This is a genomic window from Pseudomonas sp. Z2-11, assembly GCF_054161305.1.
Window position 1 is genome coordinate 5,202,501 of sequence record NZ_CP096395.1, and the last position, 115,343, is coordinate 5,317,843.

Genomic DNA, 115,343 nt, shown 5'->3' on the forward strand with positions numbered 1-115,343 from the left:
GCATTCTACAGCGCCCCGTGTATCTGTCAAGCGGTTATTTTAAGAAGTTTTCAAAGTTTCGCTTGGAAATCCTTAACAACTTCAACCACTTGCGCTTCCGATCTCTCGTTAGCGGGAGGCGAATTCTACAGCGTTAGTCGCTGCTGTCAACACCTCTTTTTTGCCGCTTTCGACCGAGAGGATCGAACCGTCGACAGCGCCCATCAAACCGGCCTGCCCACTCCTTCCGCGCTTCGATGACCTGAAGCCGCACACTTTCGAAACCTACTTAACTCATTGAAACTCAAGGAGTTTTCCGTTTCGACTGCGCCGGAAGTGGGGCGAATTATAGACATCCAGAATTTGCCGTCAACCATTAATTACGTTTTTGTTGCAGAAGACTTCTTTCGCCCCATCAGACGCGGGATACGCCGCATCACCGCAGGCACCCTGAGCACCAACAGTACCGCACCTATAAAGGCATATATCGCCCACTCCTTCAGATCGGCCCGCACGATCCACAACATATGCAGCAACCCAAGCCCCAATATCGGATAGACCAGGCGATGCAGTTTCTTCCATCGCCCGCCCAGTCGCCGCTGGCTGTAGCGGTTGGACGTCACTGCCAGCGCCAGCAATCCCAGAAAACCGAGCGCTCCGACGATGATGTAAGGCCGCTTGCCCAGCTCCACACCCAGCTGAGACCAATCGAACCCCAGGATGAACGCCAGATACCCGCTCAAATGCAGTACGACATAAGTGAAGCACCACAAACCCAACTGACGCCGGACGGCTATCCACCCCGCCCACCCCGTCAGTTTCTGCAGCGGCGTCATGCACAAGGTAACCAGCAACAGGATCAGCGTCCCCAACCCCAACCGATCCACCAGGACCTTGCCCGGGTCCGGCCCCAGGAAATTCGCCAATGCCTCATAAAGCCAAAGCATTGGCCAGATCGCCGCCGCGATGAATACGCCGATCCGCCACGCCAGAAAACGCATCAATAATCCTTCCTCAGGTCCATCCCCGCATATAAAGAAGCCACTTCATCCTGATAGCCGTTGAACATCAACGTATCGCGAACGTTGGGGCTGAGCAGCCCGCTCGGCAAACGACGCTCCCGCGCCTGGGTCCAGCGCGGATGGTCAACGGTGGGATTGACGTTGGCATAAAAGCCGTACTCATCAGCCGCAATGCTTTGCCAGGTTGTCTTGGGCTGCTCGCTGACCAGACTGATCCGCACGATGGATTTCACGCTCTTGAAGCCATACTTCCATGGCACCACCAACCGCAACGGCGCGCCGTTCTGGTTCGGCAACTCCCGCCCGTACATCCCAACCGCGAGGATTGCCAGCGGGTTCATCGCCTCATCCAACCGCAAACCTTCCACATACGGCCAGTCAATCAGGGCAAAGCCTGAACGCTGGCCCGGCATGGTCTTGGGATCCTGCAGCGTCTCGAAACGAATGTACTTGGCCTTGGAAGTCGGCTCGACCTGCTTGAGTAGTGCGGAGATGGGAAAGCCGATCCACGGAATGACCATCGACCAGGCCTCGACACAGCGCAATCGATAAATCCGCTCCTCCAGCTGATAAGGCTTCATGAAGTCTTCCAGACCATAGCGGCCCGGCTTACCCACCTCACCCTCCACGACTACGCTCCAGGGCTCGGTTTTCAACGACCCTGCATTGGCCGCCGGATCACCCTTATCGGTTCCGAACTCATAGAAGTTGTTGTAGTGGGTGGCGTCCTTGAATGGGGTGATCGACTCATTTCCAGCCGTCACCGCGCCCCATTGGGTAGCTGCAACCTTCTCAGCCAACCAGGCCGGCGCCTTGCCTGGCTCGACATTGGGATAACGCGCTACATCCGCGGCGCCGGCCCATCGCGGCAAGCTACCCACGGCGAGGCCAGCCACGGATGCCCCTAGTAACTTGCGACGGGATAGATAGAAGGATTCAGGCGTGACGTCCGATTCACGACTGTCGGACGATTTGGGGATCTTGATCAGCATGACGACTCCGCAGTGTTGGAGGGCAGATGCACCAATAGACTGCGGAGTATGGGGGAAATTAGATTAAGGCAACGTTTAGCGTCGGCGAAGACGCAACAAATATTGCACCGGACCCGACGCAGCATAGGCGAGAAATACCAGCAGCAGGACACGCGGCGGATCGCTGAAGACCACGGCGAACACCAGAACCACAGCCAGGATCGCGACAAACGGCACGCGACCTTTCAGATCCAGTTCCTTGAAGCTGTTGTATTTGATGTTGCTGACCATCAGCATCCCGGCCGCCGCAACCAGCAACGCCACCAGGAACGACATTTTCGAGCCCTGGATGCCGTAGTCGCTAAATGCCCAGACCACGCCGGCCACCACGCCCGCGGCTGCAGGGCTCGCGAGACCGATGAAGTAGCGTTTGTCGGCAGTGCCGACCTGGGTGTTAAAACGTGCCAGGCGCAACGCGGCACCGGCCACATAGATGAAAGCCACCATCCAGCCGACCTTGCCCATGTCGCCCAGCGCCCAGCCGAACGCCAGTAACGCGGGGGCAACACCGAACGCGACCATGTCGGACAGTGAGTCGTATTCGGCGCCGAATGCGCTCTGGGTATTGGTCATGCGGGCCACGCGCCCGTCAAGACCATCGAGCACCATGGCAACAAATATCGCAATGGCAGCCAGGGCGAAATAGCGGCTTGCCCCGGAATTATCACCGGCACTGAGCGCCGCCTGGGCGCTCATGGAGCTGATGATGGAATAGAAGCCGGCAAACAGGTTCGCGGTGGTGAACAGGTTCGGCAGCAGATAGATGCCACGATGCCGGACCTTACGGCCTTCAGCGTCATGGCCCTCTTCGACGTGTTCATCGATGGGCAACAGGCTTTCGGCGTCAGGAGCCTGGTTCGGCTCGTCGGGACGTTCGCTCATGGACAGTACCTTGCAACGGTGTGAAAAAATTCGACAGGCGTCTGGGACGACGGTTCGGCCGCAAACGATGCAGCTTTATACCAGAAGCCAATGCCCAAACGAAAAAACGCGGCCAGGGCCGCGTTTTTCGATCAAGTCGCGACTCAGTTCTTGGCTTTGTCGACGATCTTGTTGGCACCGATCCACGGCATCATGGAGCGCAGTTGCTCGCCGATGATTTCGATACCGTGAGCGGCGTTGTTACGGCGCTTGGCGGTCATCGAAGGATAGCCGGTGGCACCTTCGCTGATGAACATCTTGGCGTATTCACCGTCCTGAATACGTTTCAGGGCGTTGCGCATGGCCTGGCGAGATTCGGCGTTGATGACTTCCGGCCCGGTCACGTACTCGCCGTACTCGGCGTTGTTGGAGATCGAGTAGTTCATGTTGGCGATACCGCCTTCGTACATGAGGTCAACAATCAGCTTCAGTTCGTGCAGGCACTCGAAGTAGGCCATTTCCGGCGCGTAGCCAGCTTCAACCAGGGTTTCGAAACCGGCTTTGACCAGCTCGACGGTGCCGCCGCACAGAACGGCTTGCTCACCGAACAAGTCGGTTTCGGTCTCGTCCTTGAAGGTGGTTTCGATGATGCCGGTACGACCGCCACCCACGCCGGCGGCGTAGGACAGCGCAACGTTCTTGGCATTGCCGGACGCATCCTGGTAGATCGCGATCAGGTCAGGGATACCGCCGCCCTTGACGAACTCGGAACGGACGGTGTGGCCCGGGGCCTTCGGCGCGATCATTATCACGTCGAGGTCGGCGCGCGGCACAACCTGGTTGTAATGGATCGCGAAGCCATGGGAGAAGGCCAGGGTGGCGCCTTTCTTGATGTTCGGCTCGATTTCGTTCTTGTACAGGGCAGACTGGAATTCGTCCGGGGTCAGGATCATGACCAGGTCGGCAGCGGCAACGGCGGAAGCCACGTCGGTGACTTTCAAGCCGTGGGCCTCGGCCTTGGCGACGGTAGCCGAGCCTTTGCGCAGGCCGACGGTTACGTCAACGCCGGAATCTTTCAGGTTGCACGCCTGCGCGTGACCTTGGGAGCCGTAGCCGATGATGGCGACTTTTTTGCCCTGGATGATCGACAGGTCGCAATCTTTATCGTAGAAAACTTTCATGAATTTCCCCTATATCCGGCCATTCCGGCCATTCGCTAATTTGGTTAGATGCTCAGTACTTTGTCGCCACGGGCAATCCCGGTGACGCCACTGCGTACGGTTTCCAGGATCGAGGCAGTGCCGATCGATTGGATGAAGCTGTCGAGCTTGTCGCTGGTACCGGTCAACTGAACGGTATAGACGCTGGCGCTGACATCGACGATCTGCCCACGATAAATATCGGTAGTGCGTTTGATCTCGGCGCGCTGGGCGCCGGTGGCCTTGACCTTGACCAGCATCAGCTCGCGTTCGATGTGAGCGCTCTCCGACAGGTCCACCAGCTTGACCACCTCGATCAGCTTGTTCAGGTTCTTGGTGATCTGCTCGATGACTTCATCGTGGCCCACGGTGGTCAGCGTCAGACGCGACAGGGTCGGGTCCTCGGTTGGCGCCACGGTCAGGCTTTCGATGTTGTAGTTGCGCTGCGAGAACAGGCCCACTACACGAGACAGAGCACCCGGTTCGTTTTCCAGAAGCAAGGAAATAATATGTCGCATGATTAGGTACGCTCCGTCTTGCTCAGCCACATATCGCGCATGGAGCCGTCTTTGATCTGCATCGGGTAGACGTGCTCGCTGGTATCGACCTGGATATCGAGGAACACCAGGCGGTCCTTCATGGCGAAGGCTTCTTCAAGCCCGGACCTCAAGTCCTTCAGGTCGGTGATGCGGATGCCCACGTGACCGTAGGCCTCGACCAGCTTGACGAAGTCCGGCAGCGACTCCATGTAGGAATGCGAATGACGGCTGCCGTAGCTCATGTCCTGCCACTGGCGAACCATGCCCAGTACACCGTTGTTCAGGTTGACGATCTTCACCGGCAAACCGTACTGCAGGCAGGTCGACAGCTCCTGGATGTTCATCTGGATACTGCCTTCGCCGGTGACGCAGGCGACGTCGTTGTCCGGGAAGCTCAACTTGACGCCCATGGCCGCCGGGAAGCCGAAGCCCATGGTGCCCAGGCCACCGGAGTTGATCCAGCGGTTAGGCTTGTTGAACCGGTAGTATTGCGCCGCGAACATCTGGTGCTGGCCAACGTCGGAAGTCACGAAGGCATCGCCCTTGGTCACTTCGCACAGGGTCTCGATGACGGTCTGCGGCTTGATCACGCTGCCGTCGCCCTTGTCGTACGGGAACAGGCCACGATCACCGCGCCATTCATCGACCTGTTTCCACCAGGCGGCCACGGACTCCTTGTTCGGAGCCTCGCCGATTTCCTTGAGGATGGCGACCATCTCGGTCAGCACGCTCTCGACCGGACCGACAATCGGCACGTCTGCCTTGATGGTCTTGGAGATGGACGCCGGGTCGATGTCGATGTGGATGATCTTGGCGTTCGGGCAGAATTTCGCCGGGCCGTTGATGACGCGGTCGTCGAAACGCGCGCCCACGGCCAGGATGACATCGGCATGGTGCATCGCCAGGTTGGCGGTGTAGCTGCCGTGCATGCCGAGCATGCCGATGAACTGGCGGTCGGTGCCCGGGTAGGCGCCAAGCCCCATCAAGGTATTGGTAACCGGCAGGTTGAGCATCTTTGCCAATTCGGTCAGCGGCGCGGAGCCACCACCGAGGATGACCCCACCACCCGAGTACAGGACCGGGCGCTTGGCCGCGAGCAGCATTTCGGCGGCCTTGCGGATTTGTCCCGAGTGACCGCGTACGGCCGGGCTGTAGGAGCGCAGCTTGGCTTTTTTCGGATAGATGTATTCGAATTTCTCGGCCGGGTTGGTCATGTCTTTCGGCACGTCGACCACGACCGGGCCTGGACGACCAGACTCAGCCAGGTAAAAGGCTTTTTTCATGACCTCCGGGATTTCCGACGCGTGCTTGATCATGAAGCTGTGCTTCACGATCGGCCGGGAGATACCGATCATGTCGGTTTCCTGGAACGCATCGGTACCGACCATGGTGCTGGGCACCTGGCCAGAGATGATCACCATCGGGATCGAGTCCATGTAGGCCGTGGCGATACCGGTGATGGCGTTCGTGGCGCCAGGGCCGGATGTCACCAGAACCACGCCGGCCTTGCCGGTGGCGCGGGCATAGCCGTCCGCCATGTGGGTGGCCGCTTGTTCGTGGCGAACCAGGATGTGGGTCACTTCCGGTTCTTTGAACAGGGCATCATAGACATGAAGAAGAGCACCGCCGGGGTACCCGTAGATATATTTGACGCCTTCGTCACGCAAGAAGCGGACGAGCATCTCACCGCCAGATAAAAGCTCCACGTTGTTCACCTCTAAAACGCCAGAATACCGACCCACGAAAAGGGGACGGGTCTTAATAGGTTTACTTCTCGGCAGAGCATGAGCGACGGTGGTCGCCGACTACGTCAGCACTGACTGAGCAAGTATTGGGATCGTCCCAAGTGTTGCGGGCCTTTCCCACCCAGCGCGAGGTAACGCGTTGCGGGTGTAACAGGTCGGCGCGGATGTGCGCCTCATGATCTGCCGAGTGGGTCTGCTTCTGGCAGTCCCTCTACAGCGGACTTTGGATTCTTCTGTTTCGCCCTCTGCAAGTCAAGTCGTCAATGTGCTTTATTGAAGTAAGCACATGAGAACGCAAGAAAAAACCTTTAAACGGCTACTCTGTTAGCTTCAATTGCGCAACCCAGGACAAGGAAACAGCATGCGAACGATGTTATTGACGGCCACCCTGCTGCTAGGCCTGAGCCCGACGGGCATGGCCGGCCAGATCTATAAATGGGTCGACGCCCAAGGTGTGACCCACTTCGGCGCGCAACCGCCCGAGGGCGTAGAAGCGACCACCGTAGGCAACTCCACAACGCCCGCGCCCAAACAGGCGGCGCCGGCTTCGGGAGGAGTCGTCGGCGATCAAAAAGCCATCGACCAACAGGTAAAGCAGCAGGTTGCCGAGCAGGAAGCCCAACTCAAGGCATTCTGCGAGCAGGCCAGGACCAACCTGGCGCAACTGCAGAACAATCCCAGGGTCAGGGAAGACGTGGAAGGCGAAATGCGCCGGCTCACGGATGAAGAGCGGCGCCAGCGCATCGATGAGACCCGCAAGCAGATCGAAGAACATTGCCAGTGAAGGCAGTCAGCTGGCGTCGCTGATCAACTGGTCGAACTGCGCCAGCAACCGCTGCAACTCGGCGCCCTGCCCTGGCCGCTGGGCATAGACCATTTCGGCCATGGCCAGAATGCCCGAAGCATTAGGCAGTGGCAGGTCGTTTTCGAGGATCGCCTTCATTCGCGGCAGGAAGATCCATTGCAGCCACTGCTCGAAATCCAGGGTATCGACCGCGAACGGCTCGACACTCGCCAGCGCCTCGGCCGAAGGCGAAACGCTGCTCCACCAACCCTGGACGCGCAGTTCGCGCTCGATCAACAGCAACTGATCGGCGATCTGGGGAAAACGAACATCCATCAGAGTGAAACCTTGGCTTTCTGACGGGCCAGTGCGGCACCAGCGGAGTCGCCTTGTTTCTCGCGGGCCTGGGCAATCAGCTCCCACAGGCTTGCCTGGAGTGCCGGCCGACCGCTGGAGAATGTCAGGCCGCGGCGCGCCAGTTGCTCGGCTTGCGGCGCATCGCCCTGGGCCATGCGTACCTGGGCCAGCCGATAAAGAACCTGAGGCTCGCGCGGCGCGACACGCTGGGCGCGCTCGAGGCTGGAGGACGCGCCGTTGAGGTCACCACCGGCCTGCTGCTGTTGGGCCGTAGTCAGCAGCGCCAGCACCGGACCATCCAGTTGCTCATCGGCGGACAAGCCACCGGAGCTCGCCGACGGAATGCTGCTCGGCGTCGATGGCATGCTGTAGCTGCCCTGGTCGATCGGCGAAGTCTCGATAGGACCCGGCGTGATCGGCCCCGGTGTGATCGGCGTGCTGCTGATGGGTGCCGACGTGGCAGCGCCACCACCGGGCACCATCACCACGACGCCCGTATCACCCTGGGGAATCGCCTGGGTCTGAGTACCCTGCACCGGACGCTTTACGGTCGTCTGACGGAAACCGCCATTGGCCGAGACCCGCTCGCTGTTGGAAACGGCGGTACCGGAGTCGACAACCGGAATCGAACCGCGCTGTACGGTAGAGCAGCCGCTGAGCAAAGCCACGGCGGTTACCGCTGGAATCAACCACTTGTTCACTTGAAACCCTCTTTGCTTAATTCACCCAGTCCTTGACCCAATCCATCACCGATTCGGCTGGGTTCTGGCCGCCACACGCCGCACCGGGCGGCGGTTCGCTGCCGCGAATATACGGCATCTGAACCGCGCCCGGGCAATTCGCGTCGGAGCCCTGCCCGGTGCGTGAATCGACCCAGGCCTGGACGATGTTGTCCGGTTGCGGCATGTCCAGCGGCAACGGGTCGGCCTTGCGCATGAAACTGGTCCAGACCTGCAATGCGCCGGTGGCACCGGTGAACGGCGTCTTGCCGTTGTCGTCACGCCCCAGCCAGACCACCGCCAGCAAGTCCTGGCTGAAGCCGGCGAACCAACTGTCGCGCGAATCGTTACTGGTGCCGGTCTTGCCGGCCAGGGTCAGCGTCCGCGGAAGCACGTTATAGACCGAGCTGCCGGTACCTTCACGCATCACCCGCTGCATGGCGCTCTGGATCAGATAAATGGAAGCCGGATCGAAACGCTGCTGGATCTGGAACGGATAACGCTTGAGCGGCTCGCCGTCGGCGGTCAGCACACTGCGGATGCCACGCATCGGCGTATTGAAACCACCGTTGGCCAGGGTCTGGTACATCGCCGCCACTTCGATCGGGGTCAGGCCACCGGCGCCCAACAGCATCGACGGGAAAGCCGGGAACTCGCGGTTCACCCCCAGGCGCGCCAAGGTCTTGAGCACATTCGGCACGCCGACTTCCAGCCCGAGGCGAGCCGTTGACAGGTTGTAGGAATGCGCCAGGCCCTGATAAAGGAATACCGTACCGTGGGGACGACGATCATAGTTTTGCGGCGTCCAGACCTGGCCGTCCGCGCCCTTGACCGAGAATGACTCGTCGGAGAGCCAACTGGTCAGCGTGTACTGGCTCGGTTTTTCCAGAGCGGTGAGGTACACCGCCGGCTTGATCAGCGAGCCGATCGGGCGCACCGCATCCAGCGCCCGGTTGAAACCGGCATAGCTGGCCTGACGGCTGCCGATCATCGCCTGGACTTCGCCGGTTTCCGGGTTGGTCACGACCATGGCCGCTTCGACTTCGTCAGAGCCCTTGCGCCCCGCCAGACGCTTGAAGGTGTCATTGACCGAGGCCTCGGCTTTCATCTGCAGGATCGGATCGAAGCTGGTGAAGATGCGCAAGCCTTCTTCGGTCAAGTCTTCGTCGCGATAGTCTTCGCGCAGCTGACGCTTGACCAGGTCCATGAAGCCCGGGAACGAACTGTCCGCCAGGCTGCCGCGCTTGGTCACGCCCAGCGGCATCTTTTTCGCCGCTTCTACCTGCTCGGCCGTGGCCACGCCTTGTTGCTGCAACAAGTCCAAGACCAGGTTGCGCCGCTCGAGGGCGCGCTCCGGATTGCGACGCGGGTTGTAGGAAGACGGCCCCTTGACCATGCCGACCAGCAACGCCACCTGATGCAACTTGAGCTCGGACAGCGGCTGGCTGAAGAAGAACTGGCTGGCCAGGCCAAAACCGTGCACCGCTCGCTGGCCGTCCTGGCCGACAAAGACCTCGTTGAGGTAGGCCTCGAGAATTTCCTGCTTGCTGTAATGCAGCTCCAGCAACAACGCCATCATCGCTTCGGTGAGCTTGCGCGTCAGGCTGCGTTCGTTGGTCAGGTAGAAGTTCTTGACCAGTTGCTGGGTCAGGGTACTGCCGCCCTGGCGCATGTGTCCCGACGAGGTATTGACCCAGACAGCCCGGGCAATCGACTTGGGCGAGACGCCGAAGTGATGATAGAAATCACGGTCTTCGACCGCGATCAGCGTTTCAAGCAGGAACGGCGGCACCTGGTCGATCTTGATCAGGATCCGGTCTTCGAGATTCTTCGGGTACAACCCACCAATCAGCAGCGGCTCGAGGCGCACCACCGACAGGCTCGCATTGTTGGCGCCCGTCAGCGCGGCCAAATAGTCACCGGAGAAACGCACCCGCACCGGCTGCGCCTGCTCCATGCCTTCATAGAACTGGAAGCCGCGAGTATTGATGTCGATGGTGTTGCCATTGACCGAAGCTGCACCCGGGCCATTGGCCACGCTTTCGCGGCGATAACCCAAGGCATCGAGCTCGGTCAGGAAATCTTCCTTGCTGAGCTTTTGTCCGACGAACAGCTCCAGCGGCCGCGCGTAGACCTTGGCCGGAATGGTCCAGCGCTTGCCGGAGAATTTCTCCTGGACCACGGCATCGAGGTAGACGGCAAAACCGGCGAGCACGACAAGGCCAACCAGGCTCAGTTTAAGGGCCCAGCCCAGCCAGGGCCGCAGGCGGCTGGCGGGAGGTTTCTTGGGGGTACGGGGGGATCGGGTACGAGTCATGGCGGCGGATTATACGCACTTTGGCGTGGTTCAACATGCGTCCGCCAAGGTTTGCGTTAGCCTCGCTTGCCGCCATAATGAGCGCCTTGAATTTTCCCGCCTCTGAAGGATCGCCCGTGAGCCAATCACTGATCGCTGCCCTGCAAAACCCGGCCCTTTACCCGCATCCCGTCGAAGGGTTCCAGGTCATCGAAACCCATATTTCCTGGGTGTTGCTCACCGGGCCCTACGCCTACAAATTCAAGAAGCCGGTCAATTTCGGCTTCCTCGACTTCACCAGCCTCGACGCGCGCAAGCATTTTTGCGCTGAAGAACTGCGCCTGAACCAGCGCCTGACCCAGGACCTCTATCTCGAAGTCTTGCCGATTACCGGCAGCGCCGAAGCGCCAAGCCTCGGCGGTGATGGTCCGGCCATCGAATATGCCCTGAAGATGCGCCAATTTCCCCAGAGCCAACTGCTCAGCACGCTCCAGGCCAACGGCGAACTGACCACCGCGCACATTGATGAAATGGCCGCGCAGATCGCCCAGTTCCATCTTTCGACGCCCAAGGTGCCCGCCGACAACGCGGCAGGCACGCCGGACAGCGTCATGGCGCCGGTGCGGCAGAATTTCGAACAGATCCGTCCGTTCCTCAGCGACAAGGCTGACCTGCTGCAACTCGAAGCCCTGCAAGCCTGGGCCGAAAGCAGCTTCGAACGCCTCAAGCCGCTGCTGGCCCAGCGCAAGACCGAGGGCTTCACCCGCGAATGCCACGGCGACATCCACCTGGGTAACGCCACCGTGATCGATGGCCAGGTAGTGATTTTCGACTGCATCGAGTTCAACGAGCCGTTCCGTTTCACCGACGTCTACGCCGACACCGCGTTCCTGGCGATGGACCTTGAAGACCGCGGCCTCAAGTCACTGGCGCGGCGGTTCGTCAGCCAGTACCTGGAGCTGACGGGCGATTACCAGGGCCTGGAGCTGTTGAATTTCTACAAGGCCTACCGCGCCCTGGTCCGCGCCAAGGTCGCGCTGTTCAGCATGCCCGCCGAAGCCGATCCGGTGCAGCGCGCCACGACTCTGCGCCAGTACCGCAACTACGCCAACCTGGCCGAAAGCTACAGCACCATCCCGTCGCGCTTCCTGGCGATTACCCACGGTGTTTCCGCCGTTGGCAAAAGTCACGTCGCGATGCGCCTGGTAGAGGCCCTGGGCGCGATTCGCCTGCGCTCGGACGTGGAGCGCAAGCGCCTGTTCGGCGAGCAACAAGTATCGAACGATCCCCAGGCTGGCATTTATAGCAGCGACGCCAGCAGCACCACCTACGCCCGCCTGCATGAAATTGCCGACGCGATCCTGCACGCAGGTTTCCCGGTGGTAATCGACGCCACCTACCTCAAGCGTGAGCAGCGTGACGCCGCTGCCAGGATCGCCGAAGGCACGGGCGCGCCGTTCCTGATCCTCGACTGCGACGCGCCGCAAGCGGTGATCGAAAGCCGGCTCGCCCAGCGCCAGGCGGACCAGAAGGACCCGTCCGACGCGAACCTGGCCGTCATCGCCGCCCAACAGGCCGGCCGCGAAGCGTTGACCCCGGCGGAAATCCTTTGCAGCAAACGGGTTCAGACCAACGAAAGCGGCACGCTGGATGTTGTGGTCGCGCAGATCCGTCAGCGCCTGCCGGGACTGTAGGAATTATTTCGGCCGTGAAGCGACGCCCGGCTTCACGGCCGTCAAATAGTGGCACTATACTGGCGTCATAAAACCAGCAGGTGATATGAAATGAGCCACCCCAAGCTTCTCGACACCCCGCTTTATGCCTTGTTGCGCAACGACGATATTGCCGGCTTCAACAGCGAACGGCCTCAAGGGCCGATCGACATGCGCGGCGGCGATTTCCGTGGTCTTGACCTGCGGGAACTGAACGCGGACAACGTCGATTTCACCGATGCCTATTTCCGTTCCGCCGATTTGCGCGGCGTCGATTTTCGTAACTCGTCGCTGGAAGGCGCGAGCCTCGCCCACGCGCAGATTTCCGGTGCCTACTTTCCGCCCGAGCTGTCGGCCGATGAGATCCTGATGTCGATGAATTTCGGCACACGCCTGCGCTACCGCACCCGCTAAGCCTGAAGCAACCGAGGCCCGGCATCGAACAGACCTCCAGCGCCCCCGCCTGCGCTGGACGACGTGCCGTTTTTGTCGTTTTGCACCTATCGTGCGTAATGCATTAGAAGGTTTTGCGTCGATTCCGACCAAACAATCACGCTTTTCCTACTGACCGCTACACTCCTGAGAAGCTTGCCCACTGCACCAGTCGGCCGTCGCAAGGAGGCTCGATGAATGATGAACTGCAACACCTGAAGAATCTGGGCAAGACGTCAGCCCAGTGGCTGCATGCCGTGGGCATCCACAGCGCCTCGGATCTTCGCCGCCTCGGCGCGGTGGACGCCTACCGCGCCGTTCGCACCCGCGGGTTCCGGGCATCAAAGGTATTGCTGTATGCCATCGAAGGCGCATTGATGGACATGCATTGGAACGATATTCCCGCTGAACGCAAGGAAGCCCTCAATAAACAGCTGGATGCCATTTCGGCTCGCCACAAAGCCTGACGCACGGTTTTCGCCGCCCACATCGCGCCGCCCCATTATTTTTGGCGAATCGAAAAACTTTGTTTGACTTGGAAATGAGAATCGCTATGATTACCACATCCGGTCGCGAGACTGGTCGATATTTGAAAAGCCCTTGGTTCGGACTCTCAGATATCTCCTCATCAGGCTAATCACGGTTATTTGACCCGGCTTTTGCCGGGTCTTTTTTTGCCCGGAATATCACTTGCCTTGTTGTTAACGCATCTGCGCGCAGTAATCCTGAGGCGGGGTGGCCGGGGTGTACCACACATAATCAGCCATGGCCGACGTAACGTTGCTCCCCTCCTCGGCCAGCATCAGCACAACCGGCGCTTCGTTGGCGCCCAGGTCCCGCACATGCAGCGGCACGCCGACGTCCTTTCGCCCATGCCAGGCACCGGCAAACAACAATGCAGGCGTCGGCGCCTTGAGCAACTGCTCCGCCATCCGCCGGTCTCGCTGCTGCTGGACCGCCAACATCGCCGGCATCTGCGATTCCGGCAACAGGCCGCAATGGGACTCGCGGATCTGTCCCAGCAGCTTTTCCTTCACCACGGACGAATTGGAGCGCTCACCCTCCACCAAGGGCATTTGACGATAAATGCGCTGGATCTCCGTGCGGTCAAGATTGGCCGCCAGCACCGGATAAGGCTGAGGCAAGGCGAACTCCACCACGGGTCCGTACAGGTTCCAATCCCAACCCGACGACCAGTCCAGCGCGCCGGGCAAATCCTTGGGCAAGGCTGGCAACTGGCGAACCGCGTCGACCTTCGGCTGCTGCTGTGGCGTCAGCATCTCCAAGAGCAAGCTGCCTTGGGCTCGCTGTCCGGCCAAGGCCTGGAGCAACCAGCGTTGCAACCTATGATGGTCGCGGTTGTCGTGCTGCTCTCCGACCACGACACGCGGAGCTTGCGCCAAGCGCTCGACCAAGGCATGCGACGAGAGGGCCTGGCCACTTTGCAAGTCAAGGATCCGTCCGTTGACCGGAGGCCGCGCGATACTTTGGCAAGCCGTCAACACGCTCAAAGCCAAAATCAGGAACAGGCGCACATCTGCATCCTCCAGATTGCCTCAGCGGGCGATGATCAACGGATGCCCGCGCTCCGGATGGGACTGCACCAGCACTTCCAGGCCGAATACCGCCTTGAGCGGCTCCGGGCGCAGCACGTGCCGGGGCGTGTCCAGGGCCACCGGACGGCCGGACGCGAGCAGCAACAGGCGGTCACAGTAACGCGCCGCCAGGTTCAGGTCATGCAGGATCACCAGCACGGCGGCACCGCGATCGGCAAATTCACGCACCGCTTGCAGGATGATGTGCTGGTGCAAGGGATCGAGCATTGACGTCGGCTCGTCCAACAACAGCGTCTGCCCCACCTCGCCCGGCCACAGTTGCGCCAGCACCCGCGCCAAGTGCACCCGCTGGCGTTCGCCACCGGACAGGGTCAGGTAGTTGCGGCCATACAGATGCGTGGCATCGGCGGCCTGTAATGCCGATTCAACGATCTGCGCGTCCCGCAACTGGCCGCTCCGGTGGGGCAGGCGCCCCATGCCGACCACCTCTTCCACGCGGAATGCAAAATCCAGGGTCGATGACTGTGGCAACACCGCCAGACGACGGGCGCGCTCGGCGCCGCCCCACTGGGCGAGGGGCCTGTCGTCGAGCCAGACCTGGCCCCGGGCCGGACGCAACTCGCCACACAAGCCTGCCAGCAGCGTACTTTTGCCCGCACCGTTGGGGCCGAGCACACCGAGCACTTCGCCGGGATTGAGCTGAAAGTCGATGTCCGCCAGTACGGTTTTGCGTCCCCGGAGAATATGCAGGTCATGCGCTCGCAGCATCAGGCACGCCCCCGCAGCAACAGATACAGGAAGAACGGTGCGCCGATGAATGCCGTGACAATGCCGATGGGCAATTCCGCCGGGGCCAGCGCGAGGCGCGCCACCAGATCGGCGAACAGCAGCAGGCTCGCCCCGGCCAGGATTGAAGCCGGTAGCAGGACGCGATGGTCGGGGCCCGCCATCAGCCTTACCAGATGCGGCACCACCAGCCCGACAAAACCGATCATGCCCGCAGCCGCCACCGCGGCCCCAACGCCCAGCGCCGTGCAGAACACCAGCTCACGCTTGAGCCGTTCGACGTCAATGCCCAGGTGCGCGGCCTCGGACTCGCCGAGCAACAAGGCGTTGAGCGCACGGGCCCGACGCGGCAACCAGATCGCCACGCCGATGCTGACCAGCAGCAGGGGCCACAAGCGCGCGTAGGTGGCGCCGTTCAGGCTGCCCAGGTTCCAGAACGTCAGGGTGCGCAGGGTCGCGTCATCCGCCAGGTAAGTGAACAAGCCGACCGCCGAGCCGGACAGCGCGGTCAGGGCGATCCCGGCCAGAAGCATGGTCGCGACGTGAGTCTGACCGTTGCGCCGGCCGAGGCGATAGACCAGCGCCGTGACCCCGAGCCCGCCGAGGAACGCACACAGTGACAAAAGATAAGGTCCCAGCGCTTCGGGCAGCCCGCCCAGCATCGAACCGCCGACGATGGCAAACGCTGCCCCCAGCGCCGCACCACTGGAAACCCCGACCAGCCCCGGGTCCGCCAGCGGGTTGCGAAACAGCCCCTGCATCGCCACGCCGGATAACGCCAATACCCCGCCCACCGCCAGCCCCAGCAGGGTACGCGGCAGGCGGATCTGGCCAAGGATCAGTTCGGCCTGCTCCAGGCCATCGGCAGCCACCGGCAAGCCCGACAGGCGCATGGCGGCGCGCAGGGTATCGAACAGCGGCAAGCTCACCGGCCCCAAGGCCAGGGACAACCAGATCGCCAGCAGGCATAGCAGGCCCAACCCAATGAATAAAGTGCGTGGCTTGACCAGCGCGGTCATGGGGTCTTGACCGAATAAAAACCGTCGGTGAGCTTCACCAGGCTTTGCGGCAGGCGCGGACCCAATCCGCCCACCAGCAGCGTCGGGTCCAGTTCCATGACACGCCCACTCTTGGCGGCCCGGGTCGAGGACAAGATCGGATTTTCCTTGAACAGCGCGGCGCGCGCTTCTTCGCCGGTCAAGGCTCGATCGGCAAAGACCAGCACTTCAGGATTCAAGCTGGCAAGGGTTTCCACGGAAAACGGTTTGTAGCCGCTGTGGGTCGCCAGGTTGTGACCACCGGCTTGCTCCAGCAACCAGTCGGCGGCGGTGCCTTTACCGGCGATCAGCGATTTGCCGCCAGCATTGCCCACCAGCAGCAATACGCCAGGCGCCTTCTGCTTGAGCCGGGCTGCGTTTACGCGGACGGCGTGCTGGGAAAGCCGTTGTTGATAGTCATCGAACAACTCCGCAGCCTTGGTCTCGGCCCCCAAGAGCTGCCCCAAGTGACGCAGATTAGTCTGAAGTGCCTCCAGGCTCGGCGCCGCCGAGAACAATTCGACCGGCACCCCGGCCGCACGAATTTGCGCGAGCACCGGCGGCGGTCCCATTTCTTCGGTGCCCACCAGAATTTGCGGCCGCAAGCTCAGCACGCCTTCCGCCGACAGCTGTCGCTGATAACCGATACTGGGCAGCGCTCGCAACGACTCGGGATGCTGGCTGGTGGTGTCCACGCCCACCAGCTTCGACTCACCGCCGAGCGCACTGACCCACTCCGACAAGGCCCCCCCAGCGCTCACCCAGCGTTGCGGCAGATCGGCCGCCAGCGCTCCCTGGCTGGCCAAAAGGACGACACAGAGCGCAGCAACGCGGAAATTCAAGCGCATCGGATAGCTTCCTCAGAGAAATTTTTCACAGGGCCGAGCCTGGCGACGTATCCTCGGTCACCTGTGAAGGAGGCGCCATTTGATAATTGTTTTCATTTGACCGTCAAGCTTGGATCGTCCAGAAAAACGCGAGAACCTTGTGGGAGCGGGCTTGCTCGCGAATGCGGTGTGCCAGGCAACATAAATGCAGGATGGACCGACGCTTTCGCGAGCAAGCCCGCTCTCACAGGGTTCATCGAGGACAGAAATGAAATTTCTTTGCAGCGCCGCTGAGTTACCGGACAACAACAGTCGCGGCTTCGACATCAACGGGCGCAAGGTGCTGGCCGTGCGGCGCGCGGGCCAGGCCTACGTCTACCTTAACCGCTGCCCGCATCGCGGCGTGCCGCTGGAGTGGCAACCCGACCAGTTCCTCGACCCCAGCGCCAGCCTGATCCAGTGCGCGACCCATGGCGCGCTATTCCTGATTGAAAGTGGTGAATGCGTCGCCGGCCCTTGTGCCGGGCAGTTCCTGGCCGCGCTAGACAGCCGGGAGGATGATCAGGGCATCTGGGTCGACCTGTAGCGGTTCAAGCAATACCGGCAGCGGGCGATCCACCCATATCTGCTCCGGCGTCAAGGTGACCCCGTAGGCCAACACTTCCACCCCGGCGGCCACCGCCTCACGCAACGCCGCCGCGTACACCGGGTCGATTTCCTGCGCCGGGCGCACCGCGTCGATGCCACTCAGGTTTACGCAATACAGCTGCACCGCCCGTACGCCGTCGCGGGCCAGACAAGCCAGTTCCCGCAGATGTTTGGCGCCACGCAGCGTCACCGCATCGGGAAACGCCGCCACATTTGTTGCATCGAAACCCAGCGTGACACTTTTGACCTCGACCCAGGCCGAGGTCTGGTCGGCATAGTCGAGTCGAAAATCGATACGGCTGTTCTCCACGCCGTAGGCGACTTCGCGCTTCAGCCCGACAAAACCGTTCAGCTCCCTGATGACACCCGCGCGCAACGCCTCTTCAACCAGGGGGTTGGCTCGCGCGGTATTGATGCAGGCCAATCGCCCCTGAGGGGTTTCGCCTATTTCCCAGGTCCCCGGCAGCTTGCGCTTGGGGTCGCTGGAGCGGCTGAACCAGACGCGCGCGCCCTCGGCCATGCAATTGAGCATCGAGCCGGTGTTCGGGCAGTGGATGGTGAGCAGTTCGCCGTCAACGGTCTCGATATCGGCGAGAAAACGCTTGTAACGTCGAATCAGTCGACCTTCTTCCAGCGCAGGAGAAAAACGCATCAGCCTTGCCAGCTCCGCAGTCCGCGTTCGATTCGCGTCACCGCTTCCTGTAGCCGAGGCAGGCTTTGGGTGTAGGCAAAACGCACATGATGACCGGCCTGGTGCCGACCGAAATCCAGCCCCGGCGTGAACGCCACGTGTTCGGTTTCCAGGAAATGCTGGCAGAACGCAAAGGCATCGCCACCGAACGCGTTGATATCGGCGTAAAGATAGAACGCACCTTCGGGCTCCACCGCGATGCCGAATCCCAACTCACGCAACGCCGGCAGCAGGAAGTCGCGACGCCGCGCGAACTCGGCACGACGCTGCTCGAAAATCTCGATGGTCGCGGGTTCGAAACAGGCCAGGGCCGCGTACTGGGCCATGCTCGGCGCACTGATGTAAAGATTCTGCGCAAGTTTCTCCAGCTCACTGACCGCCGCCGAAGGGGCCACCAGCCAACCGAGCCGCCAACCGGTCATACCGAAATACTTGGAAAAACTGTTGAGAACAAAAGCATCGTCGTCCACTTCCAGCACACTGGTGGCGTCGGTGCCATAAGTCAGGCCGTGATAGATCTCATCGACGACCAGATGGCCGTTGTGGCCCTTGATTGCCCTGGACAACCCCGCCAACTCGTCCCGAGAGAGAATCGTCCCGGTCGGGTTGGCCGGCGATGCCACCAATGCCCCCACGCTGTCGTGATCCCAATGGCGATCCACCAGGTCCGGGGTCAGTTGGTAGCGCACGTCCGGCCCTACTGGCACCAATTGCGCCGCACCTTCGATCAGGCGCAGGAAATGGCGGTTGCAGGGGTAGCCAGGATCGGCCAGCAACCAATGCTTGCCCGGGTCGACGAGCAGGGCACTGGTCAGCAACAAGGCACCAGACCCACCCGGCGTGACCAGGATGCGCCGCGGATCGATGTCAACGCCGTGGCGCTGCGCATAAAAGCCGGCGATGGCCTCGCGCAACTCGGGAATGCCGCGGGCTGCGGTGTAACGGGTCTTGCCGGCCGCCAGGGCGGCCTGGCCGGCCTGGATGATCGGCTCGGCGGTAGTGAAGTCCGGCTCGCCGATCTCCAGATGGATGACGTCGTGCCCGGCAGCCTGCAATTCGTTGGCGCGTGCCAGCAGCGCCATGACATGGAACGGTTCGATGGCACGGCTGCGTGCGCTGTAGGGCTGGGCCATTGGGGCCATCCTTCACGAAAAAAGAACCGATTCTACCCAACTCGGGCAGCGGTGCGGGAACGAGCGCGAATACCCGATGGTCCTACCGTAGATCGCTGGAAATGGTTCCGGCGATTGGCCCAGGCTTGACTAGAATCAAGCATTGAGCAGGATTGCATCCCCACCGAAGCGAACCCGGCCACGTTTTACAGGCCCCGGCCGCCGCAGGCTCGACAACCGGGAGTAGCGCGGCCCGATTTGATCTGGTAAGTTCGCCCGCTTGCAGCCGCAGGGCCGGCAGGTGTCGGTGATGGAGCAATCCTGCGTAGTGGATTACAAGAGTAGAGGCGGTCCATTCATGCCCACCCAAGCAAAGCAGAATCAAAATCAGTCGCTCAGCGGGTTTGAGCCGTATACCCCACAACCGGGCGAAGAGTACATGGGCGCCCCGATGCGCGCACACTTCACCAAGATCCTGAACAAGTGGAAACAGGACTTGATGCTGGAAGTCGACCGCACCGTGGACCATATGAAGGACGACGCTGCCAACTTCCCCGACCCGGCCGACCGTGCCAGCCAGGAAGAAGAGTTCGCCCTCGAATTGCGCGCCCGTGACCGGGAACGCAAGCTGATCAAGAAAATCGACAAGACGCTGCAACTGATCGAAGACGAAGAATACGGCTGGTGCGAGTCCTGCGGCGTCGAGATCGGCGTCAAGCGACTGGAAGCACGTCCAACCGCAGACATGTGCGTAGACTGCAAGACCCTGGCGGAAATCAAGGAAAAACAGGTCGGCAAGTAATCGCCGGGGCTGTAACCGAAACGGAGCGTTCATACGCTCCGTTTTTGTTTCCGATATTTTCTCCAGACTCATAACCCCTTGTGGGAGCGAGCCTGCTCGCGAAGGCAGTGGGTCAGCCAACCTTGATGCGACAGATACACCGCTATCGCGAGCAGGCTCGCTCCCACAGGGGATATGCTTTGTTGTCGAGATTGCCTACCGCCCTGACCCCAATGACATTCGCCTTATGACTGCCTACATCGGACGCTTCGCCCCCACCCCCAGCGGCCACCTGCACTTCGGCTCGCTGGTCGCCGCCCTGGCATCGTACCTCGACGCCAGGGCCGTCGGCGGGCGCTGGTTGTTGCGCATGGAAGACCTTGACCCACCGCGGGAAGAGCCCGGCGCGCAAGCGGCGATCCTTAATGCGCTGCAAACCTATGGTTTTGAATGGGATGGCGAAATGGTCCGCCAGAGCGACCGCCATGAAGCCTATCAACTGGTCATTGATCGCTTGTTCAGCCAAGGCCTGGCCTACGCCTGCACCTGTTCGCGCAAGCAACTGGAACCGTATCAGGGTATTTACCCAGGGCTATGCCGCAACGCCGGCCACGACACCGAGGACGCCGCCATCCGCCTGCGCGTCCCCGAGCTTGAATATCATTTCACCGACCGGGTCCAGGGCGAATTTCGCCAGCACCTGGGCCGTGAGGCCGGTGATTTCGTGATCCGTCGTCGTGACGGGCTCTACGCCTATCAGCTGGCGGTGGTGCTGGACGACGCCTGGCAAGGCGTCACCGATATCGTCCGCGGCGCTGACCTGCTGGACTCCACGCCACGCCAGCTCTACCTGCAGGAACTCCTCGGGCTGCCACAACCGCGTTACCTGCATGTGCCGCTGATCACCCAGCCCGACGGGCACAAGCTCGGCAAATCCTATCGTTCACCGCCGCTGACAGCGGACCAGGCTGCGCCGCTGCTGTTACGGGCATTGCGCGCACTGGGCCAGCAACCGGGCCCGGAACTCTGCGATGCCAGCCCCCGCGAACTGCTGGCCTGGGGCATTCGACACTGGGATGCGAGCAAGATCCCGCGCGTCCTCACCCTGCCCGAAGCGCAAATACCATGACGGCCCTTGCAGCCTGCCGCCTATCCGTTACCATCGCCGCACGTTTTCGGGCACGCGCATAAACAAAGAGAGGCCGGGATGTACATCTATCGCTTGGTCCTGCTTTTGGTAGTCGGGATCTACCTGTTCTCCCCGGCCATCATGGATTGGTGGATCGATGCCACGGGTGCCTGGTATCGGCCGTATCTGCTCTGGCTGATCCTGATCGTCGTGACCTTCATCCTGCAGAGCCAAAAAGATGCCGATGAGCTTTAGCCTGACCCAGATGATCCTGATCAGCGCCGCCTACCTGGCGGTGCTGTTCGGCGTGGCCTGGATCAGCGAACGAGGCATGATCCCCCGGGCGATCATCCGCCACCCGCTGACCTACACCTTGTCGCTGGGGGTCTACGCCAGCGCATGGGCGTTTTATGGCACGGTCGGGCTGGCCTATCAGTATGGCTATGGTTTCCTGTCCAGCTACCTTGGGGTGTCCGGGGCCTTCCTGCTGGCGCCGGTGTTGCTTTATCCAATCCTGAAGATCACCCGTACCTACCAACTGTCATCGCTGGCCGACCTGTTCGCCTTCCGCTTTCGCAGCACCTGGGCCGGCGCGCTGACCACGATCTTCATGCTGGTCGGCGTGTTACCGCTGCTGGCCCTGCAAATCCAGGCCGTGGCCGATTCCATCAGCATCCTGACCCGCGAACCGGTGCAACATCGAGTAGCGCTGAGCTTCTGCGCGCTGATCATTCTGTTCACGATTTTTTTCGGCTCACGGCACATCGCCACCCGGGAAAAACACGAAGGCCTGGTATTCGCCATTGCCTTTGAATCGGTGATCAAGCTGATCGCCATCGGTGGCGTCGGCCTCTACGCGCTGTACGGCGTGTTCGATGGCCCGCAACAGCTCGAGCTTTGGCTGTTACAGAACCAGACCGCCCTCGCCGCCCTGCATACGCCTTTGCAGGAAGGCCCGTGGCGCACGCTATTGCTGGTGTTCTTCGCCTCGGCAATCGTGATGCCGCACATGTACCACATGACCTTCACCGAAAACCTCAACCCGCGCTCACTGGTCAGCGCGAGCTGGGGCCTGCCACTGTTCCTGCTGTTGATGAGCCTGGCGGTGCCACTGATTCTGTGGGCAGGTCTGAAACTCGGCGCCAGCACCAATCCGGAATACTTCACCCTCGGCATCGGCATTGCCGCCAACAGCAAGGCCCTGGCATTGCTGGCCTATATCGGCGGGCTGTCGGCGGCCAGCGGCCTGATCATCGTCACCACTTTGGCGTTGTCGGGCATGGCCCTCAATCATCTGGTGCTGCCGCTCTACCAGCCGCCGGCGGAAGGAAATATCTACCGCTGGTTGAAATGGACCCGCCGCGCGCTGATCGTTGCGATCATCATGGCCGGTTATGGTTTCTACCTGATGCTGGGCGACGGGCAGGACCTGGCCAACCTGGGCATCGTCGCGTTCGTCGCCACCCTGCAGTTCCTGCCCGGCGTGCTGTCGGTCCTGTATTGGCCAACCGCCAACCGCCGCGGCTTTATCGCCGGCCTGATGGCCGGGATCCTGGTCTGGCTGGTCGCCATGCTGTTGCCGCTGCTGGGCAACCTGCAGGGGTTCTACATCCCGCTCCTGAACATGATCTACGTGCTCGACGACACCAGCTGGCACATGGCAGCCATCGCCTCGCTGGCGGCGAACGTGCTGATGTTCACCCTGATTTCGCTGTTCACCAACGCCAGCAGTGAAGAAGCCAGCGCCGCCGAAGCCTGCGCTGTGGATAACGTGCGTCGCCCGCAACGCCGCGAACTGCACGCCGCCTCGCCCCAGGAATTCGCCACGCAACTGGCCAAGCCGCTGGGCGCCAAGGCCGCACAAAAGGAAGTCGAACAGGCCCTGCGCGATCTATACCTGCCGTTCGATGAGCGTCGCCCGTACGCGTTGCGTCGCTTGCGCGACCGGATCGAAGCCAACCTGTCCGGCCTGATGGGCCCCAGCGTGGCCCAGGACATGGTCGAAACCTTCCTGCCTTATAAGGCAGGCGGCGAAAACTACGTGACCGAAGACATCCACTTCATCGAAAGCCGCCTCGAGGACTACCATTCGCGCCTCACTGGCCTCGCCGCCGAGCTGGATGCCTTGCGCCGCTACCACCGCCAGACCCTGCAGGAACTGCCGATGGGCGTCTGTTCGCTGGCCAAGGACCAGGAAATCCTCATGTGGAACAAGGCCATGGAAGAGCTGACCGGCATCGCCGCCCAGCGCGTGGTCGGCTCGCGCTTGAGTACCCTGGGCGAGCCGTGGAAAGGTTTGCTGCAAGGCTTCATCGACCTGCCGGACGAACACCTGCACAAACAGCACTTGGCTCTCGACGGCCAGACCCGGTGGCTGAACCTGCACAAGGCGGCGATCGACGAGCCGTTGGCGCCGGGCAACAGCGGCCTGGTGCTGCTGGTGGAAGACCTGACCGACACCCAGATGCTCGAAGACAAGCTGGTCCATTCCGAGCGCCTGGCCAGCATCGGACGACTGGCCGCCGGCGTGGCCCACGAAATCGGCAACCCGATCACCGGCATCGCCTGCCTGGCGCAGAACCTGCGCGAAGAACGCGAGGACGACGGCGAGCTGACGGAAATCAGCGGGCAGATTCTCGAACAGACCAAGCGCGTGTCGCGCATTGTCCAATCCTTGATGAGTTTCGCCCACGCCGGCGGCCACCAGCACAACGACGAACCGGTGTGCCTGGCCGAAGTCGCCCAGGACGCCATTGGCCTGCTGGCACTCAACCGGCGCAATTTCGAAGTGCAGTTCTTCAACCTGTGCGACCCCGATCATTGGGTCGATGGCGATCCCCAACGGCTCGCCCAGGTGCTGATCAACCTGCTTTCCAACGCGCGCGACGCCTCCCCTGCCGGCAGCGCGGTACGGGTCAAAAGCGAAGCCTTTGAACACACGGTCGACCTGATCGTCGAAGACGAAGGCAGCGGTATCCCACAGAACATCATGGATCGATTGTTCGAACCTTTCTTTACCACCAAGGATCCTGGCGAAGGCACCGGTCTGGGCCTCGCACTGGTCTATTCCATCGTTGAAGAGCATTATGGACAAATCACCATCGACAGCCCGGCCGATGTTCAGAGCCAACGCGGCACCCGTATCCGGGTGACCTTGCCGCGTCATGTCGAAGCGACGTCCGCTGTGAACTGAGACCGTCGAGAGAATCGAATCAATGCCGCACATTTTGATCGTCGAAGACGAAACAATTATCCGCTCCGCCTTGCGCCGCCTGCTGGAACGCAACCAGTACCAGGTCAGCGAAGCCGGTTCCGTGCAGGAAGCACAAGAGCGTTTCAGCATTCCAACGTTTGACCTGATCGTCAGTGACCTGCGCCTGCCTGGTGCCCCGGGGACCGAGTTGATCAAGCTCGGCCAGGGCACGCCTGTCCTGATCATGACCAGCTATGCCAGCCTGCGCTCGGCGGTCGACTCCATGAAAATGGGTGCGGTCGACTACATTGCCAAGCCGTTCGACCACGACGAAATGCTTCAGGCCGTCGCTCGAATCCTGCGTGACCGACAAACGGCGAGCAGCCAGCCTTCGGAACCGACGAACGGCAAGGCCGCTGCTCCAGGCAAGGCGGGCGCCAGCAACAACAACGGCGAAATCGGCATCATCGGCTCCTGCCCACCCATGCAGGACCTTTACAGCAAGATCCGCAAAGTGGCACCGACCGATTCCAACGTCCTGATCCAGGGCGAGTCCGGCACCGGCAAGGAGCTTGTGGCCAGGGCGCTGCATAACCTGTCCCGCCGAGCCAAGGCGCCAATGATTTCGGTGAACTGTGCGGCCATCCCGGAAAGCCTGATCGAGTCCGAGCTGTTCGGCCATGAGAAAGGCGCCTTCACCGGTGCCAGCGCAGGGCGTGCGGGCCTGGTCGAGGCGGCGGACGGAGGCACGCTGTTTCTTGACGAAATCGGCGAGCTGCCCCTGGAAGCCCAGGCACGGCTGTTGCGCGTCCTCCAGGAAGGCGAGATTCGTCGAGTCGGTTCGGTCCAGTCGCAAAAGGTCGATGTGCGCCTGATCGCCGCGACGCACCGCGACCTCAAGAGCCTGGCGAAAATCGGTCAGTTCCGTGAAGACCTGTATTACCGGCTGCACGTGATTGCCCTGAAGCTGCCGCCACTGCGCGAGCGCGGCGCGGACGTCAACGAGATTGCCAATGCCTTCCTCGCCCGCCAGAGCGCGCGGGTCAACCGCACCGACCTGAAGTTTGCCCCCGACGCCGAACAAGCCATTCGTCATTACGCCTGGCCGGGTAACGTCCGTGAGCTGGAAAACGCCGTGGAGCGCGCGGTGATCCTGTGCGAGAGCCCGGAAATCTCCGCCGACCTGCTGGGGATCGACATCGAATTGAGTGACCTGGACGATGAAGAATTCATCGGCCTGGCCCCTCAACAGGGCGGCGGCGCCAACAACACCAGCCACGAGCCCACCGAGGACCTGTCGCTGGAAGACTACTTCCAGCACTTCGTCCTGGAGCACCAGGACCACATGACCGAGACGGAACTGGCGCGCAAGCTGGGCGTGAGCCGCAAGTGCCTGTGGGAGCGCCGCCAGCGCCTGGGTATCCCACGACGCAAGACGGGCGTTGCCAGCGAGAGCTGAAACACGCAGGTAACACTGCAGGATGTGAAAAAACTGTTACCTCAGCTTTTTCACGTAACAGATGCCGGGGTTTACGGTAACGAAACCCCGGCTTTTTTTCGCCTCGAAAAAACCGCTATAACCATAGAACCCCCGGTTTCGCTGGGCCTGCCAAAAGTTGGCACGCACCCTGCTATAGCTTTGGTACAAGAACAATAACAAGCAATGCACAAGACAATAAAAATAAGACGAATCGACTCACGCACAATAAAAACAAGACGGCGAGAGGCGCAGCTAACTGATTCTTTTGGAGAGGCGTTGTATTTGGGGCTTGCCCCACAACCAGGCCGAGAACAATAAAACTGTCTCAAGACAGGTGCCTGAACTGGTTGGATCGATTGATCACTGCAACACAGCGACCAAAGCAATCCGTTTGCTCTTGGCTCCCGATTGGGAGGGTCACGAAGGGAAACCTCGTGGCGCGGGCACTCAACAAAAACAAAAAGCCCGAAACCAATAATAAAAACAGAGCACGCAACTAATTCTGGGGGAGCTTCGGCTCCCCTTGTGGTTTCTGTCATTCCGCCTTCCCCGTAGCCTACAAGCTCGTCGCCTAAAGCTTGCAGCTCAAAACTCCTGTGTCCTACACCATCCCTCGACTAAATGCTAGAATCCCCGCCCATCATGCGGTCATTCCTCGTTTTTGGCCGAATATTCCTTCAAACAGTGCATCCCATGCTGAAGAAGCTGTTCCAGTCATTCCGTTCTCCCTTGCGTCGTACGCAACACATCCGCAGCACGCCTGAAGTGCTCAACAGCGGCCAGCATTCGTTGCAAAAGGCCCAATTCAGCCGTTACGCGGTGAACATCGTCGAACGCCTGCAGAACGCCGGCTACCAGGCTTACCTGGTCGGTGGTTGCGTGCGCGACATGCTGCTCAATATCACGCCCAAGGATTTCGACGTCGCCACCAGCGCCACGCCCGAGCAGATACGAGCCGAGTTCCGCAATGCGCGGATCATCGGGCGGCGCTTCAAGCTGGTGCACATCCACTTCGGCCGCGAAATCATCGAGGTCGCGACGTTCCGCGCCAACCACCCGCAAAACGACGAAGAAGAAGACAGCAATCAGTCTTCTCGCAACGAGAGCGGGCGCATCCTGCGCGATAACGTCTACGGCACATTGGAAGAAGACGCCCAGCGTCGCGACTTCACCATCAACGCGCTGTATTACGACCCGGTCAGCGAACGCATCCTCGATTACGCCAACGGCGTGCACGACATCCGCAACCGGCTTATCCGCCTGATCGGCGACCCCAGGCAGCGTTACCAGGAAGACCCGGTGCGGATGCTGCGAGCCGTGCGTTTCGCTGCCAAACTGGATTTCGGCATCGAGAAACACAGCGCCATGCCGATTCGCGAACTGGCGCCGATGCTGAGGGAAATCCCGTCGGCGCGGCTGTTCGAAGAAGTGCTCAAGTTATTCCTGTCGGGTCACGCCGCAGACACCTTCGAAATGCTCGTCGACCTTCAGCTGTTCGACCCGCTGTTCCCCGCCAGTGCCGAGGCGCTGGAATACAACCCGACCTACACCCACACCTTGATCAGCGAAGCGCTGATCAACACCGACCTGCGCATCAAGCAGAACAAACCGGTGACCCCGGCGTTCCTGTTCGCCGCCTTGCTCTGGCCCGCCCTGCCCGCCCGAGTCCTGCGTTTGCAGGAACGCGGCATGCCGCCGATTCCGGCGATGCAGGAAGCCGCCCATGAGCTGATAGCAGAGCAATGCCAGCGCATCGCCATTCCAAAACGCTTCACGATGCCGATCCGCGAGATCTGGGACATGCAAGAGCGCCTGCCACGGCGCAGCGGCAAACGCGCCGACCTGCTGCTGGACAACCCGCGTTTCCGCGCCGGTTACGATTTCCTGCTGCTGCGCGAAAGCGCCGGCGAACAGACCGATGGCCTGGGCGAATGGTGGACCGATTACCAGGACGCCAACGACAGCGAGCGCCGCGACATGATTCGCGAACTGAGCGGCAAGGATGACGGCGCCAGCGGCCCGCGCAAACGTCGCCGCAGCAGTGGCGCCAAGCGCAAACGTGCCGGTGCGCCAAGCGCCTCGGGCGAGTGATCGATGGAACGCATCTACATCGGCATGGGCAGCAACCTGGCCGAGCCCGCCGAACAATTGCGCAGCGCCGTCAAGGCGCTGGCGCGACTGCCCGAGACGCGATTGGCGGGCGTTTCAGCGTTCTATCAAAGCGACTCCCTGCTCCCCGGCCAGCCGCGCTATACCAATGCCGTTGCGGCGCTGGACAGCAATCTCGCGCCGCTGGACTTGCTCGATGCACTACAGGCCATCGAAACCGGCCAGGGTCGCGAGCGCCTCGAGCGCTGGGGCCCGCGCACCCTGGACCTGGATATTCTGCTGTTCGGTGATCACCTTATCGACGAGCCGCGTCTCAAAGTCCCTCATTACCATATGCACGCCCGAGCCTTTGTCCTGTATCCGCTGGCCGAGCTCGCGCCCGCCGACCTGCGCCTGGCCGATGGGCGCTTGCTCAAGGACCTCCTCGCGGCGTGCCCCTTCGTCGACCTGGAACGCTTGCCCGCTAACTGACCCCAATCCCCTGTGGGAGCGAGCCTGCTCGCGAAAGCTTTGCGTCAGCCTCATTTGCCGGACTGGTACACCGTCTTCGCGAGCAGGCTCGCTCCCACAAAAAATCCGGGACCAGGCAGTCAGTTTTTAAACACGCCTCCACGCTGAAACGCATCAGTAACCTCGGTAACACCCACCGGTAACACATCCAATTGACTTCCCGGTTGCTCCTCACGACTATAGGCGTCCCGTCGCCGCCAACGCGGCGCTAATGGGCGCAATCCAGGCCTTACAAGCACCACGCATAGAAGGTGCGCCTGTATTGGAGCGCCTAATGAGGACTTTTTCATGCCAGCTATTACCCTGACCACGCTGCAAGGTCTCAAGCAGAAAGGTGAAAAAATCACCATGCTGACCTGCTATGACGCAACCTTCGCCCATGCCTGCAACGAGGCCGGTGTCGAAGTGCTGCTGGTGGGCGATTCCCTCGGCATGGTGCTGCAAGGGCACGACAGCACGCTGCCGGTGACCACCGCCGAAATGGCCTACCATGTAGCCGCCGTCAAACGCGGTAACACCGACGCGCTGATCCTCGCCGACCTGCCGTTCATGGCCTACGCCACCCTCGAACAAACCATGACCAACAGCGCCATGCTCATGCAGGCCGGTGCCCACATGGTCAAGGTCGAAGGCGCGTTGTGGCTGGCCGACTCGATCCGCCTGCTGGCCGAGCGCGGTATCCCGGTGTGCGCACACCTGGGCCTGACGCCCCAGGCGGTGAATATCCTCGGTGGCTACAAGGTCCAGGGCCGCAACGAAAACCAGGCGCGGCAGATGCGTGCCGATGCGATTGCGCTGGAACAGGCCGGTGCCGCCATGTTGCTGCTCGAATGCGTACCCAGCGAGCTGGCGCAGGAAATCACTCAAGCGGTAAAAATCCCGGTGATCGGCATCGGCGCCGGTAACGCTACCGACGGCCAGGTACTGGTGCTCCACGACATGCTTGGGCTGTCGATTACCGGCCGCGTACCCAAGTTCGTGAAGAACTTCATGACCGGGCAAACCACTATCCAGGCAGCCCTGTCCGCCTATGTCGCTGAAGTGAAGGCGACGACCTTCCCTGGCGCCGAGCACGGATTTTCCGCATGAACACCGTGAAGACCGTACGCGAACTCCGCGCCGCCGTGGCCCGCGCCCGCGGCGAAGGCAAACGCATCGCCTTTGTCCCGACCATGGGCAACCTGCACAGCGGGCACATGGCGCTGGTGACCAAGGCGGCGCAGCGGGCCGATTTTGTCGTGGCGAGTATTTTCGTCAATCCGCTGCAATTCGGCGCTGGCGAAGACCTCGACAAATATCCGCGCACCCTCGCGGCCGACCAGGAGAAACTGCTCCAGGCCGGCTGCCATCTGCTGTTCGCGCCCAGCGTGGAGGAGATGTATCCCGATGGCATGGCCGGGCAGACCCGCGTCAGCGTCCCGCAGTTGTCCGAAGGCCTGTGTGGCGCCAGCCGTCCGGGGCATTTCGAAGGCGTGGCGACGGTGGTCAGCAAGCTCTTCAACATGGTCCAGCCGGATCTGGCGGTGTTCGGCCAGAAGGATTTCCAGCAACTGGCGGTGATCCGCGCGCTGGTGCATGACCTGAACATGCCGATCCAGATCATCGGTGAGCCGACCGTGCGCGCCGAGGACGGCCTGGCGCTGTCTTCGCGCAACGGTTTTCTCAGCCCCGAGCAGCGCGCCGTGGCGCCCGTGGTCTACCGTGCCCTGAGCCAGATCGCCGATGCGATCAGGCAGGGGCAACGGGACTTCCCGGCGCTGATTGGCGAACAGCTCAAACAGCTCGAATCCGCCGGCCTGCGTCCCGATTACCTGGAAATCCGTGACGCCAGGACCTTGCGCCCAGCTGTGAGCGAAGATCGCGACCTGGTGATTCTGGTTGCCGCCTTCCTGGGCACCACGCGCCTGATCGACAACCTGCATCTGGAACTCGACACACCCGCCTGAACACCTCAGCGCCCCTGTGGGAGCGAGCCTGCTCGCGAAAACGGCAGGTCAGTTGGCGCAAGCGTCGACTGATACACCGCCTTCGCGAGCAGGCTCGCTCCCACAGGAGTATGGGGTGCCTGACAGACTGTATTTGCAGATCCCACGCGTATTGCCGCCCCCCAAGCCTTCGGGCAAACTGCCCGCCGTTTGGACCCGACCAGAGGAAACACTCATGCACGCCATCATGCTCAAGGCCAAGCTGCACCGCGCCGAAGTCACTCACGCCGTGCTCGACTACGAAGGCTCCTGCGCCATTGACGGTGAGTGGCTGGACCTGTCGGGCATCCGCGAATACGAACAGATCCAGATCTACAACGTCGACAACGGCGAGCGCTTCACCACCTACGCCATCCGTGGCGAAGAAGGCTCGCGGATGATCTCGGTCAACGGCGCTGCGGCGCACAAGGCCAAGGTCGGAGACCGCGTCATCATCTGCGCCTATGCCCATTACAACGAAGCCGAACTGCTCAACTTCAAGCCGCGCATGCTCTACATGGCGCCGGGCAACGAACTGAGCCACACCAGCAACGCCATTCCGGTCCAGTTGGCCTGACCGAATCCAACGGCTCCCATGCTCCTCTTCTGTGGGAGCGAGCCTGCTCGCGAAGGCGGTGTGTCAGTCACTCTCAATGTATCGGCCAGAGCGCTTTCGCGAGCAGGCTCGCTCCCACAGGTGGAATCTGCGTTCCGCCTGTCGGACCCTATCACCCGCTGTTGTATAAAAAAGTACCGGGAAACTGTCAGACAAAGTCAAGACAGATCGCAACGCGAGGTTTACTGTAGTCGCCCTGTGTCCGGCGATCGTGTCGACGCAGTTGTCCGGACGCCCTTCTCGGGCCGCGCCGGAATTTTTCAGTGTTAAAAAGGCCGTTCAAAGTAAAAGGAAACCCGCAGCGATGGCGTATTACCGAACTCCTCATGACGTGACCGCTCTGCCCGCCTGGCAAGCGCTGAATGACCACCGCAAAGCCATGCAGGATTTCAGCATGCGCGAAGCGTTCAATGCCGATCCGCAGCGTTTCAATCAATTCACCCTGTCGAGCTGCGGCCTGTTTCTCGACTATTCGAAGAACCTGATCAACGCCCAGACCCGCGACCTGTTGGTAAACCTGGCCAACGAAGTCGACCTCAAGGGCGCGATCGAGGCGCTGTTCGAAGGCGAAATCGTCAACGCCTCGGAGAACCGCCCGGCCCTGCACACCGCGCTGCGTCGCCCGGTCGGCGACAAATTGCTGGTCAATGGCGTCAACGTGATGCCCGATGTGCACAAAGTGCTGAATCAGATTACCGATCTGGTCGGTCGCATTCACGATGGCCTGTGGCGCGGCTACACCGAAAAACCGATCACCGACGTGGTGAACATCGGCATCGGTGGCTCCTTCCTCGGCCCGCAGCTGGTGTCCGAAGCGCTGTTGTCCTACACGCATAAAGGCGTGCGCTGTCACTACCTGGCGAACATCGACGGCAGTGAGTTCCACGAGCTGGCCCAGAAGCTGCGCGCCGAGACCACGTTGTTCATTGTCTCGTCGAAATCCTTCAATACCCTCGAGACCCTGAAGAATGCCGAGGCCGCTCGTGCCTGGTACCTGGCCCAGGGTGGCTCGGAAGCGGAGCTCTATCGCCACTTCATCGCGGTATCGAGCAACAACGCCGCCGCGGTGGCCTTCGGCATCCGTGAAGAAAACATCTTCCCTATGTGGGACTGGGTCGGCGGCCGTTACTCGCTGTGGTCGGCCATCGGTCTGCCAATCGCCCTGGCCATCGGCATGTCGAACTTCAAGGAGCTGCTGTCCGGCGCCTATTCCATGGACCAGCATTTCCAGAGCGCGCCATTCGACCAGAACATGCCGGTGCTGCTGGCGCTGCTTGGCGTGTGGTACGGCAATTTCTGGGGCGCGCAAAGCCACGCGATCCTGCCGTACGACCACTACCTGCGCAACATCACCAAGCATCTCCAGCAACTGGACATGGAATCCAACGGCAAGAGCGTCCGCCAGGATGGCACGCCGGTGTCCACCGATACGGGGCCAGTGATCTGGGGTGGCGTCGGCGCCAACGGTCAGCACGCCTACCATCAATTGCTGCACCAGGGCACCCAACTGATCCCGGCCGATTTCATCGTGCCGATCGTCAGCTTCAACCCGGTTGCCGACCATCATCAGTGGCTGTACGCCAACTGCCTGTCCCAGAGCCAGGCGCTGATGCTCGGCAAGACTCGCAGCGAGGCCGAGGCCGAGTTGCGCGATAAAGGCGCCAGCGAAGAAGAAGTGCAGAAGCTCGCCCCCCACAAGGTGATCCCGGGCAACCGCCCGAGCAACACCCTGGTGGTCGAACGCATCAGCCCGCGCCGCCTCGGTGCACTGGTTGCGCTGTATGAGCACAAGGTATTCGTGCAAAGCGTGGTCTGGGGCATCAATGCCTTCGACCAATGGGGCGTGGAACTTGGCAAGGAACTGGGCAAAGGCGTCTACAACCGCCTGGTGGGCAGCGAAGAAAGCCCGGCCGAAGATGCTTCGACCCAAGGCCTGATCAGCTACTTCCGCGGACGTCATCGCGGCTGATCCGAAGTTTGCGCTAACCCTGTGGGAGCGAGCCTGCTCGCGAAGGCGGTGTTTCAGTCAACCTCCGTGTTAACTGGCCCATCGCCTTCGCGAGCAGGCTCGCTCCCACAGTTGTTTTGCACATGACTTGAACCCTCCAGTTACTCGGCGCATCTTTATGTCTTGTCGCAAAACAAGAATAAGGAACCGTCATGTTCGATATCAGCCAGTACCCCCACGCCGATGCCGTCCGCCGGGCTGCGCAATTGAGTCAGGACGAGTACAAGCGGCTCTATAAAGAATCCATCGAGCACCCCAGCGCCTTCTGGGCCGAGCAGGCCACGCGCTTTCTCGACTGGATGACGCCCTGGCAGACCGTCCAGCGCTACGACCTGAAGAGCGGCGAAGCCAGCTGGTTCGCCGGCGGCAAGCTGAACGTCAGCGCCAACTGCATCGACCGTCACCTGGACACGCGCGGCGATCAAATCGCGATCATCTGGGAAGGCGACAATCCCGCCGAATCGGCACAGATCACCTACAAGAAACTTCACCATCATGTGTGCCGCCTGGCCAACGTGCTGAAAAGCCGTGGCGTGAAAAAAGGCGATCGGGTCTGCATCTATATGCCGATGATCCCGGAAGCGGCCTACGCCATGCTCGCCTGCACCCGCATCGGTGCGGTGCATTCGGTGGTGTTCGGCGGGTTTTCGCCGGACTCGCTGCGCGACCGGATTCTCGATGCCGATTGCCGCACCGTCATTACCGCCGACGAAGGCGTGCGCGGCGGGCGATTCATACCGCTCAAGCGCAACGTCGACAAGGCGCTGGAAAGCTGCCCGGACGTCAGCACCGTGCTGGTGGTGGAGCGCACCCAGGGCGAGGTGGAGTGGGTCGAAGGGCGCGACGTCTGGTACCACCAGGCCATGCACGACATGAGCGACGACTGCCCCCCCGAACCGATGGACGCCGAGGACCCGCTGTTCATCCTCTACACCTCCGGCAGCACCGGCAAACCCAAGGGCGTGCTGCACACCACCGGCGGCTATCTGTTGCAGGCGGCGATAACCTTCAAGTACGTGCTGGATTACCGCGACAACGAAGTGTTCTGGTGCACCGCCGATGTCGGCTGGGTCACCGGCCATAGCTATATCGTCTACGGGCCACTGGCGAACGGCGCCACCACGCTGATCTTCGAGGGCGTGCCAAGCCATCCGAGCAGTTCGCGGTTCTGGCAGGTGATCGACAAACATCAGGTCAACATCTTCTACACCGCGCCGACCGCCCTGCGCGCGCTGATGCGCGAGGGCGCCGGGCCGTTGCAGGACACTTCGCGCAAGAGCCTGCGATTGCTCGGAAGTGTCGGTGAGCCGATCAACCCGGAAGCGTGGGAATGGTATTTCAACGTCGTAGGCGAACAACGCTGCCCGATTGTCGATACCTGGTGGCAGACCGAAACCGGCGGCATCATGCTCAGCCCGCTGGTGAGCGCGCCACGGCTCAAGCCGGGCTGCGCCACCCGGCCGATGTTCGGCGTGCAGCCGGTGCTGCTGGATGAAGTCGGCAAGGAGATCAACGGCGCGGGCAGCGGCGTACTGGCGATAAAATCCAGTTGGCCGGGGCAGATTCGCAGCGTCTACGGCGACCACCAACGAATGGTCGACACCTACTTCAAGCCTTACCCCGGGTACTACTTCACCGGCGACGGCGCCCGTCGCGACGAAGATGGCGACTATTGGATCACCGGGCGTATCGACGATGTGATCAATGTGTCGGGCCACCGTATCGGCACCGCCGAGGTAGAGAGTGCGCTGGTGTTGCACGACAACATTGCCGAGGCAGCAGTCGTGGGTTATCCCCATGACTTGAAGGGCCAGGGCATCTACGCCTTTGTCACGCCGATGAACGGGGTCGAAGCCAACGACGAGTTGAAGAAAGAGTTGCTGGCCCATGTCAGCAAGGAAATCGGCAGTTTTGCCAAGCCGGAACTGATCCAGTGGGCGCCGGCCCTGCCGAAGACCCGCTCGGGGAAGATCATGCGGCGGATCCTGCGCAAGATCGCCTGCAACGAGCTCGACAGCCTGGGCGACACCTCGACCCTGGCTGATCCGAGCGTGGTGGAGGGCCTCATCGACACGCGCCTGAACCGCTGAGACAACATAAAACCCGTGGCGAGGGAGCTTGCTCCCGCTCGGCTGCGCAGCAGACGCAAAATCGCTATTGCCCCTTGGAAAACAGGGGGCGCTTCGCACCCCAGCGGGAGCAAGCTCCCTCGCCACAAAAGCGCTGCCTGACTCAAACCTGCAGGCAATACCCGGGTATCCATAACTGCTAAACTCCCGCGCCTCATTTCCTTAAGGCGCGCCCGGCATGTCTTCCTTGAATCTGGCGCTGCGCGCCGCCCTCGACCAGCGTCAGGACCTGCTTGGCCAACTGCATCAGCAGGGCACCGATTGCTATCGCCTGTTCCACGGCAGCCAGGAAGGCGCTCCCGGCCTGACGGTCGACCGCTACGGCCCGCAGCTGCTGGTGCAGAGTTTTCATCAGTCACTGGAGCGCGAGGCCCTGTTGCAACTGCACGGCATCGTCAATCAACACTTGGGCCTGGATACCCTGCTGGTCTACAACGACCGCGCCCGGGGCAACTCGCGCATCGATCGCCAGGACAGCGTCTACCAGGCTGACGAGGCTGCCTTGCAAGACCTGGTCGGGCATGAGTGGGGGTTGAATTACCGGGTTCGCGGACGTCACGCCGGGCAGGATCCATTGCTGTTTCTCGATCTGCGCAACGCCCGCGGCTGGGTCAAGGAGCACAGCCGGAACAAAAGCGTGCTGAACCTGTTTGCCTATACCTGCGGCGTCGGCCTGAGCGCCGCGGCGGGCGGAGCGCGCGAGGTGTGCAACCTGGACTTCGCCGAGGGCAACCTGGCGGTGGGCCGCGAGAACGGCCTGCTCAATCCCGACCTGCCGACGATGGAATTCGTCCAGTCGGATTATTTCCCGGCGATTCGCCAACTCGCCGGCCTGCCGATCAGTCAACGCCGCGGACAGAAACTGCCCGCTTACGTGCGCCTGGAGCAACGCCAATATGACCTGGTGCTGCTCGACCCGCCGGCCTGGGCCAAGAGCGCTTTCGGCACAGTCGACCTGCTGCGCGATTACCAAAGCCTGCTCAAGCCGGCACTGCTCACCACCGCCGAAAATGGCGTGCTGATCTGCTGCAACAACCTGGCGAAGGTGTCCATGGACGACTGGCGCGAGCAGGTATTGCGCTGTGCGGAAAAAGCCGGCCGCCCGGTCCGCGAGTGGAGCGTGCTGACACCTGGCAGCGATTTTCCCTCGCAGGATCAACAGCCGCCGCTCAAGACGTTGATCCTCCAGCTCTGAGCCCCCATGAATTCCCACGAATAAAACGGACAATTCTCATAAAACACAGTGGCTTCGGAACCGTAATCACATGCCATACTCCAAGGCACTCCGATTCACACCAGATGAAGCCACACATGCCCAAAGGATTGATTCGCGCTTTCGGCGCCCTGTTGACCGCACTGGCCCTCTACAGTCTGTTGGGTTTTCTGATACTGCCGGGCATTGCCCTGCGGATCGCCAATCAGCAACTGACCGCCCATGCGACGGTGCCGGCCCAGATCCAGCGCATCGAGCTCAATCCTTTCAGCCTTGAAGTGACCTTGTGGGGACTGGTGGTCGGCGAACCTGGCAAGGAACAGGTCGGTTTCGAACGGCTCTATGCCAACCTGCAACTCGACAGTCTGTGGTCCGGCGCCCTGCACCTGGCCGACGTCGAGCTGGACAAGCCCAGGACCGAGATCGCGTTCGCCAAGGACGGCCAGCTGAATCTGCTGGGCCTGTTCAAGCTGCCGCCCAGCGAACCGACTCCGGCGGATCCCGACGCCAAGCCGTTTCCCTTGCGAGTCGAGCGGATCAAACTGGCCAGCGGCTACGTGCACTTCCAGGACCTGCGCCCCAGCGAACCCATCGAGTTCCTGTATGACGCCCTCGACTTCGAGCTGAAGAACCTCAGCACCCTGCCCGACGACAGCGCCGACATGACCCTGGTGGCCGTTGGTCCCGAGGGTGGGCAGATCGACTGGACCGGTAATTTCAGCCTCGCGCCGATCGCCTCCGAGGGCACGCTCAAGGTGACCGGGGGCCAGATGAAAGCCTGGTGGCCCTACGTGCGAGACGCAGTGCCGCTCGTTCTGGAAAACGGCGTGCTGAACCTCAGCACCGAGTACAAGCTCAACCTCGCCAAGGGCACGGAACTGCTGCTCAATAACGCGTCGGTCAGCGTCGCGCCCTTCGCCATCAAGGCGCCCGACGGCCGTCCGCTGGCAAGGCTGGAGCGCCTGGACGTCAGCGAAACCTCGCTGGACCTGGGCAAGCAGCAGGTCATCGTGGGCAAGATCCGCAGCCACAAACTCGAGACCTGGGCCGCTCGGGAAGCCGACGGGCAGTTGGACTGGCAGAAGCTCTTCGCCAGCCAGGCAGCCAAACCCAAGGTCAAGGCCGAACCGGCCTCGGCCCCGGCAGCCGCCGACTCGCCCAAGCCTGAGCCGACAACACCGATCAAGCCTTGGCAGGTGATGCTGAAGGACGTGCAACTGCGCGATTACCAGATACACCTGGCCGACCGCCAGGCGCAGCCGGCCGTGGCGCTGGACCTCGGCCCGCTGAACCTCGACCTGCAGAACTACGACACACTCAACGGCTCGCCTTTCAAACTCAAGCTGGACACCGGGCTGGGCAAACAAGGCAAGCTGCTCGCCGATGGCGAGGTCAATCTGAACCCGGTTACCGCGAAGCTCAACGTCAAGACCCAGGACATCGACCTGCGGGTCGCCCAGGCCTACATCAACCCGTTCATCCGCCTGGAGCTACGCTCCGGGATGCTCGGCAGCGACCTGGCGGTAGACCTGAAAAGTACCGAACCGCTGGCGTTCGCCGTGACCGGCCGCGCCCAGGTCGATCAGTTGCATACCCTCGACACGCTCAAGACCCGTGACTTCCTCAAATGGCAGCGCCTGGAACTCCAGGGCCTCAATTACCAGCATGGCGACAGCCTGTCGATCGACAAGGTCAACCTGTTCCAGCCCTATGCACGCTTCATGATCAACGACGATCGCACCACTAACGTCGACGACCTGCTGATTCCACAACCTGCCGACGCCCCGGCCAGAAACACCGCAGCCAAACCGGCAGCCAAGGAAAAACCGCTGGGCATCCACGTCGGCGGAATCGCCATCAATGACGGCTCGGCCAATTTCGCCGACTTCAGCCTGACGCCGAACTTCGCCACAGCCGTCCAGCAGCTCAACGGCGAGATCGGCACCATCGACAGCCGCCAGGCCAAGCCCGCCACCGTCGATGTGAAAGGCAAGGTCGACCGCTACGCGCCTGTCACGATCAAGGGCGCGGTCAACCCCTTCGACCCGATGGCCAGCCTCGATATCGCCACCAGTTTCAAACGGGTCGAGCTGACCACCCTGACGCCGTACTCCGGCAAGTTCGCCGGCTATCGCATCCGCAAGGGACGGCTCAATCTCGACCTGCATTACCGGATCACCAAGGGCCAGCTCCAGGCCGACAACAAAGTCGTGGTCGAACAGTTGCAGCTAGGGGAAAAGGTCGACAGCCCGGACGCCGTGAGCCTGCCGCTCAAGCTCGCCGTCGCCTTGCTGAAAGATTCCGAGGGCAGGATCTCCATCGAGCTGCCGGTTTCCGGCAACCTCAACGACCCGCAGTTCAGCGTCATGCCGATTGTCTGGCAAACCTTGCGCAACCTGGTGGTCCGCGCGGCACAAGCGCCGTTCAAGCTGATCGGCGGGCTGGTGGCCGGCGGCGGCTCGGAAGACCTGGGCAGCGTGGCGTTCGCACCGGGCTCCAGTGACCTCAGCAAGGAAAACGAAAACGCCTTGCTCAAGTTGTCCGAAGCCCTGGGCAAACGGCCAGAGTTGAAGCTGGAGATCGAAGGCACCGCCGCCGAAAGCAGCGACGGCCCGCTGCTCGCCGCCCAGCGCCTGGAACGCGAATACCAGTACAACTACTACAAGATGCTGCAGCGCAGGGGCGACAAGGTCCCGGCGAAAGCTTCGTTGCTGGAAGTACCGGAAGACGAAAAAGCCCCGCTGCTTGAAGGCATCTATCGCACTCGCCTGAAGACTCAACCACCGGTCGAATGGACGCAACTGGATAAACAGGCCCGCATCGAAAAACTCCGTGAAGGGGTCATCAAGTTCTGGAGCGGCAGTGATCTGCTGTTGCGCGAACTGGGACAGGAACGGGCCAGCAGCATCAAGGACTTCCTGGTGGACAAGGGCAAGCTGGCCGATGACCGCGTGTACTTCATCGACGCCAGCCTCGGTCAGGCCGAAAGCGACGGTAGCGTCATTACTCCTATGCATCTGGATGCCGAATGAAAATGAAGTGTCTGTCTGGAATCGGCCTGGTCCTGCTGCTTGCGACCGGCCATGCATCAGCCGCCGAGACCCTGCGCTGCGGCAGCCAATTGATCAGCGTCGGTGATCGCTCCAGCGAGGTGCGGCAGAAGTGTGGCGAGCCCACGGCGCGTGATGACCTGGGCTACCAACGCAGCGCCAATCGCCGGGAAGAGTACCCGGTAGAGGAATGGACCTACGGGCCCAACAACGGCATGTACCAATATTTGCGCTTCGTGGGGAATCGGCTGGTGGAGATCACCAGCAAGCGTGGGCGGTGATTGTGCCTCTGGGACAGGCATTTCCCATGCATAGCGCCGACGCCTTCGCGAGCAGGCTCGCTCCCACATTTGACTGCATTTCTGCCTGAAGAAACTCGGTCCAGTGTGGGAGCGAGCCTGCTCGCGAAAAGAACAACCCGGTTTCCAGGCCGTACACCAGGTTATCCTCCCCAGAATAGAACAGGCCCCCGGCACGAATGCCGGGGGCCTGTAATGGCCACGTCCCTGTGGCCTTTCGCATGAACTCCAAAGCAACGGCATACGTATATCTCAGCCCGCGTGCCGTGCCTTCTCCCGTTCAGGCGAGAAGCCTGGCCTTACTCGGCTTTCAGGCCGTCAGCCGATACGGCTTTGACGCCTTTGATTTTCTTGGTGATTGCCACAGCGGTGTCTTTTTGTGACTCAGTGACCTTGGTCATCGAAGACAGGGACACAACGCCCTTGTTGGTTTCAACCTTGATGTCGGAGCCTGGAATGCCTTTCTCGGTAACCAGGTCAGCTTTGACCTTGGTGGTGATCCAGGTGTCGGAAACGTCTTCCTTAGCCTCTGTCACTTCGCCAGCAGCCAGCATCATCGGTGCCTGAGTCGCTTGAGTGGTCTCGGCAAATGCGTTAGCCATGGTCAGGGTCAGTGCAGTGGCAGCAGCGGCAGTGATAGCGAACTTCTTCATACGAGTAACTCCTGTTTTTCTCAGAAACTGCCGAAAGTGCATCGCGGCAGGTTGTCAGGAGTAGTGCGAAGGCTGTGCCAGTTTTGAAACAATCAGATTTCCCTTTTAATTCATATAGTTAAGCGAAGCGGCATTTTTCACAATCATGCAATTTGCATGACCGGATGATTTGGTACATGCAAGTTGCGGGTTTTGACAGGGTGCTAAGCATATGAATTTCTGAGTTTTTATCTGCGGGTCGAATTTTCCCGGCCCAATTTGCGAAAAAGCCCCGCGAGTGCGGGGCTTGGATAGGTCTCGCTCAACCCTCAACCACCTGCTCCTGCAGCGGGAGCAGCAGCAGCCCCACCAGTACAGCCTGCTGGGAGAAACTCTTGAGCAGCAGTAGAGCCGCAGGTCCAGACGCCTTGCGCGGACCGGGACAGAGTAATTGTTTTGCCAAGAACAGGAGCTGGTGCATTCAACAATGTACAGGCAATTGTGCCCGTTCCGACTGATGCGGTACCGGAGACGCTCATGGTGCAGTTGCTGGTAGGCGTCGTGCCGCCAACATTATCAAGGGTTGGGCTGGTCCCCTGATTCATGACATCCTCAAACGGCACCTTCAATGCCGACACTTCCGCCAACCCCGCCGTCGCCTTCGCCCGCGCCTGATACTTCGAATATTGCGGCAACGCAAACGTCGCCAGGATGCCGATGATCGCCACCACAATCAGCAGCTCGATCAAGGTGAAACCCTTTTGCCTGTTCATAGTCATCTCCCTTGCATGAGTCGGATCTCATGCGATGAAACGAGCATTGCACGGCACATGCCAACCGCCGCGGCCCCGCCAGCCGAAGCTTTTCCAGCGACATACGAGCAACTTCCTACCCCAACAACCGCACTATCTGACGCTTTTTGTCACCTCTGCTCGCTGGTGAGGCACCGATGCTTGACTAGGCTATAAATCATGAACAGTCCGCCACCGGTATTCCCATGAATGAAATCGCCCTCAGCGGCCTGGCCAAGCAACTGGTGCTGGCCGAACTGATCACTGAACAAAGCGCACAGCAGGCCTATCAACAGGCGCAGCGCAATCGCACGCCTATGGTCAGCTATCTGGTGCAGAACAAACTCGTCCAGAGCCGCCAGGTGGCGGAAATCGCCTCGGAGCATTTTGGTATCGCCCTGCTGGACCTTAACAGCCTCGACAAGGACAACCAGCCCGCTGGCCTGGTCAGCGAGAAACTCGTGCGCCAGCATCACGCCCTGCCCCTGTGGCGGCGTGGCAACAAGCTGTACGTGGGCATTTCCGATCCGACCAATCACCAGGCCATCAACGACATACAGTTCAGCACCGGCCTGACCACCGAAGCCATACTGGTGGAGGACGACAAGCTCAGCGATGCCATCGAGAAGTTCTTCGAGTCCAGCAGCACGGGCCTGGAAGGCATGGCCGACGTCGACCTCGACGGCCTCGACATCGAGTCGATCGACGACCGCAAGCAGGATGCCATCGCCGGCCAGGACGGCGACGATGCGCCGGTGGTGCGCTTCGTCAACAAGATGTTGCTGGACGCGATCAAGGGCGGCTCTTCCGACCTGCACTTCGAACCTTATGAAAAGACCTATCGGGTACGCGTGCGCACCGACGGTATGCTGCGGGAAGTCGCAAAGCCGCCCATCCAACTGGCCAACCGCATTGCCGCGCGCCTCAAGGTGATGGCGAGCCTGGACATTTCCGAACGGCGCAAGCCCCAGGACGGTCGGCTGAAGATGCGCCTGTCAAAGACCAAGTCCATCGATTTCCGGGTCAATACCCTTCCCACGCTCTGGGGAGAAAAAGTGGTGATCCGGATCCTCGACCCCTCAAGCGCGCAAATGGGCATCGACGCCCTGGGCTACGAACCGGAACAGAAAGACCTGTACATGGCGGCCCTCAAGCAACCCCAGGGGCTGATTCTGGTAACCGGGCCGACCGGCTCGGGCAAGACCGTGTCGCTGTACACCGGCTTGAACATCCTCAATACCGTGGACATCAATATTTCCACCGCCGAGGACCCGGTGGAAATCAACATGGAGGGCATCAACCAGGTCAACGTGAATCCGCGCCAGGGGCTGGATTTCGCCCATGCACTGCGCTCGTTTCTGCGCCAGGACCCGGACGTGATCATGGTCGGCGAGATCCGCGACCTGGAAACCGCCGAGATCGCCATCAAGGCGGCCCAGACCGGGCACTTGGTGCTGTCCACGCTGCACACCAACAGCGCTGCCGAAACCCTGATCCGGCTACAGAACATGGGCATCCCCGGTTTCAACATCGCCACGGCAGTGCACCTGATCATCGCCCAGCGCCTGGCGCGCAAGTTGTGCATGCACTGCCGCAGAGCCATCGAGATTCCCGAGGAAACCCTGCTCAAGGAGGGCTTCCCGCGGGAACGCATCGGCTCATTCACGATCTATGAGCCGGTCGGTTGCGAACAGTGCAACAACGGCTACAAGGGTCGCGTGGGGGTCTACGAAGTGGTCAAGAACACGCCGGAGCTGCAGCGGCTGATCATGGCCGAAGGCAACTCCCTGGAAATCGACCTGCAAATGCGCAAGGACGGCTTCAATGACTTGCGCACCTCGGGGCTGGTCAAGGTGATGCAAGGCGTCACCAGTCTCGAAGAAATCAACCGGGTCACCAAGGATTGAGCATGGCGGTCAAGGCAGCAAAAACCGACGTCTACACGTGGGAAGGCAAGGACCGCAAAGGCACAAAAATGTCCGGCGAACTGACCGGCCAGAGCCCGGCATTGGTCAAGGCACAGCTGCGTAAGCAAGGGATCAATCCGGGCAAGGTACGCAAGAAATCCACCTCGATATTCAGCAAGGGCAAACGCATCAAGCCGCTGGATATCGCGCTCTTCACCCGCCAGATGGCGACGATGCTCAAGGCCGGCGTTCCTCTGCTGCAGGCATTCGACATCATTGGCGAAGGCTTTGACAACCCCAACATGCGCAAGCTGGTGGACGAGGTGAAGCAGGAAGTCGCCGCGGGCAACAGCTTCGCCGCCTCGCTGCGCAAATGCCCGCAGTATTTCGACGAGTTGTACTGCAACCTGGTCGATGCCGGTGAGCAGGCCGGTGCCCTGGACACGCTGCTGGACCGAGTCGCGACCTACAAGGAAAAGAGCGAAGCCCTGAAGGCCAAGATCAAGAAAGCCATGACCTACCCCGCAGCGGTGATCGCCGTCGCGGCGGTGGTCACCAGCATCCTGCTGATCAAGGTCGTGCCGCAGTTCGAGTCGGTGTTTTCCGGATTTGGCGCAAAATTGCCGGCCTTCACGCTGATGGTCATCGGTTTGTCGGAATTCCTGCAAGACTGGTGGTGGGTGCTGCTTGGCGGGCTGGTGGGCGGATTTTTCGGGGTGAAATATGCCCTCAAGCGCTCCCAGGCGTTTCGTGACTGGCGAGACAAGTGGCTGCTCAAGCTGCCCTTGGTCGGGACCTTGATGTACAAGTCCGCCGTGGCGCGTTATGCGCGCACGCTCTCGACCACGTTCGCCGCCGGCGTGCCGCTGGTCGAAGCCCTCGACTCCGTCTCGGGCGCCACCGGCAACGTGGTATTCAAGCGTGCCGTGCAGCGGATCAAGCAGGACGTCTCGACCGGCATGCAGTTGAATTTCTCCATGCGCACCTCAGGCATTTTTCCGAACCTGGCGATCCAGATGACCGCCATTGGCGAAGAGTCCGGTGCGCTGGATGACATGCTCGACAAAGTGGCGAGTTTTTATGAGGCCGAAGTGGATAATCTGGTGGACAACCTCACCAGCCTGATGGAACCCTTCATCATGGTGATCCTGGGGGTGGTCGTCGGCGGCCTGGTGGTTGCCATGTACATGCCCATCTTCCAACTCGGCTCTGCGATCTGACATGCCCCTGAGCGAATTTTTCGTGCTTTACCCGCTGGCCTTCGTACTGGCAGCGCTGCTGCTCGGGTTGATCATCGGCAGCTTTCTCAACGTGCTGGTGTGGCGCCTGCCGAAGATGCTCGATCGCGAATGGCGCCTGCAAGCCCAGGACTTGCTCGGCCTGCAGGCCGACGCCCCCGGTCCGGTCTACAACCTGATGCTGCCCCACTCCCAGTGTCCCCATTGTGGCCATCGCATCCGCGCCTGGGAAAATATTCCGCTGTTGAGCTACCTGATGTTGCGCGGCCGCTGTTCCAGCTGCGCCGTGCCCATCGGCAAGCGCTACCCGCTGACCGAACTGGCCTGTGGCGTCCTGTCGGCATTCATTGCCTGGCATTTCGGCTTCGGCTGGCAGGCCGCCATGGCGATGCTGCTGAGCTGGGGCCTGCTGTCCATGAGCCTGATCGACGCCGAGCACCAGTTGCTGCCCGACTCCCTGGTGCTGCCATTGTTATGGCTAGGCTTGATCGTCAACAGCTTCGGGCTGTTCGTCTCGCTGAACCAGGCATTGTGGGGGGCGGTGGCCGGCTATCTGGCGCTGTGGTCGGTGTTTTGGGTCTTCAAGCTGCTGACCGGGAAAGAAGGCATGGGCTACGGCGACTTCAAGCTGCTGGCGATGCTCGGTGCCTGGGGCGGCTGGCAGATCCTGCCGCTGACGCTGCTGCTGTCGTCGCTGGTGGGCGCCATTATCGGCGTCATTGTGCTGCGCACGCGCGGCGCGCCGACGTCGACCCAGATCCCGTTCGGACCTTATCTGGCCATTGCCGGCTGGATTGCCTTGCTCTGGGGTGGTCAAATAACCGACTTCTATTGGCAGTCAGTCGGTTTCTAATGAACAGCTCTGCGAAAAAACCCTGGATCCTCGGCCTGACCGGTGGCATCGGCAGCGGCAAGAGTGCGGCGGCCGAGCACTTCATCGACCTGGGTGTGCACGTCATCGACGCCGACCATGCGGCGCGCTGGGTCGTTGAGCCCGGGCGCCCGGCGCTGGCAAAAATCAGCGAACACTTCGGCCCTGGTGTATTGCAGGCAGACGGTACGCTCGATCGGGCAGCGCTGCGCAGGCTCATCTTCGAAAATGCCGAGGAACGCCGCTGGCTGGAGGCATTGCTGCATCCGCTGATCGCCGAAGAAATCGTCCATCACCTGGGCCAGGCGCAATCGCCGTACGCGATTCTGGTATCGCCACTGCTGATCGAATCCGGGCAGTACGCGATGACCCAGCGGATCCTGGTGATCGACGCTCCGGAACAATTGCAGATCGAACGCACCTTGCAGCGCGACCAGACCAGCGAACAGCAAGTCCAGGCGATCCTCAAAGCCCAATCCAGTCGCCAGGACCGTCTGAGCCATGCCGACGATGTGGTGGTCAACGACCGCGACCTCGCCTGGCTGCACAGCGAGGTCGAACGCCTACATCACTTCTACCTTACTTTGCGTGGAGGCCAACCATGAGCCAAACCCCAACCGTTGATTGCCCAACCTGCGGCGCCCCTGTCGAATGGACCCCGGAAAGCAAATTCCGGCCGTTCTGCTCCGATCGCTGCAAGCTGATCGACCTGGGCGCCTGGGCGTCGGAAGAACACAAGATCCCGGTCGCACCGGATGCCGAGGATGAATTGTTCAGCGAAGAATTCAACCCTCGCTCCCATCACTAGGTTTTCCATGGCATGAGGGCCTGAAGGCGGTGCAGCCTTGAAGTGAATCAAGGCTTGTCGTCATCGTTCCAGGGGGCCGACAGGTAGCGCGTACGGTTGAAGGTTTCCAGCCATTCGGGGCTGAACACCACCAGCGCGCTGACCACCATGCCGTTGATGAAGGCCTCGGGAAAGATCATCAGCCAGAGATAGCCGATGAAATCCTCCAGCCAATAAGGCATCGCGAAGATGCCGTCATGCCACAGCAGGCCAAGCCCCAGCAGCAGGCATGCCAGCGCCGACAGGGCGGCGGCGAGGAATCCCGAACAGAAGATATACACGAACAGATTGCGCGGCTGGGCACGCTCCACCAGTATCGCGCAGCATTCCGTGACCAGCACCGGCAGGAGAACCAGCAGCGCGCCATTAGCCCCGATGGCCATCATGTCCTGGCGCCCCAACAGCACCAGCGCAAGCTGGGCAAATAACCCGCCAAGGATCGCCAGCGGCCAGTCCAGCAACAAGGTGACGGCGGTCAGGCCAATGAAGTGGTACGAGACCCCCGTATCGAAATCCCGTCGCACCATCCACAACAGGATCAGCGCGAATACCGTGCCGAACAGCAGATGTTGGCGGCGACTATCTGTAAACAGCTCGACCCACGGTGCCTTTGCCACCGCCCAGGCCAACACCGGTACGTAGATCAACCAGCCGACCGCCAGGGTCTGCGAGGAGAGCAACTCGGCACCGATCATCGACGTACTCCTTTGGCGTGCCCCTGCATCAGAGACTCCATGATCGCCCTGAGATTCAAGCCGGCATTCTACACCCCCGCCCGACCGCGATTAATCAACGCAACGCTTTGGGCTTGTCGATCTGAGCGATAAAAACGGTCCCATTCAGCCCCGGAATGGAAAGGCCGGCCGCCGCCCCTGATGGGGGCAGCAGCCGGCCGCTTGGTCGCGCCCCTCGGCGCGACGGAGGCTCCTTACACCGCTTGGCGCGTGTTCAACAGGGTCTCGATAGTCCGTGGCGGCGTGCCGGCCGTGCGCGGATATTCGACCAGGTTGACGCCAAGCATCTGTTCGGCATCGAGCAGTGTACCCAGTGCCGGCGACGCGACGGGAGACGTCGTATCGTTCAGGATGGCGTCCAGATTGTTGGTCGCCTCCTTATACGAGATGCCCTGGGCTCTGTCGAGGAAGGCGACGAAGCTCTTGTAGTCGGTTGACTCCGAATCCAGGATCGACGCCTTCAACCCCGTGACGTAGTACTCGTACCTGAAGTTGAAGGTGATCTTTTCCACTGAGCTGCATGGCGACGTGAACGCTTGCTGCGACGAATCGACGGACAGGTAGTAATACTTGATCTTCGGGAAGTACACCGTCGTGGCGCCGGAGCTATCTGTAGGCACTGCCTCATGGCACTGCGCGAGGATCGCGGTCTCGTAGTTGCGCGAGCGGTCGTCCCAGCTCGCGCGCAGGCTCTTGCCCACACCGGAGATAAAGGCCGTCACGTCCGTAATCACCGCTTCGGGCACGGTGACCGCGTCGAAGACCAGCTTGAGGAACGCCGTGTTGAACTCCGTGATCACCTGCGTGAAGGAGTAGGTCTCGGTGGTGACGCGATAGTTGGTCAACCCGCCGGCCTGTGCCAGCATGAACTGCATGTAGTGCGTCACCGATGCCGACCATTGCGATGTCGGTACGCTATCTCCAGGGAGAACCTTTTCCGGGTGGTCCTTGAGGGCCTTGAAGACCTTGATCCGCAACGTGGCGAAGAAGTTGGAGACCTTGTCGCAGACCGCGCGACCGGTCTTGAATTCCGGATTCGACGTGACGAACGAACTCGACAGGTTCACGAACGAGATCAGGCCGTCCGAGTCCTGGAATACCGGTTTTTCGTTGTCAGCCAGCGCGAGCACCGAACCGAGAAGCTCATGCGGAGTGGCCAACGGGGGTTGCTTGAGCGACAAGACTGCACCGGCGTTGACCGGCGGATAGGTGGCGGGCGCCTGGCAGACCACAGTGTTGCTGGTGCCACCCGGGGTGAGATACCCGGGGATGCTGCCATTCGGAATCCAGATGTAGGTGCCTGTGGGACGGAACTCCACATGGTACGGGTCGACCGGCTGCACGCCGGTGGGCTGGGTGCCGGTGACTGGCGTCTCTCCGCCCCATACATGCGGCGGCGTCGTCGACACCGGCACCCACCAGGAGCCGCCTTGCAGAGCCAGGACCTCATAATGCTGGTGAGGTTGACTCGACCAGCTCCAATGGCCAGTGACATCCATATAATGCCCATGATTGCGCTGCCAGACGCGCACTTGGGGCCAGTTGCGCATCGTTGTTCCTGAAACGACGAGGGTACGAGGCATGGTGAACTCCTTGAAGATCGTTAATCCGTTAAGGGCAAGCCTGCCTCAGGTTCTGTCCAATCGATCAGGGATAGTCAGGGCACCAGGAGCAGGCAAACGAAGCATCGACCAGCTGCGTCGGACCGGCAACGGCACCGATGCCGTATTGACAGCGCAGCGACCTCAATCGGTCGCGTCGTGAGCCGCGGCTTCCTGAAGGGCTTGCGCAATCAACGGCCAACACACCGCCAGCTGGGCCGTGTCGCACAGTTCCAGCTTCCCCAGAAGATTTTCTCGGTGCTTGCGCACCGTCAGGTCACTAATGCCCAGCGTGCGCGCAACGCGCTTGCTGCTCAAACCGAGCACAACAAGCCGGGCGACGGTCACCTCGCGGCCCGTCAGCCGAGCGGCCAACGCCCGCGGGCTGGGTCCGATGCGGCGGGCATCCTCTGCGGTGCGGTTGCCAATGCGAGCGCGACGAGTTCCACGGCATTGTGCGCACCGAATTTGCGCAGCAGGTTGCCCCGGTGCTTGCGCACCGTGTGCTCGCCGATGCCGAGTTGTCGCGCAGTCTGCTTGCAGCCCATGGCCTGCAGCATGCAGGAGAGGACGTCTAGCTCGCGAGTAGTGAGGTCCAGTCCTTGGCCTGTTGATTCCTTTCCCTGTTCGATGACTTCAGCTCCCGGCAGCTAGTTATCGTTTCCCAAAAGGTCATTCACCCGAAGTTAAGATGAGGCTTCTCAAGCCAAACCATCTACTTCGCCGTTCCTCCCAGTGCTCTACGTCATCCATCTCGAACACATCGGCTTGCGAGAAGGTCTTTCATCACAATCGCCCCGATCTGGGCAGCTGTCAGGACAGACATATTCTCTCAGAGCACAATTGAACGCTAAGCTTGGGCTCATGGATGATTCCGATTATTTACGCTTGTTGACCATTGCGGCCGAGCAAGCCAACGCCTTCCTCTCCAATGCCCGCAAATGGGAGCGTGAGCGTTGGGTCTGCCAGCGCCTGCTGCAAGGGCTCAACGTGCCCTATCGCGCCGATGAGTTCGCGCCCGCCGGGGAGCCGCCGGACGTGTTGTTTCGCGACGCCAATTTCGAAGTGTTTTTTGTCCTCGATGAAGGCCGTCGTCTCAATGATGAATGGCGCGACGAACTGCAACGCCGCCGTAGCGCCTTTTCCCTGAGCCAACTGGTGCGTCGCGAGGCCAAGCCAAGACGGATTCCGGCCAACGAGTTCCTGATGAGACTGGCCCCGACCCTGCGCAAGAAAGCCCATAACTACACCGAGCGCGGCATGGACCTGGGGGAACTGGATATCATCGCTTTCGCCAGCCTCAAGCGCGAGGTCCTCGACCTCAACAGCCATTTCCCGCCGCCCACCGAGTACCTGCGCCAAGGGTGGCGCTCGTTGTCGCTGGTGGGCCCGACCTTTGCCCGCGTGCTGTTCGCCCATCCCGATGCACCCGACTTCCTGCGGGGCAACCTGGGCCGCAGCATCGTCTTCGATGTGGGGATCAGCCTTTGAGCCCGTTACAGGAACTGATCGCCGCCGTGCCGCAGCGGGGCCGGGTACGCTGGATCGGCGTGCGCCCCGCAGGGCATGCACCGATGATCGAGCTGGACGCCGTCGAGGCACGACTGGAAGCCGGCCTGACCGGCGATCACGCTCGCCCAGGCGTGCGTAATGCGCGGCAAGTGACATTGATCCAATGGGAACACCTGGCCGTGATCAGCTCGCTGATGGGCCGTCCCGAGGAACAACCGGTGCGTCCCGAGGAGCAGCGCCGCAACATTGTGGTCAGCGGCATCAACCTGTTCAGCCTCAAGGGCCGGCGCTTTTGCATCGGCCAGGCGATCTTCGAAACCACTGGCTGGTGCCAACCCTGCGCGCGACTTGAGCGGAATCTTGGCGAAGGCACGTTCCAGGCCGTACGCGGCCATGGCGGAATCACCGCCCGGGTGTTAAAAAGTGGAATCATTCGCCTGGACGACAGCCTGATCGTCGAGCCCGTCCCGGCAACCGGCTACGCTGCTTTTAATGCCGGATAGCCGGACGCTGTAACGTCTGCACCTTTCGCAACGTCTACCTGACGAGGCCTTTATGACCAGTCGCCTGAACCCAGAAGACCAGAAGCATGTCGAAGAGTACCTGCAACTGTCCCAGCACCGAGTCGAGCGCCGGCCTTTCCGGCCGTGGATGCTCCTGGTGGTGGTACTGGCCATCACGATTGGCCTGGGCCTATTGAGCCGATTGATCAGTTACCTGACGCTATGAGCCGATTGATGCTCGCGCGGGTGACGGCACCGAATTCCTTTAGCCTTGCGAGATATCCCCATGACTCATCGTATTGTCATCGTTGGCGGCGGCGCCGGCGGTCTGGAGTTGGCTACCCGTCTGGGTAAGACTCTGGGCAAGCGTGGCACGGCCAGTGTGATGCTGGTCGACGCGAACCTGACCCACATCTGGAAACCCTTGCTGCACGAAGTGGCCGCCGGTTCCCTGAATTCTTCCGAAGACGAACTCAACTATGTCGCCCAGGCGAAATGGAACCACTTCGAGTTCCAGCTCGGGCGCATGAGCGGCCTGGACCGTGAGCGCAAGCGCATCCAGTTGGCCGCCACCTACGACGAAGCAGGCCTGGAGTTGTTGCCGGCCCGCGAGCTGGGCTACGACACGCTGGTGATCGCGGTCGGTAGCACCACCAATGATTTTGGCACCGAGGGCGCGGCGCAGCATTGCCTGTTCCTCGACACTCGCAAACAGGCCGAGCGCTTCCATCAGCAGTTGCTGCACCACTATCTGCGCGCCCATGCCGGGCAGACTGACGTGGTCGAGCGCATCAGCGTCGCGATTGTCGGCGCGGGCGCCACCGGTGTCGAACTGGCAGCCGAGCTGCATAATGCCGCCCACGAATTGCACGCCTATGGACTGGACCGGATCAAACCGGAAAACATGCACATCACTCTGATCGAGGCCGGTCCACGGGTCTTGCCGGCACTGCCGGAGCGGATCGGCGGGCCAGTGCACAGGACTCTGGAAAAACTCGGGGTCAAGGTCATGACCAACGCGGCCGTCAGCCAGGTGACCGCCGACAGCCTGATCACCGCGGATGGCAAAGTCATCGACGCGAGCCTTAAAGTCTGGGCCGCCGGGATTCGCGCGCCGGAGTTCCTCAAGGACATCGACGGCCTGGAAACCAACCGGATCAATCAGTTGCAGGTGCTGCCTACACTCCAGACCACCCGCGACGAGAATATCTTCGCCTTTGGCGATTGCGCCGCCTGCCCGCAACCGGACAGCGACCGCAACGTTCCGCCCCGCGCCCAGGCCGCGCACCAGCAAGCCTCGCTGTTGGCGAAATCGCTGAAGCTGCGGATCGAAGGCAAGGCCCTGCCTGACTACAAATACACCGACTACGGCTCGCTGATCTCACTGTCGCGCTTCTCGGCAGTCGGCAACCTGATGGGCAACCTCACCGGCAGCGTGATGCTTGAGGGCTGGTTGGCGCGGATGTTCTACGTGTCGCTGTACCGCATGCACCAGATGGCGCTTTACGGCATGTTCCGCACGGCGATGCTGATGTTGGGCAGCAAGATCGGGCGTGGGACCGAGCCTCGGTTGAAGTTGCATTGAGGCCTTACTGACGATTGTGCTGGATCAGCAGTATTGGTGCTGACTGATCCACCGTCATCGCGAGCAAGCTCGCTCCCACAGTTGATCGCGGTCATCCTGTGGGAGCGAGCTTGCTCGCGATGAGGGCGGTACAGTCAGTACTTAATCTCGATCAAACCTGAAACCGCTGCACCATCGTGCGCAGCGAGTTCGCCAACTGCGACAGTTCATGGCTGGACGCGCTGGTCTGGTCGGCCCCAGTGGCCGAGCGCACGGACAAATCACGAATATTGACCAGGTTGCGATCCACCTCGCGGGCCACCTGCGCCTGCTCTTCGGCCGCGCTGGCGATCACCAGGTTGCGCTCATGGATCTGATGCACCGACGCCGTAATGGTTTGCAGCGCCTCCCCCGCGCGCTCGGCCATTGCCAGGGTACTGGCCGCACGGCTGGAGCTGGCCTGCATGGAATCCAGGGCCTGGGTGGCACCGCTGCGCATGCCCTGGACCATCTGCTCGATTTCCTGGGTCGATTGCTGCGTGCGATAGGCCAATGCCCGGACTTCGTCGGCGACCACGGCAAAACCACGGCCGCTCTCTCCCGCCCGCGCCGCTTCGATGGCCGCGTTGAGCGCCAATAGGTTGGTCTGCTCGGCAATGGCCCGGATCACATCCAGCACCTTGCCGATGTCCTGGGACTGGCTGGCCAGGGATTGCACCAGGCCGCCGGTGATTTGCACATCGCTGGCGAGGGCGCTGATCGCGTTGACGGTATCGCTGACCCGTTCCTGGCCCAACATCGCCGACTCGCTGGATTGGCGTGTCGCATCGGAGGTGGACACCGCGTTGCGCGCGACCTCTTCCACGGCGGTAGTCATTTCGGTGACCGCAGTGGCGGCCTGCTCGATTTCGTTGTTCTGCTGTTGCAGACTTTGAGTGCTGTCGAGCGTGACGGCGTTCAATTCATCGGCAGCGGTCGCCAGTTGCGTCGCCGAGCCGCTGATGCCCTGCAGGGTTTGCCGAAGGTTCTGCTGCATGGTGGCCAACGCCTTGAGCAGGCGACTCACTTCATCATTGCCATGGGTCTCGATCGGCCGGGTCAGGTCACCGCGGGCCACACTCTCCGCGGCAGTCAGCGCCTCGCCCAGCGGCTTGACGATACTGCGGGTCAGCAACATTGCCAGGACCACCGTGGCCAGAGCCGCCAGCACCACGAACAGACTGACGATCATCCGCGAGTTGGCGTAGTGCTCCTGGGATTTCTGGCTCTCGATGGACACCTGTTTGGAGAACAGTTGCGCAAGGTCGTTGAGCTGCTTGCCCGAGCCATCCACCACGGTTTTCATGTCCACCAGCAACAACTTGATCAATTCATCCCGCCGCCCCTGCTCCGCCAGGGTGAATGACTGGGCGATCCCCGCGCGGTAGGCGGTGAAGGTCTGCTTGAACTGCTCGTAGAGCGCCTTGCCTTCCGGTGTCACCACAAGCTTGTCGTAACTGGCGATTTTCTCGCTCAGTTCCTTGTCGCGGGTATCCATCTGCCCGCGATACACCGGGATGTTCTTCGGGTCTTCATCCAGGGCCATGCGCAGGGAAATGGTGCGGATGCGCAACATCAATTCGCGGATCTCGTCGCCGCCCCGGATGCTCGGCAGCCATTGGGTTTCCACCGCGACCTCGCTGTCGCGAATACTCGACATCTGCCCCAGCGCAAATACGCCGAGCAGCGCCACCAGCACGGCGATCAAGGCGAAACCCAGCGCGGCACGGGGGGCGATATTCAACTGACGAAGAAACATAACGGGCGCCTTTTCTTGTTATCGGCCTGAAGAGAGGGCGATCGTTCATGCCCCTGTCGGCGGGTTATCGGCAAGTTGTATGATGACTTGAAGGCAAGAGGCTTTCCGGCGGGCAAAAAAAATCCCCGTATCTTTCGATACGAGGATTTTTAATATGGTCGGGGTAAGGGGATTCGAACTCCTGACATCCTGCTCCCAAAGCAGGCGCGCTACCGGACTGCGCTATACCCCGGTAAAAAAAAGGCGACCTTCGCAAGTCGCCTTCCTCGATCAGCGCTTTTGGCCTCTGATCTTAAGATTCGATTCCAGCGAACTGGTTTCAAAAATGGTGGGTCGTGTGGGATTCGAACCTACGACCAATTGGTTAAAAGCCAACTGCTCTACCAACTGAGCTAACGACCCAAATATGGTCGGGGTAAGGGGATTCGAACTCCTGACATCCTGCTCCCAAAGCAGGCGCGCTACCGGACTGCGCTATACCCCGATTGAAATGGCTCCGTGACCAGGACTCGAACCTGGGACCCAATGATTAACAGTCATTTGCTCTACCGACTGAGCTATCACGGAACTGATATTTCAAGTTACTGCTATTTACCGCTACAGCGTTGAAGCTTGCTGCAACCTCTTCGACCCGTTTGCATCGCTGCGTTCGTGTGTCTGAGGCGCGCTATTCTACAATCTTAAAAACCTCTGTCAACCCCTTAAATTGCTTTCAAGACAATGATTTGCAACTTATTTTGGATTCCTTCTCAGTGAGAAGTCGCCCTTGGGGTGACGTACTGCGGGGCGCACTTTACAAGCCTTTTCCTTTGAGTTCAACGGCCTGATGAAAAAAATGGCCTCGCCAGGCGAGGCCATTTCAATCACCGGCTGTTGCGGCTTTCAGTTGAAGACGATCTCGTCGTTTTCCACGGTGCCGGTCGCGGTTTCGCCGGGCATGAAGCGGCCGGACAGAATCAACTGCGCCAACGGGTTTTCGATCCAACGCTGGATGGCCCGTTTCAGCGGCCGTGCGCCATAGACCGGGTCGTAACCCACCGCGATCAGCTTGTCCAACGCCTCGTCGCTCAGTTGCAGCTTCAGCTCACGCTCGGTGAGACGGCTGCGCAGGCGACCCAGCTGGATCTCGGTAATACCGGCGATCTGATCACGGGCCAGCGGCTCGAAGATCACCACTTCGTCCACCCGGTTGATGAACTCGGGACGGAAGTGCGTGGAAATCGCGTCCATCACCGCAGCGCGTTGCGCCTCGCGATCGCCGACCAGTTCCTGGATCTGCGTCGAGCCCAGGTTGGAGGTCATCACGATCACCGTGTTGCGAAAATCCACCGTACGGCCGTGGCTGTCAGTCAGGCGACCGTCCTCAAGCACCTGCAAGAGGATGTTGAACACATCCGGGTGGGCCTTCTCGACCTCATCGAGCAGGATCACCGAGTAGGGTTTACGCCGCACGGCCTCGGTCAGGTAACCGCCCTCTTCGTAGCCGACATAGCCTGGCGGCGCACCGATCAAGCGGGCCACGGAGTGTTTCTCCATGAACTCGGACATGTCGATGCGCACCATGGCCTCTTCGGTGTCGAAGAGGAATTCAGCCAGCGCCTTGCACAGCTCGGTCTTGCCCACGCCGGTCGGGCCGAGGAACATGAACGAGCCGCTCGGACGGTTAGGGTCCGACAACCCGGCACGGGACCGACGCACGGCGTTGGAGACCGCCACCACGGCTTCTTCCTGGCCGATCACGCGCTGGTGCAGCAGGCTTTCCATCTTCAACAGCTTGTCGCGCTCGCCTTCAAGCATTTTCGACACGGGAATGCCGGTCCACTTGGAAACCACCTCGGCGATTTCCTCTTCGGTGACCTTGCTACGTAGCAGCTGGTTTTCGCTCTTGCCGTGCTGGTCGACCATCTGCAGGCTGCGCTCAAGGTCCGGAATCACCCCGTATTGCAGCTCGGCCATGCGGTTGAGATCGCCCTTGCGGCGGGCCGCTTCGAGTTCCTGGCGAGACTGCTCGATCTTCTGCTGGATCTGCGCCGAGCCCTGGACTTCGGCTTTCTCCGAATTCCAGATTTCTTCGAGATCGGAATACTCGCGCTCGTGCCGGACGATTTCTTCCTGCAATCTTTCCAGGCGTTTCTTCGCGGCCTCGTCGCTCTCTTTTTTCAGGGCCTGGGACTCGACCTTGAGCTGAATCAGACGCCGCTCCAGACGATCCAGTACCTCAGGCTTGGAATCGATTTCCATGCGGATGCGGCTGGCGGCCTCGTCAATCAGGTCGATGGCCTTGTCCGGCAATTGCCGGTCAGTGATATAGCGATGGCTGAGCTTCGCTGCCGCGATGATCGCGCCGTCGGTGATCGCCACCTTGTGGTGAACCTCGTAGCGCTCCTTCAGGCCGCGCAAGATCGCGATGGTGTCTTCTTCGCTCGGTTCCTCCACCAGCACCTTCTGGAAGCGCCGCTCCAGGGCCGCGTCTTTCTCGATGTACTGGCGGTATTCGTTGAGCGTGGTCGCGCCAACGCAATGCAACTCACCACGGGCCAGCGCAGGCTTGAGCATGTTGCCGGCGTCCATCGAGCCCTCGCCCTTGCCGGCCCCGACCATGGTGTGCAATTCGTCGATGAATAGAATGATCTGCCCTTCCTGCTTCGACAGTTCATTGAGCAAGGCCTTGAGCCGTTCCTCGAATTCGCCGCGATACTTGGCGCCAGCGATCAGCGCCCCCATGTCGAGGGACAGCAAGCGCTTGCCCCGCAGGCCGTCGGGCACTTCGCCATTGATGATGCGCTGGGCCAGGCCCTCGGCGATGGCGGTCTTGCCCACGCCAGGTTCACCGATCAGCACCGGGTTGTTCTTGGTGCGACGCTGCAGGACCTGGATGGTGCGGCGAATCTCATCGTCACGGCCGATCACCGGGTCAAGCTTGCCTTCTTCGGCGCGCTTGGTCAGGTCGACGGTGTACTTGTCCAGCGCCTGGCGCGCTTCCTCGTGGTTGGGGTCGTTGACCGCATCGCCACCACGCAGGTTGTTGATGGCATTTTCCAGGGCTTTCTTGCTCACGCCCTGGCCGAGCAGCAACTTGCCCAGCTTGCTGTTCTCGTCCATCGCGGCGAGCAGCACCAGTTCGCTGGAAATGAACTGGTCGCCCTTCTGTTGGGCCAGGCGATCGGCCTGGTTGAGCAGCCGCGCCAGATCCTGGGACATGTTCACGTCACCGGTCGGATTCTGGATCTTGGGCAGTTGGTCGAGTTCTTTGGCCAACTCTTTGCGCAGGCTGTTGACGTCAAAGCCCACCTGCATCAGCAGTGGCTTGATGGAACCGCCTTGCTGTTCGAGCATGGCCTGCATCAAGTGCGCCGGTTCGATGCCGGGATGGTCGAGGCCGACGGCCAGGGATTGGGCATCGGACAAGGCCAATTGCAGTTTGCTGGTTAAACGATCAATACGCATGGGTCACCTTCCTAATGAGCAGGCCGGACCTGGAAAAAACATCCTGAATGAAGAAACCTGCCAGATACCGCTATAGATGTGGCCGATTCTGGAAGATTCAAGCAGTGCGCGGTTGATGCAGATCAGCAGAGTCTAGCGTTCAAGCCAGATCAGGGAAGCGAAGCGACCAGTGCGGGCGTTGCGACGGTAGGAAAAGAAGCGCGGATCGGTCACGGTGCACAGGCCGCCACCGTACACGGCGGTGACGCCGCGAGCCGCCAGACGCAGCCGCGCCAGCGCATAGATATCCGCCAGGAACTTCCCGGCATTGTGGCTGGGCATGAAGGCTTGTTGCGCCTCGGGCAAGTGCGCAACAAAAACCTCACGCACCTCCGGCCCGACTTCGAACGCTTGCGGGCCGATGGCCGGGCCGAGCCAGACGAGGATTTCTTCGGCCGGTACTTGCAGACGATCGAGGGTGGCTTCCAGGACTCCGTTGGCCAACCCGCGCCAACCGGCATGGGCTGCCGCGACGCGGGTGCCGGCGCGGTTACAGAACAATACAGGCAGGCAATCGGCCGTCATTGCCGCGCAGGCGATACCCGGCGTGGCGGTCCAGCTGGCATCGGCGACAGCCACCTCGGCCGGGTCAGCTTCGACCACGTCAATACCGTGGACCTGCTGCAACCAGGCCGGACGCATGGCGAAACGATCGGTGAGGCGACGACGGTTTTCAGCGACGGCCGCAGGCTCATCGCCCACATGGTCGCCGAGGTTGAGGCTATCGAACGGCGCCAGGCTGACGCCGCCCTCCCGGGTGGTGACACAGGCCTTGACCCGGGCCGGCGCGGGCCAGTCGGGTATCAGCCAGTCACTCATCCGATGAACGCCTCGCGATCCTGCTTGAGCAGCGTCAGCAGCCAGACGAAGTCATCCGGCAACGGCGATTCCCAGCTCATGCGCTTACCGGTCGTCGGGTGATCCAGCTCCAGGAAGCGCGCGTGCAGCGCCTGGCGCGGGAAGTTTTTCAACGATTCGACCATGGTCTGGCTCGCGGCCGGCGGAATGCGGAAACGACCGCCATAGGCCGGGTCGCCCACCAACGGGAAGTTGATATGGGACATATGCACGCGAATCTGGTGGGTCCGGCCGGTTTCCAGCTTGACCCGCACATGCGTGTGCGAACGAAAACGCTCCAGCACGCGGTAATGGCTGACCGCCTGCTTGCCACCTTCCATCACCGCCATGCGCTGGCGCTGCTGGCCGTGACGGCCGATCGGTGCGTTGATCTTGCCACCGGCGGTGACCACGCCGATCACGATGCATTCATAGATGCGGCTGACGCTGCGGCTTTGCAGCTGTGTGACCAGCTGTGTCTGCGCCTGGATGGTCTTGGCGACCACCATCAGGCCGGTGGTGTCCTTGTCCAGGCGGTGCACGATCCCGGCGCGGGGCACATTGATGATGTCCGGCACATGGTGCAGCAAGGCGTTGAGCAGGGTGCCATCGGCGTGACCGGCCGCCGGGTGGACCACCAGGCCCGCGGGCTTGTTGATCACCAGGATGTCGTCGTCTTCGTAGACGATGTCCAGGGCAATATCCTGGGCGACCCATTCTCCCTGGGCCTCCTGCTCGGCGGTCAGTTCGAGGATGGCGCCGCCATGGACGATGTCGCGCGGACGGATCACCGCCCCGTCCACTGTCAGGCGACCGTCCTTGATCCAGGCGGAAAGGCGCGAGCGCGAGTGCTCGGCGAAGAGTTGGGCGGCGACTTGATCGAGGCGTTGGCCGCCCAATTCGGACGGCACCTCTGCGCGAAGTTCTATTTTATCGGACATGCTCGGACTGGGCGTCGGCACAGCCTTTGGTTTCGGCTGCGCGCTTGTGGTTAAATACGGCGTCTTTTGCCCCGAGGCTTTCAACGGGGCGCTCATCATAACAGGACGGCCCCGCCCAAGACAGCGGCCGTCATAGGGACGCAAGCCGCCATGCAAGTGAAACACCTGCTGCTGATCGCCATCCTCGCATTGACTGCTGCTTGCTCGTCGAAGGAAGTCGTAGACGAAAACCTGAGCGAAGTCGAACTGTACCAACAGGCGCAGAACGACCTGGATAACAACAGCTATACCAGCGCCACCGCCAAGCTCAAGGCGTTGGAGTCACGGTATCCGTTCGGTCGCTACGCCGACCAGGCGCAGCTGGAGCTGATCTACGCCAACTACAAGAACGCCGAGCCGGAAGCTGCCAAGTCCGCCGCCGAGCGTTTCATTCGTCTGCACCCGCAGCACCCGAACGTCGATTACGCTTACTACCTCAAGGGCCTGACCTCCTTCGACCAGGACGTCGGCCTGCTGGCGCGCTTCCTGCCGCTGGACATGACCAAGCGTGACCCGGGCGCCGCGCGCGACTCCTACAACGAGTTCGCCCAGCTGACCAGCCGCTTCCCCAACAGCCGCTATTCGCCTGATGCCAAGCAGCGCATGATCTACCTGCGCAACCTGCTGGCGTCCTACGAAATCCACGTGGCTGACTACTATCTGACCCGCCAGGCCTACGTCGCTGCCGCCAACCGTGGCCGCTACGTGGTGGAAAACTTCCAGGAAACCCCATCGGTTGGCGACGGCCTGGCTGTCATGACCGAAGCCTACCAGCGCCTGCACCTGGATGACCTCGCGGCCACGAGCCTGGAAACGCTGAAGCTGAACTACCCCGATCACCCATCGCTGGTCGATGGCCAGTTCACCCCGCGGGTCGATGAAGCCGACAACCGTTCGTGGCTGAGCAAGGCGACCCTAGGCCTGATCGAATCCCGTCCGCCGCTGCCGCCGGGCGAAACCCGCGCCAACCAGGACGTCCAGCGCCAGTTCCAGGACGCCAAGGAAGCCATTCCGAACGAGCTCAAGCCCAAGGACGAAAATGGCGACGTGATCGAAGAAGAAGAGCCGGAAAGCGAATCCAGCGATCGCTCCTGGTTCAGCTACATGACCTTCGGCATGTTCGACTGAAAGCCAAGGCACCATAAAAAGGGAGACCCTGGGTCTCCCTTTTTCATGCCTGCATTTTATTGCGCTGTGCGCCGTTCCTGTCCTTGGCTAAACTGCCTGATCTCTAGCCAAAAAGCCGCCCATCATGCTTCGTTTACTGTTCTGGATCGCCCTGATTGCCGCCGCGATATGGTTGTGGCGCAAGTTCAAGGCGACCTCCGCCACATCGAACACCTCGCGTGACCATGACGCGCGCCCCATGGTGCGTTGCGCCCAGTGCGGGGTGCACCTGCCGCGCGACCGGGCGCTGGCCCTCGACCAACAATGGTATTGCAGCCAGGCTCACCTCGAGCAAGGCCCGGGTACTCGTGATCGCTGAGGCCTCGCGTCCCCGCGTCAAACAGGCGCAGCGTCTGCTGCGCCTCTATCACCTGTACCGCCTGAGCATCGGCATCACACTGGTGCTGCTGATCACCAGCAACATGGACAACCGGCTGCTGGAGTTCGCCAACGACGACCTGCTGCGCAGCGGCAGCTGGTTGTATCTGGTGCTGAACATCCTGCTGGTGGTGTTCCTTGAAAATACGCGTCGCCCTGCCCGGCTGTTCGGGCTGGCGCTCACCGACGTATTGCTGCTGTCGTGGTTGTTCTTCGTCGCGGGTGGCGCCCCCAGCGCCATCGGCAACCTGATCATTGTCTCGGTAGCCATCGGCAATACCTTGCTGAAAGGGCGAATAGGCCTGCTGATCGCTGCCGTCGCCACCCTTGGTATCGTCGGCTCGACATTTGTCCTCGGCCTCAGCGACGCGAGCCGCCCCAGCAGCTATCTACAGGCAGGCACCCTGGGCGCCTTGTGTTTCGCCGCCGCTTTGCTGGTGCAAGGCCTGACCCGACGCCTGGAAGCCAGCGAAACCCTGGCCGAGCAACGGGCCAGCGAAGTGCTCAGCCTCGAAGCGCTCAACGCCTTGATCCTGCAACGCATGCGCACCGGCATCCTGGTGCTTGATCACCAGCACCGGGTGCGACTGGCCAACGAAAGCGCCTTGAACCTGCTGGGCATGCACGACCTGGTCGGCCAGCAGATAGACGATTATTCCAGCGCCCTGGTCGAGCGGCTGCAATCGTGGCGGAACAACCCCAGCCTGCGTGCGCAAAGCCTGACCATCAGCGGCACCGGCCTGACGCTGCAACCCAGCTTCATCGCCCTCGGCCCTCTGGATCAGCAGCAGATCCTGGTATTTCTCGAAGACCTAGCCCAAGTGGCCCAACATGCCCAGCAACTGAAACTCGCCTCCCTCGGGCGCCTCACCGCGGGTATTTCACATGAAATCCGCAACCCTCTGGGCGCCATCAGCCACGCCGCGCAATTGCTCGGTGAATCCGAGGAACTGAACAACGCCGACCGACGTCTGACGCAGATTATTCAAGACCACTCCCTACGAATGAATCGCGTCATCGAAAACGTCCTGCAGCTGTCCCGCCGCCAGCAAACCGCGCCGCAACGCCTGGATTTACGCACATGGCTGGAGCAATTCGTCCGGCAGACCCGGGAAAACGCGGCCGAACCCCAGCGATTGCACCTGAGCATCGACCCGGGCGACTACATCACACTCATGGACCCCGACCAACTGGCCCAGGTGCTCGACAATCTGCTGCGCAACGCCTGGTGTCATAGCGCAATGGTCCATGAACAGGCCGAGGCCTGGTTGAAGCTGTTCGTCGACCCGCACAGTCAACTGGCCACGCTGGACATCATCGACAACGGCCCTGGCGTAACGCCGGAGCAGCAGGCGCACTTGTTCGAACCCTTCTTCACCACCAGCAGCCAGGGCACCGGCCTCGGGCTCTATCTGTCCCGTGAGCTGTGCGAAAGCAACCAGGCCCGCCTAGACTTCAAATCACGCCAAGGCGGCGGTTGCTTTCGCATCACCTTTGCTCACGGACGGAAACAGATTTGAATACACGCTCACGGCAACGAATCCTGATCGTCGATGACGAACCGGACATCCGCGAACTCCTGGAAATCACCCTGGGAAGGATGAAACTCGACACCCGCAGCGCCAAGAACCTCGCCGAGGCCCAAGCCCTGCTGGCAGGTGAAACCTTCGACCTGTGCCTGACCGACATGCGCCTGCCCGATGGCACCGGCCTGGAACTGGTGCAACACATCCAGCAACGCGTTCCTCAACTGCCGGTGGCGATGATCACCGCCTATGGCAGCCTGGAAGTCGCTATCGACGCGCTCAAGGCCGGCGCCTTCGACTTCCTGACCAAACCGGTCGACCTGGGGCGGCTGCGAGAGCTGATCGGCAGCGCCTTGCGGCTGTCGCCGGGTGCTGCGCCGAGTACGACCGTCGAGCGCTGCCTGTTGGGCGACTCGCCACCCATGCGCAGCGTGCGCCGACAGATTGAAAAACTCGCCCGCAGCCAGGCGCCGGTCTACATCAGCGGCGAATCAGGCTGCGGCAAGGAACTGGTGGCGCGCCTGATTCATGAACAAGGCCCTCGTTACAACCAGGGTTTTGTGCCGGTCAATTGTGGGGCCATTCCAACGGAGTTGATGGAAAGCGAGTTTTTCGGCCATCGAAAAGGCAGCTTCACCGGCGCCATCGAAGACAAGCCCGGCCTGTTCCAGGCGGCTCACGGCGGAACTCTGTTTCTCGATGAAGTCGCCGACCTGCCACTGGCGATGCAGGTCAAGCTGTTGCGTGCCATCCAGGAAAAAGCCGTGCGCGCGGTGGGCGGGCAACAGGAAGAAGTGGTGGATGTACGAATCCTCTGCGCCACCCACAAGGACCTCGGCGCAGAAGTCGCCGCCGGTCGCTTTCGCCAGGACTTGTATTACCGACTGAATGTCATCGAACTGCGCGTCCCGCCCTTGCGTGAACGCCGGGAAGACATCGAGCTGCTGGCCAACCACATGCTCCAGCGCCTGGCCACCAACGCCGGGAGCCCAGTGGCGACGCTCCATCCGCAAGCCCTCAAAGCGCTGCAGAACTACCGCTTCCCGGGCAACGTGCGAGAACTGGAGAACATGCTCGAACGGGCCTACACCCTGTGCGAACACCAGCAGATCGAGGCCGATGACTTGCGTCTCGCCGAACACAGCGGGGCTGGCGAGGCGGGCAATCCGGATCTGATGCAGGTCGACAATCTGGAGGACTACCTGGAAGACGTCGAACGCAAGGTCATCCTGCAGGCCCTGGAGGAAACCCGCTGGAACCGCACCGCAGCGGCGCAGAGATTGAAGTTGTCGTTTCGGTCGATGCGGTATCGGTTGAAGAAGTTGGGGTTGGATTGAAGCCAGCGCTCATCCTGTGGCGAGGGAGCTTGCTCCCGCTCGGCTGCGCAGCAGTCGTAAAAACACCCTGCTGTTTCCCAGATGCACCTTGCTGAATGATTTTGGGTCTGCTGCGCAGCCCAGCGGGAGCAAGCTCCCTCGCCACGGGATTTTTGGTTGCTGCCGCAGCTGCGCTCCCACAGGGAGAGCCGAACCTACAGCCGCCCTGCCGGGGCATACGGCGCAGGATCAATCACCGGCTCACGCCCCAGCATCACGTCGACGAACAACCGGCACGAAGCCGGCGCCAGCACCAGGCCGTTGCGGTAATGGCCGCAGTTCAACCACAACCCCGCAAACCCCGGCACTTCGCCAATGTAGGGAATACCCTCCGGCGATCCTGGCCGTAACCCGGCCCAATGCCCCACCAACTCGGCGTCGGCCAACGCCGGGATCAACTCCAAAGCCGAAGCCTTGAGGCTTTCCAGCGCCGAGTCGGTCGGCGTCTTGTCGAAGCCTTCATGCTCCAGCGTACTGCCAATCAAGATGTGCCCGTCACGACGCGGAATCGCATAACGGCCCTTGGCCAGGACCATGCTCGAAAGGAAATCGGACGCGCACTTGTACAGGATCATCTGGCCCTTCACCGGCTCGACCGGCAACTCCAGCCCCAGCGTTCCAAGCAACTCGCCGCTCCAGGCACCCGCAGCGAGAACCACTTGATCGCCGCGTATCTCCCCCGCTGAACTCCTCACGCCACTGACGCGCTCACCGTCGCGAATGAACCCGCTGACTTCGCAATGCTCATGAAGTGTGACATTCGGCATCGTCTGCAATGCAGCCTTGAGCGACTTCACCAGCCGCGGATTACGCACGTTCGCCACATCGGCCATGTAGATCGCCCGGGAAAAGCCCGAGCCCAATACCGGAACCGCATCATGGACCGCGGAGATATCCACAGCCCGCAGCGGGCGCCCTTCCCGCTCGGCCCAGGCCAGTGCTTCGGTCTGATCGTCGAGGTCCAGCCAATATAGGCCGGTGACATGCACTTGCGGATCGATTCCGGTCGTTGCAGACAAGGACTCGCCCAGCTGTGGATAAAAATCCTGCGACCAGTGGGCCAGCGCGGTGACCGCCGGGCTATAGCGCCATGGGTACAGCGGCGAAACAATACCGCCGCCGGCCCAGGATGATTCCTGGCCAACGCCGGAGCGGTCCAGCAGCACCACCCGCTGGCCTTCGGAGGCGAGATTGAATGCCGTCAGCAGGCCGATGACTCCGCCGCCGACTATCACCACTTGCTGTTGCCTGGTCATGTTCTGTTTCGACTCACAAGACAGAGGGCGCTCGTCTGCACCCGGATAAAAATCTCAACGACCCCAGCAATCCTTGGTGGTCACGCCGGCAGCGGAGTTGATATTGCCCCGCCTGCCCGTGTTGTCGATCGTAAAATCACCGCACTTGTCCGTCGCCATGGACGAGCCACTTCTGCGTAGTGCGGTCAGGGTAAAGCTCTGCTCCGTCGGCGTCAGGTTAATAGTGTAGAAATCGTTGCCACTGCTCAGGCCAGTCGCGTTGGTATAGACGTTGGTCTTCGAATAGTGACGTTCGAGGATTTGCGCCTGTTCCGACAGCAATCCGGCGATTTCGGCCCGGCGTCCCTTTTTCATGTATTCGGTCAGGCTCGGATAGCCGATGGTGATCACGATACCGATGATCGCGATGACGATCATGATTTCGATCAAGGTGAAACCCCGGTTGGATTTGCGCATGCCTTACCTCACTGTATTTGCCGCCACATGATACGACGGCTGCCACCGACGGACTTGGTCAGCAGGTCGGTGATTCCACCACCGGAGTCATTCACGACCATATTGGTTGCTCCATTGGCGCTGACGACGGCACTCAAGGTCGGGATCCCCCCTGTGAACACCACGCCAGCGGAAATCGTGTCGAGGGTATTGATCGAACCATCGTTGTTGGTATCGAGCACCGCGTAGTTGAGCATCTTACCGTTGAACGCATCCACTTCGATCAGTTTGCCCGTACCAAAGCTCGCACATGGATCAGTGGTGTCCACGGCGGCGGTGGTAAATACCACACGCCCAAGTACCAGGCTGGCCGGGTTGATCACCCGTTCGCCAGTCAACGCGTTGTTGTATATCAGCGGCAGATACCAGCCTTTTTGCGTGGGATAGGCCACGTTGTTCTGGCTGGTGGTCACGAATTGCCCGGTGGCACCGGAAAAAATGCTGGTGATCGACTGGGCCTGCAGGTTCGCTACGGTGATCTGCCCGGCGCCACCGCTGGCGTCCCAGATTGAATAGAACCCTTGCAGGTCCTTGTTGAGCTTGTCCGCCGACTCATTGAACTTGCCCGTGCCGAAAAATACCTGGATGCCGCCCTGGGGGTTCTCCGCCAGCAACGGTTGCGCGGTGATCGGCTGTGTCGCCCCACCTGGAGCGGTGAACAACGGCTGGCCGGCAAACGCCAGGCCCCAGGTGTTCGGGGAAGTTGCGCTGAGGTCGAACTTCCACATCCGTCCTTTCAGGTCCCCACCATAGGCCGCCTGCACAATGTTCTGGGCGTTGACCCGCAGTTTGACTGACGAAAGGCCGTTATTGGTGTCGGGGCTGTTGACGACTATCTTGCGAATCAGCGAGCCGTCGCGAACGTCCACCACGTACAGCGCCGCCACGCCGGTATTACTGCCATAACCATTGGCGATGAACGCCGCCCAGCGACCGTCCGCGAGGCGCGCGACTTCAGGGCGCGCATAGGCGTAGCCCAGGTCATTGAAGGCATTGGCTGCGTTGGCGATGGTCGGCGCGCTGATCTCCCACAAGGCCCGGATCGCATTGCCTGCCGCTGCATCGAACAGCTGCACCGCGTAAAACGCCCGGCCGCCCGCGCCTGTGCCACCCAGGGCCAGCGTTTTCCAGACGCTGCCCAGTTGCGCATCGAATACGGCAACCTGCCCGTCCACCAGGAATTTATGACTCACGCCATTGATGTAGCCGGGATCAGCGATGAGTTGCAATGAAGGCAGCACGGTCGACGGCATATATGCGTAACGGCGGGCTCCGTTGGCGCTGTTGATGACACTGAAGAAACCATCATTGCCATTCACCACCAGGCTGCTGCTCATGTTTGCCGCCTTGGTCGTCAGGTAATTGCTGTAACTGGTGTCGTTCAGCAGGTCCGAGGCGGTCTGGTCATTGGGCGAGGCCAGGGCCAGCGGCGAATTGATGATGTCCCCCAGCAGGACGCTGCGCACCTTGAGCCCGGTCTTGTTGACGCCCTTGCTCCATTCCACCAGATCGCTGCCGGTGATCCCCGTGGGCAGGCCCTGGCTCAGGCTGGTTTGCTGGGCCGGCGAAAAGTTGCCGTAGGCCAGGGTCACCGGCACGTTGGTCGCGGTGTTCCAGGACTGGTAGAGCGGCGGTGTGGCACCGGGAACGATAGCGGTGTCAGTGGTCCACTGCGCTGCTGCGGTGTTCACCGTTCCAGTGGAATTGAAGCCGAATGCCTTGATGGTGCCGCGCCAGTCCCTGGGGTCGTAGGTGGTCTGGTAAAAACTGGAAGTGCTGGAGAGCGTCGCGCCATTGCTGGTGCCGCCGCCTCCCGAACCGGCCTTGGAGGTGATGTCGCTCAGGGCCGATGACAGGGCCGAGTTCAGGCCTTCACTGTCGGTGGCCGGATAATATTTGCCCGCACCGTAACGAGCAGCGTCGGAAAGCATCTGGTTGGTGACAGCAAAACCGACGGTGTAGGTATTGAGGTACTGTCGGCGGAATTCGGCTCCATCCCAGCTTTTCCCGGTGACGTCGGTGCCGGTGGAACGCATGTCGATGTCGAAGGCGAATTTGGCAATGTCGTCCAGGTACAGCGTGTCGCCCTCTCCGTCCCCCTTGGGATCGGCGCCATCGTTGGCGCTGATGCCATCCCAGTTTGGCAAGCGGCTCCCCCCGGACGGATCATCGGTAGGAAACGTTCGGTCAAAAGTGGGCAAACCATCAGTGATCACCACGCCAAAATTTTTCTGGCATCGGTACTGAATCGGGCTGGTATAGGTACTTGGGGTGTTGTTGTAATAAGGCGCCATACCTCTGAAATAACGAGTGACTTCGTAGTAACTCTCAGCCAGCGGCGTATTGGCGACGGCGCCTAGCGCGTTTATGGCGCTGATCAAGGCGCTGTAGTTAGTATTCGCCTGCGTCTGGGTGACACTGCCACTTACCGGCGACAGATCGCTGATCGCACGAGCAATATAGCCGCCAGGGCCGGAATTGAAGCTGTTGGGCGAATTGAAAGTGGCAAGGCCGATGCGCAGGGAGCGATTGTTGCCGACCAGATCAGTCGAAACATTCCTTGCTACGTTTATTCGATAGTCTCTCGGGATTGAGCCGTTGGTGAAGTCCCGGCTTGAACCGTTGGCAAGGGTGACTAGATAAGATAAGTACTTAGCTGTGTAGCGAGTATTCTCGCCGCCAACCGGATCGGGTAACCGCAGGCAAACCTGACCAAAGCCAGTTCGGTAGAAGCCATACCAGCCATTTAAACAATCGCCGCGGAACAGACTCGCAAGCAAGACGTTCCCGTCGTTTGCCGCAAGCAGCGCCCTATTGCTGCTGCTACAACTTCTGTCGTCAGTGCATATAGAAATCGGTGGTTGCGTTGCCGCCGGATCAAACCCCGCCGCCCAGATAATGTTGTTCATGCTCCCCGAATCATCGATCAGCAGCATCACGTTGGGCGTCACCGCCGCCGCACTCAACAGCGGTGATTCCGACGGTGTGAATCCATAGGCCGGGGCCGTCAGGTAAAGGCTGAGCAACGCTCCCCACAACGCCTGTCGCCAGCTTCGAAGCACCCTAATATTTCGCATAGATGCTCTCCACTACGCTGCGCTGGTTGTTGCCCACCACCGCCACCGCCGTGATCCGGTACAGCGTCGCCGAGGTATTGAGCGGCACGTTGACTGCCGTAACGGTTGTGCCGATATTCTGCACGCCGTAAAACCCACCGGCAGCGGCCACCCAGAGCACCCCCGACGACGAATAGCGCCCCGCCACCGTCACTGTTGCCGACTCAGGCGGTGGCGCGCATTGGGCCGCGGTACAGACCGGCAGCGAATAACTTTCTGCCTGCACCGCGCTTTCCCCGACCCTCAGCGCCGCCTCGGCCATCTGGAACGACTGGTTGCGCTGCATGACGCTGCTGGTCATCTTTTCCTGGAGCGTGGCGCTCTGCATCGATGACAAACCAATCAGTGTCAGCAGCAGCAAAAAGACCAGGCTGACCAGCAAGGCCATGCCACGCTGGCGATACCCGAAACCTGTCGACCTCATCAGTCGCCCCCTCATAGCAGCCGGTTGCGCAAGGCAGCAACCACGTTGAAGGTCTGCTCGCGCACGGTATTTTTCGGGTCGTACAGCGTCAGCGTCAGGCGCACGCTGCGGATCAGCGCCGGGTCGCTCGGGTTGCCGCTGTAGCTGGTGGCTGCGATGTCCGTCGCGCTGCCGGCCACGCCGAAGGTCACGTCGAATGCCCGCACGTTATCCACCAGCACCGCCATGGTCGGGTTGCCAGCGCCGCTCCCCAGCAATAACTGATTGTTGTTGAAACCATAAATCAGCCGCCGGATCGGAAAGGCCATCTGCCCGCTCGCGGGTGCTCGCGTTCCGGTGTAGGCGGCGGCCGTATTGCGGCAATCGGAAACGATGGTCCAGGTCGGCGCACTGCCGCTATTGCCGATATCCGCCGTGACCAGGGTCAACCTGCGGGTGGCGTTGTCCCAGCGAATCGGGGTGATCTGGCTGGCGGCGAAATCATTGTTCGAAGACGCATCGGTGACCGTCGCCAGGCAGCCGAACATGCCCACCATGCGAATTTCCTGAACCATTTTGCTCAAGGCAAACCGTGCATCCTCCTGCATCACCGCGGCGGCACTCTGGCTTACGTAAGTATTTTTCGCGGCGATGAAAATCTGCACGACGCCCAGCACGACGATCAGGCTGATGACCAGCGCGATCATCAATTCGATCAGCCCGAAACCCCGGCTATGCCGGTTCATGGCGTCGTCGCCAATGGATCGACAGCGACCCGGCTGGTCAGCACAAAGCTGCGTCGCGCCTCGGCCGCGTTGGTCGTGTTGGCAGCCCGGGCGTCGTCCCAGGAAATGGTGATGGTGTAGACCCGCTGGTTCAGCGCAACCGTACCGGTGGCCGTGGCGCCGCCGAAAGCGACGATGTTGGTCTTGAAGTCATAAAGATCCTGGTCCCGGGCCACGTTGAGGTTCGGCGAGCTCGGCGGCGTGATGGTGTAGTCGGCACCGGAATTGGCCCGGATGCGGTCCAACAGGTCGTAGGCGATGAAGCTGGCCTGGCTGGTCATGCGCGAGCTGTCGGTGTATTTGAGGGCATTGAGCTGGACCATCGCCGCGCCCAGCAAACCCACGCCGAGAATCAGCATCGCCACCAGCACCTCGATGAGCGTCATGCCCTCCTGCGCCGTTTTACTGCAATCCTTCATCCGCAATTTCCACCCAATACGATTCGTCCATTGAGGCAGACATTGAGCGTCCTGCTCTGCGCCCCTCTCACGTAATTGAAGCCCACCGGCGTGGTCGGTGCCGATAACCCGCCCAGGTTGTTGAAATCAATGTTGGTCACTTCTGAGGTTAGCGTCAGAGTCACGCCGCCGCCCATTGCTGGAACAACCCGCAATACATTGGTCGGATTGGCCGGGTTGCCCGTGTTGTCATACACCATCAATTCACCGCTCCAGGCACCGCCCTGCGTGGTGGGACGAATGCGCGTGGTGATGCCACGGTTGATCGCTTCCATTCGCGCGAAATTCAAGGCTCGGCGCAGGTCGTCGATCTCGGTATCGGCCTTGGTACTTTGCAGCGAGCCGGTGAATGACGGCACCGCCATGGTGATCAGGATCAGCAGCACGCCGAGGGCCACCAACACCTCGATCAGCGTGAAACCTTTTGTACGAAGATCCATCGATGCCCTCCGTTGCCGTCGGCTATACCTGCTTCTACACGCTAGAACAAACAACCGCCTGTGGCGAGGAGGCTTGCTCCCGCTCGGACGGGCTGGCGCTCCAGCGCGTAGCGGCCGCTATTTTGGGGCTGCTGCGCAGCCCAGCGGGAGCAAGCTCCCTCGCCACAAAGTGCTTCCTGCCACACTGGGTTCCTTGCACAACCGCACTGCTTCACGATCTCCAGGGAGGAGACATCATGTACCAACAGGGCTTCAGCCTGATCGAACTGCTCATGGGACTGGCGATTGCCGCAATTGTTCTGCCGTGGGCCGGTGCAAGCTACAAAGAGCTGATCGAGTCCATCGAACGCGAGGATACCGCCCGGTTGCTGATCAGCGGGTTGCGTTTTGCCCGCAGCGAAGCCATCACGCGCAACCGCCGCATCTTGATCCAGGGAATCGACAATGATTGGGGCAAGGGCTGGCGGATCACGCTGGACAACAAGGAGCAAACCTTGCTGAGGGAGCGCAGCGGTCATGCTCGGGTGGTTGGCAACTCGCCAGTGAAACACCGGGTGAGGTTCGGCGGCCAGGGAGAAGCCCTGCACCCCGACGGCGCGTTCCAGGCAGGCACGCTGCATGTCTGCGCCAGACGCGGGCCGGTCAGCCATCACCAGGTGATCCTGGCGCCCTCCGGCCGCGTCCGCCTGGAAAGTGTCAAAGCCGAGCAGGCCCTGTGTGAAAAAGGACTCAAAGCAGGGAACGGACCCGCAGCTCTTTCGGCATCGAGAACGTAATGTTTTCCTCGCGCCCCGCCAGCTCGTCGGCACCCGTTGCGCCCCAGGCCTGCAATTGCTCGATCACCCCGCGTACGAGGACTTCCGGCGCGGAGGCACCGGCGGTGATACCGATCCGCTCGACACCGTCGAACCAGCTGCGCTGCATGTCCTCGGCACCGTCGATCAGATAGGCCGGGGTCGACATGCGTTCGGCCAGCTCGCGCAAGCGGTTGGAGTTGGAGCTGTTCGGGCTGCCGACCACCAGGACCACATCGCACTCGTTGGCCAGTTGCTTGACCGCGTCCTGACGATTCTGGGTTGCGTAGCAAATGTCATCCTTGCGCGGCCCGCCGATGGCCGGGAAGCGCGTGCGCAGGGCGTCGATCACCCGGCTGGTGTCGTCCATGGACAAGGTAGTCTGCGTAACGAAAGCCAGCTTTTCCGGGTTGCGAACCTGCAAGGCCGCCACGTCTTCTTCGTCTTCGACCAGGTAGATCGCGCCGCCATTGCTGGCGTCGTACTGGCCCATGGTGCCTTCAACTTCCGGGTGGCCTTCATGGCCGATCAGGATGCATTCGCGACCATCACGGCTGTAGCGCGCCACTTCGATGTGGACCTTGGTAACCAGTGGGCATGTGGCATCGAACACTTTCAGGCCACGGCCAGCCGCTTCGGTACGCACCGCCTGGGAAACGCCGTGGGCGCTGAAGATCACGATGACGTCGTCCGGCACCTGGTCCAGTTCTTCGACGAAGATGGCCCCACGGCTGCGCAGGTCCTCGACGACGAACTTGTTGTGGACCACTTCATGGCGCACGTAGATCGGCGGCCCGAAGACTTCCAGGGCGCGGTTGACGATTTCGATCGCCCGGTCCACGCCAGCGCAGAAGCCACGGGGGTTGGCGAGTTTGATTTGCATGCTGTGCCTCGTGTCTGTGGGAGCGAGCCTGCTCGCGATGCGGTGGTTCAGTCAACTCGGTGGCGACTGTGACGCAGCCTTCGCAAGCAGGCTCGCTCCCACAGGTATTGTGGGTGCGGTAATTGCTGTTAAACGTTAAACCGCCTTCACTTCAAGGATTTCCACCTCGAAGCTCAAGGTCTTGCCCGCCAGTGGGTGGTTGAAGTCCACGGTCACCTCGGCATCGTCAAAAGCTTTCACCACACCCGGCAGCTCGGCGTTGGCCGCGTCGTTGAAGATCACCAGCAGGCCCTCGGACAGCTCCATGTCCTGGAACTGCGAGCGTGGCATGGTCTGCACGTTTTGCGGGTTGGGCTGACCAAAGGCATTTTCCGGAGGAACCACCACGGTGCGCTTGTCGCCGGCCTTGAAACCGAAGATCGCCGCTTCAAAACCCGGCAGCAGGTTGCCGTCGCCGACCTTGAACACCGCCGGCGCCTTGTCGAACGTGCTGTCGACGGTGTCGCCGTTTTCCAGGTGCAGGGCGAAGTGAAGCTTCACTTCGGTGTTTTGAGCGATACGCTGCTCAGTCATGGACGGCTTCTCCGGTTTTCTTGCTCTTGAACATATCCAGGGCGAGCATTACGGCGCCCACGCTGATGGCACTGTCGGCAATGTTGAACGCCGGGAAGTACCAGCGGTTCTGCCAATGCACCAGGATGAAATCGATCACATGGCCCAAGGCAATCCGGTCGTACAGGTTGCCCAGCGCGCCACCCAGGACCAGCGCCAGCGCCACGGCCAGCCAGGTCTCGTCACGCCCCAGGCGCTTGAGCCAGACCACCAGCACGGCGCTGACCACGACGGCGATCAGGGCGAACAGCCAACGCTGCCAGCCCGAACTGTCGGCCAGGAAGCTGAATGCCGCGCCGGTGTTGTAGGCCAGCGTCCAGCTGAAGTAGTCGGGGATGACCACGATCTGCTGGTACATGGTCAACGAACTCTCGAAGTAGTACTTGCTGGCCTGGTCGATGACCAGTACCAGCACACTCAACCAGAGCCAGCCCAGCCGTCCGAAACGGCCCGCTGCGTTGGGCGCCAGATCAGGCATAGTGGCGAACCTCGCCCGTACCGCTGATGTTGTCGACGCAACGACCACAGATTTCCGGATGCTCCGGGTTCACACCGACGTCTTCGCGGCAGTGCCAGCAACGGGCGCACTTGACGAAGCTCGACTTGACCACCTTGAGCTTCAGGCCGCTTACCTCGGTGACCACCGCATCGGCCGGCGCCTGCACCAGCGGCGCGACGCTGGCGGTCGAGGTAATCAGCACGAAGCGCAGCTCGTTGCCCAGCTTGGCCAGATCGGCACCCAGCGCCTCTTCGGCGTAAAGGGTCACTTCAGCCTGCAGGTTGCCGCCGACAGCCTTGGCCGCCCGCTGGATTTCCATTTCCTTGTTGACCGCCGCCTTGACCGCCATGATCCGGTCCCAATACGCACGGTCCAGCTCGAAGCCTTGCGGCAGTTCGGTCAGGCCTTCGTACCAGGTGTTGAGCATCACCGATTCGTTGCGCTCGCCCGGCAGGTATTCCCACAGCTCATCGGCGGTGAACGCCAGGATCGGCGCGATCCAGCGCACCAGCGCCTCGCTGATGTGGAACAGCGCGGTCTGGCACGAACGACGTGCCTTGCTGTTGGCGCCGGTGGTGTACTGGCGGTCCTTGATGATGTCGAGGTAGAAACCGCCAAGCTCCTGCACGCAGAAGTTGTGGATCTTCGAGTAGACGTTCCAGAAACGGTATTCACCGTAGTGCTCCTGCAATTCGCGCTGCAGCAACAGGGTGCGGTCCACGGCCCAGCGGTCCAGCGCAAGCATGTCTTCGGCCGGCAGCAGGTCGGTGGCCGGATTGAAACCGGTCAGGTTCGAAAGCAGGAAGCGCGCGGTGTTGCGGATCCGCCGGTAGGCGTCCGCGCTGCGCTGCAGGATCTGCTCGGAAACGGCCATCTCGCCGGAATAGTCGGTGGACGCGACCCACAGGCGCATGATGTCGGCGCCGAGGGTGTCGTTGACTTTCTGCGGCGCGATCACGTTGCCCAGGGACTTGGACATCTTGCGACCGGCCTCATCAACAGTGAAGCCGTGGGTCAGCAGCTCGCGGTACGGCGCGTGGTTGTCGATGGCGCAACCGGTCAGCAAGGACGAGTGGAACCAGCCACGGTGCTGGTCCGAACCTTCCAGGTACAGGTCGGCGCGCGGGCCGTTCTCGTGGCCCATCGGATGCGAGCCGCGCAACACGTGCCAATGAGTGGTGCCGGAATCGAACCAGACGTCGAGGGTGTCGCTGATCTTGTCGTACAGCGGCGCTTCGTCGCCGAGCAGCTCGGCGGCATCGAGTTTGAACCAGGCTTCGATGCCTTCGGCTTCAACGCGCTTGGCCACTTCTTCCATCAGTTCGACGGTGCGCGGGTGCAGCTCGCCGCTTTCCTTGTTCAGGAAGAACGGGATCGGCACGCCCCAGTTGCGCTGGCGGGAGATGCACCAGTCCGGACGGTTGGCGATCATCGAGTGCAGGCGCGCCTGGCCCCAGGCCGGAACGAATTGGGTCTCTTCGATGGCCTTGAGCGAACGCTGGCGCAGGGTGTCGCCACTGGTTGGCTGCTTGTCCATGCCGATGAACCACTGCGCGGTCGCGCGGTAGATCAGCGGGGTCTTGTGGCGCCAGCAGTGCATGTAGCTGTGTTCGATGACAGTGGTGTGCAGCAGCGCGCCGACTTCGGTCAGCTTGTCGACGATGGCCGGGTTGGCTTTCCAGATGAACTGGCCGCCAAAGAATTCCAGCGACGGTACGTAGACGCCATTGCTCTGCACCGGATTGAGGATGTCATCGTTGACCATGCCGTATTTCTTGCAGGTCACGAAGTCGTCGACGCCATAGGCCGGCGCGGAGTGAACCACGCCAGTGCCGGCGCCCAGCTCCACGTAGTCGGCCAGATACACTGGCGACAGGCGGTCATAGAACGGATGACGGAAGTTGATCAGCTCCAACGCCGAACCTGGCGCGGTGGCAATCACCGAACCTTCCAGGCTGTAGCGGGCCAGGCAGGATTCGACCAGCTCTTCGGCCAGCACCAGCAGTCTGTCGCCGACGTCGACCAGGGCGTAGTTGAACTCCGGATGGACGTTCAGCGCCTGGTTGGCCGGGATGGTCCACGGGGTGGTGGTCCAGATCACGATGGCGGCCGGCTTGGCCAGCTTGCCCAGGCCGAAAGCGGCGGCAAGCTTGTCTTCATCGGCGATCGGGAACGCGACATCGATGGTCGAGGACTTCTTGTTCTCGTACTCGACTTCCGCCTCGGCCAAGGCCGAACCACAGTCGAAGCACCAGTTGACCGGTTTCAGGCCCTTGAACACGAAGCCGCCCTCGACGATTTTCGCCAGGGCACGGATCTCGCCGGCTTCGTTCGCAAAGTCCATGGTCTTGTACGGGTTGGCGAAGTCGCCCAGCACGCCGAGACGGATGAATTCGGACTTCTGCCCTTCGATCTGCTCGGTGGCGTAGGCACGGCACAGCTCGCGGGTCTTGTCGGCGCCCAGGTTCTTGCCGTGGGTGACTTCGACCTTGTGCTCGATCGGCAGGCCGTGGCAGTCCCAGCCCGGGACATACGGCGCGTCAAAACCCGACAGGGTCTTGGAGCGGATGATCATGTCCTTGAGAATCTTGTTCAGCGCGTGACCGATGTGGATGGTGCCGTTGGCGTACGGAGGGCCGTCGTGCAGGACGAACTTCGGACGATCCTTGCCAATTTCGCGCAACTTTCCGTACAGGCCAATGCTGTCCCAACGCTGCAGAATCTGTGGTTCGCGCTGAGGCAGGCCGGCCTTCATTGGGAAGGCGGTGTCCGGAAGGTTTAGCGTGGCTTTATAGTCGGTCATTTAAGGCTCTTCATTAGCGATTGGCGCTGGTTGCGACAAGGGCACGGGCGGCGGCGATATCTGCATGGATCGCCGTCTTGAGCGCCTCCAGAGAGGCAAAACGCTGCTCTTCACGCAGCTTCTGGTGGAAAACCACCGTCAAACGCCGGTCATACAGATTGCCGGCAAAATCCAGAATGTGTACTTCGAGATGGGCCTTGCCATCCCCCTGCACCGTGGGGCGTACGCCGATATTGGCGACGCCGGGCCAGGTCTTGCCGTCGATGTCGACACTCACCAGGAACACCCCGGTCAACGGCACACGACGGCGCTTGAGTTGCACGTTGGCCGTCGGCGTGCCCAATTGGCGCGCCAGTTTCTGCCCGTGCAGGATCCGCCCGGCAATCCGGTACGGCCGGCCGAGCAAGCGCTCGGCCAATTCGAAATCCGCCGCCGCCAGGGCATTGCGGACCTGGGTGCTGCTGACGCGCAGACCGTCCATTTCGACGGTCTGTGCCGCTTCGACGGTGAATCCCTGGGCGATGCCAGCCTGTTGCAGGTAATCGAAATCCCCTGCCCGGTCGCAGCCGAAACGGAAATCGTCGCCGACTTCCAGATGCTTTACGTCGAGACCGTCCACCAAGATGGTATCGACGAACTCGGCGGCGCTGAGCTGGCTCAGGCGCTGGTTGAAGGCCAGGCAGAGGACCCGATCGACGCCTTCGGCGGCCAGCAATTGCAGTTTGTCACGCAACCGGGCCAGACGCGCCGGAGCGGTCTCCGGAGCAAAGAACTCCCGAGGCTGCGGCTCGAAGATCACCACGCAGCTGGGCAGGCCCAACTCCAGCGCACGCTCGCGCAGCCGCGCCAGGATAGCCTGGTGGCCACGGTGAACACCGTCGAAGTTGCCAATAGTGGCGACACAGCCCCGATGCCGGGGACGCAGGTTGTGGAGGCCTCGAACCAGCTGCATAACGCGCTTCTTGCTCATAAAGTGGCCGATTATAACCACACCCGGCGGTCGGCGACAGGCAACACCATAACCCAAAGTGATCGAACCGACAAAACCGCCGTCCGGCCCGGGATTATCGAAGGCAACCGTTCAGCTCAAGGCCTTGCGATTGAAGTCGCGCAGACGGAATCCCATCAGCAGCAACATGCCGAAATAAGCCACCACGCCAGCCACGACCAGTACACCCAGGCGCAGGAAGCGCTCGAACATCTGCCCTTCACCCCAAGCCGGCATGAAATGCATCCCCGCCAGCAACACCGCCGACATCACCGCCACGGCGACCAGCAGCTTGAGGCCGAACCTGGCCCAGCCGGGCTGCGGCTGATACATCTTCTGTTTGCGCAGCTGGTAGAACAGCAGCCCGGCGTTGAGGCAGGCACCGGCGCTGATCGCCAGGGCCAGGCCGGCATGGGCCAGGGGTCCGATGAGCAGCAGGTTGAATAGCTGGGTCATCACCAGGGTAAAAATCGCGATCTTCACTGGCGTGCGGATGTTCTGCTGGGCGTAGAAACCCGGCGCCAGGACCTTGATCACGATGATTCCAAGCAAGCCCACCGAATAGGCGATCAGCGCGCGCTGGGTCATCAAGGCATCAAACGCATTGAACTGGCCATACTGGAACAGCGAAACCGTCAGCGGCTCGGCAAGGATCCCCAGCGCCAGCGCACAAGGCAGGACCAGCACGAAGCACAGGCGCAGGCCCCAGTCGAGGATGCGCGAGTATTCATGACGGTCCTGGCTGGCGTAGGTCTTGGCCAGGGTAGGCAGCAGAATCGTGCCCAGCGCCACGCCCAGTACGCCGGAAGGCAGCTCCATCAAGCGGTCGGCGTAGTACATCCACGAGACCGAGCCGGCCACCAGGAACGAGGCGAAAATAGTGTTGATGATCAGCGAAATCTGGCTCACCGACACCCCGAGAATGGCCGGCAGCATCTGTTTCATGACGCGCCACACGCCACTGTCGCGCACGTTCAGGCGTGGCAGCACCAGCATGCCGATCTTTTTCAGGTGGGGCAGTTGATAGAGCAATTGCGCCAGGCCGCCGACCAGCACCGCCCACCCCAGGGCCATCACCGGCGGATCGAAGTACGGTGTCAGGAACAGCGCAAACACGATCATGCTGACATTGAGCAGCGTCGGCACGAAGGCCGGCACCGAGAAGCGGTTCCAGGTATTGAGAATCGCCCCGGCCAGCGATGACAGGGAAATCAGCAATATATAAGGAAAGGTCACCCGCAACAGGTCGGAGGTGAGCTGGAATTTTTCCGGCGTGTCGGTGAAACCTGGCGCGGTGGCCCAGATCACCCAAGGCGCGGCGAGCATGCCGGCCGCGGTGACCAGCGCCAGCACCAGCGTCAGCAAACCGGTCACATAGGCGATGAAAGTGCGGGTCGCCTCGTCACCCTTCTGGCTTTTGTATTCGGCCAGGATCGGCACGAAGGCCTGGGAAAAGGCCCCTTCGGCAAAGATCCGCCGCAGCAGGTTTGGCAGCTTGAAGGCGATGAAGAAGGCGTCGGTGGCCATTCCGGCACCGAATATCCGCGCGATCAGCGTATCGCGAACGAATCCCAGAATCCGGGAAAGCATTGTGATAGAGCTGACGGCAGCCAACGATTTGAGCAGATTCATGAAAAGAGTTTGTGCCTGTCGATAAACAGCAGGCGAACAACGCGCCCACTTGTGCGATACTTCGCGCCGCTAAACAGCACAGCGCCAAAGCCCGCGAGTTTACAGGTCGCACGCCGGAAAGAAATCATTCGGTGCGCCGCACCTGCCATTCAGCGGAACGTGTCACCCGCCCTTGACAACACGTCAACTCATCGGCATGATTCGCGGCCTATTTTGTTTGCTATTTCCTAAAAAGTCTTTCGAGGAGCTCGACGGTGGCCAACTCACCTTCCGCCAAAAAACGTGCAAAACAGGCTGAGAAGCGTCGCAGCCACAACGCCAGCCTGCGTTCCATGGTCCGTACCTACATCAAAAACGTAGTCAAGGCCATCGACGCAAAAGACGCTGAAAAAGCACAAGCTGCTTACGTTCTGGCTGTGCCAGTTATCGACCGCATGGCCGATAAAGGCATCATCCACAAGAACAAGGCTGCTCGCCATAAGAGCCGCCTGAATGGCCACGTAAAGGCCTTGAACGTTGCCGCTGCTGCCTAAGCGACGCGCTCGTTAAAAAACCGACCCCAGGGTCGGTTTTTTATTGCCTGGGATTTAATCAGGTGCACCACTCAATTCAGAACTGTGGGAGCGAGCCTGCTCGCGAATACGGTGTGCCAGACAGCATCAATGTCACTGGCAGACTGCATTCGCGAGCAGGCTCGCTCCCACAATGGTTTTTGCGTGGTTATTGAGCCTTGGCCCACGGCAGGATCGGAATCGCCGTCACCGCATTCTGCGGGCTACCCTCGATCACACGGTCGCTGTAGACCAGGTACACCAGCGTATTGCGCTTCTTGTCGAGAAAACGCACCACCTGCATGGTCTTGAACACCAGCGAGGTGCGCTCCCTGAAGACCTCCTCGCCATCCTTGAGCTCGCCCTTGAAGCTGATCGGCCCGACCTGGCGGCAGGCGATGGAGGCCTCGGCGCGATCTTCGGCCAGCCCCAGGCCTCCTTTTACGCCGCCGGTCTTGGCCCGCGACAGATAGCAGGTCACGCCATCGACCCTGGGGTCATCGAACGCCTCGACCACGATCCGGTCGTTTGGCCCGACGAACTTGAACACCGTGGACACCTGCCCGATTTCCTCGGCAGAGGCCAGCAGCGGCAGCGCCACCAGCAAGCCGATCAATCCTTTTGCCAAACCCATGATTTTTCCTTAGACGAGGATCAGGTTGTCACGGTGAACCAGCTCAGGCTCAGCCATGTAACCCAGCAGGCCAACAATCGCATCAGACGATTGGCCGATGATTTTCTGTGCTTCCAGCGCGCTGTAGTTGGCCAGGCCCCGGGCAATCTCTCGACCATCCGGCGCTACGCAAACGACCATTTCGCCACGGCGGAAGCTGCCCTGGACCAGCTTCACGCCTACCGGCAGCAGGCTTTTGTTACCTTGAGACAGCGCCGACACGGCCCCAGCGTCCAGCACCAGCGTGCCCCGGGTTTGCAGATGCCCGGCCAGCCACTGTTTGCGCGCCGCCAGCATGCCGCGCTCAGGGGACAGCAGCGTACCGATGCGCTCCCCGGCCTTGAGGCGATCCAGCACCCGCTCCAACCGACCACCGACGATGATGGTATGGGCGCCAGAGCGCGCCGCCAGACGCGCCGCGCGCAGCTTGGTCTGCATGCCGCCGCGCCCCAGGGCTCCGCCAGTGCCACCCGCCACCGCATCCAGCGCGGGATCGTCGGCTCGGGCTTCGTAGATCAGCTTGGCATCAGGGTTATTGCGCGGATCGGCGTCGAACATGCCGTCGCGATCCGTGAGAATCACCAGCAGATCGGCTTCCACGAGGTTGGCTACCAGCGCCGCGAGCGTGTCGTTGTCGCCGAAACGGATCTCGTCGGTGACCACCGTGTCGTTCTCGTTGATCACCGGGATGACTTTCAGCTCCACCAACGCTCGCAGCGTGCTGCGGGCATTGAGGTAACGCTTGCGGTCGGACAGGTCGTCGTGGGTCAGCAGAATCTGCGCCGTGTGGCGATCATGCTCGGCAAAGCTCGACTCCCACGCCTGCACCAGACCCATCTGGCCAATGGCGGCAGCAGCCTGCAGTTCGTGCATCGCGCTGGGTCGCGACGTCCAGCCCAAACGGCTCATGCCGGCCGCCACGGCACCCGAGGAGACCAGTACCAGCTCGACGCCCGCCTCATGCAGGGCCACCATCTGCTCGACCCACACCGCCATCGCCTGGCGATCCAGGCCCTTGCCATCCGCCGTCAGCAGTGCGCTGCCGATCTTCACGACCCAGCGTTGCGCACCCGTCACCTTGCTCCGCATTTTCTTCAACCTTTGCCAGCGAACAGCGCGACCCAGCGCCACTCATGGGATTATTCGTATTTGCGTTTTACAGATACCAAAACGCCGCTCGAATGAGCGGCGCCTTGAAAACCGGCCGACTGCGATGATAACACCGCGCCGAAACACTTGAACCTGCTCCCCATGCCAGCTACCCGAGAAACCTTGTGGGAGCGAGCCTGCTCGCGATGGCATAGGGTCAGCAGCATGAATGCTAACTGACACACCGCCTTCGCGAGCAGGCTCGCTCCCACAGGTTTTGATCTCAAGCGGCCTGCATCAGCACCAGATCAGTCGCGAACGTAGATGATTTCCGGACCGTCTTCGTCATCCACATCCTCTTCGTCCCAATCGTCATCACCGATGTCATGGACCGACTTGACGCCGCTGCGGCGCAGGGCACGCTGGTCGTCCAGCGCCTGCAACTGGGCGCGCGCCTCGTCTTCGATGCGCTGGTCGAGCTCGGCCAGCTCTTCCTTGTAGGCCGGATCATTGGCCAGGCGATCAGCACGATCTTCCAGGTAACGCATGATGTCGTGGCAAAGGCGCTCGGTGCCTTCTTTGGCAATGGCCGAGATCACGTAGACCGGACCTTCCCACTCCAGGCGATCGACGATTTCCTTGACCCGCTCTTCGTGCTCTTCTTCGAGGATCTGGTCGCACTTGTTCAGCACAAGCCAACGGTCGCGCTCGGCCAGGGCCGGGCTGAATTTGGTCAGCTCGTTGACGATAACCTCGGCGGCATCGGCGGCATCGGTTTCATCCAGCGGCGCCATGTCGACGAGGTGCAGCAACAGACGGGTGCGGGACAAATGCTTGAGGAAACGAATCCCCAGGCCAGCACCTTCGGAGGCACCTTCGATCAACCCCGGAATGTCGGCGATCACGAAGCTTTTCCAGCGATCGACACTGACCACGCCCAGGTTCGGCACCAGGGTGGTGAACGGGTAATCGGCGACTTTCGGCTTGGCCGCCGACACCGAGCGAATGAACGTACTCTTACCCGCGTTCGGCAGGCCCAGCAGACCCACGTCGGCCAGTACTTTCATTTCCAGCTTCAGGTCACGCTGCTCGCCTGGCTTGCCCGGCGTAGTCTGGCGCGGCGCACGGTTGGTACTGGATTTGAAGCGGGTGTTACCCAGACCGTGCCAGCCGCCATGAGCCACCAGCAGGCGCTGGCCAGCCTTGGTCAGGTCGCCGATGACCTCCTGGGTGGCGGAGTCGATTACTGTGGTACCGACCGGCACACGCAGGATCAGGTCTTCGCCCTTCTTGCCGGTGCAGTCGGTGCTGCCGCCGTTGGAACCACGCTCGGCATCGAAATGCCGGGTGTAACGGTAATCCACCAAGGTGTTGAGGTTTTCATCGGCGAGCATGTAGATCGAGCCGCCATCGCCCCCGTCACCACCGTTCGGACCACCGTTTTCAATGAATTTTTCCCGACGGAAACTCATGCAACCATTGCCGCCGTCGCCAGCCTTTACTCGAATCGATACTTCATCAACAAACTTCATGACACACGCCTCTCGCCGTACGGACGAGCCAAAAAAACAAGACATAAGACTCTTGCAAAAATGAGCGCAGCGACCTGAAAACACGCCCCAACCGCAGCGCCGACAGCCCATACAAACAGTTTTGCAAGAGACTCACCCCACAAACGAAAAAGCCCCGTCGCAAGACAGGGCTTTTCCAGCGGTCTCGCAATTAAGCTGCGATAACGCTTACGTAACGACGACCGAAGGCGCCTTTTACTTCGAACTTGATCACGCCTTCGACTTTAGCGAAGAGGGTGTGATCCTTGCCCATGCCAACGCCGTAGCCAGCGTGGAATTGGGTGCCGCGCTGACGCACGATGATGTTGCCCGCTTTGATAGCCTGGCCGCCATACATCTTCACGCCAAGGCGTTTGGCTTCTGAGTCGCGACCGTTACGGGTACTACCACCAGCTTTTTTGTGTGCCATGAGTTCAATTCTCCTAGTGAGGAATTAGGCTGGAATTAAGCCTGAATACCGGTGATTTTGATCTCGGTGTACCACTGGCGGTGGCCCATACGCTTCATGTGGTGCTTACGACGACGGAACTTGATGATGCGGACTTTATCGTGACGACCTTGGGAGATCACTTCAGCCACAACGGTAGCGCCAGCAACGACTGGAGCGCCGATATTCACGTCGTCGCCATTGGCGACCAACAGAACGCGATCAAAAGTCACGGATTCGCCGGTAGCGATTTCCAGTTTCTCGATCTTCAGGTATTCACCTGGGGCGACCTTGTATTGCTTGCCACCAGTAACAATTACTGCGTACGACATGGTATTTCTCCGATAATCCTGCTCACCCAGCGCTTTATAAGAAGAGGTATTGGCTGGCATGGCTGCATGGGCTGGAAGGCCCGGATGCAATTGCGTAAGGCAGGTGCTGCCCAGGAAGTTCAGGGTGCGCGATTGTACGCAAGCCGGCAGAGCCTTGCAAGTGGCCGTCTATCGCGCCTTGACACCTGCGGACGTGGGTCCTAGCATGCCGCGCAACCCTTCTGGAGCGCCTGTCGCTGATGCAACCCCAAGCTTTCTACCGCGCTGTGGCGGACGATTTTAGCGCCGTCGACGGTATCATCAAGAAGCAGCTGACTTCCCGAGTGCCGCTGGTATCGAAAATCGGCGACTACATCACTTCGGCCGGGGGCAAGCGCCTGCGTCCTCTGTTGGTGCTTTTGTGCGGCAAGGCCCTGGGTCGCGAAGGCGACGACATGCGCCTGCTGGCCGCCACCATCGAATTTTTGCACACCGCGACGCTGCTGCATGACGACGTGGTCGACATGTCCGGCATGCGCCGTGGCCGCTCGACCGCCAACGCGATGTGGGGCAATGCCCCAAGCGTGCTGGTGGGCGACTTCCTGTATTCGCGCTCGTTCGAAATGATGGTCGAACTGGGCTCGATGCCGGTGATGAAGATTCTGTCCCAGGCCACGCGCATCATCGCCGAAGGCGAAGTGTTGCAGTTGTCCAAGGTCCGCGACGCCAGCACCACCGAAGAAACCTACATGGAAGTCATCCGCGGCAAGACCGCGATGCTCTTCGAAGCCTCGACTCACAGCGCCGCCGCCCTGGCCGGCGCCACCGCCGAGCAGAGCGAAGCCCTGCGCACCTTCGGCGATCACTTGGGCGTGGCGTTCCAACTGGTAGACGACCTGCTGGACTACAAGGGCGACGCCGACACCCTGGGCAAGAACGTCGGTGACGACCTGGCCGAAGGCAAGCCAACCCTGCCGCTGATCTACACCATGCGCGAAGGCACGCCGGAACAGGCCGCGCTGGTCCGCCAGGCGATCCAGAAAGGCGGGATCGAAGATCTGGAAAGCATCCGTGCGGCGGTTGAAGCTTCCGGCTCGCTGGACTACACCGCAACCCTGGCCCGGGACTACGTTGCCCGTGCGATCAAGTGCCTCGACGCCCTGCCGGCCAGCGAATACCGCGACGCACTGGTGGAACTGAGCGAGTTTGCGGTTGCCCGTACCCATTGATTGCATGAAAACGGCGAGCTTTAGTGGCGAGGGAGCTTGCTCCCGCTCGGCGGCGCAGCCGTCATAAAACCGGCCGACGCGATCCGCCTGAATGATCGCAGCAATCCAATCGGGGCTGCTTCGCAACCCAGCGGGAGCAAGCTCCCTCGCCACAAAAGCCCCGTATCACCCTCCTTGCGACAAAACCCTATACAATGTGCGCCCTTTTGACCTCCTGATACCCAAGGAACCTTAGTGAGCACGTTGCCTCCCTGCCCGAAATGCAATTCCGAATACACCTACGAAGACGGTACTCAACTGGTCTGCCCGGAGTGTGCCCACGAATGGTCCGCCAGCGGCGAAGCTGAAGCGCCGTCCGACGATACGGTGAAAAAAGATTCGGTCGGCAACGTCCTGCAGGACGGCGATACCATCACCGTGATCAAGGACCTCAAGGTCAAGGGCACTTCGCTGGTGGTCAAGGTCGGCACCAAGGTCAAGAATATCCGCCTGTGCGATGGCGACCACGACATCGACTGCAAGATCGACGGCATCGGCCCGATGAAGCTCAAATCCGAGTTCGTCAGAAAGGTCTGAACCTGTCACACGCCCATCCCGCGCCCCGCGCGGGATGCTGCTTCGCCCCCTCCGTTTCGCCAGGCCCGCCAGTTGCGGATGACCTGAGCCATCCCAACCCATCGTCAGAAAAACCAGCGTTGCGCCAATAGAGACTTGCTATTTAGCGAATAAGAATTATTCTCATCGAACCCCATCAAGGAGATGAGAACCATGACTTATTTGATCGATGCCTGGCTGGACCGCCCACATCCCTACCTCAGGATCCTGCATCGGGAAACCGGCGAAGTCTGTGCGGTGCTTGAAGAAGAAGCCTTGAACGAGCTGCAGGACCAAGGCGACCTGGACCTCAACAGCCTCAATTCCAGTGAGCCGCTGGTGCTCAAGGAGCTGGTGCGTAACCTGTTCCTGTTCTGCTACGCCCGGGCGTTGCGCCCGACCGGTGATTTCAGTGGCAGGTTCCATGGATGAAGCAGCAAACCCTGTGGGAGCGAGCCGGCCCGCGAAGACGGTAGGTCAGTCGATATCAATGTTCGATGACACACCGCTTCGCAAGCAGGCTCGCTCCCACAAAAGGCAGTTGTCTTACAGAACGTCCAACAGCTCGACGTCAAACACCAGCACGCTGTGCGGTGGAATGCTGCCAACGCCCTGGGCGCCGTAGGCCAGTTCGCTCGGCACGTACAGGCGCCATTTGCTGCCGGCGTTCATCAGTTGCAGCGCTTCGGTCCAGCCCGGGATCACGCCACCTACCGGGAATTCGGCTGGCTGGCCACGATCATAAGAGCTGTCGAACACAGTGCCGTCGATCAGGGTGCCATGGTAGTGGGTACGCACCTGGTCTTCGCGAGTCGGCTTGGCGCCTTCGCCCTGGGTCAGCACTTCGAACTGCAGGCCGGACGCCAGGGTGGTGATGCCTTCGCGCTTGGCGTTTTCGGCCAGGAATGCACGGCCTTCGCCAGCAGCGGCTTCAGCCTTGGCGGCGGCTTCGGCCTGCATGATTTCGCGGATCACCTTGAAGCTTGCGGACATCTCGTCCTGGCCCACGCGGCTCGGCTTGCCGGCGAAAGCGTCGGTCAGGCCGGCGAGGATCGCGTCCAGGCTGACGCCCGGCGGCGGGTTGTCGCGCAGTTGGTCGCCCAACTGACGGCCGATGCCGTAGCTGACGCGGGTTTCGTCGGTGGACAGGTTAACTTCGGACATGCTGCTGCTCCGCTGTGCGGACGGCTCGGGAACGTGCCGTGCGTGACACAGCGCCTCCCGGAGCGCCCGGAACCAAAAGGGCGAGCAGACTAGCACAGATGCCGCCGCCCGTGACGAACCTCAATGCTTGGTCAGTTTGTCCAGATAGCCCATGGCGAATGCCGAGACCACGAAAGTCATGTGGATGATCACGTACCACATCAGGTGCTCGGGATCGACGTTCTTGGCGTCCATGAAAATACGCAGCAAGTGGATGGACGAAATGGCAACGATCGACGCCGCGACTTTCATCTTCAGCGACGAGGAATCCATCGTGCCCAGCCAGTTGAGCTTTTCCTTGTCGGAGTCGATGTCCAGTTGCGAGACGAAGTTCTCGTAGCCGGAAATCATTACCATCACCAGCAAGCCACCTACCAGCGCCATGTCGATCAGCGACAACAGCACCAGGATCAGCTCGGACTCGGCCATGGCAAATACGTTGGGAATGATATGAAAGACTTCCTGGAAGAATTTCAGTGCCAGGGCCAGCAAGCCCAGGGACAACCCGAAGTAGATCGGCGCCAGTAGCCAACGGGAGGCATACATTGCATTTTCGATAAAGCGTTCCATTGAGTCTCACACCTGGGCTGAAAAATCGCGGCGAGTATATCAGCCACGACCCGCCCCACAAACGCCGCCCCCTTCCTGAGGCCCGACGCTTGTGTCAAGACTTTACCGCGCTGAAGGCTCAATGCAGCGGGCGATATTCGACGCCGCCGACGTTGCGACAACGGCCTCCGTTGATTTCCCGTAGCTGTGCCTGCATGTGCAGCGACCAGATCTGCGGATCATCAGCCAGCTCATAACCGTGCAATGTCAGGTTCTGGACGATGGTGTCGAGGAGGGTTTCAGCGGCAGTCGGGCCAGGGAACGGCCCTTGGGCCTTGATCGCGGTAGGTTGCTCGCCGGCCATTCCGGCGGCGAACAGTACAGTCCACATGCCGGTGTCGCCAGCGAGCGGACGAACGGCGCATTCGATACGGGTCACCAGACCCAGGCAGTGGCGAGTAAGACAAAGGTTGCGCGACATGGCGGCGCCCCTCGGTAGATCCGGTATTCAGCCCGGGAAGGCTGTTTCGATCCAATGATGGCTCTCGTTATCCTTGAAAGGAGGATAGGAGAAAAGTTCCGGCCGCAAGGGATTTAGAGACCAGAATGCGCCGAGCGGTCACAGTGTGAATATTGACGCCAAACTGGTGACGCACAGTCGAAATAACCCACGAAACAATGTGGGAGCGAGCTTGCTCGCGATAGCGGTTTGACAGTCAAAAAACTGTGACTGAAACTCCGCTATCGCGAGCAAGCTCGCTCCCACAGGGTCTTGCGGCGGTCAGGAAAGCCTTACGCAGGCTTCGCCTCCGCCAGCGCCTGCTGGGCCATTTCCTTTTCCGCTTCCTTGATGTCGTCTTCGCTGATCATTTCCGCGATCACCCGTAGCCGCTCCACCACGCGAGCGTTGACGCTGCCCTCCGGGAACTCGCCGTTTTCATCCGGCTCACCGGCAGGCTCGCCCACCAGCAGACTCAATGCCTCGTCGGCCTGGCGCACGGCATAGACGTGGAACTGCCCCGCTCGCACCGCGGCCAGCACCTTCTCGTCGAGCATCAGGGTCGCAACGTTGGCCTGGGGGATGATCGCACCCTGCTCTCCCGTCAGCCCGCGGGCTTCGCAGAGGCGGAAGAACCCTTCGATCTTCTCGTTGACCCCGCCGACCGCCTGCACTTCGCCGAACTGGTTGATCGAACCGGTGATGGCGAAGCACTGCTTCAACGGCGTCTTCGACAGGGCCGAGATCAACGTGCAAGCCTCGCCCAGGGAGGCGCTGTCACCGTCCACATAACCATAGGATTGTTCCAGGGCGATGCTGGCCGAAATCGCCAGGGGGAATTCCTGGGCATAACGGCTGCCCAGGTACCCGGTGAGGATCATCACACCCTTGGAATGGATCGGCTGGCCGAGGTTGACCTCACGCTCGATGTCGACGATACCGCTGCCGCCCGGGTACACCGTGGCGGAGATCCGCGCCGGCACGCCAAACGCCGAATCCCCCACTTCCAGCACGGTCAGCCCGTTGCACTTGCCCACGGCCGCGCCGTCGGTATCGATCAGGATGATCCCGGCCAGCATGTCGTCGAGGATCCGCGCCGAAACCCGTCCGGTGCGAGTCGCCTTGGCCTTGAGGGCGCGCTCGATGTGGCCGGCATCGGTCATGTCATCGCCGGCCAACTGCCGGATGAAGTCCGCTTCGCTGACCAATTGGAACAGATCACCGATCCGCGCCGACAGGCGCCCCTGATGCTCCGCCAGGCGCGCGCTGTAGGTGGCCAGGCGCGCCACCGCATCGGCGGTCAGCGGGGCCATGCCCTCCTCCGAGGTTCGGGTCTTGAGCAACTGGGCAAACTGTTCCAGGCTCTCGTCGCCCATCGGGATGTCTTCGTCGAAGTCCACCAGCACGCGAAACATTTCCTGGAAGTCCGAATCCAGGTCCTGCAACGCGTAGTACAGCTGGCGGGCGCCGATAATCACCACCTTCACCTGCAACGGAATATGTTGCGGCGTCAGGGTGACCGTCGCCAGTCGCCCCAGCTCACCCAACGGCGACTCCATCTTCAGCTTGCGCGATTGCAGGGCGCGCTTGAGCGCATCCCACACGAACGGCTCGCCGAGCATCTTTTCCGCCTCAAGAATCAGGAACCCGCCGTTGGCCCGGTGCAAGGCACCCGGGCGCAACTGCCGATACGTGGTGTAGAGCGCGCCCTGATCGGTGCTGTACTCGATGCGCCCGAACAGGTTGTCGTAGGTCGGGTGCGGTTCGAACACCACCGGCGCGCCACCGCTCGCCGGATGCCCGACCACCAGGCTCGGCGCGTATTGCTCCTCGAGCAATTTGCGGGCGACGGCGTCGGTCTTGCTGTCGTCGACCAATTGCTCGACCACGGTCTTGAGCAGGTAGACCTGCATGGCCTGCAGGTAGCCGCAGACGGCGGCATTCTCGGCGTATTTTTCCGAGAGCGGCGCGAGCAACGGCTGCAAGGCCAGGGTGATGGTTTCTTCGTTGAGCTGGCGCAGTTGGTTGTTGGATTCGCGTTTCCACTGCGGCAGGCTGGCGAGCTCTTCGTTCAGACGCTCCTCCAGATTGGAAATGTCCTCATGGAAGCGCTCGCGATCGGCCTCTGGCAACTGGGCGAACTCCGCTTCATCCAGGGCCTTGCCTTCGCTCATCGGCGTGAAGGCGATGTTGCTGCTGTCACGGTACAGCGCGACATCCTTTTCCAACGCCAGGCGCTCGATCACATCGAGGGCGCGGTCGTAGCGCTGATTGAAGGCGCGGTCGATCGCGCTTTTTTTCTGTTGGTAGGACGGATGCTCGAATACTGCCGGAAAAGTCGCCAGCAGATTGTCGATCAGGCCATTGATGTCGGCGATGAAAGCCCCGGCCGTGCCCGACGGCAGTTCCAGGGCACGCGGTTCGCGAGGCTCGTCGAAGTTGTTGACGTAGACCCAGTCCGCCGGGGTCTGCATGCGCTTGCCCTCGGCCTTGAGGTAGCGTTTGACGAACGAGAACCGACCGGTGCCGGGCTCGCCCATGACAAAGACGTTGTAACCGGGGCGTGGCATCGCCACACCGAACTGCAAGGCTTCGACCGCGCGTTCCTGGCCAAGCACACCGCGAAAGGGCTCCAGATCATTGGTGGTAGAGAAGCTGAACTGTTCAGCGGAAAACGGACGGGTCAGCGCTTCGGGCGCTAGACGCAAGCTGGCAGCAACAGGATCAGGCATCGGGCTTCCTTACATCAGGCGGGGCAGATAGCGGCATTCTGGCGCTGCCCATGCCTGACTGGCAAGGAGCGCCTCAGGCCGAAGCATAGTCGACGGCCCCACCACCGGCAGAAGCCCGTAAACAGGTGATTTCAAATAATGTTTTTGCAAAATGTCACGGAACCCTCGGAACGTGCCTAAACTCCAAACTGCGCGGCTGGAACAATAACCGGCCCACTGGCTGCTGTAGTGGCCAGACCCTGTCCATTGGTATGCACATAAAGAGAACATAGCTATGAAACGGATTCTTCTCGGTACTCTCTTCACCGCTGTATCCATCAACGCCATGGCTCAGGCCCCGGGCGGCCCGGATTGCGGTTGGGGCAACATGCTGTTCGAAGGCCAGCGTGGCACCCCGGCGCACTTCCTCGCATCCACCACCAACGGCACCTCCGGCAACGCCACCTTCGGCATGACCTCCGGCACCAACGGCTGCTCGACCAACGCGGCACTGACCTACGGTGGCAAGTCCTGGCTGGCCATGAATGGCATGATGAACGAGCTGTCCGAAGACATGGCCAAGGGTCAGGGTGAAGCACTGACTACCTACGCCGTGGTACTGGGCGTGGCGCCGGAAGACCGCGCGCATTTCTCCGCTGTGACCCACGAGCACTTCCAGCAGATCTTCAGCAAGGCTGACGTGACCGCCGAAGACGTGCATACCAACACCCTGGCCGTGCTGAAAAACGACCCTCGCCTGGCCAAGTACGCTACTCAAGCTTAAGCTCGACATCACTCGCTCCTTTCGGGGAGCGGGTTTTTTCTTTTTGGGGCCCCTTCGGTCTTTATTTTTTCGACTTTCCAAGTAGCCGACTATGCTCAAACGCCTTGCCTGGCTGGCGCTCTGCGTGTGCGCCCCGCTGTCCGCCGCGCCTCATGTCGATCCTCAACGTTTGCAACAACTGGCCAATGACCGCTTCTGGATTTCCCTGGGTCACTACGAAACGGCCAAGCTCGGTGGCTGGCGCAGCTATGTCAGCGATCGCAAGTTTTTCCTCGCACCCGACGGCAATGAACATCCCGACCGTGAGCTGACCGCCACGTTGCAAGCCTTGTACGGCCCGGCCAGTGCCGGCCAGCAACACGCCCAGTGCGTGTACCCGGCGCGAACGCGCTGGCTCAAGGCGCAGCTCAACCTGACGGACCTGCCGGCGGTCAATTGCAGCGAATTCACCCAGTGGTTCAAGGACGTATCGCCCCACAGCGCGGTGATGATTTTCCCCGCTGCGTACCTGAACAGCCCTTCCTCGATGTTCGGCCATACTTTGCTGCGCATCGACCAGGCCGACGTGCAAAGCGACAAGACCGCCCTGCTCAGCTACGCAATCAACTTCGGCGCCTACATTGAAGGTTCGGACAACAGCCTGCTCTACGCCTGGAAGGGTTTGATGGGCGGCTATCCCGGTCTGTTCGCCTTGGTGCCGTACCAGGAAAAACTCTCCGAGTACCGTAGCCTGGAGAACCGCGACCTGTGGGAATACCGCCTCAACCTGAGTCAGGCGGAAACCGAACGCATGGTCGAGCATGTGTGGGAACTCAAGCAGATCCAGTTCGACTATTTCTTCTTCGATGAAAACTGCTCCTATCGCCTTCTCGAACTGCTGCAGGTGGCGCGTCCGAGCCTGCGCCTGACCGAGCAGTTCCCGCTGACGGCGATCCCCACCGACACTGTCAAGGCGGTGAAAGAAGCCGGACTGGTGGAAAGCATCCAGTACCGGCCGTCCCGCGAGCGAGAGCTGCTCAGCCGCGCCGAGCCGCTCAGCGACGACGAGCAGCAATGGGTACAGAAAGTCAGCGCCGACCAGCAGCAACTGCAAGCGCCGGCATTCAAGGCGCTGCCGCGTCAACGCCAGGCCCTGATCATCGATGCCGCCTATCGCCTGGAGCGCTATCGCGCCAACGGCCAGGAACGTGACCCACAGCGGGCCCAGCGCAGCTTCGAACTGCTGCGGGCAATCAACCGCAATCCCGCGCCGGAACTGGACATCCCGCAACCCGGCCTGCCCGAGGATGGTCATGAGTCGCGCACCTGGCAGGCTGGCCTGGGTACGCGAGGCGATCGTGCGTTCGGTGAATACGGCCTGCGCATGGCCTATCACGACCTCAACGACAACGCCGAGAGTTTCCCGCTCGGCGCGCAGATCGAGATCCTGCAATTGAAGCTGCGCCAGTACGAAGGCAACGATTGGCAGCTACAACAACTGGACCTGGCGACCATTCGCTCGTTGACCCCGCGCAATGAGTTGCTGCAGCCGCTGTCCTGGCAGGTTACCGGTGGCCTGGAGCGGGTGCCTGGCAAACACGACGATGAAACCCTGGTCAGCCACGCCAACGGCGGCGCCGGTGGTACCTGGGCCTTGGGTGAGGATGTGCTGGGCTTTGCCCTGGGCACGGTGCGGGTCGAGCACAATAACGACTTCGCCCAGTTCATCGCCCCGGCCGCCGGCTTCAACAGCGGCGTGCTGTGGAAAAACCCACTGGGCAACCTGAGCCTCGAAGCCAAGGGCGATTACTTCGTCAACGGCGAAGTGCGCCGTAGCGTGAGCCTGAATCAGCAGTGGGAATTGTCGCGCAACCTCGGTCTGCGCCTGAGCGCCCAGCGCGAATTCAGCCAATTGGCTTCGCCGGAAACCGAGGTGATGCTCGAAGTGAAGTGGTACCACTACTGAACGAACGGAATGATTACCGCGCTTTCACGCCTTTCTGACGAATCCGCTTCTAGACTTGCCTTACAAGTGGCTCCGGCAGGCAGGCAGAACATGAGGCGCGCGGCAGTGGTACTGGGTGTGTTGATGTTGCTCGGTGGCTGCGAAACCACCCACGAGGATCTGATCGCCCGAGGTTATCCACCGGCCTTCGCCGATGGCTTCGATGACGGTTGCAGCAGTGGCCGGCAAGCGGCCGGCGCGATTACTGGCCAATTCAGGAAAGACGTGCCGCGTTATCTCAAGGACGCCCACTACGCCGAAGGCTGGAGCGATGGCTTTCGTCAGTGCCAGGCCATGCGCGAGAGTCAAGAGCGTGACGCCTACCGCGAGCGCCATTGGGACGACCGCGAACGGGCCTGGCAACAGGAGAAAGATCGGGACGCCGCCCGGGCTTATCGCTCGCCGTGAGTCGCGTACAGACATTCGTCGAAACCAAAACCCTGCGACCATGGCCCAAACTCCAATAGAGGAGAATGCCATGAGTCGCGCCTTCGTCAACGAAGACAACGCCGCCGCCCAGGCCGATCAACCGGTCGAGCGCCAGGTCAGCCCGCAACCCAATTACGTCACGCCCGCCGGGCTTGCCCAGCTACAGGCGCGAGTCGCCGAGTTGCAAGCGCTGCACGGTCAACAGACAGCCCAGGGCGAGCAGGCGGACAAGCAGCGCATCGCCGACCTCGAACGGGACCTGCGGTATTTCAATCAGCGGCTGCAAAGTGCGCAGGTCGTCACCTTGAGCAAACGTGATCAGGTGCGAATCGGACATTGGGTGACATTCGCCGATGAGCACGACCAGGCGCAACGAATGCAACTGGTGGGTGAAGACCAGGCCGATGCCGCCAATGGATTGATCAATTGGGGCTCGCCGCTGGGGCGGGCCTTGCTAGGTGCGAAGATCGGGGATGAGGTGGTGTGGAAGCGGCCGGTGGGGGATGTGGCGATCGAGGTGCTGGAAATAGCGCTTGGGTGATGTTGCTCCCACAGGGTTCGATGTCAGCCAGGTATCTTGCGGCAAACCCAAAACCAATGTGGGAGCGAGCTTGCTCGCGATGGCGGTGGGTCAGTCAATTATCTTTCAACTGATCTGACGCCTTCGCGAGCGGGCTCGCTCCCACAGGGTTCGATGTCAGCCAGATATCTTGCGGCCACCCCAAAACCAATGTGGGAGCGAGCCTGCTCGCGATGGCGGTGGGTCAGTCAATTATCTTTCAACTGATCTGACGCCTTCGCGAGCGGGCTCGCTCCCACAGGGTTCGATGTCAGCCAGATATCTTGCGGCAAACCCAAAACCAATGTGGGAGCGAGCCTGCTCGCGATGGCGGTGGGTCAGTCAATTATCTTTCAACTGATCTGACGCCTTCGCGAGCAGGCTCGCTCCCACAGGGTTCGATGTCGGCCAGGTATATTGCGGCAAACCCAAAACCAATGTGGGAGCGAGCTTGCTTGCGATGGCGGTGGGTCAGTCAATTATCTTTCAACTGATCTGACGCCTTCGCGAGCGGGCTCGCTCCCACAGGGTTCGATGTCAGCCAGGTATCTTGCGGCAAACCCAAAACCAATGTGGGAGCGAGCCTGCTCGCGATGGCGGTGGATCAGTCGATTATCTTTCAACTGATCTGACGCCTTCGCGAGCAGGCTCGCTCCCACAGGGTTCGATGTCGGCCAGGTATCTTGCGGCAAACCCAAAACCAATGTGGGAGCGAGCCTGCTCGCGATGGCGGTGGGTCAGTCAATTATCTTTCAACTGATCTGACGCCTTCGCGAGCGGGCTCGCTCCCACAGGGTTCGATGTCAGCCAGATATCTTGCGGCAAACCCAAAACCAATGTGGGAGCGAGCCTGCTCGCGATGGCGGTGGGTCAGTCAATTATCTTTCAACTGATCTGACGCCTTCGCGAGCGGGCTCGCTCCCACAGGGTTCGATGTCGGCCAGGTATCTTGCGGCAAACCCAAAGCCAATGTGGGAGCGAGCTTGCTCGCGATGGCGGTGGGTCAGTCAATTATTTTTCGACTGATCTGACGCCTTCGCGAGCGGGCTCGCTCCCACAGGGTTCGATGTCGGCCAGGTATCATGCGGGAAACCCAAAACCAATGTGGGAGCGGGCTTGCTCGCGATGGCGGTGGATCAGTCGATTATCTTTCAACTGATCTGGTGCCTTCGCGAGCAAGCCCGCTCCCACAGGGTTCGATGTCAGCCAGGTATCTTGCGGCCACCCCAAAACCAATGTGGGAGCGGGCTTGCTCGCGATGGCGGTGGATCAGCCAATTATCTTTCAACTGATCTGACGCCTTCGCGAGCGGGCTCGCTCCCACAGGGTTCGATGTCAGCCAGATATCTTGCGGCAAACCCAGAACCAATGTGGGAGCGAGCCTGCTCGCGATGGCGGTGGGTCAGTCAACTATCTTTCAACTGATCTGACGCCTTCGCGAGCAAGCTCGCTCCCACAGGTTACTGCTTAGCCGGACGAATCAAGCCAGCTTCTTGTGCCGTACACGATGCGGCTGGGCAGCGGCTTCGCCGAGGCGCTTCTTGCGATCGGCTTCGTACTCGGTGTAGTTGCCTTCGAAGAACACCGCTTGCGAGTCGTCTTCGTACGCCAGGATGTGCGTCGCGACGCGGTCAAGGAACCACCGGTCGTGGGAGATCACAATGGCCGCGCCCGGGAAGTCCAGCAGGGCCTCTTCCAGGGAACGCAGGGTTTCGACGTCGAGGTCGTTGGACGGTTCGTCGAGCAGCAGGACGTTGCCACCCTCCTTCAAGGTCAGCGCCAGGTGCAAGCGACCACGCTCACCACCGGACAGGTCCTTGACGAATTTCTGCTGATCGCCACCCTTGAAGTTGAAGCGCCCCACGTAGGTACGCGACGGGATTTCGTAGCTGCCGATGCGGATCTGGTCAGAGCCGTCGGAGATCTGCTGGAACACCGTCTTGCTGCCGTCCAGGTCCTCGCGGCTCTGGTCGACGCAGGCCAGCTGCACGGTTTCACCGATTTCGATGGTGCCCGAATCCGGCGTTTCCTTGCCCATCAGCATGCGGAACAGCGTGGATTTACCGGCGCCGTTACCCCCGATCACGCCGACGATGGCGCCCTTGGGCATGGAGAACGACAGGTTGTCGATCAACACGCGGTCGCCATAGCCCTTGGTGACGTTCTTGAATTCGATGACCTTGTCACCCAGGCGTGGGCCGGCCGGGATGTAGATCTCGTTGGTTTCGCTGCGCTTCTGGAATTCCTGGGACTGCATTTCCTCGAAGCGTTGCAGACGCGCCTTGGATTTGGACTGACGAGCCTTGGCGCCTTTGCGCACCCACTCCAGTTCTTCCTTCATGGCTTTTTCATGCGCCGATTGCTGCTTGGATTCCTGGGCCAGACGATCGGATTTGGCTTCCAGCCAGCCCGAATAGTTGCCTTCGTATGGAATGCCTGCGCCACGGTCGAGCTCCAGGATCCAGCCGGCAACGTTGTCCAGGAAGTACCGGTCGTGCGTGATCGCAACCACGGTGCCGGGGAAATCGTGCAGGAAGTGTTCGAGCCAGGCGACGGAATCGGCGTCGAGGTGGTTGGTCGGTTCGTCGAGCAGCAGCATGTCCGGGGCGGACAGCAGCAAGCGGCACAGCGCCACGCGGCGCTTTTCACCGCCGGACAGGTGCTCGACCTTGGCATCCCAGGCTGGCAGGCGCAGTGCATCGGCGGCGACTTCCAGCTGACGGTCCAGGTTGTGACCATCGCTGGCCTGCAGGATCGCTTCGAGCTTGGCCTGCTCGGCGGCCAGCTTGTCGAAATCGGCGTCCGGATCGGCGTAGGCGGCATAGACCTCGTCCAGGCGCGCCTGGGCGTCCTTGATCACGCTGACCGCTTCCTCGACCACTTCGCGGACGGTCTTGGTCGGATCCAGCTGAGGTTCCTGCGGCAGGTAGCCGATGTTCAGGTCAGGCATCGGACGGGCTTCGCCGTCGAATTCGTTGTCGACGCCAGCCATGATTTTCAGCAGCGTGGACTTACCCGAACCGTTGAGGCCCAGCACGCCGATCTTGGCGCCGGGGAAAAATGACAGCGAAATGTTTTTCAGGATTTCCCGCTTCGGCGGAACAACTTTGCTCAGCCGATGCATGGTGAAGACGTATTGAGCCATGGTGAACCTAGCGTCAGTGACAGGTGAAAAGAACGAGCCAGGCCATGCGCGGCGCGGGCACTTGATGTTGATCAATGCCTGCGGGCCGATTGAGCCTGGGAATCTGGAGCCGGAGCGCTCTTGTTTGACCGGCAAAGCTACCTCAACCGTCGGTCAAGGTCCAGCCGCCCAGGGCTGGCACTTTGCCACAAGTCAAGGCATGCTAGCCGCCCTTCGGGCGTCCGGCTTATAGTGCACGTCGCGCCAGTCCAGCAAACTGCAGGATTACAGCTTGTCCAACGTCACTCCGTCCCCGTCCCCGCGCGCCGCACCTGCTGTGCCTGGCGTGCCCCTGCGCGGGACATTGAAGGGCGCGCTGGCCTCGCTGGTGCTGTTGCTGCTGGGCCTGCTTTTCTGGCAATTGCTCGACCAACTGCGCGAAACCCAGCAGCAACAGCGCCAATACACCATCGACTACACCGCCGACCTGGCCGCGCAAGTCAGCCTGAACATGGCCTTGAATGCGCAGATTGCACTCAATCTGCTACCGATCGTCGAACAACCGCAAAGCGCCGACGAACAACAGGCGCTGCTGCGCAAACTCCAGCAATCGTTGCCCGAATTACGCAGCCTGGCACTGCTGAGCCCTTCCGGCCGGGTGCTCAGCGACAGCGACGCTACCAGCGAGGATGCCGGCTACCTGGCCGAACTGGTACGGCGCAGTCATGCCCAGGCGCATTATTTCAGCAATGCCGAGGACGGTTCCGTGGTGCACCTGCTATTGCATCAGGCCAGCGGCAGTACTCGCGGTTATTGGGCGTTGCGCCTGACCCCGAGTTTTTTTGCGACATTGACCAAACAGGCCGATACCGGGCTGCGCCCGCTGTGGCTGGTGGAGAACCGGCTCAACCAGCAAATCGTCAGCCGTGACGAGGCCCCGCCCGCGCTCAACCCGACCCGATTGACCGAGCAAGACCTGAGCAACACCGTGTTGACCGTGCCCCTGAGCAGCAGTGACTGGCAGCTGCGCGGGTTGTTTGATCGCAGCCAGGTGCTCGAACAGTTGCTGCCCGCGTTCATCGGCAAATGCCTGCTGGGCCTGGCGTTTTCGCTGCTGCCGGTGATCGCGCTGCTGAACATGCGTCGCCGCCAGCGTCAGTTGCATGAGGGGCGCCGCCGCTACCAGGACATTTTCGAGGGCACCGGCGTGGCCCTCTGCGTACTTGACCTGTCCGGGCTCAAGGCCTTTTTTGCCAGGGCCGGCCTGCATGATGGCGAGCAGTTGCGCGCCTGGCTGCAGGTCCCCCAGCAGCTCGAGCAGTTACAGCAGCAAGTGCACGTCACCGAAGTCAACCAGATGGCCTTGAAGCTGCTCAATGTCGACTCCTGCGAACAGGCCTGGCAACTGCTGGTGGGCAACGCGGCAAAAGACAACAACCCGGTTGGCTCGAAACTGCTCGAAGCGCTGCTCGACCAGCACAAACAACTGGAACTGGAAATCAGGCTCCAGGACGCCCATGGTCGTGACCAGCATTTGTGGCTGGTGTTGCGCCTGCCGGAAACGCAGGACGACTATAACGCCGTCATCCTGAGCATCAGCGATATCACCAGCCGCAAGCTGATCGAATTGTCGCTGCTTGAGCGCGAAGGCTTCTGGTCCGACGTGGTGCGCACCGTCCCGGATCATCTTTACGTACAGGACGTCATCAGCCAGCGGATGATCTTCAGCAACCACCACCTGGGCCAGACGCTCGGCTACGACCGTACCGAGTTGCACCAGATGGGCGAGTATTTCTGGGAAATCCTGCTGCACAGCGACGATGCCGATCATTACCACCACCTGCGCCAGGAACAGCGCCGCGGCGGTTACACGCAACTGCTGCAATGCCAGTTACGCTTTCGCCATCGCAACGGCAAGTGGCGACGTTTCGAGGTCCGCGAACAGGCTCTGGCCCGGGACCGCCATAATCAGGTCACGCGGATCATCGGCGTGGCCAAGGACATCACCGAGCAGATCGAGGCCAGCGAATCGTTGCGCGACAGCGAGCAGCGCTACCGGATGCTCGCCGAAAGCATCAGCGACGTGATTTTCTCCACCGACAGCAAACTCTCGCTCAACTATGTCAGCCCGTCGGTCCAGGCGGTGCTGGGCTACACCGCCGACTGGATCTTCCAGCATGGCTGGCAGTCGACCATCGCCAATCCGCAACAACTGACCGGCATCTACAGCCTGATGGACCGGGTCAGCAAGGCCCTCGACCAGCCCGACCAGTTGGCCGAGCTGCGCAACCAGCTGCAGACCCAACTGTTCCTGTTCGACTGCCTGCGTGCCGACGGACGCAAGATCCCCATCGAGCTGCGGCTGGTGCTGGTGTGGGACGACAACGGCGCGTTCGAGGGAGTATTGGGCGTCGGCCGCGACATCAGCCAGCAGCGCCGAGCGGAAAAAGACCTGCGCATGGCCGCGACGGTATTCGAGCATTCGACCTCGGCGATCCTGATCACCGACCCGGCCGGCTACATTGTCCAGGCCAACGAAGCCTTCAGCCGGGTCAGCGGTTATGCGGTGTCGCAGGTGCTGGACCAGTTGCCCAACATGCTGACCGTAGACGAGCAGCAGGAAGCCCACTTGCGCTACGTGCTCAAGCAGCTGCAACAGCACAGCACCTGGGAAGGCGAAGTCTGGCTCAAGCGCCGCAACGGCGAGCACTATCCGGCCTGGGTCGGCATTACGGCGGTGCTCGACGACGAAGGCGACCTCGCCAGTTATGTGTGCTTCTTCAGCGACATCAGCGAGCGCAAGGCCAGCGAGCAGCGCATCCACCGCCTGGCTTACTACGACGCCCTGACCCACCTGCCCAACCGCACGCTGTTCCAGGACCGCCTGCATACCGCGCTGCAATCGGCGGAACGGCAGAAGAGCTGGGTGGTGCTGATGTTCCTCGACCTGGACCGCTTCAAGCCGATCAACGATTCCCTCGGCCACGCCGCCGGCGACCGGATGCTCAAGGAAATGGCCACGCGACTGCTCGGCTGCGTGGCCGATGACGACACGGTGGCGCGCATGGGCGGCGACGAGTTCACCCTATTGCTGCAACCGCGCGCAAGCCGCGAAATGGCGCTCAACCGGGCGATTACCGTGGCCGAGCAGATCCTTGCCAGCCTGGTCCGGCCGTTTGTGCTCGAAGGCCGGGAGTTCTTCGTCACCGCCAGTATCGGTATCGCCCTGAGCCCACAGGACGGCAACGAGCTGAGCCAACTGATGAAAAACGCCGACACGGCCATGTACCACGCCAAAGAGCGCGGCAAGAACAACTTCCAGTTCTACCAGGCCGACATGAACGCCAGCGCCCTGGAGCGCCTGGAGCTGGAAAGCGACCTGCGCCATGCGCTGGAACAGAACGAGTTCGTCTTGTATTACCAGCCACAGTTCAGCGGCGACGGCAAGCGCCTGACCGGGACCGAGGCCTTGCTGCGCTGGCGCCATCCGCGACGCGGGCTGGTGCCGCCAGGGGACTTCATCCCGGTGCTCGAAGAACTCGGGCTGGTGGTGGACGTCGGCGACTGGGTCATCAGCGAGGCCTGTCGCCAGCTCAAGACCTGGCACCAGGCCAAGGTCCGGGTGCCGAAGGTCTCGGTCAACATTTCCGCCCGGCAGTTCTCCGACGGCCAGCTCGGCACGCGCATCGCCAATATCCTGCGCAGCACCGGCCTGCCGCCGGCGTGCCTGGAACTGGAGCTGACGGAAAGCATTCTGATGCGCGAAGTCAGCGAGGCGATGCAGATCCTGGCCGGCTTGAAGAACCTGGGCCTGAGCATCGCGGTCGATGACTTTGGCACTGGTTATTCATCGCTCAACTACCTCAAGCAGTTCCCCATCGACGTGCTGAAGATCGACCGCACCTTCGTCGACGGCCTGCCGTCCGGCGAGCAGGATGCACAGATCGCCCGGGCAATCATCGCCATGGCCCATAGTCTCAACCTGGCGGTCATCGCCGAGGGTGTCGAGACGCACGAGCAACTGGATTTCCTCCGCGAACATGGCTGCGACGAAGTCCAGGGCTACCTGTTCGGCCGACCGATGCCGGCCAACCGGTTTGAAGCGCAGTTCAGCAATGATGCGCTGTTCATGCTGGACTGAGATTTACATCGTCTGGGCGGGCCCCTTCGCGAGCAGGCTCGCTCCCACAGAGGAATGCATTTCAAGTGTGGGAGCGAGCCTGCTCGCGAAAGGCCCGGCCAGGACACCACTTGGGGCGCATGAAACCCATTCGTCCAGGACATGACGTCCTTTCATATGCCTTCCAAAACCGGTTGGGTTAGAATGCCCCCCTTTTCTGCCCCGATCCTTGAGGACCGCCATGTTCAGCCGTGATTTGACTATTGCCAAGTACGACGCCGATCTCTTTGCCGCCATGGAGCAAGAAGCTCAGCGCCAGGAAGAGCACATTGAGCTGATCGCTTCGGAAAACTACACCAGCCCCGCGGTGATGGAAGCTCAAGGCTCGGTACTGACCAACAAGTACGCCGAAGGATACCCGGGCAAGCGCTACTACGGCGGTTGCGAGTACGTCGATGTGGTCGAGCAATTGGCCATCGACCGCGCCAAGCAACTGTTCGGCGCCGATTACGCCAACGTCCAGCCGCACGCAGGCTCGCAAGCCAACGCCGCCGTCTACCTGGCGTTGCTGTCGGCCGGCGACACCATCCTGGGCATGAGCCTGGCCCACGGCGGTCACCTGACCCACGGCGCCAGCGTCTCGTCTTCGGGCAAGCTGTACAACGCCATCCAGTACGGCATCGACGGCAACGGCCTGATCGACTACGACGAAGTCGAGCGCCTGGCGGTCGAGCACAAGCCGAAAATGATCGTGGCCGGTTTCTCCGCCTACTCGCAGATCCTCGACTTCCCGCGCTTCCGCGAAATCGCCGACAAGGTCGGTGCCTACCTGTTCGTCGACATGGCTCACGTTGCGGGCCTGGTCGCCGCTGGCGTCTACCCGAACCCGGTGCCGTTCGCCGACGTGGTCACCACCACGACCCACAAGACCCTGCGTGGCCCACGTGGCGGCCTGATCCTGGCACGCGCCAACGCCGACATCGAGAAGAAGCTGAACTCGGCCGTATTCCCTGGCGCCCAAGGTGGCCCGCTGGAGCATGTGATCGCGGCCAAGGCGATCTGCTTCAAGGAAGCTCTGCAACCTGAGTTCAAGGCCTACCAGCAGCAAGTGGTGAAGAATGCCAAGGCCATGGCCGGCGTGTTCATCGAACGCGGCTTCGACGTGGTCTCCGGCGGTACTGAAAACCACCTGTTCCTGCTGTCGTTGATCAAGCAGGACATCTCCGGCAAAGACGCTGACGCCGCATTGGGCAAGGCGTTCATCACCGTGAACAAGAACTCGGTGCCGAACGACCCACGCTCCCCATTCGTCACCTCGGGCCTGCGCTTCGGCACCCCGGCCGTGACCACTCGCGGCTTCAAGGAAGCCGAGTGCAAGGAACTGGCCGGCTGGATCTGCGACATCCTGGCGGACCTGAACAACGAAGCGGTGATCGATGCCGTTCGCGAGAAGGTCAAGGCTATCTGCAAGAAGCTGCCGGTGTACGGCGCTTAACCAGCCCCGCTACATCGCTGTTCAAGCAAGGCCCATATCGAAAGATATGGGCCTTTTTAGTTAGCGCGAACTCACAGATGTTATCGGCAAACTGCTCCAGCCTCTACAGAGCCATTAAAACTGGCAACACTTCAAATATCCCCCTCCAACAAAAAAAATAATATAAGTATTCCTCACTAGATCCAATCGACCTTAAGGAATATTTAAACACATGGACAATCAATTATCTTTCGATGCCGTACTAAGAACGTCCGGCGAGCATATAAACCTGCTTGAAGAGCTGCATGGTAAACCCGCACTCGCAACCTTGACCGAGTTCAGCGGAGGCTTCTTTACCGGCAGGCCCCAGCCCCATGACCACTCGACGCTTCTGGGTGCTGTCTCCAGAGATCCGCGCCTGGATCGGAAGCCGCTAAGGCTACGTTTTCAATACACCGAAGCCGGATACGCACTGACTATAAAAAACACAGGCGAGCATCAGGACAAATATATCGGCGTGACTTAGCGCAACCACTTTGGCGTGACGACTGCAAACTTTGAAGACGCCGCCTTGTTCAGCCTGATGGATCAGAACAACAACTTACTTACCCGAGACAGTTTAAAAGCAGCCCACACCCTCATCACTTTGAGGACTGCGACCGATAAATATATCGGTAGATCCAAGCGGCGCGGATCCCCTTATACCTATCTCGCCGAGACAAACGAAAATGCAAAGATAACGTTCCTGCTAACTCTCCTTGAGCAGTCCTGATCCGAAGAGCCGGGGCCTGACTCTGGCTATCCGGAGCAGGCCTCGTGGCGCTTAGGTACACTCGATTGTCAGAATAGCGCAGCATCGAAACCAGCGCGGATCTTCTCTTCAGGCAATTCGTCAGCAATAAATACGATCACGCTTTCCCGAGCTTCACCCTCCGCCCATTCGGTGTCCCAATCGAAACCGTACAGCTTGAGTACGCCCTGGAACACCAGTCGGCGGGGTTCGCCGGCAATGTTCAGCACACCTTTATAGCGCAGCAATTGCTTGCCGTGCTCTTCCAGCAGCTGGTTCATGAACGCACTCAGCTTGTCGATATCCAGCGGCTTGTCGGTGCGCAGCACGAGGCTGCTGATGCGATCGGCCGTGGTGGCCTTGGCGACCGGGCGAAGGCTGAGCCCGCCGCCCAGGTCCGCGTTGAGATTGAAGCCGCGAATGTCGAGCAACTCGGCCAGATCGATCTTGCCGTGCTCGACGACCCGGATCGGCGCCCGTCGGTTAATCCGGGTAAGGCGCTCGGCAAGCGCCTCGGCACGGGCTGCATCCACCAGGTCGGTCTTGCTAAGGAGCAGCCTATCGGCAAACCCGACCTGTGCCTGAGCGATGGCCTGGGTCAGGTGGATCTCGGCGTGAGCGGCGTCCACCAGGGTCAGGATGCCGTCAAGAATGTAGCGTTCGCGCAGGTCTTCATCGATGAAGAAGGTCTGGGCAACTGGGGCTGGATCGGCGAGGCCGGTGCATTCGATCACCAGGCGATCGAAGGCGATTTCACCGCTGTCCAGCCGCTCGAGCAACAGGTACAGGGCCTTGGTCAGGTCGGTGTGAATGGTGCAGCACACGCAACCGTTGGCCAGGGTCATGACTTGCACCGGATCGTCGCCCAGTAACTGGCTGTCGATGCCGGCATCGCTGAATTCGTTCTCGATCACGGCGATTTTCAGGCCGTGCTCGGCCTTGAGCAGATGACGCAACAACGTGGTCTTGCCAGCACCGAGAAAGCCGCTGAGGATCGTGACCGGGATGGGAGAGGACACACTGGATCTCCTGTTTCGAATTAAAATAAGGCACACAAACTCCTGTGGGAGGGAGCCTTTGTAGCGCATGCGAATCCTGAGTCTGCCCCAAAAACAACTGTGGGAGCGAGCCTGCTCGCGAAGGCGTCAGGTCAGTCGACATCTTCATCGACTGACACTCCGCTTTCGCGAGCAGGCTCGCTCCCACAGGGGCATCTGTGGCGCATGCAAATCCTGAGTCCAACCCAAAACAACTGTGGGAGCGAGCTTGCTCGCGAAGGCGTCCAGTCAGTCGACATCATCCTTGACTGACACTCCGCTTTCGCGAGCAGGCTCGCTCCCACAAGGGATCTGTGGCGCATGCAAATCCTGGGTCCAACCCAAAACAACTGTGGGAGCGAGCCTGCTCGCGAAGGCGTCAGGTCAGTCGACATCTTCATCGACTGACACTCCGCTTTCGCGAGCAGGCTCGCTCCCACAGGGGATTACTTCAGTTCAACAGCATTTGGGGCCACCCTTGCCACCGTAACGGGCTTCCTGGCGTTCTCGGAAGAACGCCTCGTAGTCCATCAGCGGCTTGTCGGGGTGCTTGGTTTGCATGTGCTCGACGTAGTTGTCGTAGTCGGGCATGCCGACCATCAGGCGGGCGGCCTGACCGAGGTATTTACCGAGGCGACTCAAGTCATTGAACATCGTTGCAATCCCCTATCAAGCGTCCGGCAGCGCCTGGAATGGCGCTTCCTTGTCCGTGCGTTCTTTCGTGCCCCAGGCGGCGATGCCGACCTTGAGCGCGTAGAACAGGATGCTGAAGACCACGAACAGGAACAACACCGTCAGCGTTGCGTTGGTGTAGGCGTTGAACACCACGTGCTGCATCTGCTCGATGCTCTTGGCCGGGGCCAGGATCTGGCCGGCGGCCAGGGCATCGTTGTATTTGCGCGCCAGGGCCAGGAAGCCGATCGCCGGGTTGGCGTCGAACAGCTTGATCAGGCCTGCGGTGGTGGTGCAGATCAGCAGCCAGCTGGCCGGCAGCAGCGTGACCCAGACGTAGCGCTGGCGCTTCATCTTGATCAGCACCACGGTGGCGAGCATCAGCGCGATACCGGCCAGCATCTGGTTGGAGATGCCGAACAGCGGCCACAAGGTGTTGATGCCGCCCAGCGGATCGATCACGCCCTGATACAGCAAGTAACCCCACAGCGCGACGCAGCCGGCGGTGGCGATCAGGTTGGCGGTCCACGATTCGGTGCGCTTGAGGGCCGGGACGAACGAGCCGAGCAGGTCCTGCAGCATGAACCGCCCGGCACGGGTGCCGGCGTCTACCGCGGTGAGGATGAACAGCGCTTCGAACAGGATCGCGAAGTGGTACCAGAACGCCATGGTGTTCTCACCCGGCAGCACCGAGTGGAGGATCTGCGCGATACCCACCGCCAGGGTCGGCGCACCGCCGGCACGGGCCAGGATGGTGGTCTCGCCGATGTCCTTGGCCACCGCTTGCAGCGCGTCGGGGGTGATTGCAAAACCCCAACTGCTGACGGTCTGGGCCACGGCCACCACGTCCGAACCGACGATCGCCGCCGGGCTGTTCATGGCAAAGTACACGCCCGGCTCGATCACCGAGGCCGCGACCATCGCCATGATTGCCACGAACGACTCCATCAGCATGCCGCCGTAACCGATGTAACGCGCGTTGGTTTCGTTATCCAGCAGCTTGGGCGTGGTGCCCGAGGAGATCAGCGCGTGGAAGCCCGAGACCGCGCCGCAGGCGATGGTGATGAACAGGAACGGGAACAGACCGCCCTTCCACACCGGCCCGGTGCCGTCGGTGAACTGGGTCAGTGCCGGCATTTTCAGCTCGGGCATGGTCACCAGGATGCCGATCGCCAAGGCGATGATGGTGCCGATCTTGAGGAAGGTCGACAGGTAGTCCCGTGGCGCCAGGATCAGCCACACCGGCAGCACCGCGGCGACAAAACCGTAGCCGATCAGCATCCAGGTGATCTGGATCCCGGTGAAGGTGAAGGCCTTGGCCCAGACCGGGTCGGCGGCAATCTGCCCGCCCAGCCAGATCGAACCAAGCAGCAGCAGCACGCCGATGAGCGAGATTTCACCGATGCGGCCCGGGCGGATATAGCGCATGTAGATGCCCATGAACATCGCGATCGGGATGGTCGCCATCACCGTGAAGATGCCCCACGGGCTCTCGGCCAGGGCCTTGACCACGATCAGCGCCAGCACCGCGAGGATGATGATCATGATCAGGAAGCAGCCGAACAGCGCGATGGTGCCGGGGATGCGGCCCATTTCCTCGCGCACCATGTCGCCCAGGGAGCGGCCGTTGCGGCGGGTCGACAGGAACAGGACCATGAAGTCCTGCACCGCACCGGCCAGCACCACGCCGGCGATCAGCCAGAGCGTGCCGGGCAGATAACCCATCTGCGCCGCCAGCACCGGCCCGACCAGCGGCCCCGCGCCGGCAATGGCCGCGAAGTGGTGGCCGAAAAGGATGTGTTTGTTGGTCGGGACATAGTCCAGGCCATCGTTGTTGAGCACGGCGGGCGTGGCCCGGCGCGCATCGAGTTGCATCACGTTGTTGGCGATGAAGAGGCTGTAGTAGCGGTAGGCGACCAGGTAGATGGCCACGGCCGCGACGACGATCCAGAGGGCGTTGATCGGCTCTCCGCGGCGCAGGGCCACGACGCCAAGGGCGCACGCGCCTACGACGGCCAGCAGTAGCCAGGGCAGATGGCGTAGCAGGCTATTATTGTTTTTCATTTTTTTATTCCAGCCAGGGTGGACAAGAAAGACAGCCACCCGAGTTTAGCGCTTACCGGCGTAAAGGCCATACCCGACATTCGTCTGCCAATGGCCAAACGGGCACGATGCTGCGCCAGCAGGGTCTATAGTCAGTGAATCTCCAGAGGGATTGCGTAATGAGCGAACGCCGCCGCTTCGTACGAATTGAGTTCCATGCCAAGACCGAACTGAGCCAAGGGCCGTTCATCTGGCCGGTAAAGCTGCTGGATCTATCCCTCAAGGGGCTGCTGATCGAAAAGCCCGAACCCTGGCTCGGCAAACCCGAGGAGCCCTTCACGGCTGACATTCATTTGAGCCCTGATGCCGAGATCAAAATGGAAGTTCGGTTGGCACATGATGACCATGGTCACCTGGGCTTCGACTGCGAGCATATCGATCTGGCTTCCATCGAGCATCTGCGTCGGCTGGTGCAGTTGAACCTAGGTGACCAGAACGAGTTGGACCGGGAGCTGGCGGCGCTGATTCATATCTGACGGCACCGAGCTTCCCTGTGGCGAGGGAGCTTGCTCCCTGGCCACAAAAGGCCTGCACAAGCCGTTACTCGAACAAAGCATCCAACGCCTGCTCCAACCGCGTCACGGCAATGATCTGCAACCCCGCCGGCGCTTCCTTCGGCGCGTTCCCCTTGGGCACGATGGCGCGCTTGAAACCATGTTTGGCCGCTTCCTTGAGCCGCTCCTGCCCGCTGGGCACTGGTCGCACTTCACCCGAAAGCCCGACCTCACCGAACACCAGCAAATCATGCGGCAGCGGCCGATTGCGCAGACTGGACATCACGGCCGCCATCAACGCCAGGTCGGAGGCGGTCTCCAATACCTTCACCCCGCCCACCACGTTGAGGAACACATCCTGATCGTGGGTAGGAATGCCGCCGTGTCGGTGCAAGACAGCCAAGAGCATGGCGAGCCGGTTCTGATCCAGGCCCAGGGTGACCCGGCGCGGGTTCGCCAGGTGGCTGTCATCCACCAGCGCCTGGACTTCCACCAGCATCGGTCGAGTGCCTTCCCACGTCGCCATGACCACGCTACCCGGGACTTCTTCCTGGGCACGCGTGAGAAAAATCGCCGAAGGGTTGGAGACTTCCTTCAGGCCCCGGTCAGTCATGCCGAACACGCCCAATTCGTTGACGGCGCCAAAACGGTTCTTCACCGCTCGCAACAAACGCAGGCGACCGTCCGATTCGCCTTCGAAATACAACACGGTGTCGACCATGTGTTCCAGCACCCGAGGGCCCGCCAGCGCGCCCTCCTTGGTGACGTGGCCGACCAGGAAGATCGCCGTGCCGCTCTGCTTGGCATAACGCACCAGCAACGCCGCGCTTTCGCGCACCTGGGACACCCCGCCCGGTGCCGATTGCAGCTGTTCGGTAAAAATCGTCTGGATCGAGTCGATCACCATCACCTTGGGTTTTTCCAGGCGCGCCGTGGCGATGATGGTTTCGATGCAAGTCTCGGTCATGACGCGCAACTGATCCTGGGGCAACCCCAGCCGTCGTGCGCGCATCGCGACCTGTTGCTGGGATTCTTCGCCAGTGACATACAGCGCCGGCATGCGAGTGGCGAGATTGCACAGGGTCTGCAGCAGGATGGTGGATTTGCCGATGCCCGGATCTCCGCCGATCAGTACCACCGAACCATCCACCAGACCGCCGCCCAGCACGCGATCCAGTTCGCCGGACGCCGTGGAAAAGCGCGGGATTTCTTCGACGCTGACCTCGGCCAGGGTCTTGATCTGGGCTTGTTGCCCAGCCCACCCCGTGCGCCCGGTGGGTGCCGCCGCCCCGCCGCTTTCCACCATGGTTTCGGTCAGGGTATTCCAGGCCCCGCACTCACTGCATTGGCCAGCCCATTTGGGAAAGGTCGAGCCGCACTCGGTGCAGCCGTACATGCGCTTTGCCTTGGCCATCTGAACTCCGGGTAAAAACCGCGATGATAGCCTAGCCAGGCTTTACTGCGGGGCCGGCATTCTGATTTCGCCCTTCGCCAGATCCGCCGCGCTATTGCCCAGCGGATCCCTGGCCTCCAGGTCGGCGCCCCTGGCCTTCAAGGCATCGAGCAATTCGTCACGCTTGAACAGGCCCGCATACATCGCAGCGGTCTGTCCGGCACCGTTGCGTTGGTCCGGACTGCACTCGGTGGACAATAAACGGCGGGCGATCTGGACTTCACCCTTGAAGATGGCGCCCATCAACGCAGTATTGCCGCGTTTGTCCTGGGTGCAAGCATCGGCGCCGGCGGCCAACAGCCGCTCCACCGCGGGCGCGTGGCCGTGATATGCCGCCAGGATCAGCGCCGTGTAGCCCTTTTCATCCCGGGTGTCGAGCGAGTAACCGGCCTTGATGAAGGTATCGAGCATCGGCACATCGCCCCGGCGTGCAGCGTCGAAATAATAGTCTTGCAACTGCTCCCGCACCGCAGCCGGATCGGCGGGTACAGGCTGCTCGGCCAACACGCCCACCGACCAGGCCACGAGTACCGATAGAAGAACATTTCGCATCAGGCTTCTCCTTATGACGCAGGCCTGTGGGAGCGAGCCTGCTCGCGATCCAGGCAACGCGGCCTGCCTGGGCACCGCATCGCGAGCAAACTTGCTCCCTACAGGTCGATCAGTCGCTCAGCTTCTCGGCCAGCGCCTTGACCCGCGCCAAGTCGCCTTTGGCGACACGAGCCACGCCGGTGCCGTATTCGGGGTCAGCCTTGTAGAGATACGACAGGATGATGTGCTTGCTCTCATCATCAGTCGTTGCCAATGACCCACCGAAGCTTTCGATCAAGTCATTGCGCTCCTTCTGATTGAACGAGCGGTACAGATCACCCGCCTGCTTGAAGTTCTGCTCGCGCTGGATTTTCGTTTGCTGGGTGCTGCCGGTCAGAGCTGCCTGGCTATAACGCGCCGCAGGTTGCTCTTCGCGCGGCATCAAGCGACTCGGCTGGTAGTTCACGCCAGTGCTGGTGCTGCCGAAATTCATCGCACCGTCCTGGTTGCCATTGTTTACTGCGACCTTGGGCGCGTTGATGGGCAACTGCAACGCGTTCGGCCCGACCCGGTACATTTGCGTATCGGCATACGAGAAGACCCGACCCTGCAACAGGCGATCCTCGGAAGGCTCGATACCCGGGACCAGATTGGCCGGGGCCATCGCGACTTGTTCGGTTTCCTGGAAAACATTCGCCGGATTACGATTCAACACCATCTGCCCAACTTTTCGCTCAGGCACATCCGGCCAGATCTTGGTGGCGTCCAGCGGATCGAAATCGAACTTCGAAAAGTCTTGCGGCTTGAGCACCTGAACGTACAGATCCCACTTTGGAAAGTCACCGTTGTTGATATGACTGACCAAATCATTCGTCATATGGCTGTAATCCTGCCCTTGAACTTTCACTACTTCTTTTGGATCGAGGTTTTTCAACCCCTGCAAACTTTTCCAATGGAACTTCACGTAGCTGATATCGCCCTTGGCGTTGATCAGTTTGTAAGCGTGCACGCCATTGCCGTCCATTTCGCGATAACTGGCCGGGGTGCCGGAGTTGGAATACAACTCGGTCAGCGTGCGAGTGGCTTCCGGGACGTGGGAAAAGAAATCGAAACGACGCGAATCATCGTCCAGGTTGGTCCGCGGGTCGGGCTTGAACGCATGGACCATGTCGGGAAACTTGATCGCATCACGGATAAAGAACGTCGGGAAATTATTCCCGACCAAGTCCCAGTTACCATCGGCCGTGTAGAACTTGGTGGCGAAGCCTCGAGGATCACGCAGCGTCTCAGGCGAATGATTGCCATGCACCACGGCGGAAAAACGGACGAACACCGGCGTGACCTGTCCGGCGGCGAATACCTTGGCCTTGGTCAGGTCGCTCAGGTCATTGGATACCGTAAACTCGCCATGCGCACCGGTACCGCGGGCATGCACCACACGCTCGGGGATCCGTTCACGGTCAAAACGCTGGAGCTTCTGGATCAGTTGCACATCCTGCAGCAGGGTCGGGCCGTTGGGGCCGGCGGTCTGGGAGTTCTGGTTGTCGCCCACTGCCGCGCCATTATCCCGGGTCAGGGTGGCGGCATTGACGGACAGGGAAAACAGGCTGGCGGTCAGCACAACAAGGGTATGGCGGTTGGAAAAAGCACCAAGGCCAAGGGAAGTGTTCATGTGAGTTTCCTCTGATTTTATAGAGCGCATCCATGTGCGCCTTTCAGAGGCTAGTGCTCGACAAACCGAAACCTAAATAGAAATGCCGTACCGACCTGATAGAAAAAACAATATGGGGAATCGGCGCTGAACCGCGTATCACGCGCGATTGGTGGCACTTTGTAAACTTTTTGCGAGGTGCTGGGTCGATAACTGGCAAGCTTTGTAAGCATGCATGTCAGGCAAGACCCGTTTAGCTGACTTACACTGCGGCTATAAACCTCATCTGTCACAAGGAACAACTCATGGGCGTGCTAAGCGAGTTCAAGGCCTTCGCGGTCAAAGGCAATGTCGTCGACATGGCCGTCGGGATCATCATTGGTGCTGCTTTTGGCAAAATCGTTTCGTCATTCGTTGGCGACGTGGTCATGCCACCGCTCGGCCTGCTGATCGGCGGAGTGGATTTCAGTGACCTGGCGATCACGCTCAAGGCGGCCGAAGGAAATACACCAGCGGTGGTGCTCGCCTATGGCAAATTCATCCAGACGACAGTGGATTTCATCATCGTGGCTTTCGCCATTTTCATGGGCGTCAAAGCCATCAACCGCTTGAAGCGCGAAGAAGCCGTCGCTCCGAGCGCGCCGCCTGTTCCTACCAAGGAAGAACAATTGCTCAGCGAGATCCGCGACCTGCTCAAGGCTCAGAACGAGAGGCCTTGAGCATTCTCGCCGGCCCAAAAATGGCGTCCCACGGGCGCCATTTTTTTTACCAGTAATTTTCCACCGCCACCTGGCCGGGCCGCCGCGTGAGGCTCAGTTGCAAGCCCCTGGCCTTGAGCATCTTGCGCGTGTCGTCAATCATCTGCGGGTTGCCGCACAACATGACCCGCGAATGCTCTGGCGTCAGCGCGACACCGGCGGCCTGTTCCAGCTCGCCATTTTCGATCAGTGTGGTGATGCGTCCGTTGAGGGCGCCAGGGTGCTGTTCACGGGTAACCGTCGCAATGAAGCGAAACTTATGGGCGTATTCCGCCAGATAGTCTCGCCGGGGCAACGCATCAATCAAGGCCTGATAGGCCAATTCCGGTGACTCGCGGACGCTGTAAACGAGGATGATTCGCTCGAATTTTTCCCAGACCTCGAAGTCCTGCAGGATAGAAAGAAACGGGGCGACCCCTGTCCCGGTGGACAACAGCCACAAATCGCGACCGTCAACAAAACGGTCCAGCGTCAGGTAACCAAAGGCCTGGCGCTCGACCAACAAGCTATCCCCCGGCTTCAACCGGCTGAGCTCGCTGGTGAATTCGCCGTCCGGGACGACGATGGAAAAAAACTCGAGAAACTCGTCGAACGGCGAAGACACCATGGAATAAGCCCGCCAGACGGCAGTGCCGTCCGCCTTCACCACCCCCAGTCGGGCAAACTGGCCAGCCCGGAAACGAAAGCCGCGATCCCGGGTGGTACGCAGGGTAAACAGGTGAGGCGTCAGCGGCTGCACATCGATCAGGGTTTGGCGGGTAAACTTTTCTGCGCTGTCGGTCATGAGCCTCTCCAATGGGACGAGGACCGTATTGTCCCGTAAACCAAGCACGTTAACCACTTACGATCAGTAATGGTATTGAACTGAATATTAAACATTAATGGAAGAATCTTTCATCAGCCTTATACAAAAACTAAACAGCGTATCGAAAAACATCGTAAAAACTCGACCCAGTCCATAAACAACTAACATTGACAAAAAAAATACCTAACATTGAGGAAATCTCCTACACTAATTTTTCGCAGCTTCAATTGGATCCACGACACTCAGGAGAACGCCATGGATGCATGGAAAGATTTGCAATTGCGAAAATTGTCGTGCGAACAGGACTTGCAAAAAGCCTATCGCCTCGTACAAAACTTCTTTAATTATCAGGGATTTGAATACTGCGCCTTCGCTGCATACCCGACTCTTACGGACAGACACAGGCATCAGATCAATATCAACAACTACCCTTACGGATGGAACAAGCTGTACAAACAAAACGGTTATGCCGCGAACGATCCAATACTGGCACACTGCAATCATTCATCACTGCCAATTCTTTGGAGTGAAGATATTTTTTGCGAGGCGCCCGAGTTATGGCAGGAACTGGAACATCAAGGACTCAGCCATGGCTGGACACAAGCCGTCCATGAGGAACGGGGCACCTATTACAGTCTGTTCAGTCTCGCCAGGATGCAACGCCCCATCGACCCCGAGGAGCATTATGGCAACCTGGGCTATGCCATTTTCGCCAGCCAACGGTTGCATGCGCTGGCAGGCCGGCGAATGTCCGACGCCGAGCCTTCGTCACAGACAGTCCATTTGTCGCCAAGGGAAATTGAAGTATTGAGATGGTCCGCCGAAGGCAAGACGGCATCGGAAGTCGGCAGGATCCTCTGTCTTTCCGAGCGCACCGTGAATTTCCATGTCAACAGCTGCATGCGGAAACTGAACGTGACCAACAAAATCTCGGCGGTTGCCAAGGCGGCCCATATCCACATGATCTGATCAGCAAAGCAGAACAGCCCCCTGAAAAAACCCACGAGTAATGCCCAGTAAAAAAACGTAACATCCACGGTTCCACTTGAATGATGACGTGCCAGGCACGCGACGCAGTTCATTCAGGCGGTCCCGCTGAGACACCTGCCTCCAGGCAGCGGGACATTCGTTGATTTGCCAGAGTCCCCGCCATGCCCTTGCTAGACAGTCCCTTCGCCCAACTCGACCTGATCCGCCAACCCGAACAGCAGAACGAACCACTGCAGGCATTCGACGCAGCCGATGAATATTTGCTTGCGTACCTGGCCGAACAGCAGCCGGGAGCGGATACCCGCGTTCTGGTACTCAATGACGGCTTCGGAGCCCTGGCGGCGAGCTTGGCCGGCAAGGTCAAGGTCACCAGCAGCGGCGACTCGTTCCTTGCCCTACAGGCGTTGGAGAAAAACCTGGCGCGCAACGGTTTGCCCTTCGATGCGGTACCGATCGTGCCCGCCAGCGAACCGCCGACAGGGCCGTTCGACCGTGTCCTGATCAAAGTACCCAAGACCCTGGCCCTGCTGGAAGAGCAATTGATCCGGCTGCAAGAGCAACTGGCTCCAGGCGCTCAGGTCATAGCCGCCGCGATGGTCAAGCATCTGCCACGGGCCGCTGGCGATCTGCTGGAGCGCTATATCGGCCCGGTACAGGCCTCGTTGGCGGTGAAGAAGGCCCGCCTGTTGATTGCCACGCCACAAACCAGGACCACCACCGCCTCTCCCTACCCCACTCGCTATTGGCTGGATGAGCCGAAAATCGAGTTACTCAATCACGCCAACGTATTCTGTCGCGAAGGGCTGGATATCGGCACGCGCGCCTTTTTGCCACACCTGCCAAAAAACCTCGGCACGGCGCGGGTGGCGGACCTGGGGTGCGGCAATGGCGTGCTGGCTATCGCCAGCGCCCTGCACAACCCGCAGGCCCAGTACACGTTGGTGGATGAGTCTTACATGGCGGTCCAATCGGCCGCTGAAAACTGGCGAGCGACCCTCGGCGAGCGTGAGGTGACCCTGCGGGCCGGCGATGGACTCGCCGGACAAGCGCCGCAATCTTTGGATGTGGTGCTGTGCAATCCACCCTTCCATCAGCAGCAAGTGGTCGGCGATTTCCTCGCCTGGCGGATGTTCCAGCAAGCCCGCGAGGCGTTGGTGGTTGGCGGCGCGCTGTACATCGTCGGCAACCGGCACCTGGGCTACCACAGCAAGCTGGCTCGGCTGTTCCGGGGGGTCGAGCAGGTCGCCGCCACGCCAAAATTCGTGATTCTCAAGGCCCGCAAGTAATCCTGGCATTCAGTGGGGTCCGCTCAGTGAGTCGTCAGCCCGGCGGCGTTCATGAACATCCGCATCAGGCTGGCAACGATGAACAGCGCCAGCACACTCCCGGCCCAGATCGCCACGAGCCAGCCGAGCCGCTGCCATAGCGGTTTTTTCTCAGCGGCTTCGATGT

The 115,343-nt window shown here is 61.0% G+C and carries 105 protein-coding genes and 4 tRNA genes (1 of these 109 only partly in view); 49 read left to right on the plus strand and 60 right to left on the minus strand.

Going from position 1 to position 115,343, the window contains the following annotated elements:
- Positions 1–359: 359 nt before the first annotated feature.
- The 6 genes from msrQ to M1E16_RS23150 form a co-directional block, all read right to left on the minus strand.
- A complete protein-coding gene (gene msrQ, locus M1E16_RS23125; RefSeq protein WP_458128468.1) occupies positions 360–980 on the minus strand; it encodes a protein-methionine-sulfoxide reductase heme-binding subunit MsrQ in 621 nt (206 codons plus the stop codon).
- The gene (msrP, locus tag M1E16_RS23130) at positions 980–1,993 is read right to left on the minus strand and encodes a protein-methionine-sulfoxide reductase catalytic subunit MsrP (protein ID WP_305498797.1); all 1,014 of its coding nucleotides are present in this window, start codon (positions 1,991–1,993) and stop codon (positions 980–982) included. Before msrP ends, msrQ begins: the two co-directional genes overlap by 1 nt.
- Positions 1,994–2,068: 75 nt before the next feature.
- Complete coding sequence (gene pssA, locus M1E16_RS23135; protein WP_434628281.1) at positions 2,069–2,914, minus strand: CDP-diacylglycerol--serine O-phosphatidyltransferase; 846 nt, start codon at positions 2,912–2,914, stop codon at positions 2,069–2,071.
- A 143-nt stretch (positions 2,915–3,057) separates the two neighbouring features.
- A complete protein-coding gene (gene ilvC, locus M1E16_RS23140; protein WP_003185459.1) occupies positions 3,058–4,074 on the minus strand; it encodes a ketol-acid reductoisomerase in 1,017 nt (338 codons plus the stop codon).
- Between the two features lie 44 nt (positions 4,075–4,118).
- Positions 4,119–4,610, minus strand: coding sequence for an acetolactate synthase small subunit (ilvN, locus tag M1E16_RS23145; protein WP_003176102.1), 492 nt, complete (start codon positions 4,608–4,610; stop codon positions 4,119–4,121).
- A gap of 2 nt (positions 4,611–4,612) precedes the next feature.
- On the minus strand, positions 4,613–6,337 hold the full coding sequence (locus M1E16_RS23150; protein ID WP_458128469.1) for an acetolactate synthase 3 large subunit: 1,725 nt from the start codon (positions 6,335–6,337) through the stop codon (positions 4,613–4,615).
- 400 nt (positions 6,338–6,737) lie between these two features.
- On the opposite strand from M1E16_RS23150, the gene M1E16_RS23155 reads away from it, so the two are divergent.
- A complete protein-coding gene (locus M1E16_RS23155; RefSeq protein WP_458128470.1) occupies positions 6,738–7,160 on the plus strand; it encodes a DUF4124 domain-containing protein in 423 nt (140 codons plus the stop codon).
- Between the two features lie 6 nt (positions 7,161–7,166).
- On the opposite strand, the gene M1E16_RS23160 is transcribed toward M1E16_RS23155, so the two are convergent.
- From M1E16_RS23160 to mrcB, 3 genes are read right to left on the minus strand one after another with little or no spacing between them, the layout of a single operon-like run.
- Positions 7,167–7,496, minus strand: a complete 330-nt coding sequence (locus M1E16_RS23160) for a YqcC family protein (protein ID WP_434655655.1) — start codon at positions 7,494–7,496, stop codon at positions 7,167–7,169.
- Positions 7,496–8,218, minus strand: coding sequence for a tetratricopeptide repeat protein (locus M1E16_RS23165; RefSeq protein WP_434655653.1), 723 nt, complete (start codon positions 8,216–8,218; stop codon positions 7,496–7,498). The genes M1E16_RS23160 and M1E16_RS23165 overlap by 1 nt, the downstream gene beginning before the upstream one ends.
- A 16-nt stretch (positions 8,219–8,234) precedes the next feature.
- Positions 8,235–10,553, minus strand: a complete 2,319-nt coding sequence (gene mrcB / locus M1E16_RS23170) for a penicillin-binding protein 1B (RefSeq protein WP_458128471.1) — start codon at positions 10,551–10,553, stop codon at positions 8,235–8,237.
- A gap of 116 nt (positions 10,554–10,669) precedes the next feature.
- Between mrcB and M1E16_RS23175 the strand changes: the two genes are divergently transcribed.
- The 3 genes from M1E16_RS23175 to M1E16_RS23185 all read left to right on the plus strand — a co-directional run bounded on the left by M1E16_RS23175 (position 10,670) and on the right by M1E16_RS23185 (position 13,143).
- Positions 10,670–12,226 (plus strand): bifunctional aminoglycoside phosphotransferase/ATP-binding protein, encoded by a 1,557-nt coding sequence (locus tag M1E16_RS23175; protein ID WP_458128472.1) that lies wholly within the window; start codon positions 10,670–10,672, stop codon positions 12,224–12,226.
- Positions 12,227–12,316: 90 nt separating this feature from the next.
- Positions 12,317–12,658: a pentapeptide repeat-containing protein gene (locus M1E16_RS23180; RefSeq protein WP_305498787.1), complete on the plus strand. Its 342-nt coding sequence runs from the start codon at positions 12,317–12,319 to the stop codon at positions 12,656–12,658.
- A 212-nt stretch (positions 12,659–12,870) separates the two neighbouring features.
- Complete coding sequence (locus M1E16_RS23185) at positions 12,871–13,143, plus strand: TfoX/Sxy family protein (protein ID WP_039593847.1); 273 nt, start codon at positions 12,871–12,873, stop codon at positions 13,141–13,143.
- A 234-nt stretch (positions 13,144–13,377) separates the two neighbouring features.
- Here M1E16_RS23185 and M1E16_RS23190 read toward each other — a convergent pair whose 3' ends face one another.
- From M1E16_RS23190 to M1E16_RS23205, 4 genes are read right to left on the minus strand one after another with little or no spacing between them, the layout of a single operon-like run.
- The gene (locus tag M1E16_RS23190; RefSeq protein WP_458128473.1) at positions 13,378–14,211 is read right to left on the minus strand and encodes a ChaN family lipoprotein; all 834 of its coding nucleotides are present in this window, start codon (positions 14,209–14,211) and stop codon (positions 13,378–13,380) included.
- A gap of 21 nt (positions 14,212–14,232) precedes the next feature.
- Positions 14,233–15,000: a heme ABC transporter ATP-binding protein gene (locus M1E16_RS23195; protein WP_458128474.1), complete on the minus strand. Its 768-nt coding sequence runs from the start codon at positions 14,998–15,000 to the stop codon at positions 14,233–14,235.
- Positions 15,000–15,983 (minus strand): FecCD family ABC transporter permease, encoded by a 984-nt coding sequence (locus M1E16_RS23200; protein WP_434697948.1) that lies wholly within the window; start codon positions 15,981–15,983, stop codon positions 15,000–15,002. Before M1E16_RS23200 ends, M1E16_RS23195 begins: the two co-directional genes overlap by 1 nt.
- Positions 15,984–16,033: 50 nt before the next feature.
- Complete coding sequence (locus M1E16_RS23205) at positions 16,034–16,903, minus strand: heme/hemin ABC transporter substrate-binding protein (protein ID WP_458128475.1); 870 nt, start codon at positions 16,901–16,903, stop codon at positions 16,034–16,036.
- 247 nt (positions 16,904–17,150) lie between these two features.
- Here M1E16_RS23205 and M1E16_RS23210 point away from each other — a divergent pair, with 247 nt between their 5' ends.
- On the plus strand, positions 17,151–17,468 hold the full coding sequence (locus tag M1E16_RS23210) for a Rieske (2Fe-2S) protein (protein WP_458128476.1): 318 nt from the start codon (positions 17,151–17,153) through the stop codon (positions 17,466–17,468).
- Here the strand turns inward: M1E16_RS23210 and sfsA are convergent.
- Both sfsA and M1E16_RS23220 read right to left on the minus strand, forming a co-directional pair.
- The gene (gene sfsA / locus M1E16_RS23215; RefSeq protein ID WP_458128477.1) at positions 17,424–18,182 is read right to left on the minus strand and encodes a DNA/RNA nuclease SfsA; all 759 of its coding nucleotides are present in this window, start codon (positions 18,180–18,182) and stop codon (positions 17,424–17,426) included. The genes M1E16_RS23210 and sfsA overlap by 45 nt on opposite strands.
- On the minus strand, positions 18,182–19,354 hold the full coding sequence (locus M1E16_RS23220) for a pyridoxal phosphate-dependent aminotransferase (RefSeq protein ID WP_458128478.1): 1,173 nt from the start codon (positions 19,352–19,354) through the stop codon (positions 18,182–18,184). Before M1E16_RS23220 ends, sfsA begins: the two co-directional genes overlap by 1 nt.
- A 337-nt stretch (positions 19,355–19,691) precedes the next feature.
- Between M1E16_RS23220 and dksA the strand changes: the two genes are divergently transcribed.
- The 15 genes from dksA (at position 19,692) to M1E16_RS23295 (ending at position 39,796) form a co-directional block, all read left to right on the plus strand.
- The gene (gene dksA, locus M1E16_RS23225; RefSeq protein ID WP_458128479.1) at positions 19,692–20,135 is read left to right on the plus strand and encodes an RNA polymerase-binding protein DksA; all 444 of its coding nucleotides are present in this window, start codon (positions 19,692–19,694) and stop codon (positions 20,133–20,135) included.
- Between the two features lie 226 nt (positions 20,136–20,361).
- Positions 20,362–21,243, plus strand: coding sequence for a tRNA glutamyl-Q(34) synthetase GluQRS (gene gluQRS / locus M1E16_RS23230; protein ID WP_458128480.1), 882 nt, complete (start codon positions 20,362–20,364; stop codon positions 21,241–21,243).
- A gap of 78 nt (positions 21,244–21,321) precedes the next feature.
- A complete protein-coding gene (locus M1E16_RS23235) occupies positions 21,322–21,498 on the plus strand; it encodes a hypothetical protein (RefSeq protein ID WP_003176118.1) in 177 nt (58 codons plus the stop codon).
- Positions 21,482–24,436, plus strand: a complete 2,955-nt coding sequence (locus M1E16_RS23240) for a sensor histidine kinase (RefSeq protein ID WP_434628244.1) — start codon at positions 21,482–21,484, stop codon at positions 24,434–24,436. Before M1E16_RS23235 ends, M1E16_RS23240 begins: the two co-directional genes overlap by 17 nt.
- A gap of 22 nt (positions 24,437–24,458) precedes the next feature.
- Positions 24,459–25,895 carry a sigma-54-dependent transcriptional regulator gene (locus tag M1E16_RS23245; protein ID WP_458128481.1) on the plus strand — a complete coding sequence of 479 codons (1,437 nt, stop codon included), beginning with the start codon at positions 24,459–24,461 and terminating at the stop codon, positions 25,893–25,895.
- A 714-nt stretch (positions 25,896–26,609) separates the two neighbouring features.
- Positions 26,610–28,007, plus strand: a complete 1,398-nt coding sequence (locus tag M1E16_RS23250) for a polynucleotide adenylyltransferase PcnB (RefSeq protein ID WP_458128482.1) — start codon at positions 26,610–26,612, stop codon at positions 28,005–28,007.
- Between the two features lie 3 nt (positions 28,008–28,010).
- Entirely contained in the window at positions 28,011–28,496 is a 486-nt protein-coding gene (gene folK / locus M1E16_RS23255) for a 2-amino-4-hydroxy-6-hydroxymethyldihydropteridine diphosphokinase (protein ID WP_458128483.1), read from the plus strand.
- Positions 28,497–28,823: 327 nt separating this feature from the next.
- Positions 28,824–29,624: a 3-methyl-2-oxobutanoate hydroxymethyltransferase gene (gene panB / locus M1E16_RS23260; RefSeq protein WP_458128484.1), complete on the plus strand. Its 801-nt coding sequence runs from the start codon at positions 28,824–28,826 to the stop codon at positions 29,622–29,624.
- Positions 29,621–30,481 (plus strand): pantoate--beta-alanine ligase, encoded by an 861-nt coding sequence (gene panC, locus M1E16_RS23265; RefSeq protein WP_458128485.1) that lies wholly within the window; start codon positions 29,621–29,623, stop codon positions 30,479–30,481. The genes panB and panC overlap by 4 nt, the downstream gene beginning before the upstream one ends.
- 214 nt (positions 30,482–30,695) lie before the next feature.
- Entirely contained in the window at positions 30,696–31,076 is a 381-nt protein-coding gene (gene panD, locus M1E16_RS23270; RefSeq protein ID WP_458128486.1) for an aspartate 1-decarboxylase, read from the plus strand.
- 343 nt (positions 31,077–31,419) lie between these two features.
- Positions 31,420–33,084 carry a glucose-6-phosphate isomerase gene (pgi, locus tag M1E16_RS23275; RefSeq protein WP_305498770.1) on the plus strand — a complete coding sequence of 555 codons (1,665 nt, stop codon included), beginning with the start codon at positions 31,420–31,422 and terminating at the stop codon, positions 33,082–33,084.
- Positions 33,085–33,275: 191 nt separating this feature from the next.
- Positions 33,276–35,213 (plus strand): acetate--CoA ligase, encoded by a 1,938-nt coding sequence (acs, locus tag M1E16_RS23280; protein ID WP_458128487.1) that lies wholly within the window; start codon positions 33,276–33,278, stop codon positions 35,211–35,213.
- A gap of 217 nt (positions 35,214–35,430) precedes the next feature.
- Entirely contained in the window at positions 35,431–36,447 is a 1,017-nt protein-coding gene (locus M1E16_RS23285; protein WP_458128488.1) for a class I SAM-dependent rRNA methyltransferase, read from the plus strand.
- Positions 36,448–36,563: 116 nt separating this feature from the next.
- Entirely contained in the window at positions 36,564–39,497 is a 2,934-nt protein-coding gene (locus M1E16_RS23290) for a DUF748 domain-containing protein (protein ID WP_458128489.1), read from the plus strand.
- Positions 39,498–39,499: 2 nt separating this feature from the next.
- A complete protein-coding gene (locus M1E16_RS23295; protein WP_434574095.1) occupies positions 39,500–39,796 on the plus strand; it encodes a DUF2845 domain-containing protein in 297 nt (98 codons plus the stop codon).
- A 317-nt stretch (positions 39,797–40,113) separates the two neighbouring features.
- Here the strand turns inward: M1E16_RS23295 and M1E16_RS23300 are convergent, their stop codons facing one another.
- Both M1E16_RS23300 and M1E16_RS23305 read right to left on the minus strand, forming a co-directional pair.
- On the minus strand, positions 40,114–40,467 hold the full coding sequence (locus M1E16_RS23300; RefSeq protein WP_458128490.1) for a BON domain-containing protein: 354 nt from the start codon (positions 40,465–40,467) through the stop codon (positions 40,114–40,116).
- Between the two features lie 308 nt (positions 40,468–40,775).
- Positions 40,776–41,219, minus strand: coding sequence for a pilin (locus M1E16_RS23305; RefSeq protein WP_458128491.1), 444 nt, complete (start codon positions 41,217–41,219; stop codon positions 40,776–40,778).
- A 224-nt stretch (positions 41,220–41,443) separates the two neighbouring features.
- Between M1E16_RS23305 and pilB the strand changes: the two genes are divergently transcribed.
- Genes pilB through yacG form a run of 5 tightly spaced genes read left to right on the plus strand, consistent with a single transcriptional unit; the run spans position 41,444 to position 46,061 of the window.
- Positions 41,444–43,144, plus strand: a complete 1,701-nt coding sequence (gene pilB / locus M1E16_RS23310) for a type IV-A pilus assembly ATPase PilB (RefSeq protein WP_458128492.1) — start codon at positions 41,444–41,446, stop codon at positions 43,142–43,144.
- 2 nt (positions 43,145–43,146) lie between these two features.
- A complete protein-coding gene (locus M1E16_RS23315; protein ID WP_458128493.1) occupies positions 43,147–44,364 on the plus strand; it encodes a type II secretion system F family protein in 1,218 nt (405 codons plus the stop codon).
- A 1-nt stretch (position 44,365) separates the two neighbouring features.
- The gene (locus tag M1E16_RS23320; protein WP_458128494.1) at positions 44,366–45,235 is read left to right on the plus strand and encodes a prepilin peptidase; all 870 of its coding nucleotides are present in this window, start codon (positions 44,366–44,368) and stop codon (positions 45,233–45,235) included.
- Positions 45,235–45,858: a dephospho-CoA kinase gene (gene coaE, locus M1E16_RS23325; protein WP_434696773.1), complete on the plus strand. Its 624-nt coding sequence runs from the start codon at positions 45,235–45,237 to the stop codon at positions 45,856–45,858. Before M1E16_RS23320 ends, coaE begins: the two co-directional genes overlap by 1 nt.
- Complete coding sequence (gene yacG / locus M1E16_RS23330; RefSeq protein ID WP_458128495.1) at positions 45,855–46,061, plus strand: DNA gyrase inhibitor YacG; 207 nt, start codon at positions 45,855–45,857, stop codon at positions 46,059–46,061. The genes coaE and yacG overlap by 4 nt, the downstream gene beginning before the upstream one ends.
- A gap of 47 nt (positions 46,062–46,108) precedes the next feature.
- Here yacG and M1E16_RS23335 read toward each other — a convergent pair whose 3' ends face one another.
- The 4 genes from M1E16_RS23335 to M1E16_RS23350 all read right to left on the minus strand — a co-directional run bounded on the left by M1E16_RS23335 (position 46,109) and on the right by M1E16_RS23350 (position 48,995).
- Complete coding sequence (locus M1E16_RS23335; protein ID WP_458128496.1) at positions 46,109–46,795, minus strand: energy-coupling factor ABC transporter permease; 687 nt, start codon at positions 46,793–46,795, stop codon at positions 46,109–46,111.
- Positions 46,796–47,028: 233 nt separating this feature from the next.
- Positions 47,029–48,417 (minus strand): hypothetical protein, encoded by a 1,389-nt coding sequence (locus M1E16_RS23340; protein WP_458128497.1) that lies wholly within the window; start codon positions 48,415–48,417, stop codon positions 47,029–47,031.
- 162 nt (positions 48,418–48,579) lie between these two features.
- Positions 48,580–48,783, minus strand: coding sequence for a LuxR C-terminal-related transcriptional regulator (locus tag M1E16_RS23345; protein WP_458128498.1), 204 nt, complete (start codon positions 48,781–48,783; stop codon positions 48,580–48,582).
- Positions 48,784–48,794: 11 nt separating this feature from the next.
- Entirely contained in the window at positions 48,795–48,995 is a 201-nt protein-coding gene (locus tag M1E16_RS23350; protein ID WP_458128499.1) for a response regulator transcription factor, read from the minus strand.
- Positions 48,996–49,299: 304 nt separating this feature from the next.
- On the opposite strand from M1E16_RS23350, the gene M1E16_RS23355 reads away from it, so the two are divergent.
- The 4 genes from M1E16_RS23355 to M1E16_RS23370 are packed head-to-tail and all read left to right on the plus strand — an operon-like array spanning position 49,300 to position 52,035.
- A complete protein-coding gene (locus M1E16_RS23355) occupies positions 49,300–49,926 on the plus strand; it encodes a DUF1780 domain-containing protein (protein ID WP_030140261.1) in 627 nt (208 codons plus the stop codon).
- Positions 49,923–50,450, plus strand: coding sequence for an MOSC domain-containing protein (locus M1E16_RS23360; protein WP_458128500.1), 528 nt, complete (start codon positions 49,923–49,925; stop codon positions 50,448–50,450). Before M1E16_RS23355 ends, M1E16_RS23360 begins: the two co-directional genes overlap by 4 nt.
- A 52-nt stretch (positions 50,451–50,502) precedes the next feature.
- Positions 50,503–50,676, plus strand: a complete 174-nt coding sequence (locus M1E16_RS23365; RefSeq protein WP_076386361.1) for a DUF3094 family protein — start codon at positions 50,503–50,505, stop codon at positions 50,674–50,676.
- A gap of 60 nt (positions 50,677–50,736) precedes the next feature.
- Positions 50,737–52,035: an NAD(P)/FAD-dependent oxidoreductase gene (locus tag M1E16_RS23370; protein WP_434571751.1), complete on the plus strand. Its 1,299-nt coding sequence runs from the start codon at positions 50,737–50,739 to the stop codon at positions 52,033–52,035.
- Between the two features lie 151 nt (positions 52,036–52,186).
- On the opposite strand, the gene M1E16_RS23375 is transcribed toward M1E16_RS23370, so the two are convergent.
- The 8 genes from M1E16_RS23375 to rluD all read right to left on the minus strand — a co-directional run bounded on the left by M1E16_RS23375 (position 52,187) and on the right by rluD (position 59,076).
- Complete coding sequence (locus M1E16_RS23375) at positions 52,187–53,812, minus strand: methyl-accepting chemotaxis protein (protein WP_458128501.1); 1,626 nt, start codon at positions 53,810–53,812, stop codon at positions 52,187–52,189.
- A gap of 155 nt (positions 53,813–53,967) precedes the next feature.
- Positions 53,968–54,044, minus strand: a tRNA-Pro gene (locus tag M1E16_RS23380).
- A gap of 94 nt (positions 54,045–54,138) precedes the next feature.
- Positions 54,139–54,214, minus strand: a tRNA-Lys gene (locus M1E16_RS23385).
- 5 nt (positions 54,215–54,219) lie between these two features.
- Positions 54,220–54,296 (minus strand) — tRNA-Pro (locus M1E16_RS23390).
- Between the two features lie 7 nt (positions 54,297–54,303).
- Positions 54,304–54,379 (minus strand) — tRNA-Asn (locus M1E16_RS23395).
- Between the two features lie 315 nt (positions 54,380–54,694).
- Positions 54,695–57,259 (minus strand): ATP-dependent chaperone ClpB, encoded by a 2,565-nt coding sequence (gene clpB / locus M1E16_RS23400; RefSeq protein WP_458128502.1) that lies wholly within the window; start codon positions 57,257–57,259, stop codon positions 54,695–54,697.
- 132 nt (positions 57,260–57,391) lie between these two features.
- Positions 57,392–58,117 (minus strand): peptidoglycan editing factor PgeF, encoded by a 726-nt coding sequence (gene pgeF, locus M1E16_RS23405; protein ID WP_458128503.1) that lies wholly within the window; start codon positions 58,115–58,117, stop codon positions 57,392–57,394.
- Complete coding sequence (gene rluD, locus M1E16_RS23410) at positions 58,114–59,076, minus strand: 23S rRNA pseudouridine(1911/1915/1917) synthase RluD (protein WP_434571746.1); 963 nt, start codon at positions 59,074–59,076, stop codon at positions 58,114–58,116. Before rluD ends, pgeF begins: the two co-directional genes overlap by 4 nt.
- 150 nt (positions 59,077–59,226) lie before the next feature.
- On the opposite strand from rluD, the gene M1E16_RS23415 reads away from it, so the two are divergent.
- The 4 genes from M1E16_RS23415 to M1E16_RS23430 all read left to right on the plus strand — a co-directional run bounded on the left by M1E16_RS23415 (position 59,227) and on the right by M1E16_RS23430 (position 63,523).
- Entirely contained in the window at positions 59,227–60,243 is a 1,017-nt protein-coding gene (locus M1E16_RS23415; protein ID WP_305498735.1) for an outer membrane protein assembly factor BamD, read from the plus strand.
- Between the two features lie 124 nt (positions 60,244–60,367).
- Positions 60,368–60,601 carry a PP0621 family protein gene (locus tag M1E16_RS23420; protein WP_434601868.1) on the plus strand — a complete coding sequence of 78 codons (234 nt, stop codon included), beginning with the start codon at positions 60,368–60,370 and terminating at the stop codon, positions 60,599–60,601.
- A complete protein-coding gene (locus tag M1E16_RS23425; RefSeq protein ID WP_458128504.1) occupies positions 60,591–62,180 on the plus strand; it encodes a two-component system sensor histidine kinase NtrB in 1,590 nt (529 codons plus the stop codon). The genes M1E16_RS23420 and M1E16_RS23425 overlap by 11 nt, the downstream gene beginning before the upstream one ends.
- Positions 62,177–63,523: a sigma-54-dependent transcriptional regulator gene (locus M1E16_RS23430; protein ID WP_458128505.1), complete on the plus strand. Its 1,347-nt coding sequence runs from the start codon at positions 62,177–62,179 to the stop codon at positions 63,521–63,523. The genes M1E16_RS23425 and M1E16_RS23430 overlap by 4 nt, the downstream gene beginning before the upstream one ends.
- A gap of 194 nt (positions 63,524–63,717) precedes the next feature.
- Here M1E16_RS23430 and thiO read toward each other — a convergent pair whose 3' ends face one another.
- From thiO to M1E16_RS23465, 7 genes are read right to left on the minus strand one after another with little or no spacing between them, the layout of a single operon-like run.
- On the minus strand, positions 63,718–64,818 hold the full coding sequence (gene thiO, locus M1E16_RS23435; protein WP_458128506.1) for a glycine oxidase ThiO: 1,101 nt from the start codon (positions 64,816–64,818) through the stop codon (positions 63,718–63,720).
- A gap of 54 nt (positions 64,819–64,872) precedes the next feature.
- Positions 64,873–65,274 carry a type IV pilin protein gene (locus M1E16_RS23440; RefSeq protein WP_458128507.1) on the minus strand — a complete coding sequence of 134 codons (402 nt, stop codon included), beginning with the start codon at positions 65,272–65,274 and terminating at the stop codon, positions 64,873–64,875.
- A gap of 8 nt (positions 65,275–65,282) precedes the next feature.
- Positions 65,283–68,390: a pilus assembly protein gene (locus tag M1E16_RS23445; protein ID WP_458128508.1), complete on the minus strand. Its 3,108-nt coding sequence runs from the start codon at positions 68,388–68,390 to the stop codon at positions 65,283–65,285.
- A complete protein-coding gene (locus M1E16_RS23450) occupies positions 68,377–68,853 on the minus strand; it encodes a pilus assembly PilX family protein (RefSeq protein WP_458128509.1) in 477 nt (158 codons plus the stop codon). The genes M1E16_RS23445 and M1E16_RS23450 overlap by 14 nt, the downstream gene beginning before the upstream one ends.
- A gap of 11 nt (positions 68,854–68,864) precedes the next feature.
- Positions 68,865–69,578 carry a PilW family protein gene (locus M1E16_RS23455; protein ID WP_434698909.1) on the minus strand — a complete coding sequence of 238 codons (714 nt, stop codon included), beginning with the start codon at positions 69,576–69,578 and terminating at the stop codon, positions 68,865–68,867.
- On the minus strand, positions 69,575–70,036 hold the full coding sequence (gene pilV, locus M1E16_RS23460; protein WP_305498723.1) for a type IV pilus modification protein PilV: 462 nt from the start codon (positions 70,034–70,036) through the stop codon (positions 69,575–69,577). The genes M1E16_RS23455 and pilV overlap by 4 nt, the downstream gene beginning before the upstream one ends.
- Complete coding sequence (locus M1E16_RS23465; RefSeq protein ID WP_434571729.1) at positions 70,033–70,515, minus strand: GspH/FimT family pseudopilin; 483 nt, start codon at positions 70,513–70,515, stop codon at positions 70,033–70,035. The genes pilV and M1E16_RS23465 overlap by 4 nt, the downstream gene beginning before the upstream one ends.
- A 236-nt stretch (positions 70,516–70,751) precedes the next feature.
- Here M1E16_RS23465 and M1E16_RS23470 point away from each other — a divergent pair, with 236 nt between their 5' ends.
- Complete coding sequence (locus M1E16_RS23470) at positions 70,752–71,291, plus strand: GspH/FimT family pseudopilin (RefSeq protein WP_458130363.1); 540 nt, start codon at positions 70,752–70,754, stop codon at positions 71,289–71,291.
- On the opposite strand, the gene ispH is transcribed toward M1E16_RS23470, so the two are convergent.
- The 6 genes from ispH to murJ all read right to left on the minus strand — a co-directional run bounded on the left by ispH (position 71,245) and on the right by murJ (position 78,726).
- Positions 71,245–72,192 (minus strand): 4-hydroxy-3-methylbut-2-enyl diphosphate reductase, encoded by a 948-nt coding sequence (gene ispH, locus M1E16_RS23475; RefSeq protein WP_434628157.1) that lies wholly within the window; start codon positions 72,190–72,192, stop codon positions 71,245–71,247. The genes M1E16_RS23470 and ispH overlap by 47 nt on opposite strands.
- Positions 72,193–72,327: 135 nt before the next feature.
- Positions 72,328–72,765, minus strand: a complete 438-nt coding sequence (gene fkpB, locus M1E16_RS23480) for an FKBP-type peptidyl-prolyl cis-trans isomerase (protein ID WP_434571725.1) — start codon at positions 72,763–72,765, stop codon at positions 72,328–72,330.
- The gene (gene lspA / locus M1E16_RS23485) at positions 72,758–73,282 is read right to left on the minus strand and encodes a signal peptidase II (RefSeq protein ID WP_434601878.1); all 525 of its coding nucleotides are present in this window, start codon (positions 73,280–73,282) and stop codon (positions 72,758–72,760) included. The genes fkpB and lspA overlap by 8 nt, the downstream gene beginning before the upstream one ends.
- A complete protein-coding gene (gene ileS, locus M1E16_RS23490; protein ID WP_434698915.1) occupies positions 73,275–76,106 on the minus strand; it encodes an isoleucine--tRNA ligase in 2,832 nt (943 codons plus the stop codon). Before ileS ends, lspA begins: the two co-directional genes overlap by 8 nt.
- Positions 76,107–76,119: 13 nt before the next feature.
- Entirely contained in the window at positions 76,120–77,058 is a 939-nt protein-coding gene (gene ribF, locus M1E16_RS23495; protein WP_458128510.1) for a bifunctional riboflavin kinase/FAD synthetase, read from the minus strand.
- 129 nt (positions 77,059–77,187) lie between these two features.
- Positions 77,188–78,726 (minus strand): murein biosynthesis integral membrane protein MurJ, encoded by a 1,539-nt coding sequence (gene murJ / locus M1E16_RS23500; protein ID WP_458128511.1) that lies wholly within the window; start codon positions 78,724–78,726, stop codon positions 77,188–77,190.
- 254 nt (positions 78,727–78,980) lie between these two features.
- Here murJ and rpsT point away from each other — a divergent pair, with 254 nt between their 5' ends.
- Entirely contained in the window at positions 78,981–79,259 is a 279-nt protein-coding gene (gene rpsT, locus M1E16_RS23505) for a 30S ribosomal protein S20 (protein WP_020798646.1), read from the plus strand.
- A 187-nt stretch (positions 79,260–79,446) separates the two neighbouring features.
- Here rpsT and M1E16_RS23510 read toward each other — a convergent pair whose 3' ends face one another.
- The 5 genes from M1E16_RS23510 to rplU form a co-directional block, all read right to left on the minus strand.
- A complete protein-coding gene (locus tag M1E16_RS23510; protein ID WP_305498707.1) occupies positions 79,447–79,911 on the minus strand; it encodes a CreA family protein in 465 nt (154 codons plus the stop codon).
- A gap of 9 nt (positions 79,912–79,920) precedes the next feature.
- Positions 79,921–81,039, minus strand: a complete 1,119-nt coding sequence (gene proB / locus M1E16_RS23515; protein ID WP_305498706.1) for a glutamate 5-kinase — start codon at positions 81,037–81,039, stop codon at positions 79,921–79,923.
- A gap of 308 nt (positions 81,040–81,347) precedes the next feature.
- Positions 81,348–82,571: an Obg family GTPase CgtA gene (cgtA, locus tag M1E16_RS23520; protein WP_060740551.1), complete on the minus strand. Its 1,224-nt coding sequence runs from the start codon at positions 82,569–82,571 to the stop codon at positions 81,348–81,350.
- Between the two features lie 190 nt (positions 82,572–82,761).
- A complete protein-coding gene (gene rpmA, locus M1E16_RS23525) occupies positions 82,762–83,019 on the minus strand; it encodes a 50S ribosomal protein L27 (RefSeq protein WP_003205738.1) in 258 nt (85 codons plus the stop codon).
- Positions 83,020–83,054: 35 nt separating this feature from the next.
- On the minus strand, positions 83,055–83,369 hold the full coding sequence (rplU, locus tag M1E16_RS23530) for a 50S ribosomal protein L21 (protein ID WP_003176051.1): 315 nt from the start codon (positions 83,367–83,369) through the stop codon (positions 83,055–83,057).
- A 239-nt stretch (positions 83,370–83,608) separates the two neighbouring features.
- Between rplU and M1E16_RS23535 the strand changes: the two genes are divergently transcribed.
- From M1E16_RS23535 to M1E16_RS23545, 3 genes are all read left to right on the plus strand, one after another.
- Positions 83,609–84,577, plus strand: coding sequence for a polyprenyl synthetase family protein (locus M1E16_RS23535; RefSeq protein ID WP_305498703.1), 969 nt, complete (start codon positions 83,609–83,611; stop codon positions 84,575–84,577).
- Positions 84,578–84,811: 234 nt separating this feature from the next.
- On the plus strand, positions 84,812–85,153 hold the full coding sequence (locus M1E16_RS23540) for a zinc ribbon domain-containing protein YjdM (protein WP_030140290.1): 342 nt from the start codon (positions 84,812–84,814) through the stop codon (positions 85,151–85,153).
- Between the two features lie 192 nt (positions 85,154–85,345).
- Entirely contained in the window at positions 85,346–85,603 is a 258-nt protein-coding gene (locus M1E16_RS23545; protein WP_003205743.1) for a PA4570 family protein, read from the plus strand.
- Positions 85,604–85,717: 114 nt separating this feature from the next.
- Here the strand turns inward: M1E16_RS23545 and M1E16_RS23550 are convergent, their stop codons facing one another.
- The 4 genes from M1E16_RS23550 to M1E16_RS23565 form a co-directional block, all read right to left on the minus strand.
- Positions 85,718–86,335: an FKBP-type peptidyl-prolyl cis-trans isomerase gene (locus M1E16_RS23550; protein ID WP_003205746.1), complete on the minus strand. Its 618-nt coding sequence runs from the start codon at positions 86,333–86,335 to the stop codon at positions 85,718–85,720.
- A 120-nt stretch (positions 86,336–86,455) separates the two neighbouring features.
- Positions 86,456–86,944, minus strand: a complete 489-nt coding sequence (locus tag M1E16_RS23555; protein WP_047230159.1) for a TIGR00645 family protein — start codon at positions 86,942–86,944, stop codon at positions 86,456–86,458.
- Between the two features lie 118 nt (positions 86,945–87,062).
- The gene (locus tag M1E16_RS23560) at positions 87,063–87,404 is read right to left on the minus strand and encodes a PA4575 family protein (RefSeq protein WP_305498700.1); all 342 of its coding nucleotides are present in this window, start codon (positions 87,402–87,404) and stop codon (positions 87,063–87,065) included.
- A 311-nt stretch (positions 87,405–87,715) separates the two neighbouring features.
- The gene (locus tag M1E16_RS23565; RefSeq protein ID WP_434628136.1) at positions 87,716–90,154 is read right to left on the minus strand and encodes a Lon protease family protein; all 2,439 of its coding nucleotides are present in this window, start codon (positions 90,152–90,154) and stop codon (positions 87,716–87,718) included.
- Positions 90,155–90,428: 274 nt separating this feature from the next.
- Here M1E16_RS23565 and M1E16_RS23570 point away from each other — a divergent pair, with 274 nt between their 5' ends.
- The 4 genes from M1E16_RS23570 (at position 90,429) to M1E16_RS23585 (ending at position 93,871) form a co-directional block, all read left to right on the plus strand.
- Positions 90,429–90,917: a DUF3015 domain-containing protein gene (locus M1E16_RS23570; RefSeq protein ID WP_030140293.1), complete on the plus strand. Its 489-nt coding sequence runs from the start codon at positions 90,429–90,431 to the stop codon at positions 90,915–90,917.
- Positions 90,918–91,008: 91 nt separating this feature from the next.
- Positions 91,009–92,862: an Lnb N-terminal periplasmic domain-containing protein gene (locus M1E16_RS23575; protein ID WP_458128512.1), complete on the plus strand. Its 1,854-nt coding sequence runs from the start codon at positions 91,009–91,011 to the stop codon at positions 92,860–92,862.
- Positions 92,863–92,952: 90 nt separating this feature from the next.
- Entirely contained in the window at positions 92,953–93,309 is a 357-nt protein-coding gene (locus tag M1E16_RS23580) for a hypothetical protein (protein ID WP_434655546.1), read from the plus strand.
- Positions 93,310–93,379: 70 nt separating this feature from the next.
- Complete coding sequence (locus tag M1E16_RS23585) at positions 93,380–93,871, plus strand: GreA/GreB family elongation factor (RefSeq protein ID WP_458128513.1); 492 nt, start codon at positions 93,380–93,382, stop codon at positions 93,869–93,871.
- A 1,498-nt stretch (positions 93,872–95,369) separates the two neighbouring features.
- On the opposite strand, the gene ettA is transcribed toward M1E16_RS23585, so the two are convergent.
- A complete protein-coding gene (gene ettA, locus M1E16_RS23590) occupies positions 95,370–97,034 on the minus strand; it encodes an energy-dependent translational throttle protein EttA (RefSeq protein WP_434571705.1) in 1,665 nt (554 codons plus the stop codon).
- A gap of 271 nt (positions 97,035–97,305) precedes the next feature.
- On the opposite strand from ettA, the gene M1E16_RS23595 reads away from it, so the two are divergent.
- The 3 genes from M1E16_RS23595 to M1E16_RS23605 all read left to right on the plus strand — a co-directional run bounded on the left by M1E16_RS23595 (position 97,306) and on the right by M1E16_RS23605 (position 103,133).
- On the plus strand, positions 97,306–101,154 hold the full coding sequence (locus M1E16_RS23595) for a bifunctional diguanylate cyclase/phosphodiesterase (RefSeq protein ID WP_434628121.1): 3,849 nt from the start codon (positions 97,306–97,308) through the stop codon (positions 101,152–101,154).
- A gap of 220 nt (positions 101,155–101,374) precedes the next feature.
- Positions 101,375–102,628 (plus strand): serine hydroxymethyltransferase, encoded by a 1,254-nt coding sequence (glyA, locus tag M1E16_RS23600; protein ID WP_305498691.1) that lies wholly within the window; start codon positions 101,375–101,377, stop codon positions 102,626–102,628.
- 211 nt (positions 102,629–102,839) lie between these two features.
- Positions 102,840–103,133: a hypothetical protein gene (locus M1E16_RS23605; RefSeq protein ID WP_458128514.1), complete on the plus strand. Its 294-nt coding sequence runs from the start codon at positions 102,840–102,842 to the stop codon at positions 103,131–103,133.
- Between the two features lie 314 nt (positions 103,134–103,447).
- Here M1E16_RS23605 and yjiA read toward each other — a convergent pair whose 3' ends face one another.
- The 3 genes from yjiA to M1E16_RS23620 form a co-directional block, all read right to left on the minus strand.
- Positions 103,448–104,416: a GTPase gene (gene yjiA / locus M1E16_RS23610; RefSeq protein WP_458128515.1), complete on the minus strand. Its 969-nt coding sequence runs from the start codon at positions 104,414–104,416 to the stop codon at positions 103,448–103,450.
- Between the two features lie 474 nt (positions 104,417–104,890).
- Entirely contained in the window at positions 104,891–105,088 is a 198-nt protein-coding gene (locus M1E16_RS23615; RefSeq protein WP_003201656.1) for a YbdD/YjiX family protein, read from the minus strand.
- A gap of 15 nt (positions 105,089–105,103) precedes the next feature.
- Entirely contained in the window at positions 105,104–107,170 is a 2,067-nt protein-coding gene (locus tag M1E16_RS23620) for a carbon starvation CstA family protein (protein WP_305498688.1), read from the minus strand.
- A gap of 158 nt (positions 107,171–107,328) precedes the next feature.
- On the opposite strand from M1E16_RS23620, the gene M1E16_RS23625 reads away from it, so the two are divergent.
- Positions 107,329–107,685, plus strand: a complete 357-nt coding sequence (locus M1E16_RS23625; RefSeq protein ID WP_458128516.1) for a PilZ domain-containing protein — start codon at positions 107,329–107,331, stop codon at positions 107,683–107,685.
- Between the two features lie 64 nt (positions 107,686–107,749).
- Here the strand turns inward: M1E16_RS23625 and radA are convergent, their stop codons facing one another.
- The 3 genes from radA to katB form a co-directional block, all read right to left on the minus strand.
- The gene (radA, locus tag M1E16_RS23630; RefSeq protein ID WP_030140305.1) at positions 107,750–109,117 is read right to left on the minus strand and encodes a DNA repair protein RadA; all 1,368 of its coding nucleotides are present in this window, start codon (positions 109,115–109,117) and stop codon (positions 107,750–107,752) included.
- Positions 109,118–109,159: 42 nt separating this feature from the next.
- Positions 109,160–109,708, minus strand: a complete 549-nt coding sequence (locus M1E16_RS23635) for an ankyrin repeat domain-containing protein (RefSeq protein ID WP_458128517.1) — start codon at positions 109,706–109,708, stop codon at positions 109,160–109,162.
- A 109-nt stretch (positions 109,709–109,817) separates the two neighbouring features.
- A complete protein-coding gene (gene katB / locus M1E16_RS23640) occupies positions 109,818–111,359 on the minus strand; it encodes a catalase KatB (RefSeq protein WP_458128518.1) in 1,542 nt (513 codons plus the stop codon).
- Between the two features lie 284 nt (positions 111,360–111,643).
- Between katB and mscL the strand changes: the two genes are divergently transcribed.
- Positions 111,644–112,057 (plus strand): large-conductance mechanosensitive channel protein MscL, encoded by a 414-nt coding sequence (mscL, locus tag M1E16_RS23645; RefSeq protein WP_434571690.1) that lies wholly within the window; start codon positions 111,644–111,646, stop codon positions 112,055–112,057.
- Positions 112,058–112,103: 46 nt separating this feature from the next.
- On the opposite strand, the gene M1E16_RS23650 is transcribed toward mscL, so the two are convergent.
- Positions 112,104–112,880, minus strand: coding sequence for a ferredoxin--NADP reductase (locus M1E16_RS23650; RefSeq protein WP_434696750.1), 777 nt, complete (start codon positions 112,878–112,880; stop codon positions 112,104–112,106).
- Between the two features lie 276 nt (positions 112,881–113,156).
- Between M1E16_RS23650 and M1E16_RS23655 the strand changes: the two genes are divergently transcribed.
- Together M1E16_RS23655 and M1E16_RS23660 are read left to right on the plus strand one after the other, a co-directional pair.
- Positions 113,157–113,870, plus strand: coding sequence for an autoinducer binding domain-containing protein (locus M1E16_RS23655; RefSeq protein ID WP_434696749.1), 714 nt, complete (start codon positions 113,157–113,159; stop codon positions 113,868–113,870).
- Between the two features lie 182 nt (positions 113,871–114,052).
- Complete coding sequence (locus M1E16_RS23660; protein WP_458128519.1) at positions 114,053–115,177, plus strand: methyltransferase; 1,125 nt, start codon at positions 114,053–114,055, stop codon at positions 115,175–115,177.
- 23 nt (positions 115,178–115,200) lie between these two features.
- Here M1E16_RS23660 and M1E16_RS23665 read toward each other — a convergent pair whose 3' ends face one another.
- Positions 115,201–115,343, minus strand: partial view of a DUF2474 domain-containing protein gene (locus M1E16_RS23665; protein WP_434605841.1) — the 3' portion only. It continues 22 nt past the right edge of the window; the window shows 143 of its 165 coding nt (coding positions 23–165); its start codon lies off the right edge, out of view — the gene reads right to left on this strand; it ends in the stop codon at positions 115,201–115,203.

Coding starts and splice junctions, on each gene's coding strand:
- panD (WP_458128486.1), top strand. CDS start 30,696: ATGCACGCCATCATGCTCAAGGCCAAGCTGCACCGCGCCGAAGTCACT.
- cgtA (WP_060740551.1), bottom strand. CDS start 82,571: ATGAAGTTTGTTGATGAAGTATCGATTCGAGTAAAGGCTGGCGACGGC.
- M1E16_RS23550 (WP_003205746.1), bottom strand. CDS start 86,335: ATGTCCGAAGTTAACCTGTCCACCGACGAAACCCGCGTCAGCTACGGC.
- ileS (WP_434698915.1), bottom strand. CDS start 76,106: ATGACCGACTATAAAGCCACGCTAAACCTTCCGGACACCGCCTTCCCA.
- M1E16_RS23620 (WP_305498688.1), bottom strand. CDS start 107,170: ATGAAAAACAATAATAGCCTGCTACGCCATCTGCCCTGGCTACTGCTG.
- M1E16_RS23650 (WP_434696750.1), bottom strand. CDS start 112,880: ATGACCGACAGCGCAGAAAAGTTTACCCGCCAAACCCTGATCGATGTG.
- dksA (WP_458128479.1), top strand. CDS start 19,692: ATGCCCACCCAAGCAAAGCAGAATCAAAATCAGTCGCTCAGCGGGTTT.
- M1E16_RS23335 (WP_458128496.1), bottom strand. CDS start 46,795: ATGATCGGTGCCGAGTTGCTCTCCTCGCAGACCCTGGCGGTCGGCTGG.
- M1E16_RS23450 (WP_458128509.1), bottom strand. CDS start 68,853: ATGAGGTCGACAGGTTTCGGGTATCGCCAGCGTGGCATGGCCTTGCTG.
- mrcB (WP_458128471.1), bottom strand. CDS start 10,553: ATGACTCGTACCCGATCCCCCCGTACCCCCAAGAAACCTCCCGCCAGC.
- M1E16_RS23660 (WP_458128519.1), top strand. CDS start 114,053: ATGCCCTTGCTAGACAGTCCCTTCGCCCAACTCGACCTGATCCGCCAA.
- pilV (WP_305498723.1), bottom strand. CDS start 70,036: ATGAAGGATTGCAGTAAAACGGCGCAGGAGGGCATGACGCTCATCGAG.
- folK (WP_458128483.1), top strand. CDS start 28,011: ATGGAACGCATCTACATCGGCATGGGCAGCAACCTGGCCGAGCCCGCC.
- M1E16_RS23560 (WP_305498700.1), bottom strand. CDS start 87,404: ATGTCGCGCAACCTTTGTCTTACTCGCCACTGCCTGGGTCTGGTGACC.
- ispH (WP_434628157.1), bottom strand. CDS start 72,192: ATGCAAATCAAACTCGCCAACCCCCGTGGCTTCTGCGCTGGCGTGGAC.
- M1E16_RS23220 (WP_458128478.1), bottom strand. CDS start 19,354: ATGGCCCAGCCCTACAGCGCACGCAGCCGTGCCATCGAACCGTTCCAT.
- ettA (WP_434571705.1), bottom strand. CDS start 97,034: ATGGCTCAATACGTCTTCACCATGCATCGGCTGAGCAAAGTTGTTCCG.
- M1E16_RS23445 (WP_458128508.1), bottom strand. CDS start 68,390: ATGCGAAATATTAGGGTGCTTCGAAGCTGGCGACAGGCGTTGTGGGGA.
- M1E16_RS23615 (WP_003201656.1), bottom strand. CDS start 105,088: ATGTTCAATGACTTGAGTCGCCTCGGTAAATACCTCGGTCAGGCCGCC.
- M1E16_RS23635 (WP_458128517.1), bottom strand. CDS start 109,708: ATGCGAAATGTTCTTCTATCGGTACTCGTGGCCTGGTCGGTGGGCGTG.
- M1E16_RS23185 (WP_039593847.1), top strand. CDS start 12,871: ATGAATGATGAACTGCAACACCTGAAGAATCTGGGCAAGACGTCAGCC.
- panB (WP_458128484.1), top strand. CDS start 28,824: ATGCCAGCTATTACCCTGACCACGCTGCAAGGTCTCAAGCAGAAAGGT.
- proB (WP_305498706.1), bottom strand. CDS start 81,039: ATGCGGAGCAAGGTGACGGGTGCGCAACGCTGGGTCGTGAAGATCGGC.
- M1E16_RS23545 (WP_003205743.1), top strand. CDS start 85,346: ATGACTTATTTGATCGATGCCTGGCTGGACCGCCCACATCCCTACCTC.
- M1E16_RS23195 (WP_458128474.1), bottom strand. CDS start 15,000: ATGCTGCGAGCGCATGACCTGCATATTCTCCGGGGACGCAAAACCGTA.
- M1E16_RS23565 (WP_434628136.1), bottom strand. CDS start 90,154: ATGCCTGATCCTGTTGCTGCCAGCTTGCGTCTAGCGCCCGAAGCGCTG.
- M1E16_RS23470 (WP_458130363.1), top strand. CDS start 70,752: ATGTACCAACAGGGCTTCAGCCTGATCGAACTGCTCATGGGACTGGCG.
- M1E16_RS23300 (WP_458128490.1), bottom strand. CDS start 40,467: ATGAAGAAGTTCGCTATCACTGCCGCTGCTGCCACTGCACTGACCCTG.
- clpB (WP_458128502.1), bottom strand. CDS start 57,259: ATGCGTATTGATCGTTTAACCAGCAAACTGCAATTGGCCTTGTCCGAT.
- yacG (WP_458128495.1), top strand. CDS start 45,855: ATGAGCCAAACCCCAACCGTTGATTGCCCAACCTGCGGCGCCCCTGTC.
- M1E16_RS23365 (WP_076386361.1), top strand. CDS start 50,503: ATGACCAGTCGCCTGAACCCAGAAGACCAGAAGCATGTCGAAGAGTAC.
- M1E16_RS23240 (WP_434628244.1), top strand. CDS start 21,482: ATGCCGATGAGCTTTAGCCTGACCCAGATGATCCTGATCAGCGCCGCC.
- M1E16_RS23290 (WP_458128489.1), top strand. CDS start 36,564: ATGCCCAAAGGATTGATTCGCGCTTTCGGCGCCCTGTTGACCGCACTG.
- pgi (WP_305498770.1), top strand. CDS start 31,420: ATGGCGTATTACCGAACTCCTCATGACGTGACCGCTCTGCCCGCCTGG.
- M1E16_RS23585 (WP_458128513.1), top strand. CDS start 93,380: ATGAGTCGCGCCTTCGTCAACGAAGACAACGCCGCCGCCCAGGCCGAT.
- M1E16_RS23510 (WP_305498707.1), bottom strand. CDS start 79,911: ATGGGTTTGGCAAAAGGATTGATCGGCTTGCTGGTGGCGCTGCCGCTG.
- murJ (WP_458128511.1), bottom strand. CDS start 78,726: ATGAATCTGCTCAAATCGTTGGCTGCCGTCAGCTCTATCACAATGCTT.
- M1E16_RS23420 (WP_434601868.1), top strand. CDS start 60,368: ATGCTTCGTTTACTGTTCTGGATCGCCCTGATTGCCGCCGCGATATGG.
- gluQRS (WP_458128480.1), top strand. CDS start 20,362: ATGACTGCCTACATCGGACGCTTCGCCCCCACCCCCAGCGGCCACCTG.
- M1E16_RS23535 (WP_305498703.1), top strand. CDS start 83,609: ATGCAACCCCAAGCTTTCTACCGCGCTGTGGCGGACGATTTTAGCGCC.
- sfsA (WP_458128477.1), bottom strand. CDS start 18,182: ATGCGTTTTTCTCCTGCGCTGGAAGAAGGTCGACTGATTCGACGTTAC.
- M1E16_RS23605 (WP_458128514.1), top strand. CDS start 102,840: ATGGACAATCAATTATCTTTCGATGCCGTACTAAGAACGTCCGGCGAG.
- ilvN (WP_003176102.1), bottom strand. CDS start 4,610: ATGCGACATATTATTTCCTTGCTTCTGGAAAACGAACCGGGTGCTCTG.
- M1E16_RS23580 (WP_434655546.1), top strand. CDS start 92,953: ATGAGGCGCGCGGCAGTGGTACTGGGTGTGTTGATGTTGCTCGGTGGC.
- panC (WP_458128485.1), top strand. CDS start 29,621: ATGAACACCGTGAAGACCGTACGCGAACTCCGCGCCGCCGTGGCCCGC.
- M1E16_RS23370 (WP_434571751.1), top strand. CDS start 50,737: ATGACTCATCGTATTGTCATCGTTGGCGGCGGCGCCGGCGGTCTGGAG.
- rplU (WP_003176051.1), bottom strand. CDS start 83,369: ATGTCGTACGCAGTAATTGTTACTGGTGGCAAGCAATACAAGGTCGCC.
- lspA (WP_434601878.1), bottom strand. CDS start 73,282: ATGCCTGATCTGGCGCCCAACGCAGCGGGCCGTTTCGGACGGCTGGGC.
- msrP (WP_305498797.1), bottom strand. CDS start 1,993: ATGCTGATCAAGATCCCCAAATCGTCCGACAGTCGTGAATCGGACGTC.
- thiO (WP_458128506.1), bottom strand. CDS start 64,818: ATGACCAGGCAACAGCAAGTGGTGATAGTCGGCGGCGGAGTCATCGGC.
- M1E16_RS23575 (WP_458128512.1), top strand. CDS start 91,009: ATGCTCAAACGCCTTGCCTGGCTGGCGCTCTGCGTGTGCGCCCCGCTG.
- M1E16_RS23655 (WP_434696749.1), top strand. CDS start 113,157: ATGGATGCATGGAAAGATTTGCAATTGCGAAAATTGTCGTGCGAACAG.
- M1E16_RS23210 (WP_458128476.1), top strand. CDS start 17,151: ATGAAATTTCTTTGCAGCGCCGCTGAGTTACCGGACAACAACAGTCGC.
- msrQ (WP_458128468.1), bottom strand. CDS start 980: ATGCGTTTTCTGGCGTGGCGGATCGGCGTATTCATCGCGGCGGCGATC.
- rpmA (WP_003205738.1), bottom strand. CDS start 83,019: ATGGCACACAAAAAAGCTGGTGGTAGTACCCGTAACGGTCGCGACTCA.
- radA (WP_030140305.1), bottom strand. CDS start 109,117: ATGGCCAAGGCAAAGCGCATGTACGGCTGCACCGAGTGCGGCTCGACC.
- pgeF (WP_458128503.1), bottom strand. CDS start 58,117: ATGAGTGACTGGCTGATACCCGACTGGCCCGCGCCGGCCCGGGTCAAG.
- M1E16_RS23155 (WP_458128470.1), top strand. CDS start 6,738: ATGCGAACGATGTTATTGACGGCCACCCTGCTGCTAGGCCTGAGCCCG.
- M1E16_RS23350 (WP_458128499.1), bottom strand. CDS start 48,995: ATGCTGCAGGCCATGGGCTGCAAGCAGACTGCGCGACAACTCGGCATC.
- M1E16_RS23180 (WP_305498787.1), top strand. CDS start 12,317: ATGAGCCACCCCAAGCTTCTCGACACCCCGCTTTATGCCTTGTTGCGC.
- pssA (WP_434628281.1), bottom strand. CDS start 2,914: ATGAGCGAACGTCCCGACGAGCCGAACCAGGCTCCTGACGCCGAAAGC.
- M1E16_RS23415 (WP_305498735.1), top strand. CDS start 59,227: ATGCAAGTGAAACACCTGCTGCTGATCGCCATCCTCGCATTGACTGCT.
- acs (WP_458128487.1), top strand. CDS start 33,276: ATGTTCGATATCAGCCAGTACCCCCACGCCGATGCCGTCCGCCGGGCT.
- M1E16_RS23160 (WP_434655655.1), bottom strand. CDS start 7,496: ATGGATGTTCGTTTTCCCCAGATCGCCGATCAGTTGCTGTTGATCGAG.
- M1E16_RS23205 (WP_458128475.1), bottom strand. CDS start 16,903: ATGCGCTTGAATTTCCGCGTTGCTGCGCTCTGTGTCGTCCTTTTGGCC.
- M1E16_RS23555 (WP_047230159.1), bottom strand. CDS start 86,944: ATGGAACGCTTTATCGAAAATGCAATGTATGCCTCCCGTTGGCTACTG.
- M1E16_RS23295 (WP_434574095.1), top strand. CDS start 39,500: ATGAAGTGTCTGTCTGGAATCGGCCTGGTCCTGCTGCTTGCGACCGGC.
- M1E16_RS23235 (WP_003176118.1), top strand. CDS start 21,322: ATGTACATCTATCGCTTGGTCCTGCTTTTGGTAGTCGGGATCTACCTG.
- pilB (WP_458128492.1), top strand. CDS start 41,444: ATGAATGAAATCGCCCTCAGCGGCCTGGCCAAGCAACTGGTGCTGGCC.
- katB (WP_458128518.1), bottom strand. CDS start 111,359: ATGAACACTTCCCTTGGCCTTGGTGCTTTTTCCAACCGCCATACCCTT.
- M1E16_RS23440 (WP_458128507.1), bottom strand. CDS start 65,274: ATGCGCAAATCCAACCGGGGTTTCACCTTGATCGAAATCATGATCGTC.
- M1E16_RS23570 (WP_030140293.1), top strand. CDS start 90,429: ATGAAACGGATTCTTCTCGGTACTCTCTTCACCGCTGTATCCATCAAC.
- fkpB (WP_434571725.1), bottom strand. CDS start 72,765: ATGACTGAGCAGCGTATCGCTCAAAACACCGAAGTGAAGCTTCACTTC.
- M1E16_RS23245 (WP_458128481.1), top strand. CDS start 24,459: ATGCCGCACATTTTGATCGTCGAAGACGAAACAATTATCCGCTCCGCC.
- M1E16_RS23315 (WP_458128493.1), top strand. CDS start 43,147: ATGGCGGTCAAGGCAGCAAAAACCGACGTCTACACGTGGGAAGGCAAG.
- M1E16_RS23625 (WP_458128516.1), top strand. CDS start 107,329: ATGAGCGAACGCCGCCGCTTCGTACGAATTGAGTTCCATGCCAAGACC.
- rluD (WP_434571746.1), bottom strand. CDS start 59,076: ATGTCCGATAAAATAGAACTTCGCGCAGAGGTGCCGTCCGAATTGGGC.
- M1E16_RS23375 (WP_458128501.1), bottom strand. CDS start 53,812: ATGTTTCTTCGTCAGTTGAATATCGCCCCCCGTGCCGCGCTGGGTTTC.
- ribF (WP_458128510.1), bottom strand. CDS start 77,058: ATGCAGCTGGTTCGAGGCCTCCACAACCTGCGTCCCCGGCATCGGGGC.
- M1E16_RS23305 (WP_458128491.1), bottom strand. CDS start 41,219: ATGAACAGGCAAAAGGGTTTCACCTTGATCGAGCTGCTGATTGTGGTG.
- M1E16_RS23340 (WP_458128497.1), bottom strand. CDS start 48,417: ATGCCTCGTACCCTCGTCGTTTCAGGAACAACGATGCGCAACTGGCCC.
- M1E16_RS23455 (WP_434698909.1), bottom strand. CDS start 69,578: ATGAACCGGCATAGCCGGGGTTTCGGGCTGATCGAATTGATGATCGCG.
- mscL (WP_434571690.1), top strand. CDS start 111,644: ATGGGCGTGCTAAGCGAGTTCAAGGCCTTCGCGGTCAAAGGCAATGTC.
- M1E16_RS23250 (WP_458128482.1), top strand. CDS start 26,610: ATGCTGAAGAAGCTGTTCCAGTCATTCCGTTCTCCCTTGCGTCGTACG.
- M1E16_RS23285 (WP_458128488.1), top strand. CDS start 35,431: ATGTCTTCCTTGAATCTGGCGCTGCGCGCCGCCCTCGACCAGCGTCAG.
- coaE (WP_434696773.1), top strand. CDS start 45,235: ATGAACAGCTCTGCGAAAAAACCCTGGATCCTCGGCCTGACCGGTGGC.
- M1E16_RS23465 (WP_434571729.1), bottom strand. CDS start 70,515: ATGGATCTTCGTACAAAAGGTTTCACGCTGATCGAGGTGTTGGTGGCC.
- ilvC (WP_003185459.1), bottom strand. CDS start 4,074: ATGAAAGTTTTCTACGATAAAGATTGCGACCTGTCGATCATCCAGGGC.
- M1E16_RS23355 (WP_030140261.1), top strand. CDS start 49,300: ATGGATGATTCCGATTATTTACGCTTGTTGACCATTGCGGCCGAGCAA.
- M1E16_RS23320 (WP_458128494.1), top strand. CDS start 44,366: ATGCCCCTGAGCGAATTTTTCGTGCTTTACCCGCTGGCCTTCGTACTG.
- glyA (WP_305498691.1), top strand. CDS start 101,375: ATGTTCAGCCGTGATTTGACTATTGCCAAGTACGACGCCGATCTCTTT.